We start from the raw sequence: 115,343 nt of genomic DNA, 5'->3' as shown, positions 1-115,343 counted from the left end.
AAGGTCAGCACTTCAAAATGCTGCATCTGTTGCGTCAATGATATTGACAACAGAAGCAGTTGTGGCAGACATACCAGAAAAGAATCCACCAGCTCCAGCAGCAGGGGCAGGCATGGACATGATGTAATGAAAATAACCGGGGATGCCCGGTTATTTTTTTTTGTACTGTTGACATGGACATCTAAATTTGTTATATTGTTTAGTAATTTAATAATAAAATCTTATCCGCATATAATCTGGTGAATAGGCACTGGAGTATCTACAAAGAGCCGTAACTCTTTACTATGGGGAGTTATTGTTGTACTCTTTTTTGCCTGAACGAAATTCTCTGTTCGGGCATTTTTATTATAAACTCAGGCATAATAAATTTTAGAGGAAGGGGATAAAAATGGCTGATAAATTTGTTAAAGAAGGACTGACGTTTGACGATGTTCTGCTTATACCGGCAAAATCTGATGTGCTGCCAAAGGAGGTTGACACTAAAACACGCCTTACAAATAGTATAATGTTAAATATACCATTGATTAGCGCAGGGATGGATACTGTGACAGAATCTTCTCTTGCCATTGCAATAGCAAGAGAAGGAGGGATTGGCATAATACACAAAAATATGCCTATAGAAAGACAGGCTTTAGAGGTAGATAGAGTTAAAAGGTCGGAACACGGTGTTATAACAAATCCTTTTTATTTGTCACCAGAACACAAGATACAAGATGCTGTAGAGCTTATGGAAAGATATAGGATATCTGGAGTGCCTATAACGGTTGATAACAAACTTGTGGGGATAATCACCAATAGAGACATAAGATTTGAAAGCAATTTAGACAGGCCGATTAAAGAAGTCATGACAAAAGAGAATTTAGTCACTGCACCTGTTGGGACTACTATAGATGAGGCTCGGGAAATACTTAAAAAGCATAAGATAGAGAAGTTGCCTCTTGTGGATGATGACAACAATTTAAAAGGATTGATTACTATTAAGGATATTGAAAAGGCTGTAGAATATCCTAATTCTGCAAAAGATTCGAGAGGAAGATTGCTTGTTGGTGCTGCTGTAGGTGTTTCTGCGGATGTCATGGAAAGAGTTCAAGCTCTGGTAGATGCCAATGTAGATGTTGTGGTGGTTGACACGGCTCATGGACATTCTGTCGGTGTCTTAAATACGGTGGAAAAGATAAAGAATAGATTTCCTGATCTTCAGATCATTGCTGGAAATGTGGCGACTGCAGAGGCTACAAGAGATCTGATAGAAAGAGGTGCTGATTGCGTTAAAGTAGGCATCGGACCTGGTTCAATTTGCACAACGAGAGTGGTAGCAGGAATCGGAGTTCCTCAGATTACAGCAATTTATGATTGTGCGGAGGAAGCCGATAAATATGGTATACCTGTAATCGCAGATGGTGGCATAAAGTACAGTGGAGACATCGTCAAAGCGATTGCTGCTGGCGCATCTACAGTGATGATTGGAAGTCTTTTTGCAGGGACCGAGGAAAGCCCTGGTGAAGTAGAAATATACCAAGGAAGAAGCTATAAAGTATACAGAGGAATGGGCTCAATATCAGCAATGAAGAGCGGAAGCTCTGATCGATATTTCCAGGAAGGCATGAAAAAACTTGTTCCTGAAGGTGTAGAAGGTAGAGTGCCTTACAAGGGACCTTTGAAGGATACTGTTTACCAGATGATTGGAGGCTTAAGGGCTGGAATGGGCTACTGCGGTGTCCACAATATTGAGGAGCTCAGGACGAAGACAAAATTTATAAAAATAACGAATGCGGGATTAACTGAAAGCCATCCACATGATATAATTATTACGAAGGAAGCTCCAAATTATAGTATTAAATAAAGGAGGATTTTGATGGGGATTAATAGAGAAGTCATATTGATACTTGATTTTGGCGGCCAATATACGCAGCTTATTGCAAGGAGAATAAGGGAAGCAAACGTGTTTTGCGAAATTGTTCCGTACAATATAAAGCCAGAAGAAATTGATAAAAGACAGCCTAAGGGTTTGGTACTGTCAGGGGGACCTGCCAGCGTCTACACAGAAAATGCGCCAATGTGCGATGAAGGTATATTTAAGCTAAAATATCCTATACTCGGCATTTGTTACGGTGCACAGCTTATGACGATGATACAAGGCGGAAAGGTTGCGGAAGCACCTGTAAGAGAGTATGGGAAAACTGATGTTGTGATAAACAACAACATTCCTTTGTTTAAAGGGATTGAAAAAGAGACAAGTTGTTGGATGAGCCACACGGATCAAATAGAATTACCTCCTAAAAATTTTAAAGTCGTTGCATCGACAGCAAATTGCCCTATTGCAGCAATCGCCAACGTTGAAGGAAAGCAGTACGCCGTACAATTCCATCCAGAAGTAGTACATACTCCAAGAGGTACTGAGATAATCAGGAATTTCTTGTTTGAAGTATGTGATTGCTCTGCAGATTGGACAATGGATTCACTTATAGAGCAGACTGTAAAAGAGATAAGACAAAAAGTCGGAAATGACAAGGTTGTCTGTGCGCTAAGCGGTGGTGTTGATTCATCTGTTGCCGCAGTTTTGGTAAATAGAGCAATACACGACCAGCTAATATGTATTTTTGTAGATAACGGTCTTCTCAGGAAAAACGAAGCTGAAAAGGTAGTCGACACTTTTAAAAACAATTTTGATATGGAGATAATAAAAGTAGATGCAAAGGACAGATTTTTAGAGAAGCTAAAGGGAGTCAAAGATCCTGAAGAAAAGAGAAAGATAATAGGGAACGAGTTTATAGAGGTATTCAAAGAAGAAGCAAAAAAAATCGGCGATGTGAAATATTTAGTGCAAGGCACCCTTTATCCAGATGTCATTGAAAGCGGAAGCCCTGTCGCTTCAACGATAAAAAGCCATCACAATGTAGGCGGATTGCCTGAAGATGTAGGATTTGAGCTTATTGAACCATTGAGAATGCTTTTTAAAGATGAGGTGAGACAGGTTGGAAGAGAACTGGGTATGCCTGATGAGATTTTGAATAGGCAGCCTTTCCCTGGACCGGGACTGGCAGTCAGGATACTCGGGGAAGTGACAGAAGAAAAATTAAACATATTGAGAGAAGCCGACAGCATCGTGTTAAGAGAGATGAAAAAATACGGCTGGTACAACAATGTATGGCAGTCTTTTGCTGTATTGCCAGATATAAGAAGCGTCGGTATCATGGGTGATGACAGAACGTATGCATACCCGATAATCTTAAGGATTGTAGAAAGCAACGATGGAATGACGGCAGACTGGGTGAAGATGCCATACGACATTCTCGAAGACATATCTACAAGCATTGTAAATGAAGTGTACGGTGTAAACAGAGTCTTGTATGACATCACATCGAAACCACCAGCTACAATCGAGTGGGAATAAAAGCAAGCAAGGCAGGCAATAGCAAAGCTGCTAAAGATGAGTATGTAACCGCAGGAACTAAAGCAGGAATGGTCGGAATTGGTGCCTTAATTGGTGCCGGAATAGGCGGCGCAGCGGCTTTCTTCACAGAAACTATACCGGAGAAATAGGGTGAGCTCTGGAATAGCGTCGGCGATTTCTTCACCGAGACCGTACCGTATGCGGTAGGATATGCCGTAGGAAAAGCGGAGGTCTTTTTCACAGAGGATGTGCCGAGGTTCTTTTCAGATTTATGGAATGGGATTTCAACATTCTTTACTTCAACATTACCAACCTGGGCCTCTAATGTATGGAATGGCCACATAGTACCATTTTTCACAGAAGACATTCCAAACTTCTTCGGAGGGATATGGAGCAGCATATCGACATTCTTCACTTCTACCCTTCCGACATGGGCGACAGATACCTGGAATAACAACATCGTGCCATTCTTTACACAGGATATCCCGAATTTCTTCGGAGGATTGTGGACCGGTATAACAACATTCTTCACTTCAACGCTACCATCCTGGGCGACCAGCGTATGGGAAAACAATATAGTCCCATTCTTTACGCAGACAATCCCTGGCTTTTTCAGAAACTTGTGGAGCTCGATAAGCGGATTTTTCACGCAGACTTTGCCAACACTGGCAATGAACGTATGGGTAAGCATTAAGAGCTTCTTTACCGACACAATCCCGAGCTTTTTCGGTGGCCTTTGGGATAAGGTAAAAAGCTCCTTCGGTGCGGGATACAAAGCCGGAAAAGGCAGCTCTATACAAGAACATGCATGGGGCGGTATAATGACAAAACCGCATATGGGCATCGTGGCCGAGGACGGAGCTGAAAGCCTTATTCCATTAAGCCCAAGCAAGAGACAAAGAGGCCTTGACTTATGGCAGCGGACCGGTGAACTCCTCGGAGTTAGGGCCTATGAAGACGGCGGAATAGTAGGCGAGGAACCGGATGAAATCCCGGTAGCTTCTGCAACCGGAAAAGCCAGTCAAAACATAACCATCAAAGTGGGAGTCAAGGCAGAGCCTAAATTCACGATCGAAGGCAGCGGAGATAACACTGACGAAAACAAAGTGGTGGCCATATTGAAAGCCTATATCCGTGAAATGACCGACGACATAAGCCCTTTCCCAAGTGGATAAGGAGCTGAATGATCTGGCAGTTAAGACAGGCGAACGAATACTGGCAGCATATGAGACCAGCAAGGGGAAGATCTGGATTATTACCGAATGGGACAGATCTGCGACGACAATCCTCTTTCCAAATGAATATTAACGGCCATAGCCCTTCCATGTCATACAATAAAACTACACCAGGAACACAAAGAGAGCCTCCAGGACTTTATCACGGTATAGGCTCTCTTTTTTATATAAAAGCGGAATGGCTTAAATATTACCACTGGGTATATTTTGAGCGGAATCTTAAGGATTAGATGCCGCTCTTATTTTATTTTATGACTGATTAGGAAAAGGAATATGCAGTAATCTCATAATCTCCTTTTCAGACTCCAAAACGCGTTCGGCAATAAAGTCCATAAAAGGTTGATCATCTTCATGAGCCTGCTCCAGTAAGCTAATATACTCATGACGTAAGACCGGTGGAATTATGGCCAACATATAACCATCTTGAATAAGCGCTGTATTCATAAGCAACCGAGCTACTCTCCCGTTTCCATCTATGAAAGGGTGAATAAATACAAACCGTTTATGCAGCTGGGCGGCAAATTGAACCGGATGGTATTTATTACGTTCGGAGCATGCCCATTGGAACAGTTTTTTCATTTCCCCTTCTATCCGTTCTACTGGGCATACTTCATATTTTGAGCCGGTTATAAAGACCGGGCGATCGCGGTATTTTCCTGCTTCCTCGGCATCAATACCTGTATAGAACATTCGGTGCATTGTAAGGGCGTCTTCTTCGGTTATTTGATAACTATTAAGCAATGTAAACATGAAATCATAAGCCTTTGCGTGTCCCAGGGCTTCGAATGTATCTCGAAGAGGCTTTCCTCCGACAGTCAATCCATCTTCCAGGAGGATCTTTGTTTCACTTAAAGTGAGAGTATTTCCTTCAAGAGCATTACTGGACCATGTAAGGCCTATGCGATAGTAGTTTTTAATTTCATGAAGCAAATGGCCTTCAAAGGGACGCTTTTCATCAATGGCCAGCTTGTAGCGGTCGATTTTTTCATATATAGTCATTGATTAACACCACCCTCCGTAACTACTTTTTGCGTGGTAATAATTCCGCTTGTTACTTCGCTGCCATTTTCAGCACCACACCACGGACAATTTATGCTTTCTCGTTCTTTCCCACCGGGATATCCTGCGTTTGATATGGTTACAGTGAAGCGTTTACCACAGGCTATGCACTTGTATATGCCATTATTGAGCAATTTAATACCTCCCTTTTTTAGTATGTGACTTTCTCGCCAGATGGCAGTATAAAAGAACTCTCGTATTTACATCCAGCAGCTTCGGCTATTTTTTTTAACTCATCGACAGTGAAAGTTTCTCGCTTCATCTTTTGATTAAAGGCCTGTGGACTTTTCCCAGACATCCTTCCAAGTTCGGAGACACTTATTCCAAGCTTTACGCATAGAATTTTCAGCTGTTCAGATACTGACATATAACCACTCCTTTCCCTCTCCTTTCGATATTCTCATTATAAACGAATATATTTAATAAATCAACGATAATATTTCTATTTTATTGAGAATCGTTAAATTGGTCATTGGCACATAAACAATATCGTTTATATTATAAACAGAAATAATTAAAGGGAGTGATTACATGAGTACAAATGAATTACTAAGCAAAGTTAGAGAACTTAAAGAGCTTCAGACAATGGAGGAATAAGTTAAGGGAGACGACATTCAAAGCATATTTAGAGAACACATTCGACAAATGACAGATGTTGAAATTATTCAGAGACTTGAGACATGCTGGGATAGGACTGAAGAAGCGCTTTTGTTAGATGAAATTAAGAACAGAAAACCAAATATTTTTTCAAAATACTACAACACAATAACCTGGCAAACAAATGTAGCCAGTTTAATTGTAGAATTAAAAAGGGAGGTTACGAAATGACAAAGCAGGAGTTTAAGCGTCTTTCAAAGCGAGATTTCACGGATGCAGAATATGAAGCAATCGAAACCGTTTATACATTCCATCCAGCCATAAGCGAGACGGAAGGCAAGCAGCAGATCGCTTATGAATAATAGAAATAACAGAAAACAATAGGAATAACGACGAATAAAACTTTAACAATAGAGTGGGAATAAGATTTAAGCTCTGTTGATAGTTTAGCATAATTATGATAAAATTATGCTAAACTAATAAAGGGGTGATGATTGTATGCCATATATTAGACCAGTATCAGATTTGAGAAATAATTTTGCAGATATATCAAGAGTCGTCCATGAAACTGGGGAGCCAGTCTTTTTAACCAAGAATGGTTATGGAGATATGGTTGTAATGAGCATGGAAGCTTATGAACGAAAACTGTTTGAAAGTGAAATTTACTTTAAGCTGAAGGAAGCGGAACTGGAAGCCCAAACAACTGATAAGAGATATTCCCATAAAGAAATTTTTGATGAATTAAGAGCGAAAATTTCTGATAGAATGGAATCTGACAATGCATGATATTAGATACCTGCCTTTGGCAAGTAGAGATTTATCAAATATTGTATCTTATGTTGCAGATGAATTAAAGGAACTAAATGCAGCAATGGATCTAATTAATGAATTGGATACATCTATATCAAGGCTTGCACAGTTTCCGTATTCATGCAGGGTGTATCAACCTGAAAAATCTCTTAAAAATGAATATAGAATATTACCTGTAAAAAACTATTTGGTATTTTATGTAGTTAAAGAAGATGTTGTTGAGATTCACAGGGTTATATATGCTAAAATGAATTTAACAAAGATCATAAAGTAATATGATTGACACTGCGGAATAGATGAGCTTTATGAAAAAGATCTAAACACAGGGCGAGAGCAACACGAACATTTTTTAAAAATATCAAAAAAATATTCGTAAAATTATTGACTTGAATTGAAAAACTTGATATTATAATTGTATCAGGACAAGTAAATAATAGCTCATATAATTCTGAGAATACGGCTCAGAAGTCTCTACCAGACAACCGTAAATTGTCTGACTATGAGTGAAAGTGTACCTGAGGGTTCCAGCCTTATTGTCAATGTGTAGAAAACAGTAAAGGCGTTCGGACCGAGCGGTACAGGCATTGTATTGCCACACCTGTGGGATAAAAGCCCGGGAGGATAGGTTTCACTCTATGTGTTGGAATCTATCCTTTCGGGCTTATTTATTTTTAAAATTCGTTTTTATTTCAATCATAAGGAGGATTATAATGGTAAAAAACAACGAAAAGAGAGGCTTTCTTGACAATTTCTTTAAGCTTAAAGAAAATGGCACGTCGGTAAAGACAGAGGTCATCGCTGGTATTACGACTTTCATCACGATGGCTTACATCATCTTTGTAAATCCGTCAATACTTATGCAGGCTGGCATGAATGCGAAAGGTCTTTTAGGCACTCAAGCAGTAAAAGCAGGTTTGTCTATAGCAAATGACCCTGTAATAGGCGCTGTTTTTGTCGCTACTATATTATCGTCTGTAGCTGCTACTTTAGTCATGGGGTTGTTTGCAAATGTTCCATTTGCTCTATCAGCGGGAATGGGCATGAACGCATTTTTTACGTTTTATGTTGTATTGACATTGCACTATTCTTGGCAAGCTGCACTATCACTTGCACTTATAAGCGGTATAATAAACATCGTTATTACTGCTACTAAATTAAGGATACTTATAATAAAGGCGATACCGCAGTCATTGAGAAGCGCTATTGGTGCAGGAATCGGGCTTTTCATTGCAATCATAGGTATGGAAAATGGCGGTATTGTAACGAAAAGCAGTGATACTCTTATAACTTTAGGAAATTTCAAGGATCCTGGCGTAATACTTACTGTAATCGGAATTGCAATAATTGCCATACTTATGAGCAGAGGCGTTAAAGGCGCTATACTGATAGGCATAATTGCAACGACGATTATAGGTATACCGATGGGAATAACGAACATTTCTAATCTTAAGACGATTGTGCAGATGCCTCCAAGCTTGGCACCAACATTTATGAAGTTGGATTTTGCTGGATTATTAAAGCCTGGCACTGATGGAAATATCATTTCGATACTTACAGGTCTTATAACTGTAATACTGGCGTTTAGCTTGGCTGATATGTTTGACGCAATAGGAACATTGATTGGCACAGGTACAAAGACAGGGATTTTTAAAGAAGATGATTTTGAAAAATCAAATGGCGGTTTCAAGACGAAATTTGAAAGAGCTTTATTTGCAGATGCTATAGGCACAACGTTAGGTTCTTTTTTGGGTACAAGCACTATAACTACTTATGTTGAAAGTGCGTCAGGCATAAGTGAGGGTGGCAAGACTGGTTTGACATCTACTGTAGTTGCAATTCTTTTCTTGGTGTCATTGTTCTTTGCGCCAATAATAGGAATAGTGCCATCTCAAGCCACAGCTCCTGCTCTCATTATCGTTGGGGCATTGATGATAGGCTCTGTGACGAAGGTTAATTTTGAAGATTTTAGTGAAGCATTTCCTGCTTTTATGACAATTGCTTTTATGCCATTTACTTACAGCATATCAAACGGCATAGCTGCAGGATTTATCTTCTATCCAATCACGAAGATAGTTGTTGGTAAAGCTAAAGAAGTTCATCCATTAATGTATATAATTGGACTTTTGTTCTTGTTAAGATTTGCATTCTTTATGGGGTAAAGCAGCTAAAATGCAGAAAGGAAGAATTTCCTTTCTGCATTTTGCAAATAAAACAAATATAGAGGAGGAGTCTAACGTTATGGCGAAAGTTGCAGTTGTCATGGGAAGTGATTCAGACTTTCCATTGATGAAAAAAGCATTAGATGTCTTTAAGCAGTTTGGAATTGACTACGACGTAAGGGTCATTTCGGCCCATAGGACACCAGATGTGGCGCACGATTTTGCAAAAAATGCGGCTTATAAAGGATACGAAGTCATAATAGCTGCAGCAGGAAAAGCAGCTCATTTAGCTGGTGTCATGGCATCTATGACGCCGCTTCCTGTCATTGGAGTTCCTGTAAAATCATCTACATTAGATGGTTTGGATTCGCTTTTGTCTACTGTTCAAATGCCTCAGGGGATACCAGTTGCCACTGTTGCCATAGACGGAGCGTACAATGCGGCATTGTTGGCAGTAGAGATACTTGGAGTAAAGTATCCTGAGATCATGGAAAAAATCGTTGAGTACAAAAAGAATTTGGCAGAGGAAGTTATTGAAAAAGATAAAAAATTACAGGGGGAGATTTTATAATGGAAAAGTTAAACATGTTGTACGAAGGTAAAGCAAAAAAGGTCTATAAGACTACAGATGAAGATTATTACATTATTGAGTACAAAGATGATGCTACAGCATTTAACGGTATAAAAAAAGGTACTATTCAAAATAAAGGTGTGTTAAACAATGAAATATCTGCGATTTTGTTTGAGCTACTTGAAAAAGAAGGCATTCCAACACATTTTGTAAAAAAACTTAGTGACAGAGAAATGCTTGTTAAAAGCGTAGAAATCTATCCTATTGAAGTTTTAATAAGAAATTATGCAGCAGGAAGCATATCAAAGAGATTGGGGATAGAAGAAGGAACAAAACTTAAAAGGACGGTTTTAGAATTCTGCTACAAGAACGATGAACTTGGAGATCCTTTCATAAATGAGTACCACATAGAAGCGATGGAATTAGCCACAAAGGAAGAAGTGGAGACTATAAAAGAATATTCTTTTAAGATCAATGATATACTTTCAAAATTTTTCACATCAAAAAACATCATTTTAGTAGACTTTAAATTGGAATTTGGCAAATCTAAAGATGGTATAGTTTTGGCTGATGAGATTTCACCGGATACGTGCAGATTTTGGGACAGCGTAACGAAGGAAAAACTGGACAAAGACAGGTTTAGAAGAGATCTCGGGAATGTAGAAGGAGCTTATGTGGAAGTATTGAATCGACTTGAAAAACAGTGAGGTAAAATTATGATTGAAACTGTAAAGTTAAAAGAAGAATGTGGAGTATTTGGAGCATTTAGCTTAAATAGCCCAATACATCACCATATATACTATGGACTTCAAGCACTGCAACATCGCGGTCAGGAAAGCGCAGGAATTGCTGTGCTAAAAGGTTCATATGTAAACTGCATAAAAGGCATGGGGCTTTTATTAGAAGTGTTTTCTAAGGAAAACATAGATGACCTTGAAGGAAATGTGGGGATAGGTCATGTAAGATATTCGACTACTGGAAACAGCGATGCCTGCAATGCACAGCCATTTGTTGCGAATTTTAGCAGTGGATATATGGCTTTGGCGCATAACGGCAATTTGATAAACGCATTAGAGCTTAGAAAAGAGCTGGAAGATGAAGGCAGGATTCTTCAGACAACATCTGACAGTGAGATCATACTTCACCTGATAGCTAAGTATTATCGCAACGGACTGGTGGAATCTCTCGTAAAGACGATAGAAAAGATTAAAGGCTCGTACGCATTGGTCGTATTGATGGAAGACAAGCTAATTGGAATAAGAGATAAAAATGGCATCAGACCACTTTGCATAGGCGTGAAGGATGGAAATTACTATCTATCATCTGAATCATGTGCACTGGATGTGATTGGAGCAGAGCTTATTAGAGATGTAGAGCCTGGAGAGATAGTTATAATAGATAAAAATGGTTTAAACTCTGTGAAAGTTGATACTTTTGAAAAAAAGATGCCATGTGTTTTTGAGTATATATACTTTTCAAGGCCTGACAGCGTCTTAGAAGGAGTTAGTGTCTATAAGGCAAGGTACGAAATGGGAAAGAGATTAGCCATGGAAAGCAGTGTAGATGCCGATTTGGTGGTACCTGTTCCTGATTCTGGAGTGCCGGCTTCACGAGGGTACTCTTTTCAATCAGGTATTCCAATAGGAGAGGGTCTTATCAAAAATAAGTATATAGGGCGAACTTTTATCTGTCCAAAGCAGAAAGACAGAGAAATCGGTGTACGAGTCAAATTAAATGTCTTAAAAGAGCTGGTGAGGGATAAAAGAATCGTATTGATTGACGATTCTATTGTACGAGGCACTACTATGAAAAGGCTTGTTTCGCTTTTGAAAAAAGGCGGTGCAAAAGAAGTACATGTAAGGATAAGTTCTCCACCTGTCAAGTATTCATGCTATTTTGGAATAGATACTCCTACTAAGAAGGAACTGGTAGGTTCATACATGGAAGTGAAAGATATCAGGGATTACATTGGAGCAGACAGCTTAAGTTTTTTAAGCTTAGAAGGCTTAAGAGAAAGTGTGGGCTTAGAAAGCATCTGTGCAGCATGTTTTGATGGAAAGTATCCTATGGAAGTCCCAAAAGAAGGCAGCAAATACCTTTTTGAAAAAAAGTAAATTTAAGGAGGATGCCATGGACTACAAAGATGCTGGTGTAAACATAGATGAGGGAAATAGATTTGTAGAAATGATAAAGCCTATTGCTAAAGCCACTATAAAAGGCGGTGTTTTAAATGGAATAGGCGGTTTTGGAGCTCTTTACCAACTGACAGATTATAAAAATCCTGTTTTGGTTTCAGGCACAGATGGGGTTGGGACAAAGCTAAAGATTGCTTTTATGATGAAAAAGTACGATACTATAGGTGTAGACTTAGTTGCCATGTGTGTTAATGATATAATCGTCAGTGGTGCAAAACCTTTATTTTTCCTTGACTACTTTGCTACTGGGAAGCTGCAAAGCGATGTAGGCATTGAAGTTATAAAAGGCATTGCAGCAGGATGCAGTGAGGCGGAGTGTACATTGATAGGAGGAGAGACAGCAGAGCTTCCAGGCATGTACAATGAAGGCGAATTTGACCTTGCTGGTTTTGCAGTAGGCGCTGTTGAAAAAGACGAGATAATCGACGGCAGAAATATTGAAGTCGGTGATGCAATAATAGGACTTGCATCATCAGGGATACACTCCAATGGATATTCATTGGTGAGAAAAGTCTTGTTTGATGTAGGCAAAATGAGCACTGATGATTATATAGAGGAATACGGACTGTCGTTAGGGGAAGTCATCTTAAAACCTACCAGAATATATGTGAAAGCTTTTAAATCCTTAAAAGGCATAGACATTAAAGGGATGGCCCACATAACAGGCGGAGGATTTGTAGACAATATACCGAGGACGTTAAAAGACGGCGTATCTGCCAGAATAGACAAAAAATCGTGGGATGTTCCGCACATATTTAGCCTAATAAAAGACACTGGAAACATTGACGACATGGAAATGTACAGGACGTTTAACATGGGAATCGGGATGATCATTATTGTTCCAAATCATCAATGTGACGATGCAGTAAGCCGGTTAAAAGCTGCAGGTGAGAAACCATTTATAATAGGAGAAATTGTAAATGGTGAAAAAGAGGTATTGCTATGAGATTATTGGTTATGGCGTCAGGAAATGGCACTGACTTTCAGTCTATCATAGATGGCATTAAAAGCGGATATATCAACGCTGAAATTGTGGCTCTTATTAGCGATAAAGAAGGAGCGTACGCTTTAAAAAGGGCTGAAATGAACAATATACCTGCTTATTGTATCCCTAAAAAGAAGTTAAAAGACAAGTTTTATGAAGAACTTGCCAATGTTGTCAATGAGATAAATCCAGATGGAATAATTTTGGCAGGTTTTATAACGATATTGAATGAGGAAATCGTAAATAAATATCACAATAGGATAATAAACATACATCCATCTTTAATACCATCGTTTTGCGGCAAAGGGTACTATGGCATAAATGTCCACAAAGCTGTCGTTGATTACGGTGTGAAATACACTGGCTGCACAGTTCATTTTGTTGATTCAGGCGCAGATACGGGTCCTATCATAATGCAAGATGTGGTAAAAGTTGAAGATGATGATACACCTGAGACAGTAGCATCTAAAGTTTTAAAGCTGGAGCACAGATTGCTGCCTTATGCTGTAAAGCTGTTTACTGAGGGAAGGCTTAAAGTTGAAGGAAGAAAGGTTTATATAAAATAGGAGGTATGATGATGTCAAAGAGAGCATTGATAAGTGTATCTAAAAAAGATGGAATCGCGGACTTTGCAAAAAAGTTAGATGAGATGGGCTATGAGATATTATCGACTGGCGGCACTTACAAGCTGTTAAAGGATATGGGCATAAACGCTTTAAAGGTCTCGGATGTCACAGGGTTTCCTGAGATCTTAGACGGCAGAGTGAAGACATTGCATCCTAAGATACACGGCGGACTTTTAGCCATAAGAGACGATGAAAACCATAGAAGGCAGTTGGAGGAAAATGGTATAAAGCCTATCGACATAGTAGCAGTAAATTTGTATCCTTTTAAGGAGACGATACTGAAAGATGATGTTACGCTGGAAGATGCAATAGAGAATATAGACATCGGTGGACCGTCCATGATTAGAGCTGCAGCGAAAAACTACAAATACGTGACAGTCTTAGTTGACCCTGATGACTACGACAAAGTCGTTGAAGAAATAAAAGAATACGGAAATACGAAGGAAGAAACAAGATTCTATCTCGCTATGAAAGCATTTGGACATACTGCCTCATACGATTCACTTATATACAATTATCTTTTAGATAAAAATGGTGTAGAGTTTCCTGATACAATAACTTTTTCCTTTGAGAAATCGCAGGACATGAGATATGGCGAGAATCCGCATCAAAAAGCTGCATTTTACAAAAACTCATTGAAACCTTTTGGAATATCTGAATGCGTAAAGCTGCACGGAAAAGAGCTTTCTTTCAACAATATAAACGACGCAAATGCTGCGATTGAACTGTTAAAAGAATTTGATGAACCTGCTGCAGTGGCAGTAAAGCATACAAATCCATGTGGCGTTGCAGTTGCAGACAATATATACGATGCGTTTAAAAAAGCTTACGAATGCGATCCTGTTTCAATATTTGGCGGAATTGTGGCATTTAACCGCACTTTAGATGCAAATACGGCCTTAGAGCTTTCTAAAATATTTTTAGAGATAATAATAGCTCCTGATTTTGAGGAAGAAGCGTTGGAGATTCTCGAGAAAAAGAAAAACGTCAGGATTCTCAAGCTTTTAGATGGATACGTAAAAGAGTATGATTTAAAGAAGGTAGAAGGTGGAATATTAGTTCAGGAAAAAGATGAAGTCGATTTGTACGACGATAAACTGACTGTCGTCACAAAAAATGCCCCCAGTGAAAGTGAGCTTAAGGATTTAAGGTTTGCTTGGAAAGTCGTGAAGCATGTGAAATCAAATGCCATCGTTTTGGCTAAAGACGGAATGACAGTTGGAATTGGAGCTGGACAGGTGAACCGAATTTGGCCGACAGAGCAGTCCATAAGACAAGCAGGTGAAAAGGCAAAGGGAAGTGTGCTGGCTTCAGATGCGTTTTTCCCATTCCCTGATGTTGTAGAAGAAGCATCAAAAGCTGGTATTACATCTATTATCCAGCCTGGCGGATCTATAAATGACAATGCATCCATCGATGCGGCAGATAAAGCCGGGATTTCAATGATATTTACAGGTATAAGGCACTTTAAGCATTAAATAGAATCCCCGATTGTTTGGAGGAGAGAATATGAATGTTCTTGTTATAGGCGGCGGTGGCAGAGAGCATGCCATAGTTAAAAAAATCAAGGAAAGTAAAAAGGTAGATAAGATTTATTGTGCTCCAGGTAATGGTGGTATTGCTGACGCAGCGGAATGTATCGATATAAATGTATCTGATGTAGAGAAGCTTAAGAAATTCGCTATTGACAGTAGCGTGGACTTGACGATTGTTGGTCCTGAAGTTCCACTTATGAAAGGCATAGTGGATGAATTTGAAGATAGCGGACTTAGAATTTTCGGACCGAAAAGGGACGCTGCTGCTATAGAAGGCAGCAAATACTTTACAAAACTACTGCTTCATAAGTACAACATTCCTACTGCCAGATTTAAGGCTTTTGATAGATACGATGCAGCATTAAACTTTTTGAAGGATGTATGGTATCCTGTGGTCATAAAGGCAGATGGATTAGCACAAGGCAAAGGTGTGTTTTTAGTATACAGCTATAAAGGTGCAAAAGAGGCTCTGGACATACTTATGAAGGAAAAACGGTTTGGAACATCTGGCGACACAGTGATAATAGAAGAGATGCTTTTCGGCAGAGAAGTCTCTGTGTTGGCATTTACTGACGGTAAGACGATAGTCCCGATGGTATCTGCTATGGATTACAAGAGAATTTACGATGGGGATAAAGGGCCAAACACAGGAGGCATGGGCAACATAGCTCCAAATCCTTACTTTGATGATAAACTGCTTAGCATTGTGGTGGATACAATATTAAAACCAGTCATAACTTCGCTGAAAAAAGAAGGGATAGTCTACAAAGGAGTCCTTTACGCTGGGTTGATACTCACAGAAGATGGACCAAAAGTCTTAGAATTCAATGCAAGATTTGGAGATCCTGAGACACAGGTTGTCCTTCCGCTTTTGAAAACAGATCTTATTGACATAGTAGAGGCTATAATCGATGAAAAGCTTAGTGATGTAAAAATAGAATGGGAAGATAAAAAAGCTGTTTGCGTAGTAGCAGCGTCAGAAGGTTATCCTGGTGAGTTTGATACAGGATATGATATAACAGGTGTTGAAAATACAGATGGTGTTTTTGTCTACCATGCAGGAACTACAAAAAAAGACGGTAAGTACAAAACATCTGGTGGGAGAGTCTTGGAAGTCACAGCACTGGGAAACACTTACGAAGAAGCCAGAAAAAAGGCCTATGATGAGCTTAAGAAGATACACTTTGAAGGAATGTATTTTAGAAGCGATATAGGCATCGTTTGAAAGTAAACCCGTATGGTTTTGCCATGCGGGTTTTTGCATCATTGTTATCATTCCGCACTTTTTGTGATATTATATAATAGAATATCAACAAAATAGGATGTGGTGAAATGGATATAAGACCGATAGGAGTGTTTGACTCAGGTGTAGGCGGACTTACAGTGTTGAAGAAGTTGAAGGAACTATTGCCAAATGAGGATTACATATATTTTGGTGATACAAAAAGAGTGCCGTACGGCGATAAGCCTAAGGATGAAATAGAAATGTACGCAAAGCAGATAATCAATTTTATGAATGAGAAGAATACGAAGATAATAGTGATTGCTTGCAATACTACGTGTGCCTCAATTGATAAAGATGAATTTAAGGAGAATCTTTTTAGTGTGTTGGAGGCTGGTGCTGAAAGCGCTGCAGACCTTACAAAAGATAATAAAGTTGGTGTCATCGCCACGACGAGGACAGTAGAAAGCGGCAGTTATGAAAGAAGTATAAAGCTTAAAAATGGCAATATAGATGTTTTTCAAAAAGCTTGTCCGGGATTTGTTCCATTGGTAGAAAAAGGGCTATCGGAAAGTGACGAATCATTTAAATTGGCAAAAGAGTATTTAAAAGCTTTAAACGATGAAGGAATCGACACACTTGTCTTAGGGTGTACTCATTATCCGATACTTTTAAATGCCATCAAAAATGCCGTAAGAGAAGATGTGCTGATAATTGATCCGGCTGTTAGATTGTCGCATGATGTGATGAATTATTTAAAAGAAAATGATATGCTTAATTTAACTGGTGGTAAAACTCATTACTTTGTAAGCGGCGATGCGAAAAAATTTGCAGATGTTGCTAAACTAATACTAAATGAAGACATTGAGAACATAAGCTACGTTGACATAGAGAAATATTAAAAATGATAAAGAGGGGAGAAACATGAATGAGATTTTAAAAGAAGCCATAAAGATTCAAGAGGAAATCGTAGATATAAGGAGGAAAATACACAGAGAGCCAGAGCTGGGTTTTGAAGAGACAAAGACGTCTGAGCTTGTAAAAAAGTATCTTGGCAGTTTGGGAATTGAAACAAGGACAATTGCAAAGACCGGCATTGTAGGGACGATTTATGGCAATGGGCAGAAGACCATAGCTATTAGAGCTGATATGGATGCACTTCCGATACAGGAAGAAAATGACTTGCCTTATGCTTCGGCTGTACCTGGCAAAATGCACGCCTGTGGACACGATGTGCATACGGCAATTGCTCTTGGAGCAGCGAAGCTTATATCTAATATGAAAGATAAGCTTGACGGCAATGTGAAATTTATCTTTCAACCTGCTGAGGAGACGACAGGAGGAGCTAAGCCTATGCTTGATGCAGGTGCTTTTGATAACCCAAAAGTAGATGCTATAATAGGCTTACATGTGGATCCAGATCTCAATGTTGGACAAATTGGCTACACATTCGGAAAAGCTTACGCGTCATCGGATATGTTTGACATAAATGTAATAGGCAAAAGCAGCCATGGAGCGGAGCCACACAAATCTGTAGATCCTATAGCAATATCTGCAAATATAATCAACATGATTCAAACAGTGGTAAGCAGAGAATCAAACCCATTGGAGCCTCTTGTCATAACTATCGGCAGTATTGAAGGCGGCTATGCCAGAAATGTCATTGCCAGCAAAGTGCGCATGTCTGGCATAATAAGGATGTTAAATGAGGAAAATCGAGATAAGATAACAAAAAGGGTTGAAGACATAGCTAAAAATACTGCAGAAGCGATGGGAGGCAAAGCCGAATTTAATCGTGTTGAAGGATACCCGTGCCTCATAAACGATAGCATTATGATAGACATAATGAAAAGAAGTGCTGCATCAATCGTAGGTGACAGCAATGTGATAAGTGTACTGCCGACGCTTGGTGTCGAAGACTTTGCATACTACTTGAAGAAAGTTCCTGGCTGCTTTTATAAATTAGGGTGTGGAAACAAGGAGAAGGGAATAGATAAGCCTATTCACAACAACATGTTTGATGTTGATGAAAACTGCATTCCTTATGGTATAGCTATCCATGTATTGACTGCCATAAATTATTTAAAAAATGATTCAAAAGATGCAGTTAAGCAAAAGAGGATGCTTAAAAATATGCTTAATTACAGTGATTCTCTATAAAATTAGCATTTTATTAAAATTTTTTTGTAATATATAAAAATAAATTGGAAATCAGAAATGCCCTTGATACATATTTATGCATGATTTTTTGCCATATATAGCCATACTGATGTATAATCTTGAGAATAGGTTTATATATTTGCAAAAATACAGGAAATCTTGCAAAAATAATTTATGTGAAGCAAATCTTGACAAAATTAGATTATTGATGCATAATATGTATTGAAGGGTGGGTGATGAAAATGTTATTTATAATAACATTGATGGCGTTTATAATGATATTTGTACCCGCAGCGATAGAGAAAGATAACACTGAGTACGAAGAATTTTTAAGAAGTGAGTTTGGCTACAAAGATACGGTTGATAGAGTGATTAGGAATGAAGATTTCAGTGAATTAGCTTATAGTTACAAGTTAAGATAGATAAAAGATTCCTCCCATTTAAACATGACCTCCGGCTATGCCGGATATTTTTATTTTCTGCCTTAAATCCATCGGCTTAATGTTGGTAAATGTAAAGAAAAATGATAAAATATAATGTATCAATAATTGATGAGGTGATGTTATGGAGATAAAAGTTGAAAGCTTTAAATTAGATCATAGAACGGTAAAAGCACCGTACGTGAGAAAATCAGGTACTCTGGTTGGACCTAACGGTGATGTCGTAACAAAGTACGATATAAGGTTGACACAGCCCAATGTTGATTCAATACCTACAGGTGGGATTCACACGTTAGAGCATTTATTTGCTACTTACTTTAGAGATTATTTCGATGACATAATAGATATTTCTCCTATGGGGTGCAGGACTGGATTTTACCTTACAAAGTTTGGAGACACATCAATTGATGAAATAAAAGATGCATTGAGAAAAGTCTTAGAAAGAGTTTTAACGACAAAAGAAGAAGATGTACCTGCTACAAATGAGATTCAGTGCGGTAACTATAGAGATCATTCTCTTTTTACGGCGAAGGAGTACGCAAAGGCTGTTTTGGAAAAACTTTAGAAGGTAATATATATTATGTGCCGCGAATAAACTATTGTGAGGTGTCGTGTATGCGCAATAGATCTTTTGTTCGCGGTGCTTTTATTTTGACTATAGCAAATGTTGTAGACAGGGCTATTGGCTTTGTCTTCAGAATCATCCTTTCTAATCTGCTGGGTTCTGAGGGAACTGGGATATATCAAATAGCGCTGCCAATCTACTTTGTATCAATAACATTTATAACATCAGGAATTACGGCTGTTACTTCTCGGTTTGTGTCTGAGGAAAGAGCCAAAAATAACAAAAGAAATATTTTCAGCATAATGGAAGTTTCATTTTTTATCGTAATTATAATGGGCATAGCAATTTCATCTATAATATTCTTTAATGCCAAGTACATATCAAACAACTTGCTTCATGAGCCACGAGCGTATCTATCAATATTGATTTTTTCACCTGTACTGATTGTAGTTTCATCGTCTTCTATATTCAAAGGATTTTTTCAAGGATTAATTAACATGGTTCCTGCATCGGTGTCTGAGATTGTTGAGCAGATAGTGAGAGTTTTTTTGACGTTGTATCTATTCAGCGTATTTACAGGAATGAAGCTGGAGTATGCTGCAGCAATAGCCGTATTTGGAATAGCCATAGGAGAAGTAACAAGTTTTATCATGTACATATTTTACTACAGGCGCGAATTAAAATACATAAATGAGGAAATGCCAAATGAAGGTACTATATGGAGTAAGGCAGATATTGCAAAGACAATAGTAAAGACGTCTTTTCCTATTACTATTTCAAGGATGATTGTAAACATCTTGGACTTGTTTGAATCTCTCATCATACCTTCAAAGCTTGTCAAATCAGGACTTTCACACAAAGAAGCTATATCTGAGTTTGGAAAGCTGTCTGGAATGGCTTATCCACTTGCATATATGCCTGCAGTTATAACAATGAGCTTGTCAGTTACAGTGCTTCCTGCAGTATCAGAAGCGGCATCTTTAAAAAGATGGGATGCAGTAAGGCAGAGGATAAATCAAGCCATAGGATATACTACTATGATAGGCATACCAGCAGCCGTATTGTTTTTGATGTTGCCTGATGAAATAGCTTCATTGCTTTACCCTAAAAGTCCAGGAGTAGGTTTGTTAGTTAAGGTAATAGCTGCAGGAAGCATTTTTGCATACCTGGAGTCTATAGTCACAAGCATATTGAATGGGCTTGGGATGCAAAACTTGGTTTTGAGAAATTCTGTCATCTGGACTACAATTTCTGTAATTGCCATGTATCTATTAGTGCCTATACCAAGTTTAAGGCTTTTCGGGTATATTTACGGCTTCATATTCGCTGATGCTTTTGTCTTCCTCTTAAATTTTAAAGCATTAGTTAAGATTACTAACTTAGATATTGATTTTAACAATTGGTTCTTAAAACCGCTTATAGCTGCACTTATAATGGGGATTTACGACACGATCATTTATTTTAATCTGGCTGCGGTAGTCGCAAACGAATGGATCACAATGTCTATTACAGTATTATCAGGATTTTTAGTATACATTGCATCATGTCAACTTGTAAAGCTTCCATATTTAGAAGATTTGAATAGATTGATATTTTCCAGGAATAAATAATAAAAACCCGCTTTAAACGGGTTTTTTCTCATGTTAAAAAGCTGGAACTATAGCGCCTTTGTACTTGTCTTCGATAAATTTCTTGACTTCATCAGAATTTAAGGCTTTTGCCAACTTTTGTATCGCTGGGTCATTTTGATTGTCTTCCCTTACGACTAACACATTAGCATAAGGAGAATTTTTGTCTTCCATAAAAATTGCATCCTTTAAAGGGTTTAAGTTTGCCTCTAATGCAAAATTAGTGTTTATAATGGCCAAATCCACATCTTGAAGCGTCCTTGGAAGCTGAGGTGCTTCAAGCTCTACAATCTTTAAATGCTTTGGATTATCCACGATGTCTCTCGGGGTTTGTGTAAGGCCATTTGGGTCTTTTAACTTAATTAACCCTTCTTTTTGCAGTAGAAGCAGCGCTCTTCCTTCATTTGTAGCATCGTTTGGAACAGCCACTGTTGCACCGTCTTTTAATTCATCTTTTGACTTGATCTTTTTTGAATATGCCCCCATCGGTTCTACATGCACTTTGACTAATGGCACCAATTTTACATTGTTTTTCTTTTCGAAGTCCTCAAGGTATGGAACGTGTTGGAAGAAATTTGCGTCGATTTGCTTGTCGACAAGTGCAGTATTTGGCGTCACATAGTCGGTAAATTCTTTTATTTCAAGATCTACGCCTTCTTTTGCAAGAATAGGCTTTACTACATTAAGTATTTCTGCATGGGGGTTTGGCGTTGCACCAACGACTATCTTCGTCATTTTAGTAGAGGTATCTGTGTTTGAATTTGCGTTGGATGTAGCGGCTGTGTTGTTGGATTTTGTGCATCCTGATAAGATAAATGCAAATGTCAATATGAGAGTGAGAAATAAAAATGATTTTTTCATTACATACCATCCTTTCATCTTTTATCAACTTTTTTTGCAAGATAGTTTCCTATTCTTTGCACGATTTCTACAAAGATTATTAAGACTATGATTGTGGCAATAAGCACATCTGTCTGAAACCTTTGGTAGCCATATCTTATAGCCAGATCTCCAAGACCACCTCCTCCAATAGCACCTGCCATAGCAGAATACCCTAAAATATTTATCACTGTAAGAGTTATTCCCAATATAAGTGATGGCAATGATTCTGGAATCATGACTTTGAATATTATCTGTGGTATTGAAGCGCCAACAGATATAGATGCTTCAATGACGCCCCAGTCTACTTCTTTAAGAGATGATTCTACAACTCTTGCTACAAATGGGGCTGCAGCAATGGACAGTGGTACAATAGCAGCGGTAGGTCCTATAGTTGTGCCAACAATAAGCCTTGCCAATGGGAAGATTGCGATTATGAGGATTATGAACGGCACTGACCTCATGACATTGATCACAGTACCTAATACCTGATTTAACTTTAGATTTTCCTTTATATGACCTTTGTCGGTTATGACAAGTATTATGCCTAGAGGCAGTCCTATTATTACTGAGAAAAGTGTTGAGAAAAACACCATGTACAAAGATTCCCAAAGAGGTTCTTCCATAAGCTGCCACAAGTTTAATAAATACTGGAATATGTTAGACGATACCATTTTTAAGCACCTCTATTCTAAGACCATTGTTTTCTAAAAATTTTATAGCATTTTTTATGGAATTCTGTTCACCGCTTATTTTTATTAAGAGATTTCCTATCTGTGAGTTTTGCACTCTTTCGATATTTCCGGAAATGATATTCACTTCAACATCGAAATTCTTTATCATATGGGATATGACAGGCTGGTTGCTGCTGCTACCAAAAAACGATAATCTCAAGATTTCCTCATTTGGATTTTCGTCATCAAGCAATATGTCTGGCGGAAGTTCAGCTATCATATCTTTTAAAAATCTCTTAGATGTTTCTGTTGAAGGATTTGAAAAGATGTCTATTACATTTCCTTCCTCGATAATCATTCCGTCTTCCAAAACTGCCACTTTGTCGCACAGATTTCTTATTACAGACATTTCGTGCGTTATTACCACGATTGTAATTCCGTATTGTTTGTTTATGTCCTTTAAAAGATTTAAGATGGATTCTGTCGTGGTAGGATCTAAAGCGGATGTGGCTTCATCAGATAGAATTATGTCTGGATTGTTTGCTAAAGCTCTTGCAATGCCTACCCTCTGTTTTTGTCCCCCAGATAGCTGCGAAGGGTATGCGTACTTTTTGTCTTTTAAATCTACCACATCCAGTAATTCATCAACGCGTTTTTTTATGACAGAATCGCTGACTTTCGAGATCTTAAGAGGAAATGCTATGTTCTCATACACTGTAGAGTTCATCAAAAGATTGAAATGCTGAAATATCATGCCAATCTTTTTTCTCATATTTCTCAGTTCTTTTGAATTTAACTTTGTCATTTCTACGCCGTTTATCAGTATGCTGCCAGATGTAGGTTTTTCCAACATGTTTATGCACCTTATCAATGATGATTTCCCGGCACCGCTTAGACCCATTATGCCGTAAATTTCACCATCACGTATAGTTAAGTTGATGTCTTTTAAAGCTATTACCTCTTTTCCGTTTGTGTTGTAAACTTTGCTTAAGTTTTTTATTTCGATCAAATCATTTCACCTTCTTTTCACAAATGTAGTTTAAAAAAGCAATAAAAAAAACCTCCAATGAAAGAGGTTTCGTCCTCTCTCATCTCTCAGCAATCGCTGCAGGAATTGGCACCATTGCACATACGTGCCGGTTGCCGGGTTTCATCGGGCCAGTCCCTCCACCTCTCTAGATAAGAGAATAATTTCGTTTTTAGTTGTTAAAATGATTATATAGGATGGATGTTGAAAAGTCAAGCAAAATTTTCATGCGACAATATTAAATTTTTGTCATAATAAATCTGACAGTGTATTCACAAGTTTGTGTTGATTTAATCAATAAATTGATTATAATTAAGATGAAAGATAAGTTAACTTATTAATAATTTGTCATAGACGAAAGGACAAATATCTATGAAAGAGTTAAGTAGGCGCCAATTAGAAATCTTCAAAAAGGTTATTTCAAAAGAAGTTTCCAGTTTGGACGATATCGTCGTTTTGTACAAGTTAAGCAAAAGGACTGTTTACAGAGAAATAAATGCAATAAATGAATATATAAAAGAATACAATTTGAAGCTTAAAAATGACGATGGAGTACTAGTCTTAGAAGGAACTGATAATGATATCGAAAAATTCAAATTCGATGTAATAGGTTATAGGCCAAGCATTGACGCTGATAAAAGGCGAAAGTTGATACTATCTGAGCTTTTGCAGATGAAAGAACCTGTAAAACTTGAGTACTTCGCTAAAGAATACAATGTGACTACGGCAACAATAAGCTATGACATTAAAGAGATCGATAAATGGCTAAACAAGCAAAATGTTACAATTGTAACTAAGCCTGGCGTTGGCATATACGTAAAAGGCGATGAAAGCAATATAAGAAGGGCCATAATAAATTTTCTGTATGACAATGTGGAGACAAAAGACCTAATTGAGTTTTTAAATAAAGGGTACAATAATATAAACAAGCTTAGTGAAGACATAAATGATAGATTACTCAGGCTTATAGACTACGATACGGTTTTAAAGATAGAGAAGGCTATACAAAAATTGGAGAAATCCCTTGATTACGAATTAGCAGAAAGCTCCTACATGGGGCTTACGGTGCATCTGGCATTGGCGCTAAAAAGAATAAAAGAAGGCGAAAAGATAAAAATAGGTAATGAAAGCCTCTATGAGCTTAGGAAGTCAGATGAGTATAAGTTTGCAGAAATGCTTGCCAGGTTTCTGGAGGAAGAATTTGATATATCTATTCCAGAAGATGAAATCGGATATATAACGATTCATCTACAAGGAGCAAGGTACAGGGCAAATACCGAAGACGTAAATGACGAGCTGTTAAATGAAATACTGCATGAGATGGTCAGCGTTGCAGAAGATGAATTTGGCACTGATCTTAAAGGCGATACGATGCTTTTAAGCGGTTTAAAGACGCACTTAAGGCCTACTATCTTTAGACTTCGCATGGGTCTTGCGATTAGAAATCCGCTTATAAATGACATAAAAGAACGGTACAGCGGTTTATTTGAAAAATGTATATCTATTGCAAATGTGATTAAAGACAAGCTTAATGTTGATGTGCCTGATGATGAAATCGGATATATTGCGATGCATTTTGGCGCATCCATAGCAAGAAAAAGCGATATGATGAAAAGGCACAATATTTTAGTCGTGTGTGCCAGCGGCATAGGGACATCGAGGATGCTTTTATCTAAGCTTCAGATGTTTCCACAATTGAATATTGTAGATACGGTTTCCAGCTTGAGAGTTAAAGACTTTAAAGATAGAGATGATATTGACTTGATAGTGTCTACAATTCCGCTGGACATAAAGGACAAAGAGACAATAATAGTCAATCCGCTGCTTTTAGATGAAGACGTAAAAAAACTGAAAGACGCTTTAAACACAGATTTTATAATGGACTTCTCGGAGAAAAAAGTCATAGGCGACAGGTACAAAGAATTGGAACACATTGCGTGGTATGGCAAAAGGATAATTGAGCTATGCGATTCCCTTAAACTTAAAGATGTCTATGGCAAAAACTCGAAAGACATCATAGATTCTCTATTAGAAGATTTTGCTGGTAATGATGGAATTAATAATGAGAAAATAAAGCAGATAGAGGATAAGCTTTTGGGAAGAGAAAGCCTTGGGAAGATAATACTTCCAGGGAAAGGGTTTGTAATCTACCACTGTACAGCATCTGATTTGGTGGAGCCAATCCTCGTCTTTGGAAAAGTGAAAAGCCATGTCAAGATGAAAAATTTGATTAACGAGTATGAAATCATAAAGACAGCTTTTCTAATGGTTGCACCGGATGACGACAAGATGTGGATAGAGATACTTGGCGATTTAAGTGTTTCATTTATTGAAAGCAAAGACTTGGTAAAAAATCTCAATGAGATTAACAAAATTGATGAGGCGAAGGAATTTGTGAAGAAGGCCTTGATGGATAAGTATTACGATGAAATAAAGAGAAATCTTGTAGGTGATTAAAATGTTTAGTATTTCGGTAAAGCAACGAAAAATTTTCTATACGATGCTGTCCTTGGTGTGGATTGCAACTGCTGTGTATTCTATGATAAATGATACATTTGCACATGGCTTAGAGATTCTTTTGTTTGGTGCATTTTTCATTGCGGGAATTGCCCTTATACAAGCGTACATGATAAGGATGCTTAAATTGTATGACAAAAATTTAAAAAATGAAATAAAAAAGAAAAACAAAAAAAGGAGGTAATTTACTATGGCAATACATGGTGTTATATTGTGCAGTTGGGGTGCTACATCAAGTGCATTGGCAAAAAAAGTGACTGATGAAGCAAAAAAGCAAGGTTTAGATGTTACAGTAGATGCAGGAGGCACAGGTGAATTCAAGAAAAAAGCTGAAGAATACGATATTGCTCTTTTAGAGCCGCAGGTAAGGCATTTAAAGAAGGAAGTTGAGACGATAGCTGAAAAGTTTGGCATTCCTGTTGACATCGTTGATATGCAGGCTTTTGCACTTATGGATGCAAAAAAGATATTGAATCAGATCATCGAGCTTGCTAAGAAAAATGGGAAAGATGCATAGGAGGTAATAAGATGAACGAAAGACTTACTAACAATTGGTTTATGAAATGGATGGAGTCATCTTTGATGCCTGTACTGGCAAGGATTGCTCAAAATGTCATACTTCAATCTATAAGAGATGCTTTTTCAAGTTTCGCATTGCCAGTTATATTGACAGGTTCATTGTTTTTGATAATAGCCAATCCACCACTTGCAGAAGGCGCAAATTGGGGTCCTATTGTGGCGTGGGCAAATGCTATTAAGCCTATTGCTGGCCAGTTGATGATTCCTTTTAACTTATCGTTTGGCATTATGGCTTTGATGGTTGCATTTGGTACAGCATATAGTTTGGCTACTCGCTGGGATCTTGATGAAGCAATGACAGGTATTATTTCCATGTTAGCATTTTTAGTAACAACATTCCCAGCATCAGACGTTACAAAGGTAAGCTTCGGTGATGTTTTAAATTACCTTGGTGGACAAGGTTTGTTTGTAGCTATAATAATAGGCGTGTTGACAGCAGTTGTGGTTAGATTCTTCAATAAGCAAGGCCTTGTAATAAGGATGCCTGAAGCCGTGCCACCTTATGTTGTAAGAAGCTTTATGGCACTTGTACCGATGTTTGTCATGGTAGTATCGGCTTGGATAGTAGAGTGGATCGTATGGGCTAACTTCAAAGTCACATTGCCACAGTTAGTAATAGAGCTATTTAAGCCGCTTGTTGCAGCATCAAATAGCTACTGGGCAGCTTTAGCTGAGATAATCCTTATGATGCTTTTGTGGTCACTTGGAATCCACGGCATGAATGTCGTATCATCTATAGCATATCCTTTCTGGATGAGTCAGCTTGCTGCAAATGTAAAAGCATTAAATGCACATCAACCTATGACAGGTATTGTCACAGAACCATTCTTCCATATGTTCACACACCTTGGTGGTTCAGGTACAACATGGCCTCTTGTCATAATGTTCTTGTTCTCAGCATCAAAACAGCTTAAGACGATAGGTACAGCAGAGCTTATCCCTGCTATATTCAATATAAATGAACCGCTTATTTTCGGTGCTCCAATAGTTTTAAATCCTATATTGATGATACCATTTATAATTGCACCTGCAGCGGTTGTTACGATAAACTACATCGCATTCCATTTCCACTTAGTAACAGGACCATTGTACCAGCTTCCATTTACAGTTCCTGTATTTATAGGTGGTTTCATATCAAGTGGTCTTGACTGGAGAGGACCAATTCTACAACTTGTGAACCTGATTGTAGCAGGTATCATATACTATCCATTCTTCAAAATGTATGAAGCACAGCTTTTGAAGAATGAAAGAGAGCTTGAGGAAAAATAATTAAAATATATTAAGGAGGAACCCTTTGATGGAATTAGAGCAAATTATATACAATTTAGTCTTGCACGGTGGAAACGCCAGAGGCGAGGCTTATGAAGCATTAGATGCAGCAGAAAAAGGGGATTTTGAATCTGCCGAGAAGCATCTAGAAAAGGCTGATGAGGAATTTTACGCAGGCCATGATTATCAAAACGCATTGGTGCAAGGTGAACAAAGCGAAACACCTAATTTCCTTGTTATACACGCTCAAGACCAGCTTATGACGGCTCTTGCAGAAAAGAACCTCATAAGAAGACTTGTGGATCTTTACAAGAGGTTAGATGCTCTTGAAAAGAAGGTAAAATAAATATTGAATTAAAAGGTGAGTCAATCCTCACCTTTTAATTTTGTCTTTTTAGATTGCTTTTTATCTTTTTTGCTTTAAAGTATTGAATAATTTGTGCAAATTTTGTACAATGGAGATGGACATTTTATAAAAAATTTTAAGAGAGAGGGATTGTCGATGTACGATTCTAAAATAAAGGACGAGAACGTGGACAAGCTTTTTGAAGCGATTTTAATGCTTAAAGACATGGAAGAATGTTATCGTTTTTTTGAAGATATAGCTACCATAAACGAGGTTAAATCGCTGGCTCAAAGACTTCAAGTGGCTAAAATGTTAAGAGATAGGAAGACGTATATTGAAATAGCCGAAAAGACAGGAGCCAGCACCGCTACAATAAGCAGAGTCAACAGGGCGCTTAATTATGGAGCGAATGGATACAATTTGATTTTAGATAGATTAAAGGAAAAATCTCGGTAGATCCGAGATTTTATTTGATTATAGACGTGACGATAAAGTGGTTGATTAATTGAAAAGTTACATATACAATATAATCGTAAGTTTAGGTGCAAATATTTTATTTGGAGTGAATTAGATGAATATTCTTGAAGGATTAAATGACAGACAGAAGGAGGCAGTTGTCACTACAGAAGGACCTGTTTTGATTTTGGCTGGTGCAGGCAGCGGCAAGACGAGAGTTTTGACACATAGAATTGCATACCTTGTAAGGGAGAAAAATGTGTCACCAGCTAACATCATCGCCATTACCTTTACAAACAAAGCAGCAGAAGAAATGAAGGACAGAGTTGAGTCGCTTTTAGGATATGTAGGAGATATATGGGTTTCTACATTCCATTCAGCATGTGTCCGCATATTGAGAAGGGATATTGAAAAGATAGGGTACGATAGAAATTTTGTAATATACGATACGCAAGATCAAAAAACGCTGATTTCTGACTGTATAAAAGAGTTGAATTTAAATGACAAGCAGTACACAATAAAAGGAATGTTAGCTGCCATATCAAAGGCAAAAGACAAGATGATATCGCCAGACGACTATTTGCTGGAATTTGGCAATGACTACAGAAATAAAAAAATTGCTGATGTTTATAAGCTGTACCAAAAGAAGCTTAAAAAGGACAATGCACTGGATTTCGATGATATAATAATAAAGACCATAGAACTTTTTCAAAAAAACGAGGACATATTGAGGTATTATCAAGACAAATTCAGGTATATAATGATAGATGAGTATCAAGATACAAATAGGCCACAGTATGAATTTGTAAATCTATTGGCTCAAAAGTACAGAAACCTTTGTGTCGTAGGTGATGATGATCAAAGCATATATGGATGGAGAGGGGCCGACATAAAGAATATTTTAGACTTTGAGAAAGATTATCCAGAGGCTAAGGTTATAAAGCTTGAACAAAATTACCGCTCAACGCAGGTTATACTTGATGCGGCCAACAGCGTCATTGACAATAATGTTAAAAGAAAAAGAAAAAGACTGTGGACAGATAATAAAAACGGTGAAAAGATTGTCGTATGGGAAGCACAAAATGAGAGGGATGAGGCTAATTTCATCATAGAGACGATAAAAAACTTGGTTTCTGAGGGGAGAAAATATTCGGATTTTGCTGTCTTATACAGGACAAATGCCCAGTCCCGTATATTTGAAGAAGCTTGTATGGCGAATGACGTACCGTATAAATTAGTTGGAGCATTGAGGTTTTACGATCGAAAAGAGATAAAAGACATTATTGCGTATTTAAGGATTCTTATAAATCCATACGATGATGTATCATTAAAAAGGATAATAAATGTGCCTAAAAGAGGCATTGGTGAGTCAACTGTAGCTTCTTTAGAAAAATACGCTTTGGAACATGATACAAGCATGTACTTTGCGATTCCTCATGTTGAAGTCAGCGGAAGAACGAGAAAGGCGCTTGACGGCTTTAAAGAGTTTATTGACGATCTGATAAGCCAGCTTGACTTTATGACTGTCACTGAAGTTATCGATTATGTACTGGATAAAACTGGATATATAGAGGAGCTTAAGGCCGACGGCACTGAAGAATCTGAAGGAAGAATAGAAAATATAAATGAGTTTATCGGTGCAGCACGTGAATTTATGGAAAGCTCCCAGGACAAGTCTTTAGAAGCTTTTTTGTCAAGCATAACATTGGTATCTGATATTGATACGGCAGGTGAAATAGGAGAAAGCCTAGTTTTAATGACGCTACACTCAGCTAAAGGGCTTGAATTTCCCGTCGTATTTATAGCAGGTATGGAAGAAGGGATATTTCCTAATTCTATGTCATTTGTGGACGAGCATGAACTGGAGGAAGAAAGAAGGCTGTGTTATGTAGGCATAACTCGGGCAAAAGAAAGGCTTTTTATGACTTATGCGAGAAATAGAAATCTGTACGGCAAGCCACAGTACAATACGGCTTCAAGGTTTATCAATGAAATTCCTCGAGATTTGGTCATCGAATACGACAAAGGCACTGTTAAAAGAAATGATTATGTTTCAGTTTCATCGTATATAAATACTTTTGCCAGGAAGGCGAATAATAAAGAAAACTACAACCCAGGAGATAAGGTTGAGCACAAATTATGGGGCATTGGAACTGTAGTGAGCGTGGATGGAAGCGGCGATGACAAGGAATTGACTGTTGCATTTCCTAATGTTGGCATAAAGAGGTTGTCTTTGAAGTACGCTCCAATCAGGGCTATATCGTAAGGTGGTGTATTTATGACGATAGAAGACAGGATAAATGAATTGAGAGATAAGCTTAATCATCACAGCTACATGTACTATGTACTGGACAAGCCAGAGATATCCGACTACGAATACGACATGATGATGAGAGAGCTCATTGAGTTAGAAGAAAAGTACCCTCAATTTAAGACACCTGATTCACCCACTCAAAGGGTTGGCGGCGAACCTTTGAAAGAGTTTGAACCATTTACACATGTAGTGCCGATGCAAAGTTTGGCAAATGCCTTTTCTGAAGGCGAGCTTAGAGATTTTGACAGGAGAGTAAGAGCATCTGTCGGTGATGTAGAATACGTAGTAGAGTTTAAAATTGACGGTTTATCTGTGGAGCTTATATATGAAAATGGCTTTTTTACTGTCGGCTCCACGAGAGGTGATGGAATTATAGGTGAAAATGTGACAAACAATCTAAAAACCATTAAATCAATTCCTTTAAGACTTAAAGATGATTTAAACCTCATCGTAAGAGGTGAGGTTTTTATGCCTAAGGCTTCATTTGAAAAGTTAAACGAAGAAAGAGAATTAAACGGAGAAAGCCTTTTTGCAAATCCGAGAAATGCTGCTGCTGGATCACTTAGGCAATTAAATCCTAAAATCACGGCTAAAAGAGATCTGGACATTTTCGTATTTAATTTACAGAGAATAGATGGAATAGAATTAAAAACGCATGCCGAAGCATTAGAATTTTTGAAATATCAAGGATTTAAAGTAAGCCCCCATATTAAAGTATGTAGAAATATAGACGAAGTCATTGCTGACATAAATTACATAAGGGACATAAGGGATGGTTTGCCTTATGAAACAGATGGCGCTGTTGTCAAGGTAAATGATTTGGAGAAAAGGGATATTTTAGGTTCTACTGCAAAGGATCCTCGTTGGGCAATCGCATTTAAGTATCCAGCAGAAAGACAAAAGACGAAAGTCAAAGACATAGTAGTTCAGGTTGGAAGGACCGGTGCATTGACGCCAACTGCCATATTAGAGCCTGTGAAAATCGCAGGTTCTATTGTATCAAGAGCGACGCTTCACAATGAAGATTACATAAGAGAAAAGGACATAAGAATCGGTGATACGGTGATAATCCAAAAAGCAGGCGAAATCATACCTGAAGTTGTAAGTGTTGTAGCAGAAGAAAGAGATGGCAGCGAGAAGTTTTTTATCATGCCAGAAGTGTGTCCCGAATGCGGTGCTGCAACGGTGAGGCTTCCCGGTGAATCTGTGACTAAGTGCACAGGTCTAAATTGTCCTGCTAAGTTAAAAAGAGGCATAATACACTTTGCATCTAAAGATGCCATGGACATAGATGGATTAGGACCAGCGGTAATAGGACAGCTTCTTGACAACAATCTTATACACAACATATCAGATCTGTATTATTTGAAGTACGATGATTTGATAAAACTTGATAGGATGGGAGATAAATCAGCAAAGAATCTCATCAATGCTATAGAAGAAAGCAAAGGCAGAGATTTAGACAGATTGATTTTTGGGCTTGGCATTGATCTCATTGGAAGCAAAGCTGCCGGCATTTTAGCCAGTCATTTCAAGACGATGGAATCTCTTGAGAAAGCTACTTTTGAGGAGCTTACTGAAATAGAGGAAATTGGCCCTAAGATGGCAGACAGTGTAGTAGCCTTTTTCAAGGAAAAGCAAAATCTCAATATAATAGACAGATTGAAAGCTGCTGGTGTAAATATGCGCAAGAAGGATGCAATAAATGTTAATGACAATTTTAAAGGACTTACTTTTGTCTTAACTGGAACACTTGAAAAGTACACAAGAGATGAGGCTAAAAAGCTTATAGAAGAAAGAGGGGGAAAAGTGACAGGTTCTGTCAGCAAAAAGACAGATTATGTCGTTGTAGGTGCAGATCCAGGTTCAAAGCTTTCAAAAGCACAAGAGCTTGGAGTAAAGATTTTAAATGAAGAACAGTTTGAAAACATGCTGAAACAATGATAAAATTAACTAAATGATGCTTTTTATTAGTATTTAAGAGTTGAAAGGGTGTGTATGCATGTCAATTACAAAAGACCAAGTTATCCACGTATCAAAATTGGCAAGGCTTAAATTTTCTGATGACGAGTTAGAGAAATTTTCTCATCAGCTTGATAGCATTATAAAATATGTGGACAAGTTAAATGAGCTAAATACAGATGGCGTAGAGCCTACAGCGCATATTGTCCCAATAAGCAATGTTTTCCGCGAAGATGAAGTTGTGCCATCAATGGATAGAGAAAAAATCCTTATGAATGCTAAAGAAAAAGAAGATGGATGCTTTAAAGTACCAAAGATAATCGAGTGAGGTGGTATTGATGGAATTGCATGAATTAACAATACATGAGCTTAATGAACTTTTAAGGAAAAAAGAAGTAAGCGCTGTAGATGTGACTAAGGCGTATTTAAAAAGAATAAATGAAATTGAACCAAAAGTAGACGCGTTGATATGCGAAACAGAGGATTTTGCGCTTAAAAGAGCCGAAGAAGCTGACAAAATGATTAAAGATGGAAACATAAATGACTTGACAGGTATACCTGTTGTCATAAAGGACAATATGTGTACAGAGAACATAAGAACTACGTGTGCATCGAAAATGCTTGAAGATTTCATTCCTCCTTATAATGCAACAGTGGTGGAGAACCTTAACAATCTTGGTGCTGTGATGGTTGGAAAGGCAAATTTGGATGAATTTGCGATGGGCTCATCTACCGAAAATTCAGCTTTCAAGACGACTAAAAACCCATGGGACTTGGAAAGAGTGCCTGGAGGTTCATCTGGAGGTTCTGCTGCATCAGTTGCTGCTGATGAGTGTGCATTTTCACTTGGATCTGATACAGGTGGTTCTATAAGGCAGCCTGCGTCATTATGCGGTGTCGTTGGCATGAAACCTACATATGGCCTTGTTTCCAGATATGGACTTGTCGCTTTTGCGTCATCTTTAGATCAAATAGGCCCTATCACAAAAGACGTGACAGACTGTGCTATTGTGCTAAATGCCATTGCGGGTCATGATCCAAAAGATTCTACTTCTGTAGACAACGTAAGAAAAAGTGATTATAAGGAATTCCTGAAAGACGATATAAAGGGAATGAAGATAGGATTTGCAAAAGAATTCTTTAGAGAAGGGCTTGATGAAGGAGTAAAGAAATCCATTGAAGACGCGTTAAAGACATTTGAGGAGTTAGGAGCCGAAATAAGGGAAATAAGCCTTAAATACATGGATTATGCGCTGGCGGCGTATTACATAGTAGCATCTGCAGAGGCAAGTTCAAATTTGGCCAGATATGATGGCATACGGTATGGCCACGCAGCAGAAAAATACGAAGACCTTATCGATATGTACATGGTATCCAGAAGCGAAGGCTTTGGAAAAGAAGTAAAGAGAAGGATAATGTTAGGCACATACGCATTAAGTTCGGGGTATTATGATGCGTACTACAACAAAGCGCTGAAAGTAAGGACACTTATTAAACAGGATTATGAGAAGGCTTTTCAAGATGTGGATGTGATAGTTGGCCCAACGTCGCCTACGACGGCTTTTAAAATCGGTGAAAGAGTTGAAGATCCATTGGCAATGTACTTGGCTGATGTATATACGGTTCCAGTTAATATAGCGGGACTTCCGGGATTGTCGCTGCCTTGTGGACTTTCAGATGGACTTCCTGTAGGCCTTCAGATCGTCGGTAAGCATTTTGATGAAGGAACGATATTAAATGCAGCATATGCTTTTGAAAAAGCTTTAAGCTTTAATGCAAAACCAAGTTTTAAAGGTGGTGCTAAATGATGAATTACGAAGCAGTCATAGGACTTGAAGTACATGCAGAGCTTCTTACGAAGACGAAGATATTTTGCAACTGTACTACTGAATTTGGCGGTGAACCAAATACACATGTTTGTCCAGTGTGTTTGGGATTACCAGGAACATTGCCTGTTTTGAACAAGAAAGTTGTAGAGTATGCTGTGAAGGCTGGACTTGCGCTAAATTGCGAAATATCTAAATTTAGCAAAATGGATAGAAAAAATTATTTTTACCCAGACTTGCCTAAAGCATACCAGATATCTCAGTACGACCTACCGCTTTGCAAAAATGGATACGTAGAAATTGAAACATCTGATGGGGTAAAAAAGAAAATAGGGCTTACCAGGATACACATAGAAGAAGATGCTGGCAAGTTAATGCATGAGAACGTAGATGGATCATTAGTAGATTACAATAGGACAGGTGTGCCGCTTATTGAGATAGTATCTGAACCAGATATGAGGACTCCTGAGGAAGCTTACCTGTACTTAACAAAACTGAAAAGCGTCCTTGAATACTCTGAAGTATCTGACTGCAAAATGCAGGAGGGATCTTTGAGGGTTGATACAAACGTATCAGTAAGACCTGTTGGCAGCAAAGAGTTTGGGACAAAGATCGAGCTTAAAAACTTAAATTCATTTAAAGCAGTTCAGAAGGCATTGGAATACGAAATAAAAAGGCAGATAAAACTCATAGAGGGCGGAGAAACAATAGTGCAGGAGACTCGCCGTTGGAACGAGCAAAAAGGCATTACAGAGTCAATGCGCTCCAAAGAGGAAGCCCACGATTACAGGTATTTTCCAGATCCAGACCTTGTGCCAATAATAGTCTCTGATGAATGGAAAGAGGAAATAAGAAAATCACTTCCTGAAATGCCTGAGCATAAGAAGGAAAGATTTGTCACACAATATGGCATTCCAGAATACGATGCATCTGTAATTACTTCATCAAAACCATTGGCAGACTTTTTTGAGAAGTGCGTTTTAGAGTACTCATCAGCTAAAACAGTAAGCAATTGGATAATGGGTGAAATGATGAGGCTTTTAAAGGAGACGGGAAAAGAAGTTGAAGAAATTTTGATTAAGCCACATCAGATGGCTTCGCTTTTAAACTTGATAGACAATGGTACTATTACAGGTTCTATCGCTAAAACAGTTTTTGAGGAAATGTTTGCAACAGGTAAAAATCCCGAAGAAATCGTAGAGGAGAAAGGCCTAAAGCAGCTTAGCAATGAAGATGAACTTAGAGAGATTGCATTAAAAGTCATTGAGGATAATCCAAAATCTGTTGAAGATTATAAAAATGGCAAAGACAAGGCAATAGGCTTCTTGGTTGGACAAATAATGAAAGCAACAAAGGGGAAAGCAAATCCACAATTGGCAAATAAAATTTTATTAGAAGAGCTCTCAAAATAAATATTATTATTTTTTAAATTTAAGCATACACTATTAGAAACGGTGTATGCTTTTTAAATTTAATATTATTTCAGAATATACTAAAAAATACAAGATAGTAGTATTACATAAACAATTTTCACTGAATTTTTAATATATACTTGTATAGCAAAACATCTAATGATATAATAAATAAAAATCCTCGTAAATTGTTTTAAAATTGTGAACAGTAAATTTATCTCAATATCGCATGCATAGTATATTATGAGTAAAATGTTCTTAAACATGCAGTAGATTTTGATTTTCGGTTGTACTTTAAATTAAAATTTTGTGTTGCCAAAGAAGTTCTTCAAATAAATCATACATAGCTGGGGGTGAGAGATGAGGACTTATTTTTGGGGGGAGTAAAATCAAAAATATTATATTTTGATGGGAGGAAATTTTTGATGAAGAGAAAAAATTGGTTAGCTTTATTGTTGACATTGGTATTAGCACTTTCTGCGCTATTGGCAGGGTGTTCAGCAAATAATAACAGCAGCTCTCAAAGCAAAAACAATAGCAGTTCAGGTACTCAAACTGCAAAGACAGATGAGCAAGTTCTGACATTAAATTTAGCAGCAGATCCGCCAAACTTAAACCCATTTACTTCAACAGATGTTGCATCATTTGATGTATTGAATGATGTTCTTGAAGGATTGACAAGGTATGACAAAGATGGACAGCTTAAGCCAGGTTCTGGCCTCGCAAAAAGCTGGGATATATCAAGTGATGGTCTAACTTATACTTTCCACTTAAAAGATGGGATAAAGTGGAGCGATGGAAATCCAATAACAGCTTATGACTTTGAGTACTCTTGGAAGAAAGTATTAGATCCTAAGACAGCATCACAGTATGCATATCAATTTTATTACATCCAAGGCGCTGAGGAGTACAACTCTGGCAAAGGCAGTGCTGACCAAGTAGGAATAAAGGCCCTTGACGATAAGACGTTACAAGTCAAGTTAAAAGCTCCTGCGCCACAATTCTTAGGTCTTACTGCATTTGGAACATATTTGCCACAAGAGAAGTCTTTTGTAGAAAAAGTAGGAGTCGATAAATTAGGTTCAAGTCCAGATACATTAGTTTATAGTGGTCCATTCGTATTAAAGCAGTGGAATCACGATCAAAATCTCGTTTTAGAGAAAAATCCTGATTACTGGGACAAAGACAGTGTTAAGCTACAGAAGGTTAATCTTTTGATAATAAAAGACGCAAATACACAAGCTCAAAATTATGACAATGGTACGCTTGATCAGATGAGGGTTCCAAGCGATCTGATGGATAAGTACAAGAATACAAAAGAATTTTCAATAAAGCCTGTTGCTACCAACTGGTATATACAATTCAATGACAAGAAAGGCATATTTAAAAACGTAAATATCAGAAAAGCATTTACATTGGCTATAGACAGAAAAGCATTTACAGAGCAGGTTTTGAAGAATGGCTCTATACCGGCAGAGTCGATAGTGCCGCCAGGTGTACCTGGATATAACGGGGAGGATTTTTCAAAGCAAGACGGTTCACCATTCTTTAAAGACAATGATGTGCAGGCTGCAAAAGATTATCTGAAGAAAGGGCTTGAAGAATTAGGCTTAAAAGAATTGCCTACAATCACATTTACAGCAGATGATACAAGTGCAGCTAAAAAGAATGCCGAAGCGTTGCAGCAAATGTGGAATCAAAATCTTGGCGTAAATGTGCAGATAAAGAATGAGGCATTTAAGATAAGATTAGACGATATGAATAAAGGAAATTTTGACATGGTATTGGCTGGATGGGGCGCAGACTACAATGACCCAATGACATTCCTTGACATGTGGGAGACAAACAACGGTAATAACACTGCTTTCTACAGCAATCCAGAATACGACAAGTTGATTGATGATGCAAAGTCGACGCCAGACTTGAAGAAGAGAAACGATGACATGATACAGGCGGAGAAGATTGCCATGAATGATATGGCTATAGGTCCACTTTACTTCCAAGCTTATGCAATTGTCACAAAGAGTTATGTTAAAGATCTAATTGTGCCGAATTTTGGTACTGATTGGGAACTTAAGTGGGCATATATAGAAGGTAAGAACCAATAAGAATTCATCAATGAGGATGAACCGGGGTCAATTCCCCGGTTTTTGCATGTTTGCAAATTTTCGTGCAATTCAACAAAGATTTTAACCAACTCTAAAAAATTGCCGAAATGCTTTAAAATATTGAGATTGATTGCCAATGGTGCTATACTTAAAAAGTATTTAGTTTACAAATAACAATATTTTTGTGAAATTTTTGTGGCAGAATTTTTCATAGTTTAAAATAAGTAAATTATATCGGTTTCTTTGTAAATGTAACGGGTAAAAATTTGTTATTGATTAATAAATCTAAATGTAATAAAATTTATGTATATAAAAAATTCAATTATCATATAAATCAAAAAATACAAATAGCGGGGGGTGTTTTTAGGTATAGCTGGGGGTAAGTACTATTTATTTTCACTTTTATTTACTATAGGAGGAAAATTGATAAAGTGACATAAGAATATATTCACAATCAGTGAGCGCGATTGTTACAGTCCGCGGGGGGATTACTGCAAACAGTATGTAAAATATCAACAATGATAAACAGGTATTGAATCTAAATTTAGTTAACATATATATGGTAAACGAATATTTATAGGAGGTGTTTTGGTTGCTAAATTATTCAATTAAAAGATTTGTATACATGCTGATTACAATATGGGTAATCATAACATTGACATTTTTCTTGATGCACATGATACCAGGTGATCCTTTTACGAGTGAAAAAAAGGTTCCACCGCAAATAAGACAAAATATGTTGGCAAAATATCATCTCGATAAACCTCTCATTGTACAATATGGGTATTATTTGGATAATTTAATGCATGGTGATTTAGGAATCTCCCTCAAATATTTAAATAGAACAGTAGACGATATAATTAAGCAATCTGCTCCAGCTTCATTCCAGCTTGGAGTGCAATCAATTTTCCTTGGTGTTGTCTTCGGATTATTTTTTGGAATTGTTGCAGCATTGAAGCGTGGAGGTGGATGGGATTATTTTTCGATGTTTTTAGCGATAATTGGAATTTCCGTTCCAAACTTCATAATAGCTACGCTTTTGCAGCTTCTTTTGGCATCTAAGCTAAAGTTGCTTCCTGTGTCGGGATGGGGTTCATTTAAATACACCATATTGCCATCCATCGCTTTGTCATTCGCTACACTATCTATAATTTCTCGTATGATGAGAACAAGTATGTTAGACGTCATTGGGCAGGATTATATAAAGACGGCAAAAGCGAAAGGACTTTCACAGTTGCAGATAATATGGAAGCACATGGTTAGAAATGCCATTATGCCTGTTGTGACAGTATTAGGTCCATTATTTGCTGGAATAGTGACAGGAACGTTTGTCATTGAACAGATTTTCAGCATACCAGGTCTTGGAAAGTTCTTTGTGCAAAGCATATACGATGAAGATTATTCCATGATATTAGGTACGACCATATTTTATAGCATCATATTGGTAGTCATGATGTTCATAGTGGATATTGCCTATGGACTTATAGATCCAAGAGTAAGACTGGCAAAGGGAGGAAAGTAGAATGGTGGACATAAGCAAGGATAAATTTGAAATAGTAGGAGCAAATGCTTCTGAAAGCCAGTCGATTGTAAGACCAAGCATTAGTTACTGGCAAGATGCATGGAGAAGGCTTAGAAAGAACAAGGTTGCTATGGGATCTTTGATTTTCTTGATACTTCTCGTTATAATGTCGATAATAGGTCCACATTTGAGGCCTTTTGACTACGCTCATCAGGATCTGTTCAATACAAATAAGCCATTTTCTAAAGTTCATTGGTTCGGGACAGACTACCTTGGAAGGGATCTTTTTGTAAGAGTTTGGATGGGTGCAAGGGTATCTTTATTTATCGGTGTCACGATTGCCTTACTTGATGCGGTAATTGGTGTTACGTATGGTGGTATAGCCGGTTATTTTGGTGGGCAAGTTGACAATATCATGATGCGTATTGTCGATATACTTTATGGCATACCTTACTTAATACTCGTAATTCTTTTGATGGTTGTGATGGGTCAAGGTTTATGGACTATCATTACTGCAATGGTTATGACGGGATGGGTAGGTATGGCCAGAATAGTTAGAGGTCAAGTGCTGCAGCTTAAGGAGCAGGAGTTTGTGTTGGCTGCTAAGACACTTGGAGCTAGCCCAGGCAGGATAATATTGAGGCATTTGATACCGAATGCACTGGGTCCAATAATAGTGTCAATGACGTTTGATGTTCCTAATGCAATATTTGCAGAAGCATTTTTAAGTTACATCGGTCTTGGCATAAGGCCGCCTCTGGCAAGCTGGGGTACGCTTGCGAATGATGCTACACAAGTTTTGCTAATGTATCCAATGCAGCTTTTCATACCGGGCTTCTTCATAAGCATAACGATGCTGGCATTTAACATGCTTGGTGATGGCTTGAGAGATGCATTAGATCCAAGGCTTCGCCGTTAAAGGAGGTAAGTATTTTGGGAGATAGAGAAGTATTGTTGGATGTACAAAATTTGGAATATTCATTTGACACGTATGCAGGCGAAGTAAAGGCAGTAAGAGATGTCAGCTTTCAAGTTATGAAAGGTGAATCGTTAGCCATAGTCGGAGAATCAGGATGTGGAAAATCAGTCACGATGCAGGCTGTCATGAGGTTAAACCCTGAGCCTCCAGGTAGATTTAAAGGTGGAAGAATCATATTCGACGGGAAAGAGATATCAAAGTTTAGTGAAAGGCAAATGCAAGCAATAAGAGGATCAGAAATAGGCATGATATTCCAAGATCCTATGACATCTTTAAACCCGACAATGACAATTGGAAAACAAATTGCCGAAGTGATTTTGAAGCATCAGAAGGTTACACGAGCTGAAGCGATGAAAAAAGCTAAGGAAATGTTGGACGTAGTAGGTATACCAAATGCTGAAAGGCGTATAAATCAGTATCCACATGAATTTTCGGGTGGCATGAGGCAGAGGGCCATGATTGCTATTGCATTGGCATGCAGGCCGAAACTTCTCATTGCTGATGAACCTACTACTGCGCTTGATGTTACGATACAAGCGCAAATTCTCGATTTGATGAAAGATCTGCAAAGAGAATTCAATACGTCTATAATAATGATTACGCACGATTTGGGTGTTGTTGCAGATATAGCAGAGAGAATCATAGTCATGTATGCAGGTAAAGTTATAGAGACAGGCACATCTGATGAGATATTTAAGCATCCACAGCATCCTTATACATGGGGACTTTTAAAATCTGTTCCAAGACTTGATGCTCAGAATAAAGAGAAGCTTGTGCCGATTGTCGGAACGCCTCCAGATTTGTTTGCGCCTCCTGTAGGATGTCCATTTGCTGCAAGGTGCAACTATGCTATGAAAATTTGCTATGAGGCTCAACCAGAGTATACCAATGAAACTGATACGCATAAGGTTGCCTGCTGGTTGAAGCATCCATACGCGCCGAAGGTTGAAAATCCTTTTGAAAAGGAGGCGTACGCAGGTGAAAGATAATGTAATACTGGAAGTTAAGAATTTGAAAAAATACTTTCACGTCAGCGGCGGTGTGTTAAAAGCTGTTGACGATGTAAGTTTTAGCATAAAAAAAGGTGAGACATTGGGGCTTGTTGGTGAGTCGGGATGTGGAAAGTCTACTACAGGTAGAACTATAATTGGTCTTTATGAGGCTACAGGTGGTTCGGTGATATTTGACGATATACCTGTTCATAAAATGAACAATGAAATAAGAAAGAAATTTGCAAGAAAAGCTCAGATGATTTTTCAGGATCCTTACGCATCGCTGAATCCTCGCATGACTGTTGGCGATATCATAGGAGAGGGGATAGACATTCATGGTTTGTACACTGGAAAAGAGAGGAGAGAAAGGATATACAGCCTTCTTGAGATGGTAGGCTTAAATAAAGAACATGCCAATAGGTTTCCTCATGAATTTTCTGGTGGACAAAGGCAGAGGATAGGCATAGCAAGGGCGATGGCAATTGAGCCAGAGTTTATAGTCTGCGATGAGCCTATATCAGCATTAGATGTGTCCATACAAGCCCAGATTGTAAACTTGCTTATGAATTTACAAGAAGAAAAGGGATTGACGTATCTCTTTATTGCTCATGATTTAAGCATGGTAAGGCATATAAGCGATAGAGTTGCAGTTATGTATTTAGGATCGATTGCGGAACTTACACAAAGCGGTGAACTGTATACAAATCCATTGCATCCATACACACAAGCGCTTCTTTCTGCTGTTCCAATACCTGATCCGGAAGTGGAGAGAAAGAGGGAGAGAATCATACTTGAAGGAGATGTGCCAAGCCCAATTAATCCTCCTTCAGGATGTAAATTTAGAACAAGGTGTAAATATGCCATGGACATATGTAGCCAAGTTACGCCACAATTGAAAGAGGTTGGAAGTGGACACTTTGTTGCATGTCATCTTTTTGATAAATAAGGCACTCGTTTGAGTGCTTTATTTTTTTGCATTGTAGTTTTAATTTCAAAGTAATAACGTTTAACATCTTAATAAAATCTTAATATGTTTGTAACTTGTCTGTAATATATGTATAATAATATATAAATATGATGAAAAAAATGCCGATTTTATATGCAAAGGGGGGAAAATGTTGAAAAAGGTCATCGCTTTTTTTGCGCTTTTACTGCTTTTGTCTACGTTTTACATAACTGCCTATGCATATAAAGCTACGATTGTACTTGATAACAAACCTATAAGCTACAATGTGCCTGACGTGTCGATTACCGTCGATGGAGGAAAATTTGACACTGGCAATAATCCGCCGCTTATCATTGACAATAGCACAATAGTGCCGCTTAGAGCAATTAGCGAAGGATTAGGTCAAAAAGTCGACTGGGATGGTAAGACTCAGACAGTTACTGTGACTTCAAAGGACAAAGTAATTAAATTGGTTATAGGTAAAAATTACGCTACAGTAAACGGCAATAATGTATCGTTGGATGTTCCAGCAAGGCTTATAAACAACAATACGACGTATGTGCCTATGAGGTTTTTGTTTGAAAACTTAGGTTATGATGTGAAATGGGTCGCAGACAAATACCTAATTCAAGCTACTAAGAAAGTAGATCCTCCCTCTGCAAACAATGTCAATATTGTGAGTTTTACATCAAATTACACAAATGGTATGTATACCATAACTGTTAAAGGTGATGGACCTCTAACGTATACGCGTGGTTCTGTAAATGATGACAGCAGCATAAGAATTTACTTTGACTTCAACAATGCGATAAATACTGTTGCTAATAAGCAGATAAAGATAGACAAAAATGGCTTAAATCAGGCCTACATAGGGCAGAACAAGTTACAACCAGCAGTAACAAGACTTGTTGTGAATATGGACTATTCAATGCCATATACTATAACACAGTCACAAGATAAAAAAGAATTTGACATATCGTTTAAAATAGGGCAAAATAAGGTGACGAACATTTTAGCTGCTAAGGTCAACAATGGCGATCAGATAACGATAAATACAGATGCCGACCACTTTAGCCCATCCAGATATGGTGATAACAAGATCATTATAGATGTGACAGGTGCAAGTCTGACAATGTCTGATGGTAAACTGGCAGGTAGCATATCGTATACCGGAAACGTAGTTACAGGGATTAGGTATTCTCAGCTTGATGCCAATACAGTAAGGATTGTTGCGGAGACAAGCCTTAAAGCAGATTTTAGTGTTCAACCAACTCCTCAGGGCGTATTGCTTACAATAACAAAACCAGACCCTAACAAAAAGCAGTTAGTATACATAGACCCAGGGCATGGAGGTTCTGATCCAGGTGCTATAGGTGTCGGAGGGATACACGAAGCAGATATTAATCTTGCCATTGGATTAAAATTGAAGACGCTGTTGGACAATGGAGGATACAGGACTATGATATCCAGAACAACAGACACTGATGTGGGTCTTTATGACAGGCCTTCACAAGCGAATAATGCAGGAGCAGATGTCTTTGTAAGCATTCATTCTGATTCTTTTGAATCGCCATCAGCAAACGGCACAACAGTTTTGTATTACCCAAACGGTTACAATGGCGATACAAGAGATGAAAAGACATTTGCACAGATAATTCATGATGATCTGATGAAACAGATAAATACCACTGACAGAGGGCTTTCAGAAAGGCCTAATTTAGTCGTTCTCAATCAGACGAAGATGCCTGCTGTTTTGGTGGAGACTGGATTCGTCACAAGTCCTACAGATGCTCAGCTTCTGACTGATGAAAATTTTCAGTGGAAAGTTGCACAAGGAATATACAATGGGATTGTCGATTATTTTGACAAATTATCTAATGGCAGCATAAGCATGACTGTTTCAAACTCCGTATATGGCGGCAATTAAAACAGGCAACAAATCGCCTGTTTTTTTTATATGCTTTCTTGTAAATTGATTTAAAAGGTTTTAAAATAATATTATGGTTTGCGCTCTGGATAATGAAAATTAAATAAGGCTAAAATTATAATATAAAATATAAAGGAGCTGAAGAAATGAAAAGAGTAGATGGAAGGGATTCCAGATCATTAAGACCTATAAAGATAACGAGAAATTTCAACAGATACGCAGAAGGATCTGTTTTGATAGAAGTCGGCAATACAAAGGTCATTTGCACAGCATCAATTGAAGATAAAGTACCGCCATTTCAAAAAGGGACTGGCAAAGGATGGATTACAAGTGAGTATTCAATGATTCCGAGAGCTACTGAAACCAGAACACAGAGGGAGTCAACAAAAGGCAAACAATCAGGACGCACCATGGAAATCCAAAGGCTCATTGGAAGAGCATTGAGAGCTGTTGTCGATCTAGATGCGTTAGGTGAGAAGACGATATGGATTGACTGCGATGTAATACAGGCTGATGGTGGAACAAGGACAGCTTCCATCACAGGTTCGTTTGTGGCACTTGTAGATGCCATGAATAAACTTAAGGAAAAGGGCGCTATAAGTAAACTCCCTATAAAAAGTTTTGTCGCTGCTGTAAGCGTAGGAATTGTAGGCAATGAGAAGCTTTTAGATCTTTGTTACTTAGAAGATAGCAATGCACACGTTGATATGAACATTGTCATGACGGATAAAGGCGAATTCATCGAGATACAAGGAACTGGTGAAGGTGGGCCTTTTAGCAAAAGTGATTTTTCAGAGCTTTTAGAATTAGCGGAGGAAGGCTTGAATAAAATCATACAGGTTCAAAAAGAATCATTGGGAGATATATCATTAGAAATTGGAGTTGAAAGCGATGAAAATAGTTGTAGCGAGCCACAACAAGCATAAAGTGGATGAGATAAGGGAATTTTTTAAAGAAGATTATGAAGTATTGTCGGCAGACGACATTGGATCATATGATGAAGTAGAAGAAACAGGGAAGACGATTGAAGAAAATGCTCTTTTAAAGGCCAGGGCTATAGCAGATTTAACCGATGAACTGGTAATTGCAGATGATACAGGTTTGTTTGTGGACTATTTAGATGGTGAACCAGGAGTTTATACTGCAAGATTTGCCGGTGTAAATGCCACATACGAAGACAACAACAACAAGCTTTTAAACTTATTAAAAGGTGTTCCGATGGAAAAGAGGAAAGCTACTTTTAAAACCGTAATAGCATTGATTTACAAAGGAAGAGAAGCTATAATAGAAGGAAAAGTGGATGGTAGGATAATTGATGCTCCAAGAGGACAATATGGCTTTGGGTATGATCCTATATTTTATGTTGATGAAATAGGAAAGACATTAGCAGAGCTTAGCTTAGAAGAAAAAAATAAAGTAAGTCATAGGGCAAATGCTTTGAAAAAATTAAAAGAATATATAAAAAATAATTTGGAGGACCGCAAATGAGACTATTTGTTACAAGTGATACTCACGGAATGTTGCAATCAGTCAGGAATATTTTAAAAAATATTAAAAATATTGATTACATTATACACTTAGGTGACTATTACAAAGATGCAGAAGCGCTGGATAAAGAGTTTGGAATACCAACTGTATATGTATATGGTAATTGCGATTTTGGCGACAAAGAGAAGTACGAAAAGATTATTGAAGTAGCTGGTAAAAAAATATTATTAACACATGGACATAAGTACTATGTCAAATTTGAAAAAAGCATCATAATAGAAAAAGCCCGGGAATACGGGGTTGATGCTGTGTTTTATGGCCATACCCATGTGCCGCTAATATATAGGGATGGTGATATGCTTGTATTGAACCCTGGAAGCCCTTCAATGCCGCGTGAAGGGTCATCACGGACAGTATCCATAGTAAATATAGAAGATGGCATCATTGTGCCGCAACTAATAAATATAGATGATATGGAGGAATACATTGGAAATAAAAAAAGTGGAACAAAATTTGAATTTTAGGTGTTGACAAAGATAAATATTCCTGATATAATTTAAAACTGTCAGAGCGATGAGGCAGAAACAAGCGATGACAACTGTATATGCGGGTGTAGCTCAATGGTAGAGTTCTAGCCTTCCAAGCTAGCTACGTGGGTTCGATTCCCATCACCCGCTCCAATATGCGCCTGTAGCTCAGTTGGATAGAGCAACGGACTTCTAATCCGTGTGTCGGGAGTTCGAATCTCTTCAGGCGCACCATTTTTTGAAGAATGCGATTTGTGTTTATAATATGGTGGGTATAGTTCAGTTGGCTAGAGCGCCAGATTGTGGCTCTGGAGGTCGTGGGTTCGAGCCCCACTACCCACCCCATTGATGGGATGTAGCCAAGTGGTAAGGCACCAGACTTTGACTCTGGCAGTTCGTAGGTTCGAATCCTGCCATCCCAGCCAGCATGACCCATTAGCTCAGTCGGCAGAGCACCTGCCTTTTAAGCAGGGTGTCCCGCGTTCGAATCGCGGATGGGTCACTTAAAAAGATATTGAAAGAGGAACAATCTGGCGTTAATGCGGGAGTGGCGGAATTGGCAGACGCGCTAGATTCAGGTTCTAGTGCCAGTCATGGCATATGGGTTCAAGTCCCTTCTCCCGCACCATATATCATGCGGACATAGCTCAGTTGGTAGAGCATCACCTTGCCAAGGTGAGGGTCGCGAGTTCGAGTCTCGTTGTCCGCTCCATACATCATGCGCCATTAGCTCAGTTGGTAGAGCAGCTGACTCTTAATCAGCGGGTCTGGGGTTCGAGTCCCTAATGGCGCACTAGTATTTAAGCCAATTAAAAGGTATCGAGATTTTATCGATACCTTTTTTGTATGCGAAATGTATGCGAAATTAAAACAACATTTTTTCAAGCTTATCTGTTGCTTGTTTTTGCATATCTGGTAGTACATGAGAATAAGTGTCAAGCGTTAATGTAATGCTAGCATGTCCTAATCTTTCACTAACTACTTTTGGATTTTCACCTGCTGCTAATAATAGGGTAGCACATGTATGCCTTAAGTCGTATAATCTTATATCAGGCAAATTTTCTTTTTTGAGAATATCTTTAAAATATCGTGATACATTTCTTTCTTCTAGTGGACTACCATTCTGCGTGGCAAATACAAATTCGTAATCTACATATATTTTTGGATCATTTAATTTTTCTTTCAATTCTTCTACTTTAAATTTTTCATTGTCTTTATCGTAATTTAAAGTTTCTTTTGCTTTAAGTTTTTCTTCAGCCTGATTTCTCTTATGTTCTTTGAGGTTTTTCATTACTTCTTTTGGGAGAGGTATGGTTCTTCTACTTTTTGATGTTTTTGGTTCTTCAAGATTCCATCCTTCTTTTGTCCTTGTTAAGACTCTTTTGATGTGGATACGATTATTTTTGAAATCTACATCTTCCCATTTAAGGCCAAGTGCTTCTTCTGGTCTCATTCCTGATGTTAAAAGTAGTTCAAACAATACACCAAATCTATTATAAGCACAAGCTTCTAAAAACTTTTTGGCTTGCTCTGGTGTTAATACTTTCATTTCTTTCCGTGCTTGTTTTGGTAGATCAACATTGTCACAAGGATTAGTTTTTATTATCTGCCATTTAATATCCTGATTTAATGCATTTTTTAAAACTGTATGTGTATATCTGACAGTTCTTGGCGAAAGACCTTTGGTTATCATAGCTGCGTACATATTTTGTATTAGTAAAGGGTTTATATCTTTAATTTTAAAATTTCCTAAATGAGGTTTAATATAGAGTTCTATAAGTTGTTTATAGCTTTTGTATGTTTTGGGTCTTACACGTGATTTTAAAGTGTTTTCTTCCCATTCGTCAAGGTATTCTCTTAATGTCATATTTGCAGGTTTGATGAAAGTACCATTGTCAATTTCGTTCAATTTTTGTGTCAAATATTTTTGCGCTTCCTTTTTGTTGCTGCAATGTATTGTTTCATAATAGTATTTGCGTTTTCCATTGGCATCAACACCTAGATATATTGCTATACGAAATCTTCCTTCGCCCATTTCTCTAACACTTCCGCGCTGCCTCATATACAAAACCTCCTTAAAAAATTCTTTTTTAATATCATATAATACATTATATATAACTTAATTACAATATATATCATTTTATTTCAGTTGTCAAATATTAGTTTGAAATGTAATATAATCTATGCTAATATGGTGATAGGTGGTGATTTGATGGATAATTACTATACACCGCAGCAAGTTGCGGAGAAATTACAGATAAATATAAGAACTGTTTATAAATGGATACGTGAAGGAAAATTAAAGGCTATTAAAATAGGCGATTTATGGCGCATATCAGAAACAGAATTAAAAAGATTTGTTGAAGATGAAAGCTAGTGTTTATATATCATTAATTAAAGATTGAAACATAATTTATTTAACAAGAGTAATGATTTTAAATCAGCAAAAAAATTATTCAGGTATAAAGCATGAATTCAGAATTAAATTTAGTAATTTTTCAAGAGAATTAGTGTCTTGATGGGAAAATTATTTACATTTGGGGGATAAATATGATTACGGAATATCATGCAAAATATTATGCCAATGAACTTATCAGAAGAGCCGCCCCTGGAGATATAGATAAAATATCTTCAGCTTTATTTGATGCCGCTGTTGATATAAATCCCCATCAAATTGAGGCAGCCTTATTTGCTTTTAAGTCTCCTTTATCAAAAGGAGTAATTCTTGCCGATGAAGTTGGACTTGGCAAAACAATTGAAGCTGGGCTTGTTTTATGTCAGTATTGGGCGGAAAGAAAAAGACGGCTTCTTGTTATATGTCCTGCTTCCTTACGCAAGCAGTGGAGCTTAGAGCTTAGAGAAAAATTCAATTTACCAAATATGATTTTAGAGACCAAAAATTATAATCAAGAAAAGAAAATGGGTAAGGACATGCCTTTTGAGCAGGACAGTATTGTAATAACATCTTTTAACTTTGCAAGCAGCAAAAAAACCGATTTAAAATCGGTTCAGTGGAATTTGGTGGTTATAGATGAAGCTCATAAATTACGCAATGTTTACAGAACAAGCAATCGTATTGGTCAAAATCTGAAATGGGCACTTGAAGACAGAAAGAAACTGCTTCTTACTGCTACACCATTACAAAACTCACTATTAGAGCTATATGGATTATCTACATTGATTAGTGACCACATTTTTGGTGATATCAAAGCGTTTAGAGAGAATTATGTTAATGAAGGAAATCTTCAAGAACTTAAAGAAAGACTTAATGCTTTTTGCAAAAGGACATTAAGAAGCCATGTGCTTGAATACATAAGATATACAGAACGGCATCCGTTCACGCAAAAATTCAGGACAACAGATGAAGAACAGGAACTGTATGAGGCAATTTCCGCTTTCCTGCAAAGAGAGGATACATATTCTATCCCCAAGAGCCAGCGAAATCTTATTACACTTATCCTGCGTAAACTTCTTGCCTCATCTTCCCGAGCTATAGAACAAACCCTTGCAACCATCAGAGGCAGACTTTTAGATATAAAAAAAGGGATTATAAGAAACCTTAATTTAGAGGATTTGTTGGATGAAGATCAAGCGATTGTTGCGGAAGAAGATAAAGATGAATTGGAAATGAATGAAGAAATTACGGAGAAAACGGAAAATTGCAATGAAAATATAGACTTAAAAAAGATAGATGCAGAAATCGCAGAAATAGAAAAATTTATTTCTATGGCAAGAAAAATTCGTGTTGATACTAAATCTAAGGCTCTTTTAAAAGCATTGGAAGTGGGTTTCCGTAAAATGGAGGAGCTTGGAGCAAGGAGAAAAGCTTTGATTTTTACAGAATCCCGCAGGACACAGGACTATCTCAAACAGTTCCTTGAAGCAAACGGTTATAAAGGGAAAATTGTTCTTTTCAACGGCTCCAATTCAGATAAAGAATCGATGGAAATTTATAGAGAATGGTGCAAGAAAAATGAAGGGACAGGAAGGATAAGCGGTTCTTCCGTGGCTGATAAGCGGGTGGCTTTGGTGGAATATTTCCGTGATCATGCCGAGATAATGCTTGCAACTGAATCGGCTGCAGAAGGCGTGAACCTGCAGTTTTGTTCGCTGGTAGTAAATTACGATCTTCCATGGAATCCACAGAGGATAGAACAGCGTATAGGACGATGCCATCGTTACGGACAACAGTATGATGTGGTAGTTATTAACTTTCTAAATGAGCGTAACGAGGCAGATTGCAGAGTATACCAGTTGTTGGAGGAAAAATTTAACCTGTTTAACGGTGTGTTTGGTGCTTCAGACGCTGTATTGGGTTCTATAGAATCAGGGGTAGATTTTGAAAGAAAAATTCTTAAAATCTACCAACAGTGCCGTACTCCAAAAGAAATTGACGAAGCGTTTAAGGTCCTCCAGGCAGAAATGGAGGAAAAAATAAAATCAAAAATGGACAAAGCGAGAACATTACTTCTTGAAAACTTTGATGAAGATGTTCATCAAAAGCTTAAGTTTGGATTTGAAACAACATCCAGCCGACTGGACAGGTTCGAAAAAATGTTTTGGCAGTTAACCAAGTTTATTTTAAAAGATTTAGCCGTTTTTAATGATAATGTCTTGAGCTTTTATCTAAAAAAGCCTTATGAGAATCTTGGGGAAGCGGGAATGTATTACCTTATATCAAAAAAACGCAAAGATGTGGAAGGACGAAATGTTTACCGTATATCTCATCCATTGGGCGAGCATGTAATAGAAACGGGATTAAAGCTTTCTACTTCACAGGCGAAGGTAAGATTTGACATAACTAATCATCCTGTAAAAATAACTGTTGTTGAACAGCTTAAGGGGCAAATGGGATACATGATTCTTACCAAACTTACCATTCAGTCTTTCGATAAGGAAGAATACCTGTTATTCAGCGGTTTTGCATCGTCTGGCAAAATGCTTGATCAGGAAATCTGCGAAAAAATTATGATGTGTCAGGGGCAGGTGGCAGAAATAAAAGACTTGCCCGATGTGATTGTCAAGAGATTGCAGCAGGAATCCGAAAGATTTTGTGAGGCGACAGTTAGCCGAGTAATGGAAGCCAACAACAAATTTTTCACGGAAGAGCAGGAAAGACTGCAAAAATGGGCAGACGACCTTATCCAGTCTTCTGAAAAAGAACTGGAGGATATTAAGGTTCGGCTGCGGGAACTCAGCCGTCAAGCAAGACTTGCTACTACAACGGAAGAGCAGTACAAAATGCAGCTTCAGATTGCCGAATTGGAGAAACGAAAGCAGGCAAAGCGTCGCAGGATTTTTGAAGTAGAAGATGAAATTCTTGAAAAAAGAGATGCACTGATTAAGGAACTTGAAATGAAAATGATGCAGAAGGTAGAAAAAGAAACTATTTTTATGATAGAATGGGAAATTGTTTAAGGAGAGGTGAAGAGCATGAATAAAAGCTATGAAAAACTTGTAACGCTTTTAAAACAAATGTTTCAAATGGATCAAGCCGATTTAGATTTCGGTATCTATAGAATTATGAATTACAAGCGGAAGGAAATTGAAAAATTTCTCAATGAAGACCTCTTACCTCAGGTGCGTGAACAGCTGGAGAAATATATTTCGGTAAGACAAAAGAACCTTAAAAAAGAATTGGAAGATCTAAAGAAGATACTAGATGAAACAGGCGTGCCTTATGAAAACAGTGCGAAGTATGTGGCAATTAAAAACGAACTTGAATCTGGCATGGATATTGGAAAAATTGAAGATGAAGTGTATTCACACCTAACGGATTTCTTTAGCCGTTACTACAATAACGGAGATTTTATCTCCCAGCGACGCTATAAAGAAGGAGTATATGCCATACCATACGAAGGAGAAGAAGTAAAACTATACTGGGCTAATGCTGACCAGTATTATATAAAAACAACTGAATATTTCAGGGATTACACTTTTACTCTTCCTGACGGGAAAAGAGTACATTTTAAGCTGGTGGAGGCATCTACTGATAAGGACAACAACAAGCCGCCTGAAAACAAAGAGCGCAGGTTTGTCCTTTACGAAGATGAACCAGTAAAAGTGGAAAACGGCGAACTTATTATCCAGTTTGAGTATAAAGTGCATGAAAGTAAACAAAAGGATTTAAACGATAAAACAATCAAAAAAATTACCGATATTTTTGCTACTGGTAAAGGCATATATACGCCATTTTTTACTATCTTAACGCCAAGCCCGACTGAGGCAAATCCCAGAAGAACACTTTTGGAAAAGCACTTAAATGACTATACTGCCCGCAACACTTTTGATTATTTTATCCATAAAGATTTGGGTGGTTTTTTACGCAGGGAACTGGATTTCTATCTTAAAAACGAGGTTATGTTCTTGGATGACCTTGATACCGAACATGAAATAAGAGTTGAGCAGTATATTACAAAAATCAAAGTAATCAAAAACATAGGGTATAAAATTATAGCTTTTCTCGAACAGATAGAAAACTTTCAGAAAAAGCTGTGGCTGAAAAAGAAATTTGTGGTTGAAACCAATTACTGTATTACACTTGATAGGATAAATGAAAAATTTTATCCCGAGATTGCAGCAAACAAAGCACAGGTTGAAGAGTGGAAAAAGCTTTTTGCCATAGATGAACTTGAAGGCTACAGCGAACCTTTAACGGTGGAATTTTTGAAGGCAAATCCGTACCTTGTACTGGATACTGCCTTTTTTGGGGAGGAGTTTAAGGAAAGATTAATACAGAATATTGACAATATAGATGAAAAAACTGATGGGTTATTAATAAAAAGCGAGAATTTCCAAGCATTGAATTTATTGCTGGAAAGGTATAAGGAGCAGGTAAAGTGTGTTTATATTGATCCGCCATATAATACATCTGAAGAAACTTTTATATATAAAAATTCTTACAAACATTCATCTTGGATTGCAATGTTAAATGATAGAATTGCACTTTGTAAAAAATACTTTGATATTTCAGGAGCGCTTTTAGTAACAATTGATGATGAGGAATTATATAATCTTAAAAAGTTATTAGATGATGTTTTTAGTATAGATAAATACATAGGAACAATTGTAATTCAGAGTAATCCAAGAGGAAGAGGAATAAATAGTCATTTTGCAACAAGCCACGAATATTGTTTATGTTATTCTATCTCTCCAGATGATCTAATTATCATAGATCAACCATTGACCGAAGAACAAGAGAATGAATATAGAAATGAAGATGAGATTTCACAGTACAGAATTTTACCTTTTAGGCGTAGTGGAGGATTATCTTCGCCTGATGAAAGGCCAAATTCGGAATTCTCCATTTATTACGATGTAACTAAACAAAAGATAGTAGGAGTTGGAGGACCAAGAATACGAAATTATCCATCTGAATATGAACCAGAGTATGTCTTGACTTTAGAGGATAATGGCTCAATTGTTCAGTTAAGTTATGAAGAATTTATGGACAAAAATGATTCAATTATCATTTCAATAATGCCTATTGATACTGATGGAAGAAGAAGAGTATGGAGATGGTCTGACAGACAAAAAGTTTTAGAAGCAGCTAAGCGTGGTGATTTTATTGTACAGAAAATTGGGGATTCTTATAATGTTTATCTTAAAGATAGGATAAAAGAGGGTAGAAAACCTAAAACAGTATGGGTTGATTCTAAATATGATTCATCCTCACATGGGACAAATTTATTGCAAGATATTTTTGGAGGAAGGAAAATATTTGGTTATCCCAAATCTGTATATTCAACTCTTGATTCTTTGCACAGTATAATTGGAGAGGACTATAATGCTATCATCATAGACTTTTTCGCAGGCTCTGGCACTACTGGCCATGCCGTAATAAACCTCAACCGAGAGGACGGGGGCAATCGCAAGTATATCCTTGTGGAAATGGGTGAATACTTTGATACTGTTTTGAAGCCGAGGATACAGAAGGTCATATATTCCAAAGACTGGAAAGATGGCAAGCCAGTGTCTCGTGAAGGGATCAGCCATATGTTCAAATATTTGAAGCTGGAGTCTTATGAAGATGCATTGAATAACCTGGAAATCAGAAGAAGCGAAGAACAGCAGATGGTAATGGATTTAAACAAAGATTTAAGAGAGCAGTATATGCTTTCCTACATGCTTGACAAGGAAACTGAGGGCAGCATGTCACTTTTAAACATCGATCAGTTTGTCAACCCTTTTGGTTATAAAATGAAGATTGCCAATGGCTTGGAAACTAAAGAGACCGCGATTGATTTGGTAGAAACCTTTAACTACCTGTTGGGACTGGTTGTTACCAGAATTGAGGCTAAGGAAAGTTTCAATACTGAACCTGATAAAACAAGCGATATGCCAGGAGCAGTAAGGCTTGTCCCTGCCAAAGATGGTAAAGGGGAATATACTTTTAAAGAAATTGAAGGGCATACCCTGTCGGGAGATAAAGTGCTTATCATCTGGCGAACTCTCACTGGGGAGATTGCAAAGGACAATGCTGCCATGGACGCATATTTCAGAAAGAAAAAATACAGCACGCAAGACTTTGAATACGACCGTATATATGTAAACGGCGACAACAATTTGCAAAACATGAAACAGGAAGGCGAACAATGGAAAGTCTTGCTTATAGAAGAGGAATTTAAACGTCTTATGCTTGAAGTACCAGAATTTTAGGAGGCGGAAAAATGACAAGAAGAAGAGAAACTTCTTCATTGAAGTTTTATAAAAAACTTGTATTAAACCAATATATGCTGAGACTTTTTGGAGTAGAGTCATTAGAAGATATTACTAAATATTTAAAAGAAGTAGAAAACGAAGGATATGATGAGAACAATAACACATATTACTGCCGAGAACTTTTGGATAATTTTGCGGGGAAATGTGCTGTCCCACAAGATAAATTGCTCTCATATGATGAAAATATTGTACGTCATACAATGCGTATATCCCAAAAAAGATCGCATCCGATAAGGTGGAAATATTTTCAATACTTATCTTTGCTCTTTACAGAAATATACCTTGATAGGTTTTTTACAGACAGTGAAAAATTAATGGAGGAATTAAACGAATATGTAAGGAGTTTTAACAGCGATAAAGGGTCCGCTGATAGAATTGAGGAATACCAGCCTTCAGACCTTAACAAAATTGCATTCTGGAATGCTACAGGGTCAGGCAAGACCCTGATTATGCACATAAATACTCTTCAATATTTGCATTATTTAATGGTACACAATAGAGAAAAAGAGATAAACAGAATAATCCTTCTTACTCCCAATGAAGGTTTATCAAAACAGCATCTGAAAGAACTTGAACTATCAGGATTGCCTGCAGAGCTTTTTGATAAAAACGCAGGAGGATTGTGGGCAAGTAGTGACAGAAAAATAGAAATCATTGATATACATAAATTAAAAGATGAAGCCAAAGAAAAAACTGTGGCCGTCGAGTCTTTTGAACACAATAATCTTGTTCTTGTGGACGAAGGACACAGAGGGAGCAGCGGTAAAGACTGGAAGCAAAAAAGGGATACATTGTGCGAGAAAGGTTTTTCTTTTGAGTATTCCGCAACATTCGGGCAGGCTGTCAAAAATGACTCAAAGCTTACTCAGGAATATGCGAAATGTATTATTTTCGACTATTCATACCGATATTTTCACGGTGATGGTTACGGCAAGGATTATCATATCCTTAACCTTGCTGATGACAGCAACGAAGATAAGCGTAACCTTTACCTTACAGCATGTTTAATGGTGTTTTACCAACAGCTAAAAATCTACGAAGAAAACAGAAAGGCACTTGCACCATTACTGATAGAAAAACCGCTTTTAGTCTTTGTAGGAGGTACCGTCAATGCAGTTAGGTCTGAAAACAGAAGGAATGTATCTGATGTAGTGGATGTACTGATCTTCTTTTCTAACTTTATTAAAAACGAAAGGAATAAAACCGTAGACAATATTGGAAGACTTCTTAGTGGCAATCCAGGTCTTTTGGACAATAAAAACAGGGAGATTTTCAGGGACAGTTTCTTCTATATAAAAGGTAAGGGTATGTCTCCAGATATGGTATATATGGACATGCTCAAACTGATTTTTAACGAAGCGATACCGGGTGCCGAGCTACATATAGAAAGTCTAAAGGGAACAGATGGTGAAATAGGGCTTAAGGCTGGGGATACGGATGAATATTTCGGGTGCATAAATGTTGGCGATGACAGTAAACTTTTAAAATTTTGTGATGAAATAGGACTTTCCACTGAAAAATGCGATTTTTCCGAGTCTTTATTTCAGCAAATAAATGAAGAACATTCATCCATAAATGTATTGATAGGCTCCAAAAAATTTACTGAGGGCTGGAGCAGTTGGCGAGTTAGCACTATGGGTTTGATGAACATGGGGAAAAATGAGGGGTCCGAGGTTATTCAGCTTTTCGGGCGGGGCGTAAGGCTCAAAGGTTATGAATACTGTCTGAAACGAAGCAACATGGTGGAAAACATTCCAGAAACTCTTTTGCCACGAAAGTTTAAAAAGGTTGTTGCGGCTGTTGAAACACTCAACATCTTTGGTGTAAGGGCAGACTACATGCAGCAGTTTAAAGAATACCTTGAAGAAGAAGGTGTGCCAGACCCTGAGAACAAAGTTCCTTATGTTCTGCCTGCAGTTTTAAATATAAAAACGGAGAAATTTAATAATTTAAAAACCCTGAAACTAAAAGAAGGATTGGACTTTAAACGAAAAGGTCCACGGCCTGTGCTTGATCTTCCACATACCTGTCCAGGTTTGCGTAAAATTACTCTTGACTGCTACCCGAAGCTGCAAGTGATTACCAGTGATGAAAAATCTGGAGCACCTGACTCAGCACTTATTTATAAAGGCACCTTGGAACCTAAACACCTTGCATTTGTTGATTTTGACAAAGTGTATTTTGAATTGGAAAGATTCAAGAATGAAAAATCTTGGTATAATTTGAGCATTCCTAAGCATGTTCTGAAAAAATTAATGCTCAGCCGCCACCCCTGGTATGAACTTTTGATACCAGAAGAGGATCTTGAGATAAAGGACTATAAGAGTTATTTCCGTTTCCAGGAAATTACTACTGTATTGCTGAAAAAGTATTGTGAAGCATTTTATTACTATAAAAAACAGGAATATGAACTGCCGAATCTGGAATATCAGATACTAACAGAAGATGACAGAAATATTGTCAAGGAATACAATGTTACTGTATATGATGACGGGCATCAAGAAACAATCAAAGCAAGATTAGAGGATTTGATAATAAATTTAAATGAAGCAAAAGAAGAAGGGGTTTTAAAGGAATTAGATTTTGCAAGCTTTGCTCATGGAACTTTTGAACCATTTAACTTTGAAAGGCATTTGTATGCGCCGTTGATTTATATATCAAGTGGAGAAACACAAATAGTAGTAAGTCCTGTTCAACTTAACGAGGGAGAACGGCAATTTATAAAGGACTTAAAAACCTATTATGAGAGAAATAAAGCATTTTTTGCCGATAAAGAGCTTTATCTATTGCGGAATAAGTCGAAAGCTGGAATTGGTTTTTTTGAAGCAGGTAATTTTTATCCCGACTTTATCATGTGGATAATCAAAAATAATAAGCAGTATATTACATTTATAGATCCTAAAGGCATAAGAAATATTGATGGGGGAGAAGAAAATCCCAAGATACAGTTTTACAAGAAAATTAAGGACATAGAACTCCGGATGGCTAATTCCGATGCTGTGTTAAATTCCTTTATTGTGACACCAACACGCTTTTCAGAGATTCAGAAAAGCTGGAGAGGGAATGTAACAAAAGAACAGTTAGAAGGATGTAATGTACTGTTTCAAAATGATGATACAAAATATATTGAAAAATTAATAAATAGAATCATTGATGAAACAACAATAAATTAAATATTGTCATCAAATATCACTAATATTTGTTGCATTTAATATTGTAATTTGTACTTTTAAATTGTAATTAAAATATTAAAGAGGTGTATTTTTATGGGTTGGAGGTACAGAAGAAGTATTAGCTTAGGCAAAGGGATCAGAATTAATTTCAGTAGAAAGGGAGTTGGCTTTAGTGTAGGCAGAAAAGGAGCAAGAATAGGAATCGGACCAAATGGCATGTATACTTCTTTTGGAATACCTGGTACAGGTCTATATTCGATTAACTACCTGAATAAAAATAAAGGACGTAAAAGTTCATCAAAGGCTGTAAAAACAACAATTAATACTGTTAAAGCAAATACTATTTCTTATCCACCAGAGCTATTGAAACAGGCACCACAGAAAAAATACTTGCATTTATTGTTTGGCTTATCGTTTTTGTTTATGTTTATATTTTGGCCTGTTGCTATTATAGGATTTATAATTTCTGGAATTTTGTATTATAAGGCAGCAAAAACACCTATATCAAAAGCACTTTCTTATTTTAAGCTTGGCAGCAAAGCTTTAAAGAAAGGTGATTATCAAAAAGCGTTAAATAATTTTTTGAAAGTTATCGAAATACAGCCTGATACTTATTCTCTTTATAAAGAAATTGGATTTTTATCTGAGAAGTTAGAAAAAGATAATGAAGCAGTAGAATATTTTAAAAAGTATCTTATACAACATCCAGATGACATTCAAATAAAAGAACAATATGCTAATCTGCTTATTAAGACAGAACAATATCAAGATGCATTAAATGTAATAGAAGAATTGCCAAGTGAATACAAGAGCAACCTATCGGTTATCAACGCAATGTCTTATTGTTATTTAAAACTTGATAAACCTGATATGGCATTGGTAGCATTAGAAAATGGACCTATCCGTAAGAGAAAAACTGACAGCGAATTGATGAAGATGTATAGGTATTTGTTAGGACTTACGTATATGCAATTAAACCAAAATGAAAAAGCGTTAAAACAATTTGAGAAAGTCTATGTAGAAGATCACAATTATTATGATGTATCAAGTATGATCCAAAAACTTAAAGCTGATAAATAAAACAAATGGTAAGTAAAAATCATTTTTTGAAGGGTTTTTTGGATTTATGTAGAATAATTTATGTAGAATATGAGATTAAAAAGTGAATAAATTCCAAGTTGATAAACTGAAAGCAAAAAGAGTAATATTATGTTAATTATTACTAAGTTTTATATATGAGGGAATTTCATAATTAACTTTTTTATAAAAATATATAACTATATTGTAGTTTATTTATAGTTACAATACTATATATTGGCCATTTACTTTTGATTTTTGAATTATGTAATTTTCTCATATAAATATATTTATATTTAAGTATATTTTAAAATAATTAATGCAATAGCTAAAAATAAAAATTTTTTAATAATAATCTATAATGTTATTTGAATGCTCTTATTTTTTATAATAAATATTGTACGGAGGGAAAAGAATGATTAATAAACCGTTAATCAATTTATTTAATGAACAATTAAAAAATGAAATAAGAGAAATGATTGATAATTATGATTGTGAAAATGAAGGCCAAGGTTTCATTTGGTGGTATTTTACGAAAATTCTTTCTTTAGAAGATGATGAAATTGAAAATGCTATATGTGACGGTAGTGGAGATTTGGGCATTGATGCAATTATCAAGGATGATAAAGATGTCGTACATTTTTATCAGTTTAAAGCATTAACAAATTACGAAAAGGGTTATCCATCAGGTGATGTTGATAAAACAATTTCTGGATTGGAAATAATTATTAGAAAAGAATATAGTAGAATAGCAAATAAAAAATTAAAAGAAATACTTAATGATGTTCTTGAAACAATACCTACTGGTTATCATATGCATTTTGTTTCAAATAGTAAAGGGCTTGAAGATGAGGCGAAAACAAAATTTCAAGCTTTTATTTTGAGTATAAAACCACCATCTAAGGATGTTTTTAAATTTACTGATGAAAATATTGAATATCTACAAGATGTTTTTTATACAAAAACTTTGCCAACATTAAATGAAAATATTATTGTTTCTCTAGAAAATGTTCCATATATGATTCGAGCTGCTAATCATGATTGTTATACTTTTCATCTTAATGGTGGATTTCTTGCAGATCTCTATGATAAATATGGAGAGAGTCTATTACAACAAAATATTAGAATGTATGAAGGTGAAAATCCAACAAATGAGGCAATTTATAGGACTTGCACAACTGAAGATTCTGAAAACTTTTATCATTATAATAATGGAATAAGTATTCTTTGTGATACTGCAACATGGGATGCTTTTACAAAAAGAATAAATATAAATAAACCTCAAATTGTAAATGGTGGTCAAACTATTAGAATACTTCACAAAGCGAAAAAAGATAATTGTTTAAAAGAAAATGTTATTGTTCCTGTTAGGGTTATTACATCTCAAGGAGATAAGGAATTTGCAGGGAATGTTGCTGTCAATCTTAATAATCAAACTAAACTAGACGGTAGTTTTTTAAAGTCCAATAATCCAAAAGTTATGCAGTTAGCTGCGTCTCTTAGAACAATAGGTTGGTATCTTGAAAGAAGAGAAGGAGAAATCAAAGAACTATCAGAAGATGATGTTAAAAAGATAGAAATAAGTATAAATGGTAATCTTTCAGAAAGAACAATTAAACTAAAAGAAGGTATACAAGCGTATGTAGCGACATTTCTTGAGAATCCGGGTTTGGCAAGACGAAATCCTGCATATATGTTTCTAGATGCTTCAGAAAACGGTTATTTTAATAAAATTTTTGATGATAGACTAACAGCAGAAAATTTCGCAAAATCATTTAAATTATATAAAACAATCGAAAAAAAGGTAGAAGAATTTAAGTCAATAAAACGAAAAAAAAGCAGATTAAATAATTGGAAGGAAAGATATAAAGATATTTTTGGAGGTTCCTTTGTTGAGCAAAATTATCTTGTATTAGAACAAATTGTACCGCAAAGCGTAATTTTTGCTACAGCAATTTGTTACCAATGGTATATTTTAAAAAGAAGATATGAATTTGAAAAATTATTTGAAGAAATTAATGCGAACAAAGATGTTTTAGATTTCATTTATCAACAAATAATTAAAACACATGATTCTGATCAAGAAAAATGGAATAAAACTTGGCAAACATTACTTAAAAGCCAGGAATTCTTTATAGCAATAAAACAAAGATTAGAGGAAATAGAAAGATAATTTTTTATTACTTTAATACTAGGTCCATAATTTGTAATTAAAATTTAGTTTATAACAATAATTGTGAATACTACATGCGAATGACATGACAACTGATTCACGGAATTCATAGACGAAACTCTTCTGCTATACGGAATTAATGCCTATGAAATATAGTTTGAGATGGTGTGCGTGTTAATACCCCTGCAGGTAATAATGTTTGAAGCCAGGTGAAGATGTACATGAAATGCTAAACCAATTGGCATGGCTTGCATATATGCTAAAAGGTATGTTCGAAGCTACGTAAATCTCTCTAACAGGAATGTAGAATTAATGAAAATCAAACATAATAGTTGGTAGTTATCATGCCTGCATAAGCCCGAAATGAATTGTGATATCCGGTGTACAACTCTAATTCAAACATCGGTATAAATATAGTACCTTTCTAAAAGTCGATTGAAGATGTGTAGATTGAAACGCTGGAGAACTTGCATGTAAAATATTGTGACATAATGGAATATGCGGGAAGCCGGAGGTGTATAGCAGCAAAGATTAAAGATTAGAAGATAAATGATAAACTATAGCATAAATAAGATTGAACGAAGGACACCAGACGGTTAGTTCTTGTAGTAATTTGCAATCGCAATTTTGAAAGTCCTTGAAATAATATATTAATTAACCATAGGAGTTGTATCCTTATGATAAAATTAAGGTTGTAAATTTAAATATTATACAGTTAGATGTCACTATGTAGTCCATGAAAACAAAATTTCTAATGACTATACAGATAGGTAGAAAAATAAAGTCAACAAATTAAGAATTATTACAAATAGGCGATAACGATGATGTTAAAGCCTGGCTCTGTAAAGACAACTAATCATTGGAAAACCGTATGAAGTGAAAGTTTCACGTACAGCTTGGGCTGGGGATAAGGCAAAGATAACATTTAAAGCCTCACATATCATTTACAGATTAATCATCATAAATACTACGATTTTGGTGAAACGTGATTAGCAGTCTTTGAATATATCAGATTTTGTTACAACCGAAAAAGGATTCATAGTGCTATTAATTGCAAGATACTACGACGTGGTTTATGAAATTGCTCTTCTAATGGTATAAAAAATTAAACTTTTCATGTCTACTCTATTGATACAAGCCCATGGTTTATCATTTGCATTGACATTTATAACAGTTAAAAAGGAGATGTAATTCTATGGTTATAGATAGCATTAAATTGAAAGAAAATTTAAAAAGTGACTACAGGAGAACTTTATTTAACCAAAGAAAGTGGGAGGGCTTAAAGCAAAGTCTAAAACCTGATTATAAAGAAATAAACGACATGGATACATTAAACGAGAACACAATTGATATGTTTGTTGATTTTTTAGATAAACATAACTTGCATTTTTCTCGCAATGTTGGTGGACGAGGGACAGGCAATGAATCAACAATGGATCCTGAGTATAATGTCTTTTCAGATGAAGAGTTTATAAAAACATATGGGGCTAATAAAAGACATTGGTGGGGTTAATTTTTGATTTTATACTAATGTGAACAATGTTATAAATGTCAATGCAATTTTTAAAGTTAATATTTATTTCGATGTAAAAATATTAAAATTGTAGAAACAATAATATAACATTGCTATTTAAAAATAGAGAAGCCAAATAAATAACATTTAGTAGATTATAATTTTAAGAAATATGTAGATTACTGTGGGGAAAAAATGGATTATTAAAGCACCTGATTTACATAAGTATTATATGATGAGGTGTGATAAAATGGATATAACTTCGACAAATTTTTATACGAGAAGAGATGAAATTTTAAAACTTTTAAAAGAAAATATTTCAAATGGGAAAGTAATCGTTGGAGTAGCAGTAGGTTCTGGGGCAGCAGCAAAATATGCAGAAGAAGGCGGAGCGGATTTTATTTTAATTTTAAATGCTGGAATATTTCGAAGTGCAGGCGTACCATCAATTGCTTCGTATATGCCTTTTAAATCTTCGAATGAAATGGTTATGTCTATCGGTGAAACTGAGATTATACCTAGAATAAAAAAAATTCCTGTTATATTTGGAGTATGTGCTACTGATCCATTATTGAATTATGACTATTTTTTTAATAGAATTAAAAAAATCGGTTTTACAGGTGTCATTAATTATCCAACAGCATGTCTTATAGATGGACAATATCGACAATATTTGGAAGAAACAGGATTAGGATTTGAAAATGAAGTAAAGTTTATGAAAATGGCTAATAAAGCTGGATTGGTTACTATAGCATATGTTCATGATACAAGAGATGCTGAAGCTATGGCTAAAGCCAATGTTGATGTTTTATGTATAAATTTCGGCTTTACTTTAGGGGGTAAGAATGGAATTAAAGGCGGGTTTACGTTGGAACAAGCAGCTGAAAAGGCTCAACAAATTTTTTTAGCTGCAAGTCGAATAAAACCTGATATTATTAAATTAGTATATGGAGGACCAATTACATATCCTAATGATTTCCAATATATAGTAGAGACTACAGAGGCACAAGGATATATTGGAGGCTCTGCAATAGAAAGAATTCCTGTAGAAAGCAGCATATCAGAAACTACTTCTAAATTCAAGAGTATTTATATGCTTCAGAAAGAAAATATTTATTTGAAACAAGAGTTGGCAAAAAAACAAGGATTTGATAAAATAATTGGCAATTCTAAAGCTATGCAGGAAGTTTATGATCTCATAATGAAAGTAGCAGAAACAGATGTTAATATATTAATCACTGGTGAAACTGGTACAGGGAAAGAACTTGTGGCAAGAGCAATTCATTTACACAGTAGCAGAAGAAATGGACCGTTTATTACAGTTAATTGTGCTGCTTTGCCGCTGACACTTTTAGAAAGTGAGCTATTTGGATATGAAAAAGGAGCATTTACTGGAGCAGCACAAAGAAAATTAGGTCGTTTTGAGCTTGCACAGAATGGGACACTCTTTTTAGATGAAATTGGAGAAATGGAGTTAGCCATACAAGCCAAATTATTGAGAGCTATTCAAGAAAAAGAGTTCGAAAGGGTTGGAGGTGTTAAAACTATTCATTCAGATGTAAGAATTATCTCTGCTACCAATAGAGATTTGCAAAAAGCTATAGAAGAAAAAAACTTTAGAGAAGATTTATATTATAGGCTTAATGTAGTAGAAATTCGTGTTCCTCCTTTAAGAGAAAGAAAAGAAGATATTCCAGCTTTAGTTAGTTATTTTGTTAAAAGTATAAGTGACAAATTTAAATTTAATATTGAACGAATATCACCAGATGCTTTGCAGGTTTTATTGGAATATAATTGGCCGGGTAATGTTAGAGAACTGAAAAATGTATTAGAACATGCAGCTGTATTAAGTAATAAAAAAATTATCGAATTTGAAGATTTACCGTCGTATTTACAAAAGTATTCCAACACTAAAATTCACAACATAATTGAAATCGTTGAACAAAAAAACGACAAGAGTAAAACACAGGATACTAAAAATAAAGAGTTTTACAGAGAACTTTTAGAAAAAAATCACTGGAATATAACAAAAGCTGCAAAAGAGTTAAATATAAGTCGAAAAACGCTCTATAAAAAACTAAAACAATTTGGTTTTAAATAATAAAGTGTGTATCCAAAATATTCTAATAGGTAACACTTTGTTTCTTATGGTGATAAAGTGTTACCTATTATTTCATAAATAATTTTTATAGCGAGCCTTATAAATGAAGAAAAAATGAAATAAAAACATTGGCATTGATTTTGCATAATATTTAAAGTGAGTAACAAACAAAAGTGAAAGGAGGTGTGATTAATGGCAAAAACAATTGCATTATTAGGAACGCTTGATACAAAAGGACGCGAATTTGATTACATCAAACAAATTATTGAAAAACGTGGACACAAAACTATAGTGATTGATGCTGGAATTATGGGCTCACCAGTGATACATCCAGATATACCTCGGGAAGAAGTGGCTCTGAAAGGTGGTTCTACAATTGAGGAATTAATTTCTAAAAAAGATAGAGGCTTTGCTATATCATTAATGTCTAAAGGCGCTTCTACAATTGTACAACAACTTTATAAAGAAGGAAAAATAGACGGGATTATTAGTTTAGGTGGTTCTGGAGGTACTGCATTAGCAACAGCGGCCATGAGAATGCTTCCTGTAGGTGTTCCTAAGGTAATGGTATCAACAATGGCATCTGGTGATACAAGACCATATGTAGGTGTCAAGGATATTACAATGATGTATTCGGTGGTAGATATTTCTGGGTTAAACAGATTATCATCTCATATCTTAGCAAATGCTGCAGGTGCTATTTGTGGAATGGTAGAATCTAAAGTATCTGAAGCTGATGAAGCTAGTAATGATAAAGAAAAGCCGCTTATTGGAGCTACAATGTTTGGTGTGACAACACCCTGTGTAGAGAAAGTACGCTCTATTTTAGAAGAAAATGGATGTGAAGTATTAGTTTTTCATGCGACAGGTACCGGTGGAATGGCAATGGAAAGTTTAATTGAAAGTGGTTTTATTAATGCTGTAGCTGATATTACAACAACAGAATGGTGCGATGAACTTGTTGGAGGAGTACTTTCTGCTGGTCCTACTAGATTAGATGCTGCAGGGAAAATAGGTATTCCACAGGTAGTCTCTGTAGGGGCATTAGACATGGTTAATTTTGGACCAATGGATACAGTACCAGAACAATTTAAAGCAAGGAAGTTATATAAACATAATCCAACTGTAACATTAATGCGAACGACTGTAGAAGAAAATCGAAAATTAGGAGAAATTATAGCAGAAAAATTGAATAAAGCTAAAGGACCAGTAGTATTATTTATACCTCTAAAAGGAGTTTCTGCTATAGACAAAGAAGGTATGCCTTTTTATGATCCAGAGGCAGATGCTGTGTTGTTTGAAACTCTTAAAAAACATTTGAAACCAAGTATTGAGGTTAGAGAATTAAATTGCAACATTAACGATACGGAATTTGCTGAAGCAATAGCAAATACACTGCTTCAGTTAATTAAAAAATAAATTAAAATGGAGGGAATCAAAATGGCTATTGATAGGAAGACTGCTTTAAAAAGATTGAAAGCTGGAATTAAAGAAGGGAAGCCAATAATTGGTGCAGGAGCAGGTACTGGCATTTCGGCTAAATTTTCAGTTCAAGGTGGTGTTGACCTTATAATTATTTACAATTCAGGGCGTTATAGAATGGCAGGGAGGGGGTCTCTTGCTGGTTTAATGCCGTATGGTGATGCGAATCAAATTGTGGTAGAAATGGCAAATGAAGTTTTACCATTAGTAAGAGATACTGCTGTTCTTGCTGGTGTTTGTGGCACAGATCCATTTAGGGTAATGTCAAACTTTTTGAAACAATTAAAAGAAATAGGATTTACAGGAGTTCAGAATTTCCCAACTGTTGGATTGATAGATGGACAGTTCCGTCAGAACTTAGAAGAAACAGATATGGGGTATTATAAGGAAGTGGAAATGATAGCTCTTGCTCATGAATTAGATATGCTTACATGCCCATACGTATTTAATGAAAACGATGCAGTGGAAATGGCCAAAGCAGGAGCAGATATTCTAGTAGCTCATATGGGACTAACTACAAAAGGATCTATAGGTGCTAAAACGGCTCTTACTTTAGAAGAATCTGCAAAACGAATACAAGCTATCCATGATGCAGCAAAGAATGTAAATCCAGACATTCTTGTTATATGTCATGGCGGCCCTATTGCTGAACCAGAAGATGCACAATTTATTTTTGAACATACGAAAGATATTGTAGGCTTCTTTGGAGCATCTAGTATGGAACGTCTACCGACTGAAAAAGCTATAAAAGCTCAAGCTGAAAAATTTAAGAGCTTAAAAATAAAGTAATAAAGTTTATATCCGGATATTCCAGGGGTATCTAGATAGAATATCCGGATATAGTTCTTATTTGAGCTATGATGTTGTTAACTAGCTAAATGAAAGGAGATAATTAAGGAGGTGAGAAAATGGGTGAAGAAAAAATTATACAAAGAGTTCCTTTGTGGTTGGCTGTGGCAATTACAGTATTGGTATCACTACCTTTTGGATTGTTTTTAGGTAAATATAATATAGCATTATGGGCTTCATTCGTTGTATGGGCAGAATACTTTGCATTGGGTGGAAAAGTAGAAGGATTTAAATATATTTTGGTATCATATCCAATCGGAGCACTCTCTATGGCAATTTTTGCAGTTATTAATAATTATTTTACTATTAAATTGAAGTGGAATCCTAATATTTCTGTAGCAGTATGGATATTTATATGGGTGGCGATTGCAGTATATATTATGAACTTCAATAAGATTTTTGAAAAAGGAAGTTTGCCATACTTTAATGGACTTTCAATGTACTTAGCATTTTATTTTTCAGGTCTTAAATCAGGCTTTGGTGCAGGGCCTTTAACTGGGAATCCTTTTATTGATCCGTGGATATTATGGGTATGGGTTGTATTAGCAGCTATATTGGGTAGTATATTAGGTTGGTTTAACATATTAATTACTTTTCCTAAAAAAATTACGTAAGGTTTTTAAAATTGTTTTTACAACATTAAAGAGTAAGAATTAAGGTGTAAAAAATGTATGTTGAAACATATGAAACATATAGTATAGTACCAGAAGAAAAGTTAGAAAATAAAGTAGTTGTTGTTATTGATACATTAAGAATGAGCAGTGTTATTACTACAGCACTTGCTAATGGAGCAAAAGAAGTAATTCCAGTTGCAGAAATAGAAGATGCCGTTAGATTGGCAAAATATTTGGGGCGTAATAACATTTTGCTGGGTGGAGAAAGAAATGGTGCTAAAATTGAAGGTTTTGATTTAGCAAATTCTCCTTTTGAATACAAGGTGGACATTGTAAAAAACAAAACTATTATTATTACAACTACAAATGGAACTAAAGCTCTTAAAAAAGCTTCAATATCAGATGATGTAATTATAGGATGTCTTTTAAATGTATCTGCAGTTGCTGATTATTTATCTAATAAAAATAAAGATGTAGTAATAATTTGTGCTGGTACTAAAGAAAAATTTTCTATAGATGATATTATAACTGCTGGCGCAATATACGATAAATTAAAAAATAAAATTTCCTTTGATAGTGATGATTTATCAAAGGCTAGTTATTTTCTTTATCAAATGTTTCAAAATGATATTCCTTCTATTTTAAAAGAGAGTATTCCATTTAGTATAATGAAAAGGCTTGGTTATGAAGAGGATTTGCCTTACTGTTCATCTGTAGATATGTTTTATATATTGCCTAAATATAGTAACGATAGAGGTAGTATAATACGATGATAATTGTAATGGTACGGATTTTTCATTTTCGCTTTGCTCAAATCAAAAATCCGAAATTATAACGCACCTCTGCTCATTCTTCGCAGACGTGCTATTCTTTTATAAGCTTGAAGTAAAGAAAAATATATTTAATAAAATAGTCAAAATATTTTCAAAATTCTATTGACATTTTACTTTTTATATGACATAATATAATTGAAGGTAGAAATCAAAAAAATAAAAAGAGGATTAGTTTTTAAAGCTAAAAGGTGAGAATTTAATTTGTATCGAAAAGGAAAAAGAGAATAAATTCTACCTAAAATAAAGGTGGCGTGATCAACCACCTTTATTTCTTTTATGACAAATAATGCGATACTGTTACATTTTCACGGTTATGACCTAAATTTCTGCTTACTTCTCTTACAGCTTCTCTATCTCTTTTATCTCTTGTATGCTTTTTGTATTTTCTTCCTCTGATTTCTATAAATCTCTCTTGAGCGTATTCACGGCGCATACTGTGTATATCAAGATGCTCTGGAATTCTTGTAAAAAGCCTTTCATTTCCTCTATCTTTAGCTTTTTCTAATATGCTTTCAATTTTAGACTGATAATTTTTGAGTACAGGAACTTCTCTTGTTTTACCGCCTTTACCGTTTTTGACATTGACATACAGCCTATCATCTTTTTTATAGATATCATTTGCAGTGATAGCTGATACTTCACGCCTTCTTAAGCCAGATGATTTACAGAAATCTATTAAATCCTTATAGTTATCCAAATTAATTTTTTTGTCATCAGGTCTTTCAAGTCTAGATCTTGTTATATCTTTTAGTCTTCTTTCGGGTATTTTAATATCATCAGCAAGGCTATTATCTTTGTACGCTTTTCTAAGAGCTGCTCTTGCAACCTTTATAGACCATGCTGATTGACCCAGTGAGATTTTTTCGCTTAAATAATCCGATACCATATCCTTTGTTTTGTCAAAGTCTTTATTTTTTACACCTTTAGATTTGCACCAATCAGCAAATCTTTTAACTTCATTACGATAAGTTGCATAAGTCTGTACAGAGAAGATACCTGCATTAAAAACTGCATCATTCATAGCATTAAATACATCTTGGCCATGAAGTCCATTCTTTATCGCTTCTTCTCTAGCCTTCTTTTTAACAGCGTATTTACTTTTTCCAAATGACTGCTGTTCTTTTAAATTGTTAAGCAATCTATAAAAAATGCTTCCTTGTCTGCCCATTAAAATCACTCCTATGACTTAAATTTGGACAATTCATTTTAATTATTATTGTTATTGTCTGTTTTAAATGGAGCGGACATGGTGTCTGTTCTAGTTCATAAATAATTGTCCAGATTCTAGACAATTATCTTCCATTATCTGTATTTTTCAAGTGCTTAAATTGAGCACTTGAAATTTCCAAAAATTTTCTAGTTTTTACTTCGTTATTTATTTTTTCAGCTATTTGAACTTCCTATTTTGGACAGTTCTTGGAGATACATTTAATTTATTAGCTGTATCTTTTATGAATGTTGGCGTCATAATGTCGTTAACGTTATTGCCTAATATAAGCATGTTTGACGTCTGCTTTTGCCTCTGGATATTTTGCTTCATATAATTCCTTTCTTCTTTTTAAGATATTCAGCACATTTCTTTATTGCTAATATTTTCAGCAAATTTTGAAGAAATAATTTTTGCAGCATTGTATCCAAAACATACATATCCATTTTAAATTCAGAAAACATTTGTATTAATAACAGTGATGAAAGCCTATATAACACGCTTAAATTGAATTCTAAATTAAAAATGTTAACAAGTTTTACTCATATTAGGGTTATGTTATCATTTTAAAAAATTGTCATTGCTTAGATAGCACAATATCAATGAAATCTAATGTTATCAAGAAAATATTTCAATAAACATAATTGATAAAGCTATTTCAAATGTTTTCTACAAAATTACTATAGTTTTTTTATTGTTTCTCATATGTATCTTACAGTATTATGTATTTTTCTTAGGCCTTTTGTTTTTCCATTATCTGTATTTGAAAAGGTGTCACTTTGATATCTTTCCATTTCCGAATTTTTTCCAGCATATTGATTCATTCTATAATCTTGTTGTAAAAGTGGACTTAGTGGACTTACTGGACTTAAATGCTTGAAAGTGTTGATTTTTAGCCTGTTTTTTAAGTCCATTTTTGCCTTAATGTGGTCATGTAACTGGTCTTATAAGTCCAGTTATATGACCGGTTTATATAATTTCTGGACTTGATAGAAACCGCTTTTTAATTGGATCTAGATCACTAAGTCCAGTAAGTCCAGATATGGAAATATAATTCTAGATAAAAAATTTTCACATTTCCATTATTTGTATTTGGCAAGTGGTCAAATTGACCACTTGCCATTTCTAAAACTTTTCCAGTATACCGGTTATCTTTGTAGCTGGTAAAGATAACAGCTGCAGTGGTTTTTGGATCTTTTTGTGTTTTAAGTAGACAGCTCATGGTGAGCGATCTACCTTCCCTAAATATTGGTTATTGCTGGAAGCTTTTAGATAATGAAAGTGCGATTATTGCACTTTGACCTCCTAAATTTTATAAACCTCCTCTATATCTACCTTAATGACGAAAGACGAAATAATTTCGCTTTTCACTAAAGGTATGCCTAACAGAGGAAGTGCGCCGGGCGCATATCCACTTTTTGTTTTAAAATGAAGGATGCCAGCGGCGTTCCTAAATTTTGATTATTTTATTACATTTCGATTACCAAATTATTCATATCTATCGGATATCATGTCAGTTTGGTATGAAGGATTTACCAATTTATTTTTTCTGTCTCCGCCTCAATGACGAAATAATTTCGCTACCGGTATATAGTTTTAATTTTTTTAATCCTATTTTTTGTTTTTCCATTATCTGTATTTGGAAAAGTGCAAAAGTTGCACTTTTCCACCTCTGAATTTTTTCCAGCATACTGATTGCATTTTGATTAAAAAGCATGTCTCAACTGAGGAATATAACCAGCTTCGCCGTTTATATTCTCCTATTGTCGCTGCGTGAGTGAATTTTATATCCGTAAAGTAAGTTTAGTCTTTGTTAAAACATCATTACCAGTTGTGATTATGTCGTAGATAAAGCCGGTAAGCCGCTTTATCTTCTCTAATGCATTATCCGCATAGCATGATAGAGATTACTTCTGCAGTGATTTTTGCGATATAACTGTTGGTATTGCTGTGGTGTATTTTATCATGCCGATAACTGATGCTTTAAAATTTCGTCTGCTCTTATCCAAGCCCGTGAGCCATATGGCTTTGCCGCTGCAGTAAATACATGATGTCATTTATGCTTATATAAGCAGCTTCAAGAAAATCAAGCAACCTTCCATTGCCATTCTCTTTTATGAAATATTCGGATTGATGCAAAGGAATTAACTTTAGCGGCAGAAAGCTAATCCTTTGATACTTGCAAAATGCTTTCTGAAGGCCCGGATATTTCAACCGCAGAGGAAAGAGAATGATGTATAGCGCATTTTATTTTTATGCTTGTTTTCTTTTTAATTCGATATTATTATATAACAAATATTCAGAAAATTCAATATAAATATTTAAATACCCTATGCGGTTTAAAGCATAGGGTATCATTATAGTAACTAAAGGTTTTATTTATCGTCATTTTGCATCATTTCGTCTTCTTTTTGAACTTTTACAAGTAACTCAAGAATTGCATCTGCTAATTTATTTATATTTTCTTCTTCAATGCCAATTATATCGTATATACAAGAGTCGATTATGTCGATGATTTTTTTATAATATTTGGCATCTTGATTATTATCAATAATTTTCATTAAAGCACGATTTTTTTGTATTAAAAGTCCGGCTAAAGAATCAAAATCATCACGAGTCATTTCTTTGTTGTGGTAATTCATAATATTTTTTCACCTCCTTTTAGTGATGTGATTTACCATATTTGGTTATTGTTTGGCGAATAGAGAATGATAATATTTTTTAGTTTTTATAAAAATATATCTGCGAAATTAGCGAAAAAAGCGAAATAATAGATATATAGCGATTTTCAGTTCTGTTTTATATTGCGAATTAAGTGCGAAAAAAGATTAAAAGATGAAAAGCTATTTATTGGTAAAATCTAAAAACTTTTTTCGCATATATTGCGCGGTTCTTTCACTGCCTCAAATCCGCTTGTAAACTTCTTTTTCGCTTAATTCGCTTTTTTCGCAACTATACTCCATATTTTTTTTGTTCTACCTTTGGTAATTTGTTTATTACAAATTACCTTATGTTCTTTTGATAATTCCCCTAACGCTTTTGAAATTAAATCTGAATTTACATGCCTTTGAAATATTTCACTATTTATTTCTGCCTGTGACATTGGTCTTTTTTTAAGACCTTCCAATATCTTTATCTTAATTGGATCTTCTTCTTCATCGTCACCAAAGAAGTATTCTACCGATTGTTTGCATCTTTCCCATATAGCCAACGCCGATATAATGTGCACTGGTTGTATCTCTTTTGATTTATCTAATACTGCATACAGCATTGATAGCCTTAAGGTTTGGGCTTCTGCACGTCCTAAAACTTTTCCGATTATTCCTTTTTTGGCATGCCTTAAATCTTTATATGCTTCTGCCCATATAGCTTCAGCTTCATTATTGCGTTTCAATTTCTGCTCTTCTGGCTTTAAGAGCCTTACCCATTCTAAAACATCATTTACTTTTAAAACTAAATTATTATATATTGAATCTGGTATTTCAGGACCTTCTGGTAAAAGCTTGTTGCTTTGGATACAAACAAATAAAAACCTGTTTGCAAAACCGTTGAATAAATCCACATCTGCAAGGTATCTATCTAATTCTTCAGGCGTTATATGACCAATAATGCTAATATGTGGTTCTGTGGCTTTTATGGCATTGTTTTTTTGAAGTCCTTGAAGGCTTTTTCCATCCCATGCTTGCCTTATAGCTGGTGATAATGTATTGCCTTCTCTTTGCATTACACGCAAAACACTTGCAAATTCACCTTCAACTACCATTAGCCTTTTATCTTCTACTCCTTCATCTACTAATACCGTTTCTATCTCATGTGTTTTTTTATTTGTTTCTTTTTTGTATATTGGATCTCTGACGTGGTATGCTAAACCTTCACCGCTTACCAGTCCGCTTTTATTGCAATTTTTAGCCCATTGAGGATCAACTCGATTAAATAGCTCAAATATGGGATCCCATGATGTGCCTTTACGACCTGTAGAGGTATCCCCGATTAGCAGTGCATTAAAGTTTAAACAATGTTTCGTTTTATTTACGACAGTGTAAACTTGACGTCCTACTACATTTCCAAACGCTACTAAAAAATTTATCAGTAATGCGTTTTTGTCTGCTTCTGTATATGGTTCTATGGCTCTTACAACTTCACCTGCTAATCCTCTAAAGGCTTCTTCTTTAAAATCGTCAGGCCATGGCACTGCTTCATTTTGTAATTCTTCTTGTGTCTCATTTTCTTCTTGTTTGTCTTTTTTTGGATCGTCTGATAATATGCCATCTTTTTCAGCTTCTTCTAATAATGCCATCATCTCATTTTCTTTTTCTTCTCTTGTCGCCATTTTTTAACCTCCTTGATAACGTCAAGCTGTTCATTTAATGAACCATTCCTTAATGTGTCAATCCAATATTCAATCAGGTCTTGATATTTGCAGGCTTCAACGAATGCTTCCAAATCCATATCGTCAGGTTCTTCAACTAATGATTTTATCTTCGTATACGCTTGAAATAGCTTGCAAAGATAATCATACGTTTCATCATATTTGCTCTTGAAATTCTTAAGTAGCCTATTAAATTTTTGCCTTTTAATAGCTTTTCTTTGGATTTCCTTATTAGGCTCAATTCCCGATAAAGGTATGCCAAAATCATAAGATAACTTTTTAACTGCTTCTAATGGTGTTAAATTAAAATATCTTGCTGTGAAGTCTATAACGTCGCCATGGGCTTGGCATCCATAACAATGATAGACATCTTTATAGATTGCTAAGGAAGGGTTCTTATCTGCATGAAATGGACAAAGAATGAAATAATGAGTGCCTTTTTTTACAGGATTAAAACCGTAAAGTTCTATAGCCTGTAATAGGGAAATATTAGATTTGACATATTCAAAATTATTGCTTATATTATAGCTGATGTTCAATTTATTTTTTTTATTTGCCATAGATTTTTCTATGGTATTTTTGTTCATTGCAGATCCCTTCCTTAATTAAGATAAAGGCTGTTTTAACTGGATTTTTTCCAGCCGCCGTCAAAAGCTTTTCCGCCATTGTCAATCCATTCTAACAGTTTATCGGGATCAACTCTTAATTGTCTTCCTACATGAACCACAGGCAAAATGCCTTCTCTGGCTAAAGCATATACTCTGTCTTCTTTTAAATCTAATATTTCTGCCACTTCAGGAAGCCTTAATAATTTTTTATTCATTTTACATTACCTCCTTGACTTTTTTTTAATTTCAATTTATTATAAGTACAAGTAAATTAAAATGTCAAGTATTTTTAATGTAAACTTGCGTAAACAATATTGATTAGGAAAGGGTGTAAATTTAATGGATGAAATTAGAAGATCAAAAAATACTGATATTTTAGATATGGCTAAAACCACATACATAAGAAGATTTGAAAAATACTATATAAAAGAGGAGGATAGTTTTTCTCTTAAACTACCGTTTATTGAAGGTGAATTAATGCCTTTAAAATTTGATTTATTAACATATGATTATAATACAGATGAAAACAAATTAGTATTTCCTAAAGGTCGATATGTAGTGCCAATAGAAGGAAGTAAAAATATAGAGTATAGACCGTTAATTGATTTTCCGGATTTGTTTTTTGCTTTTTCTAATTTAGGGAGAAACAGTGAAGTAAACGAAGAAGAGATTATTAAATTTATTGAAACATATGGCGGCAATTTTGTAGAATCAATTAAATTGCAATATTTAAAAAGAGTATCAGATAAGATTGCAAGTATAGATTTGGATATACCTATCAGCAAATATAACATAGAAGATATATACAAGTATGCACGTGAAGCATTTTTTGCATTTCAATTATATGATCAATTGAAGAGCAAAAACATAAAAAAATTGCGAAATACATTGATAGATTTTTATGAATTTGTAGATAAAATTATACATACAAATTCTGAGCTCAGTAGTATACCGCATGCTACAACGTTTAGAAATGGTTTTGTAAAATATATTCAGGAAATAGTTGATAGATGGATTGAGATTATGAAAGAATTCGACATTGACAAATCTATATTTATTGAAAGTGTAAAGATTGGAAATAAAGAAATGATAAATTTTATGTTGACCGAATTAATGACAGACTATATGGTCATTGAATTAGCAACAAATTTGATTAACGTGGTTATAGCTTTTAGAACTGCAAATATAAATATCAGAATAGATTTTGAGGGTGTAATGATGGAATCAGAATCTAAAATAGATTTTATACCAAGTTGGGGATATACTGATCTTATTCAGGCAATATGGTTACATTTTTGGTTAATTGTTACTAAACAGATTAAGATCCGCTATACATATTGTGAATTTTGCGGACTGCCAATCTTAAATCCACGCAAAAATCAGAGATTTCATCCTGGGTGTAGGCAAGCTTGGTTTAACCAACAAAAGAGAAATGCTATTAAATTTTATAAGGATGGCCTAAGTGTAGAAGAAATAGCTATTAAACTTGACAGAGATGTTGAACAAATAAAGGAGTGGATTAAAAAAGAAACTTAAATAGCTTACTAGCAAGGAATAAATTATTATTTTTATTTTGGCTTTTGTGTTATCAAGAAATATTTTTGACATTTTGAACAAAATTTTAATGTTAAAATTTTGCCGTTAATCATTTTCAAAATGGTAAATTTTATTTTTTCCAAGCGATAATAGTATAATAATATTTCGTGGAACAAAGTTTTTGAATGATTTTTAATTAAAAATTGCAAATGCTTTTTTAAAACATTCAACATAGTTAAATTTGCGGGAATCTTTCGTTGGGGGTATTGGCTGATGAATACTAAGGAAGTCCTAATAGTAGAGGACAGCAAACTTAATGCACAAATAACTGCAGATATATTAAATAAACACGGATATAAGACAGAAATAATATTATCAGGGGAAAAGGCTATTGAAAAAGCAATACATAGTGGTAAAAGTCCAGATTTAATTCTTATGGACATAGAACTTAGCGGAACAATTGATGGCATAGACGCAGCAAAAATAATTGGACAACATAAAGACATCCCAATTTTATTTTTAACTGCAAACGCCAGTAAAGAGATAACAGAAAAAATAAAATCAGTCTCGGCATATGGTTATATTCTAAAAGGTGTAGATGAATATGTACTCATTTCTCAAATAGAAATGGCTTTTAATCTGTATGAAGCCAAAATGCAGATTAAAAATAGAGAAGAATTATTTCATAGTATGTTTGAAAATCATGATGTGGCAATGATGCTTATTGAGCCAGAATCAGGACGTATTATTGATGCTAATAAAGCCGCTTGTGAATTTTACGGATATCCTAGAAACACCATTAAAAATATAGAGTTTAAAGAAGTTGCAGGTTTTTATAGCATAGGTGAATATAATAGTTGTTGGGAAATCTTTAAAAAAGGTTGTAATCCATGTATATGCATAAAAAACGTGATTAACGGAAAAGAAAAGTTGGTAAATGTGTATTCAACACTTATAGACTATCAAGGGAAAAAATTAGTCCATTTAATTATATTTGATATTACTGAAGAATGGGAAATAAAAAGAAAGGTTGAATTCTACAAAAAGCTTTTTGAAGAATCGTTAAATGAAATTTATATATTCCATTCAGATACATATAAAATAATAGATGTGAATAAAGGTGCAATAAAAAATTTAGGTTATAGCAAAGAAGAATTTATGAAGCTGACTCCTATTGATTTAAGTCCAGAATTTACATTACAAACTTTTAAAGAATTTTTAGAACCACTTTCAAATGGAGAACGGAAATTAATCGTCTTTGACACAATGAGTCGTAGAAAAGATGGTTCATTATATCCAGTAGAAGTTCACTTGGAGCTTATTGAATTTGGTTCAGAAAAAGTGTATGTAGCATTGGCAATAGATTTGACAGAACGAAGAAAGATAGAAAATGTTCTAAAAGAAAAGAATGAAGTTTTAAATACTATAACATTTTATGCCGGAGATGCAATCATAATGATTGATGATAATGGCAAGGTAACTTTTTGGAATCCTGCAGCAGAAAAAATACTTGGCTATTCAAGAGATGAGATAATAGGAAAGGAACTACATGCATTTTTAGTTCAAGACAAACAACTATATAAAGAATATAAAAAAGCTTTTAAAAGATTTCGATTAAGTGGCAGTGGAAGTATAGTAGGAAAAACAGTTGAAATGAAAACAAGACATAAAGCTGGTTATGAAATTAATGTAGAAGTTTCACTTTCTGTTGTTAAAGTTAATGATTCATGGCATGCTATAGGAATAATTCGTGATATAAGTGAGCGCAAAAAATTTGAAGAATTGCTTTACCGTCAATCTGTTACTGATCCTCTTACAAATATCTATAACAGGCGCTTTTTCATGGAGATATTGGAACAGGAAGCAGAGAGGACAAAAAGAAATAAAAAGCCATTTTCACTTATTATGTTTGACTTAGACCATTTTAAGAATGTTAATGACCAATTTGGACATACAGCAGGTGATAAAGTACTTAAAAAAGTTGCTGATACGGTAAAAGGGAGAATACGAAAGACAGATTATTTTGCTCGATGGGGAGGGGAAGAATTTATAATTCTTCTGCCTGAAACTTCCTTGAGCAATGCAGCTAATCTGGCTGAAGAACTTAGAAGACAAATTAGTATAATGGAATTAGAAGATATAGGGTGTGTAACAGCAAGTTTTGGAGTTACTGAATATAGGCATACTGATACAATTGATATAGTCCTTTTAAGAGTAGATAATATGCTTTATGAAGCAAAAAATAATGGGAGAAATTGCGTAAAAAGTGAATGAAAGAATGCTGAGATACTTGTCATAAAAGACGGATAGAAAATTAGACTTTTAAATAGCAGACATAATAAAATAAAAAGTTATTCGAATAATTGAGAAGAAGAGAAAAAATTATGAAGAGGAATTACTTTGCAAACAAGACGAAGATCAAATTTGGTATATTTCTGAAATTCTTAAAAAAAATAGGGTTATTAGCTTTTACTTTAAGTGCCTGGTCATGGATCATAGGAGCTTTTATCTGGACGTTGGGTACATTTGGCTGGTTTTTACTTGTTTATATTTGGAGAAAAAATCTTATTGTTCCACAGGCGGTTTATTCAACTGCTTTCACAATTATTGTATCGATAGGATGGGCTGCTGTTATTTGGATATTTATGTTTACGTGGGCGAAATATCATTATTACAAGTACTATAGAAATAATAGAAGAAAACTAAAACCACCTCTTTTAAAAGCGCCAATGCTTGAATGGCAGGAACTTACTCTAAAAATTTCGGATATAAGAAAAATTATAGAAAATAATCAGATATTACAGGGGTCTAATAAAACTATTTTTGAATGTTATGATTATACAAATGGAAAATATGATTTAATTTCTTTTAATCCAATAATAATGAAAAGGGATTTTTACAGCTTAAAAGGGGAACTTTTGGTTTCTCAAGGTGAGCAAGTTACACTTGAAGTTATAAAAAAAATAGCAAATAAAGGTATGTACTTAGAGTTTCTTTATGAAATTTCTGAATATATACCACAAAAGGAGAAAAGCAAATGACAATATGGAAAGTTATAGGATGGTATGTATTTGCTTACCCTCTTGCAATGAGCATAATATGGATATCTGCAGGGATATATTTCGGGTTAAGGAGAGAAAAAAAGCGTTCAGAAAAAGATTTTCAGTTGTCGGCAGAAGATTGGCCATCAGTTACTATTCTTGTGCCTTGTCATAATGAAGAAGTAAATATTGCAGCGACAAGTGCGGCTTTACAATTTTTAGATTATCCAGATTATAGAGTGATATTTATAGATGATGCATCTACAGATGGTACGGCGAATGTTATTAGAAGATTTGTGGAGCAGAATTCAAATTTCCATCTTTTAAAACTTCTTGAAAACCAAGGAAAAGCAAATGCATTAAATATTGCAGTATCTATTGCAGTAGCAACATCCATTACGGTAGTAATAGATGCAGATACTATTCTTTTACCCGATGCCTTAAAATATCTGGTTTATCCATATCTAAAACAGCCAAGGTTAGGTGCCGTTACAGGAAATCCTATATCAATTAACAGGAAAAATATTATTGAAAAGCTTCAAGCTGCTGAATTTTCTTCAATTATTGGACTTATAAAAAGGTCTCAAAGAGTACTTGGAAGGGTTTTAACCGTAACAGGAGCTATAACTGCATATCGAACAGAAATTTTGAAAGAAATTGGAGGATTTTCACCTTATACTGCTACTGAAGATATTGATATAACCTGGAGGATTCAGAAAAATTTCTATGAAGTTTGGTTTGTTCCCCAGGCAGTAGGATTAATACAATCTCCAGCAACATTAAAAGAATATTGGAAACAACGCAAACGATGGGCTCTTGGGGGTTGGCATTTATTGCGAACGCATAAAGATATTTTTAAAAGCTGGCAATGGCGCTATCTCTATCCCATATATATTGACTTTGTCCTTGGGTATATGTGGGCATTTTGTTTTGTATTTAGTACATTTCTATGGATTGCGAGTTATTTGTTTTTTCCTTACTCCTTTGGACTTAGTCCAATTCCAGCTTGGTATGGAGCAATTCTTTCTTTTGTAGGTGTAATACAGATGACAGTTGCTGTTTTTTTAAACTATAGCTATGATAAGAATTTATGGAAAGAACTGTTTTGGGTGCCGTGGTATTTTATATTTTTCTTTGCTTTTGGTTCGCTGACTGTGGTTTGGACGGCTCCCAAAGGCCTTTTTGGAAGTTTAGTTGGAACTGGCAAATGGAAGAGTCCAAAAAGATTTAAGAAGCAAAAAGTATAAATAATATAGAATAAGATTAAAAGTAATGTTAATGTAAATAGATATTTGTAGATGTCTCTTTTTTAGAATCTTTCATAGCTTTCTTTTTCTTTTATAATGCATACATGAAATTAGAAAGAATTGAAAAAGTATTGCTTCCAAAAAATGCATGGTTCAGGTTAATAAAAATAATTAGAATGGCTGTGAACAAAAACTGAAAAAACTATCAGAATTAATGAAAACTGTATGTGACTATATGAAAACTTTAAAGTTCTATATACAATGAAAAAGTATTTGCAATGCTTGCTGCAAAATTTGTTAGACAGGTTATAGCTTTTAATATTGTATACATTGCAGAAGCTGTGGTAAAATATGAATATCATTTTTTAGATGGATTTGGTAAAATAATAAAAATGATTGTTGCTTAAAGGGTATGTGATACGTTGCTATAAAAGTGATTTTTAAAGTTTATGGGGGGATTAAATGAGAGACTTAACTTATAATCTAATGAAAGGTATTGTAAGGTTCTTTATAAAAAGGCCAGAAATATATTGCGATGAAAATTTAAATAATATTTACTCTTCGATATTTGTATCTAATCATGTTGGATTTTTTGCACCATTTATAATTAATCTTTATGTTGATATGAAATTTATTCCATGGGTCATTCATGACATAACGGACAAAAAACTCTGTAGAAAGTATATAAACTCCGATTTTACTGAGCCACAATTAAAATTAAAGCCTCCATTAAGTTACATTGTATCTTCAATTATAGATCCTATTTGTATTTCCATTATGGATTATTTAAATGCAATACCTGTTTATAAAGGAAGCCAAAAAATATCTGAGACAATACTATTGACTTTGGATAGATTAAAAGAAGGACATAACATACTTATTTTTCCTGAAGATAGGAATAAAAAGTATAATGATGTTATAGATAAATTTAATACAGGTTTTATAAATGTTGCAAAAATGTATTATAAAGAATATGGTGGACTTATAAGTTTTTATCCGGTTTGTGTAAATAAAAGTCAGAATAGAATATTCATAGGCAAAAAGATAGTATATGATCCTAATATATCATATAAAAGTGAGAAAGAAAGAATTGCAAATTATCTTATGGAGAGTATTTCTAAAATGTATTACTGTTCTGGATTTTAGAGAACGCAAGATTGATAGTAGAATAGATTGATGACTTAGATAATTCCCTTCTTCTATTAATGGACTAAAATAGAAAGAAAGAAGAAGGAGAAAAATATCTGAAAAGATGTGTTGAGGCTATAAAGGGTATTCCATTAAATATAAACAAAAAGAAAGACATAGCGTTTAAGGCAGAGATATTGTCGGGTATAGATTTTAAAAAAGAAGTTATTGAGAAAGTTTTTTTGGAGGTGGTAAAAATGTTTAGAATTGAAGAATCTGAGACGTATAAAATGATAATAAAAAGGGCGAAAAAGAAGAAAAAATTGCAATTGCTAAAAAGTTGTTAAAAGAAGGCATGGATATTGACAGAATAGCAGAAATTACAGAGTTGTCAAAAGAGGAGATAAAAAAATTGATGAATTAGAATAAATTGATTTTTGAAATAAATACATTTTTATGTATGCGAAATGTACGCGAACTAAAAAAATCTTAAGTTATTTTAAGCAATTTCAATTTTTTAACAAAGCACTTAAAAGTCTTATATATCAAGCCTCAGCGAAACTTTTGCTATTTAAAAAAATATAGGATAAAGTACTATTGGAGGGACTCTTAATCAGCGGGTCTGGGGTTCGAGTCCCTAATGGCGCACTAGTATTTAAGGATTTTAAAATAAAAAAAGTGCTTGAGAAGTGCTTAAAAATTAAAAGTGTAAAAAGTGCTAATGTGAAAATGAAGGGGTATCCGTTAAAAGGCGGATATCTTTTTTTATTTCCGCTTTAATAATTATGCAAATGATGGTTAACTGTAAAAGCTATGTGTACAAAAATCTACAGAGTATATTGAAGTTAGTATAAGCTACTAAAAAAGTTTATACTCCCTTTTTTGACAGTTGAAGAAAAGAAAAAGCTTAAGAAGCATTGAAAATATTACATTTTGCAACTTATTGATGCTTATAAAAAGTGAGTAATGTTTTTGAAAGTCCTCAAGAATACTGCAATTAACGCTATTTTAAATATCGGAAATTTCAATCAGAAAGTTAAGATATTTTTTTTAAAAAATTATTCATATTACTCATTTTTAAATAAATGAAATTTGACACAAAAATGGGCTAATTGTAAGGCTTTAGGAACTATTTGAAATGCTGTAACTGTCAAAAACCTGGGAAATTATTAATTGAATTCCTTATTGAATAGTGCAATAAAAATAAAAAAATATATTGCATTTGAATTTCGATATGATATAATAAAGTAAATAATATGAAAAATTTGGTTTAAGGAGGAAACTAAGATGAATAAAAAAAGCTTTAACTTTGAATAGTTCAAGTGTTTATAATATTGTTTAATATGATAATGGTTTAATAATTTGGCAATACTATTAAAATCGTGCAATTAAATCCAATAAAAGGTGGAAAAATGTGAGTAGAAATATTTTTCTTTTCATATCATCACAGGTAATTTCTGATATAGGGGATTGGATAGATAGAATTGCTGTTTTAACATTAGTATACAACATTAATAACTCATCTATAGATATGTCGTTTTTGTCTATTATGATGCTATTGCCCTCATTAATCTTTGGAGTATTTGCTGGGAAAATAGTTGATATTTATAATAAGAAGAAAATTCTAATTTTAGGAGATTTTTTTAGAGCTATCTTAGTTTTTTTAATACCTTTTTTTAAAGAATATGTTTTTATTATAATTTTTATTGTATCTAGTATTTCTATATTCTATGATACAGCTAAAAGTAGTATATTGCCGGAAATAGTTAAAAAAGACAGATTAAGACAAGTCAATAGTTTAAGCAGTTCATATAGTTCATTAATGATGGTATTAGGGCCTTCAATTAGTGGTTTTATTATTTCAAAATTTGATATTAAATATTGCTTTTATATTGATTCTTTGACTTTTCTATTATCTATGGTAATGATTTTCTTGATAGAATTATATAAAGATGAGTCCCCAAATGATGTAGAATTGGATCGAACAGAAAAGATTTCATTTATCGAAGGATTAAAGTATATAAAAGATAATTGTATAATTTTCAATACATTATCAATAAATATGATGGTTGGATTAGCCGCTGGCATGTTAAATGGATTACTAATCATGTATGTTTATAAATTTTTAAAAACAGATTCGCAGGGATATGGTGCAATTCTTACTTTTAAAGGGTTAGCAATGATACTGACTTCACTTGTTTTATATAAATATCTAAAAAATGTATCAGTTGATGTTATTTTTAAGTTAGGATTGATAGGGTTAGGAATTTCTACTACTGTATTTCCATTAAATACATTCTTTGTTTTAGCAATTTTGATACAATTTTTTAATGGAATATTCAATGCATTATATTCCATTTCAAGGACTACAATTATACAGGAAAATTGTGATAATCAATACCTTGGGAGGACATTTAGCATGAATACAATGTTAATAAATATAACATCGATTATTTCATTAGCATTTGGGGGTATTGCAGCAAAATTTTTGGGCGTAAGGGCAGTACTGTTAATAGGTGGTTTTATAGTATTAATTAGCGGATTTGTAGCACGAAATAAAATACATTTAGAGATAACATCTTGAAAAGGCAAAAGACTATCTATATATTCTAATGAAATAAAAAACGTAAATTCATTAAATGTTTTATCTTTTATACCAATAGTCTTTAGAAATCATTTATTGTATAATAGATATTAATTTAAGACTTAAGACAGTATATAAAAAAGAAAGTGGGAAATTTATATGGAATTTTCAACTCAAGGTGAAAGGCTAAAGAAAATTAGGAAAATGCTTAAGATGAAACAGAGAGAACTACAGGATAAAAACATTACCAGAGGCTTTATAAGCATGATTGAAAGCGGTAGAAGCACTATGAGCAAAGAAACAGCTTCTGTCATAGCAGAGAAATTTAATAAAAGAGCCAAAGAGATTGGCATAAATCTAAACATAGATGGTGAATACCTTTTAATGACGCCTGCTGAAGAAGCCGAATATTATTGTGTCCAAAAATTAAAAGAGATTAACAATGAAGATGATTTAAGCAAAATAAATGAATTGCTTGAAATTGCAGAAAAATACGGAAGAAAGCGAGTAAACGCACTGATAAGCATTAAAATTGGCGACATAATGTATAATGCAAATAAATATATAGATGCAATATTGAACTACAACAAAGCCCTTGAACTATTGATGATGTATGGATTCAAGGAACAGATACCATACGTTTATAATATGTTAGGCGTTTGCAAGATGAATATAACTGATTATGCAGAAGCAATATTTTACTTTGATAAAGCCATGAGTTTTGCTGATGAAATAAACGATAAAAGCATAAGAAATAAAGCGATTTATAACATTTCATTATGTTATAAACACATTGGCAAATATGATGATGCAATAGAATATGCTGAGAAATTTCTTAAAGATTGTAACAAATCAGATGAACTTATTAACTATATTTATGCAAGTTCTATAAAAGCCAATTGCTTTAGAACGATGGGCTTTCTTGAAAAATCTTTAGACGTATATAAAAATTTACTAAACGGTGTTAATGATGAAGATTCAATAGCAGGATTTATTTACAGCAATATTGGCGAAATTTACGCAGATCTAAATGATTATGAAAAGTCTTTAGAGTATCTTGATAAAGCAGAGAAGATAAGGCGCAGCAAAGATGAAAAATCATTGTCCCATACACTTATTGAAAAAGCCAACGTGTTATTTAAAATAGGGGACACCAAAGAATCTATAAGTCTCATGGAAGAAGGCATTTCGATAGCTAATAAAAACAATGACATAGAATACATCATAATGGGAAATTACAGATTGGCTGATATTTATAAGCAATTAAACGATAGAGAAAAAGAAATAAACACATACAACAAAATATTGGAAGTTGTCAAAAATATAAACAGCGTAAAAGAATTGTTAAAAGTTCACATAAAGCTATCAAAATTGTATTTAGAAGATGATAATGTAGACAAGTGTAGAAATCATTTGAGTGAGGCTGATAAAATTGCAGGATCAATGAGACTGTATTCGAATATTTTTATAAAGCCTCGTTGACTTTATGGTATTATAAGAAAAGAGGTAATATCATTGTTAAATTCAAAGATAAAAATAAATAAGCAATTTGTCTTCGTTTGGTTTGCTGAATTAATATCTATTCTCGGAAGTGGCTTAACAGACTTTGGACTAAGTGTATGGATATATGAGAAAACAGGCAAAGCTACGCCATTGGCTATTTCTATACTTTTTTCAGTATTGCCTGCAATATTTCTTTCGCAGATTGCAGGTTTTGTTGCTGATAAGTTTAATACAAAAAAAGTAGTTATATTCTTTAATACAGGAGCTGCTATTGTGTCTTTCGCTTTTATTTTCCTTTTAAGAAATAACTATTTTAACTTATTTATTACTTACATCATTATTTTGTTGATTGCAGCATTTAATCTGTTTGAGAGTGCTGCTGTCCAATCATCAATTGTGTACATTGTAGACAAAGAAAATCTGAAAACAGCAAAATGGCATGAATCAAGTAAGTGATTCATTAAATAACTTATTGACACCTGTAATTGCAGGCATTCTATATACATTTATAGGATTACAAGGAATCATTATAATTGATCTGGTGACATACGTCATCTCCATGGCTATCTGGATGTTCTTCCCTGCAAGAATATTTAATAAGGAATTTGAAAATGAAAAAGTGAGAGAAAACAGATGGAGCTGGAATCAATTTATTAATAATTTGAATGATGGTTTTAAGTTTATTTTTGCAAGAAAGGGGCTTACATTATTGGTATTTCTCTTTGCAATTGCTAATTTTCTGGATAATCTTGCTGTTGTACTCATTACTCCTTTAATGCTTTCAATTGGAAACAGCACTCAGTTAGGTATTGTTCAGACATTTGGCGGAATTGGCATGTTTATTGGTAGTTTCATTGCTACATTACATAAAAGCGATGCTTCCTACACAAAAACGATAAAGAGTTGTATTCTTAGTGCGTCAGTTTTCTTACTTTTAATAGGAATTAGGGCATCGTTTATTACCGTATCGCTTTGCAGAATGCTATTTTTGCTATTTATTCCGATTTCAAATGTGGCTGCTGGGACACTTTGGCAGTTAAAAACGCCTAAGGAACTGCAAGGACGTGTTTATACAGCAAGATCCATGATTATTCGTTGCATTATGCCTGTGGCATATCTTATTGTAGGTCCTATTACAGATGTTGGATTCAAAAACATTCTTACTGTAGACAATAGATTCATTGATTTTATTAAGAATCTATTAGGTGTAAGTGTGCTGAATTATCGATTGGTATTTATTCTATCCGGAATCACATTGTTTATTGTTATATACTCATTTTTTAAAAATAAATCTCTATCGGATATAGACAAATTGCCAGATTATGCAAAATAAACATTATGCTTTGACAGCATCACGATAGACAGTAATAATCGTGGTATAATTAGAGTGTACAGCACAGAGAGTGGGGACTATTTGAGATTCAAATTCGTAAAATAAACTGATGGGGCTTTCTTTTTGTATAACCACCTTTCCATAACAAAATGTTCAAAAGGACGTATAGTAAAATAAGGGAATATAAAGGAACCGCGCCGTAAAATCTTCATTTATGAGGTGAAAAGTGATGGATAGATTATACGAGAGTTGTTGGGGGATTGATGTACACACCAAAAAATGATTGCTTTAAATGTGGCAATGATGAGGAAATCCGTGAGTACGGAACAACAACAGCAGAATTAAGAGAACTCACTGCATGGCTACTTAATGAAAGGTGTGAAATGATAGCCATGGACAGCACTGCTTCTTATTGGAAACCATTATACAATATATTCGAGCTTTTCGGATTAGGTGCTATAGTAATAAATGCAAGAGACATGAAGGCTGTTCCTAGACGGAAGACAGATGTAAAAGACGCAGAATGGATTGCAGATCTTTTTCAGCATGGTTCTCAAGTATAGCTATGTTCATGATAGGGAACAAAGAAAATGCGCGACAACTCGCTATGGAGGTTTTAAAGTTGTACAAATACTTATTAATTTTTATCGGCACAATGATAATAATTTTTGTCGCAGATTTTATTTTTAGATTAATTTTTCATAAAGATATTCGAGATATAAGCAAAAGCTGGAAATATATTTTGTATTATTCTTTAATTTTATGTATTTTGTTTTTTATGGCTTATTGGATGTTTCCTAATGTGTTTTCTTAAAATGAGTATAATGCCTGCTTCAAATCAGAAATATGCTAACGAAACATGCTAACATTTTGCTAACGCAATAAATAAAACTACTTAAAAAATAAAATGTTCAATCTTAATCAGCGGGTCTGGGGTTCGAGTCCCTAATGGCGCACTAATATTTAAGTCAATCAAAGGGTATCGAGATTTTATCGATACCCTTTTTGTATGCGAAATCACTTTTTAAATAAAAACACACTAAAAAACAAAAAAGTTTTTGAAAGATATTAATGGCGCAGAGTTTAAAATCAAAGCGTCATTCTTTCATTCTAAACTGGGTGTTATACAAATCTTTGTAGACGCCTCCTTTTTTTAAAAGTTCTTCATGGCTTCCTTTTTCAACTATTTCACCATTTACTACAACAAATATTATGTCTGCAGCAATTATTGTGGATAGACGATGGGCAATTACTAAGCTGGTTCTGGACTTTAAAAGAGGTTCTAATGCTTTTTGTATATAAAACTCAGAATTGGAGTCGAGTGCTGATGTAGCTTCATCAAATATTATAATCTTGGGATTTTTTAGTAATGTCCTTGCAATGGATATGCGTTGTTTTTCACCGCCAGACAATTTTATACCTCTATCGCCTACAATTGTATCGTATCCGTTAGGAAGAGATTCGATAAAATCGTGAATATATGCTGCTTTACACGCATTTATTATTTCCTCATCTGTGGCATCTTGGCGTGCAAAAAGTAGATTTTCTTTTATAGTTGTATTAAAAAGGTACGTATCTTGTGTAACCATTCCTATATGGTTTCTTAGAGAAGTAAGTGAGACATCTCTTATATCTACTCCATCTAAAAAAATTTTTCCCATTTTCACATCATAAAGTCTGGGAAGAAGATAAGTAATGGTAGTTTTCCCAGCTCCGCTTGGTCCAACTAAAGCTGCCATTTGACCAGGCTTTATTTCAAAGTTGATATCTTTAAGAGTATCGTGCAGACCATCATAAGAAAAATAAACATGATCGAATTTGATATCACCTTTTACGTTATTAACAACGATGGAATTTTCCTTTTCATAAATCTCGCTTTTTAAATCTAAATATTGAAAAATTCGTTCAAACAATGCCAATGATCTAATAATATCCACGTGTATATTTGAAAATGTGTTTACTGGGCCATATAGCCTTGATATCAGTGATACAAACATGACTATTCCGCCTATTGTAATACTGTTATACTTTATGAGTATTATCCCTCCAACCAAATATATAAGCATCGGCCCTATTGCGATAAAAGTTTGTATTGTCATAAAAAACCATCTGCCAATGATCGTTTCCCTTATTTGAAGTTGTGTCACTTCATTATTTACTTTTTCAAATTCTTTATATTTTTCTTTTTCTTTTGTAAAGAGCTTAATAAGGAACATACCGCTTATATTTAGAGTTTCAGTTATTATGTTTGTCAATTCAGCAAGTTTTGATTGGGTTTTAAGTGCTATTTCCCAGCGTCTTTTGCCAACCTTTCTTGTAGGTATTACAAACAAAGGCAATGTCAGAAGGCTGACGATGGCAAGCATCCAATTTGTGTAGAACAAAGTTGCTGCAGTTGTTAGAAATACAAATATACCAGACAAAAGCTGAATAAACGTATTTGAAAATACACTTTCTATTCCACCAATGTCGTTATTGATTCTGGAAGTTATTTCACCTGTTTTTGCATTAGAAAAAAAGCTTATAGACATGTGCTCTAAATGATTGTACATGATGGATCTTAGGTCTCTGATTATGCTTTTTGAGACAATGCTGTTTAAATATGATTGTCCAACAGCAATAATATTAAGCAATAATGTCGTTGCAAACGACAAAAGAATATATACAACCAAAAGCGTCAAGTTTTTCTTTGGCAGTGCAATATCTATTATGTTTTTAGTTAGTATAGATGGAATTACGCCTAATATGGAAGTAAAAATAACAGTCATAAACAATACTATCATTAGCTTCCAATATGGCAAAAAATACTTTAGTATGCGTAAAATAAGTGATTTCGTGATATGAGGCTTTTCATCAGTCTCTCTGTAAAATCTCTTGCCACGATATCCCATTGATTGCATTTGAATCATTCTTTCGTTAAAAGAAATTACGAATAAATTATATCAAAACTATAGTCAATGTGTCAAAAATGTTTTTTTATTAGGGCAGTCATAAAACACGTCAATATTCTATGGCAAGAGGTACTTATTGTATGCAAGCATAAAGAAGATGAACTCACTTATTCTGTTCATTGTGATATAATAATGGATGGGATTTGAAAAATAGAGAGAAACCACTATTCTAAGCATTTTAGGTGATGAAGGGATATGGTTCGCAGTCTATTAAGTATAGATTGGGATTATTTTATTCCTTTAAAAAAAGAGTGGTTGAATTCTTACACTGAGACACAAAGAAATATAGAGTGGATATGGTATAAAAGGCATTTAGAAAGCTATTTGAGAGGTATTGACATAGAAAAATCAGTGTCCATATCTTATAGATTGGATGATTTTTGGGATAAGATAAGGGAACATTTTATCTTTGCAAAAGACATTGAAGTGTACGTGTCTGAGTCTCACATGTTGTCATATCATATAGCTATAAATAATAAATGTGAAGAAGTGTACTCTTTAGATACGCATGCTGATTTAGGATATGGAGGAATTAGTTCGGTAAACTTTAAGTTGAATTGTGCTAATTGGATGGGTAAACTGTTAAGTGAAGGTCGGATAAAAAAGGCTCATATAGTGTACAGCCATCATACGACTGAAAAGCCAGAAGACTTTAAAGATTTTAATAAACTTTTTCCGGTCAGGTATTACAATGATATTGATGAATTGCCTAAGGGTATATATACAGCAGCTATACATATATGCAGATCGGGTGCATGGACACCACCTTGGCTTGACGATGAGTTTTTTAAGCTTGTAAATAACCTAAACCTGCCATATAAAGTGGTTAAACTTTATAAAAGGAAATGGGACATTGAAAAAACGCAACTTTCAGACCTACTTTATTATCTCAACTTTTCATAAAAGATCCGTGGATAGTATGTATTGATATTCTTAAAAGTAAAAGGCGTTAACCTAAAAGTAGGTCAGCGCCTTTTTTTCTATGTAAATTTCTATTACAGCCTATATGTTTTTGGTGCGGATGAAGGGATTTGAACCCCCACGTCAAAGACACTAGATCCTAAGTCTAGCGCGTCTGCCAATTCCGCCACATCCGCACATAAATCTTTAAGTCAAAAACCTTAACAATGGTATTATAATTAATATTCATTAAAATGTCAATAGCAGATAAGGCTTAGAAAGTACAATTCTATATACAAGTTTTTCTATACATATTATAATATATATTTTTTGTAACAAAAGAGCTATATCTCCATAATATATAAAAAGAGGGGGGATATAGATGCCTAACAATATAGTTTTTAATCCAGTGGCGGAACAACTAAAAACTTTGGTTCATGGAATGCAAGGCACCACACCAACGCCTCTATTGTTAGATTCGACGACAGGAAAGCTTTTGTCAACTGTTGATGGCTCTGTGACTGTAGCAGGTACAGTAACGGCACAAGGAACTTTAACGGTTACTGCATCAAATCTTGATATAAGACCGCTAAGTGGTGCAACTGATTCTGTGACTATTAGCAGTGGTACGGTCACAGTTGCTGGAACAGTGACTGTAACTGCGTCATCATTAGATATAAGACCTCTTACTGCTTCAACTGATTCATTTACACTTGGAAGCAGGACATTCTTAGAAGACTCCACAAGCATTGCAGGTGTAACTGGAACAGGTGTTGTTCTAATGGAGAATACAGGCAACAAATCCATGTACTCTTATTATATAACGAATACAGGCACTAATACCATTTCCATTAAACTCCAGATAAGTCCTACTACTACTGACACCTATTTTGTTGACGACATCAATAGTATTAGTCTGGCAGGCGGATCTATTACAGTCTTGACTGCTGTAAAATTTATGCAGTATACAAGATTGTATTACGACACGGGCGGTGCCGCAGCTACTGCAGAATTTTATTACAACGCTCAGGTTTAACGATGGGGCTTTATGCCCCATATATTTTCGAAAGGAGGATTCAAATGTTAAGCCTGTGCATGATCGTAAAAAATGAAGAGGACAATCTTGAAAGATGCCTTAAAAGCGTTTACGACGTAGTCGATGAAATTATAATCGTGGATACTGGCAGTACTGATAAAACTGTTGACATAGCGAAAAAATTCGGTGCAACAGTATTTTACTATAAATGGAATAATGACTTTAGTGCAGCCAGAAATTTTTCATTAGATAAGGCAAAAGGCGATTGGATTTTGCTGATGGATGCTGACGACGAGCTTGATGAAGCTGGTAAAAAAATGATAAAGGCGCTTTTGAAAGACGATAAAATTGATGCATATTTGTTTGAAACCATAAGCTATGTAGGAGATGAAGAAGGATCAGATGCTCTTTCCAACTTAAATGTAAGGATCATTAAGAATAAAGCTGAGTACAGATTTATTGGGTCCATTCATGAACAGATATTGATTTCAATATTAAATCATGGTGGAAATGTAGCAGAAGTTCCGATAAAAGTTTATCACTACGGCTATTTGCACAAAAATATCAAAGAAAAAGATAAAAGAAACAGGAACATGTCTATACTGAAAAAAGAGCTAAAAAGAGATCCAGACAATCCCTTTCACAATTTCAATATTGGAGCGGAGTACATGGCGTTGGGCGATTATGAACGCGCGTATAATTACTTTAAGAAGTCTTTTGATTTTTCAAAAAACATTAAAACTGGCTATACGACAAAACTGATTATCAGGATGATCATTTGTTTAAATCAATTAAATAGGCTTGACGAAGCATTTAGTTTATGCAATGAGTCTATTGAAAAATATCCGAATGTAACTGATGTGGTGTTCTTAAAAGGCATGTTATACCATAGGATTGGTTATCACCAAGAAGCCATAAATTGTTTTAGAAGATGTATAGATATGGGTGAACCGCCGCTTATCGATAGATTTATAACAGGCGTAGGCGGATTTAAAGCTTACCTTGCCATGGGTGAAGTTTTTATGGATGCAAAAAATTTTGACGATGCTATTGAATGTTTTTTAAATTCATTTAGACTTAATCCAACTAATAAAGCAATACTGTATAAATTATCATACGCTTATTTCAGCAGATACGATGAGAAGACTGCGATAGAGAAGATTGTTTCGCATTTTGATTTGTCACCTGAAGCGTATACGATTATAAGCGATATATTTTTTTTAAATGGCAAGTATCATGAATCGCTAAAATTTATAGACATGGCACTAAATTCACTGAAGAATAATATAACGTATTATGTAAAGGGAAGAACATTGATGTATCTACACAGATATGGTGAAGCTGCAGAATGTTTTGAAATGGTGGATGGCGGTGAATACACCATTGATAGTTATATTAATAATATTATTTGCCGCTTGTTGATTGGAAAAAGCATTAAGAATCAAATGTTGTTGTTAAAAAAACGTTTTATAGAGGCTTATAAAGTATTTTTCAAATTTGACCTATTGCTTAAAAAAGATGTGATATTGCCAATAGGCGTCGAAGACACTGGCACATATACAAATGTTATTTTTATTGTACTCGACAAACTGTTTGAGATTCAGGAATTTGACTTATTTGAAAAATCTTTAAATATGCTTAATATGGTAAATGAGAAAGATGTTTTGTTGAGATTAGGAAAACTTTATTATCGGCATGGAGCGTACAAACTTGCTGAAGAAGAATTGGCACGTTCTATGAAGCTATTTGATATAATCGATGAAGAAGGTATGATTATATTAAGCAGTTTGTGTGGGCAAAAGGAAGATAAAATTAGTTGATTGTTTTGATTTTGTTTGTAGGGGTGATGAAATGCCTTCTATAATTATACAGCCATCCACAAAAGATACGTCATTAGAATCGGGTTACCCCAACAGCAATAGAGGAAGTGATCCTACACTTTGGATCGGTAGGTATTACATTGGTTTTTCTGGGAAATCGGTGTACAGAGCTCTTATACAGTTTGATTTAGGCATGGTGCCACAAGGTTCTATCGTGGTTGAAGCTATTTTAAAGCTTTATTTCAATTATGCAACAAATCCATCAATTCCTGCATATATTACACCGTTTTTAATTGTGGATGAATGGGATGAAAATACAGCAACATGGAATAATGGGCCGAATATTGATGAAACAGTATTTGGCTCTACCAAGGCTGTGACTAAAGAGGGCTGGTATGGATTTAATATAACGAATATAGTTAATGGATGGATAAGTGGCATCTACAAAAACAACGGGATAATGCTTAAAACTCCAGAGGCGCAAAACTTTGAAACGAAAAGTTTTTATTCTAAAGATGAATCAATAAACATATCTTTAAGACCAATGTTACAACTGACTTATATAGGAGGATACCCATTTACGCTAAACGAAAGAAGATTTGTGAAGGCGAAGTTTACTTACACGGCATATGATGATGAAAATTTTACAGATGTAAATGATTGCTCATCATATGACAAATATACGTACTTCGTGTATAATACAAGTGAAAATCCAGTTATAGTAAAACTCCTCATAAGTCCTGGTGACGATTTATGGATAGAGGATGGCAATGAAATAATTTTAGATGCAGGCAAAACAGTTGCATTGGTACCTTATTTATTTTCTCAATATTCAAGGTTATCATATAAAAACAAAGATGCAGGAAAAGGAGCAAACATTACCGTGTGGTTTGAGGCACAAGTTTAAAAAATTGCAGCACAAATTAAAAAAATGCATTATAATATTAATAGTATAATATCGAATGAAGAGGGATAGTTTTAAATGAATAAGACAAAGGAAAAGATATTTAATGCAGCCATAGATATAATTTCTCAGAAAGGTTTCTATAAGGCTACAATGGATGAAATTGCAGATAAAGCAGGGGTGGCCAAAGGAACCCTCTATTATCACTTTAATAGCAAAGATGATATATTGATATTCTTAATAGATGAAGGATTGTCGCTTTTAAAGAATCAAATACTGGAGAAAATAAGCCACATGAAAAATTCTGTAGAAAAACTAAGGGAGATAATTGTGGTTCAGTCGAATTTTTTATTTAAGTACAAAGATTTTGTCCTTATATTGCTAAGTCAATTGTGGGGAAAAGAAGATATTCAAAATAGCTTTAGAGAAAAAATATACGATTATTTAAAGATTATTGAGGACATCATTGATGAAGGAATTGAAGAAAAGCTAATAGAAAGATGTGATAAAAAACTGCTATCTTCTGCTTTTTTTGGCATGATAAGCTCTCTTATTATCTTTCAATTTAGAAATAATGATGTTATAGACCCGGAACATATAGCAGATAGTGTTATTGAATATACATTTAATGGAATCCATTATAGAGATTAATCTTTATAATGGTTTTTTTATTGACTTTTAAGATCAAAGATACTATAATAAGTTAGAACTGACCGGTCAGTATAAAAAATATTGGAGGTGTATTTATGACAGGTGTGATTTTTAATGAGCTTAAAAGATTGGCCCAAAACAGATTTATTAGATTAGCAGTAATAGTGATTATTTTTATGCCACTATTGTACAGCTTTCTTTATTTGTATGCATTTTGGGATCCATATGGCAAGTTAGACAAACTTCCAGTTGCAGTTGTGAATCAGGATAAAAGTGTGCTATACGATGGAAAATATAAAAGTTTTGGGGATGACATTGTAAAGGAATTAAAAAGCAATCATGATTTCAAATGGAATTTTGTAAGCTACGATGATGGTTTAGATGGTTTAAAAGGCAATAAATATTATTTTATGATAGTGATACCAAAGGACTTTTCCAAAAATATTTTAAGTGTCAATGGCAATGCCGTAGAAAAAGCTCATATTCAGTATATAACAAATGACAAAAAGAATTTTTTGGCGACACAGCTTGGAAATAAAGCCATAGAAAATTTGACGCAAAAAATATCTGATACGATAAGGAAAAGCTATATAGATACTGTTTTTTTAAATGTTGAAGACATTGGAAATGGTTTAAAACAAGCTTCTTTAGCGGAAAAACAATTATCAGATGGTGCAAAAATGCTAAATGATGGCGTTTCAAAATTGAATGATGGCATTAACAAAGCTTTGGCTGGAACAAATCAATTTAAAGATGGGTTGTATAATTTAAGCATTGGGGCAAATAACGCATATTATGGCGCGTCAAATTTAGCAAATGGCGCTCAGATTTTATCTCAGAAATTAGATGAAGTAGATAAAAACAGCAATTTGATTTTAAATGGAATGAATAATCTAAAGAGTGGTTTAAATGGAGTGAGTCAAGGTCTTAATGCAATAAGCAACAGCATAAACCAATTGAAAAGCGGCTCGACCGCTGTAACAAATGGTTACGATCAAATTGGTCAGAGTCTATCGTCATTTTTAACAGAATTTGATTCGGTAAGCAATGGATTGAACAGTATTCAGACAAATTTGGACAGCGCCGTTGCTGCATTAAACAATTATGTTGATAAACACCCCGAGGCCATGTCAGATTCGGATTTTAAGGCGGCGATTACCGTTGTGTCAGAATCAAATTCAGGATTAAAACAAATAATCAATGGACTTGAAACTAACAAGGCCAAGATGGATGCATTGAACGATTCTCTTAAAAAATTAGACAGCGCTACTAATAATTTAACAATTGGATATGACAAATTGAATGATGGAGTATCACAATTGCAAACAGTAGTAACACAAATTATAAATGGTGAAAATAATTTAAGCAATGGCATTTCTCAGTATGCAAATGGAATATCGTTGTTAAATCAAAAGATGAGCGACATTACATCCGGGCTTTTAAAACTTAATGATGGACTTAATGCATTAAAACAAGGTGCTTCTAGTTTATACAATGGCTCTAAAGACTTAAATAGCGGGTTGGTGACGGTATCTAATGGCAGCAAGCAGATACAAGAGAACATGGAGAAACTATACAAAAATCAAGATCTTCTTTATAAAAAACTTAGTGATGCATCTGATAAAATAGAAGTGATGAGTACAACTGATGAGAAAAAGAGCATGATAAATGAACCTATTATTCTTGATACTAAGAGATTAAATCCAGTAGCGAATTATGGCATTGGGTTTACACCGTATTTCATACCTTTATCACTTTGGGTTGGCGCATTGATTTTATTCTTTATAATTGATATTTACGATAAAAACGGCTATAAAGATATTAGCAACGCTTCAATTGTCGTAGGTAAACTGCTAAGCTTAAGCATTTTAGGAATTTTTCAATCGATAGTTTCTGGTTTTGTATTGATAGAAGCACTTAAATTGCCTGTGAACAATTTGCTATACTATTACGTTATAAATGCTGTAATGTCTGTGGTTTTTGTGTTTATTATCGGATTTTTTGTAATGCTTCTTGGCATGGCAGGAAAATTCTTCGCCGTTGTTCTTTTGATGCTGCAGTTGACATCATCTGGTGGCGTATTTCCTATGGAATTAGAACCGAAATTCTTCAATATTCTAAATCCATTTTTCCCAATGACATATGGTACTCAAGCATTGAGAGAAGCTATTTCAGGTTCTAATATTGGGCTAATTATTCACGACTTGCTTATCTTAGCATGTTTTGGTATTTTATTTATGCTTTTGTCAATTTTGCTGTCGGGAAAAGTAGGAGATAAGAATAAAATTGATGAAAAGTTAAATGCTGCAAATTAAATTCACATAAGATTCACATAAATATTTAATAATTTTGAAACTGCCAATGATAGACAAACCTACGATTCAGTATATAGTTGAAGAAGCCGTAAACTCAGGCATAGAGGATATACTCATAATAACACGAAGAAACAAAAGAGCGATAGAGGACCACTTCGACAGATCGATAGAATTGGAATTGGAGATAGAGGTATAAACAAAAAAATCTTGTGTAAATCTTATAGAGGTGTTAAAATAAATAAGTAATTGAATAAGACAGTTCGAAACCATCCTGTCTATAAACAAAACTACGGGCATTGCAAATCAAAAGTTTGCATATATGAGCACAGGTGGACTGTGCTTTTTTTCATTATGTTTATGGAAGGATGTGATAACTGGAAATTTTAGGAGGTATAGCATGAACGGAGGATTTTTAAAAAAGAAGTACAGCCTTACTCAAAAATTGACTATCTCTGGATTGGTAATGGCATTGTACCTTGTTGTAATGTACTTTACACAAAATTTCGCTTTTGGCCAGTACCAAATAAGAATAGCAACATCGATTTATGCCTTGGCTGCTATTTTCCCATTTTTGGTATTGCCAATGGGATTAAGCAATATGCTTAGTAATATTTTAATGGGAGGCTTAGGGCTTCCTGATATGATTGGAGGCTTCTTTGTAGGCATATTGACGTCGTATGCAGTTTACCTTATTAGAAAGTATCGTCTAAATGATTGGTTTATCTCAATTCCTATAATATTATTTCCAGGCCTTATAGTGCCAATTTGGCTTTCTGTTTTGCTTAAAATACCGTATCACATATTGGCCATAAGCGTTACAGTAGGTCAGATTATACCTGGAATTGTAGGTGTACTGTTAGTCAAACAGTTGAAAAACAAATTATGATGGAGTGTGAGTATCATGCCAAGAGATGAGAAAGAGCTTAATGGATTATCTCAATTAGGGAATAAAGAGACTAAATACATTTTCGATTACGATCCATCTTTGCTTGAAACATTCCCTAATAAACATCAAGAGAATGACTATTTTGTAAAGTTCAATTGTCCTGAATTCACAAGCCTTTGTCCTAAGACTGGACAGCCTGACTTTGCAACAATATACATTTCATATGTTCCAGACAAGCTGATGGTTGAAAGTAAATCATTAAAGCTTTATCTTTTTAGCTTTAGAAATCACGGGGATTTTCATGAAGACTGTGTAAATATAATCATGAAGGATTTAATAAAACTGTTGGATCCAAAATACATCGAAGTTTGGGGCAAGTTTACTCCAAGAGGTGGAATATCTATAGATCCTTACTGCAACTATGGAAGGCCTGGTACGAAGTGGGAAGATGTGGCACAAAAAAGGCTTTTTTACCATGATATGTACCCTGAAAAAGTAGATAACAGGTGATTTTGTGATATAATATAAATATCAATTGACGTTAAAGGAGATGCAATACATGAAAATAGGGGTAATAAGCGATACACACGGCGATTATACATCGTGGGAAAAAGCTATTAGCTATCTTCACGATGCTGATTTGATATTGCATGCGGGTGATGTTTTGTATCATGGCCCTAGAAATGACATTCCATCTGGATACAATCCTAAGAAACTTATTGCTGCCATAAATGATTGCAAAATACCTATTTTGATATCGAAAGGAAACTGTGATGCATCTGTAGATCAAATGGTATTGAACATCCCTATTCAATCGCCTTACGTCTTTGCAGTGATTGAGAACAAAAGGTTTTTAGTACAGCACGGCGACAATATAAGCCAAGACGAAATACATGATTTGATTTTCAGGTACAAACTTGATTATTTTGTTACTGGACATACCCATGTTCCAGTGTTAAAGAAACATGACAACTGCATAATTGTAAATCCAGGTTCTACATCTTTAAGCAAAAGAGATGATGGAATAAATACTATAAGCATAATTGATGACGATGGCATATATATTTTAGACATAGAGACAGGTAATAAGATACTTGAAATAAAAAATTAAAACCACCTAAATGGGTGGTTTTAATCATATCTATAGGACTTTTACTATCTTTTCATATCCATTTCTCTTTAACCTTGGATAAAGCGTTTTGCTTTCATCGAAGTACCCGAGAGATATAAGCATTACTACAACCTTGTCATCAGGTATACCAAATGCTTCTTTTAACTTATCTTCTTCAAAGCCGATCATTGCATGTGAGTCAACGCCATAATATTTTGCGGCGTACATTATGGACATGCTTAAAAGAGATGTATTTCTGACGGCAAAATTGTTCGCCTTTAAGTCTGTATTGTAAAGCATATTTTTAGCAAAATCGATACTGCCTTGTATCTTGTCATCAGGAATTCCCACATCTCTCATGTACCACCATGCAGGATTATCTTCCTTATATGCGTTTTTATCGCCTATCATGATTAAAGTAACCGGCGCATCAAGAATCTTTGGCTGTTTCAACGCCACATCGTAAAGTTTTTCCTTTGCTTCCTTTGACTTTACAGCGATTATTTCCCAAGGTTGCAAGTTAAATGCTGAAGGTGTTAATGCAGCTAAATCGATTATCTTTTTTAATGTCTCTTCATCAAGTTCTTTATTTTTATCAAAGAAATTGACAGAACGCCTTTCTTCGAACACTTCTTTTAAATCTTTCATAATATTTCCTCCTAATTTTGAAATTACACCTAAATTATACCACATATTTTTTAAAAAACAAAGAAATCGGATAGACATACTATGAAATATGATTAGATCGAAAAAAGTTGTATAATATATGTGGACAAAATTTTGCATTGGAGGTCTTTTTATGGATTGGAATGAGATAAGGGAAAAAGCAAGGGAAAACATGAAAGGCTATTGCAGAGGATGCAAAAGATGTGACGGCATTGCATGTGCTGGTGAAGTCCCTGGTATGGGCGGTACAGGCACGGGAAATGGATTTATCGAAAACATAAAGGCATTAGACAGATGGAAAGTCAAGTTGAAGACGCTTCACGATGTCCTAAAGCCCGACATAAACACATCTTTTCTTGGCTTTGAAGTCAAGATGCCTGTTTTTGCTGCTCCAATGACAGGACTTAAGGGAAATGCAGGTGGATATTTGTCTGAGCGTGATTACGATATTATGGTTGCAGAGGCGTGCAAAAATGTAGGAACGATATTTATGTCAGGCGATGCAAATGATAAGGACATGTATCCTGCAGGCATCGATGCTATAAAATCAACAGGTGTTTTAGGCATACCATTTTCTAAACCTCGGACAGTAGATGAGATAATAGAGAAGGCGAAAATTGCTAAAGAAGCAGGAGCTATAGCATTTGGCGTCGATGTGGATGGAGCTGGGCTTATTATGATGGTAAGAAGCGGCCAGTTTGTAGGGCCAAAATCGAAAAAAGAGATCGAGACGATAGCTGAAAATATTGAGCTTCCTTTAATATTAAAGGGCATCATGACGGCAGAAGAGGCGGCGATTGCAGCAGAAGCAGGTGCAAAGGCAATTGTCGTTTCAAATCACGGAGGAAGAGTATTAGATCACACGATGGGAACTGCTGATGTTCTACCGGACATCGCAAAGGCTGTTGGAAACAAAATCGATGTATTGGTGGACGGGGGCGTAAGAACAGGGATAGACGTCTTAAAGATGTTGTCATTGGGAGCAAAAGCCGTCTTGATAGGGAGACCTATAATGATTGCTGCACATGGAGGAGGAAGAGAAGCCATAGAGTTTTATCTCAACAAGGTTTCTGACGAGTTGTATCAGGCCATGATCCTCACTGGATGCAAGGACTTAAAGAACGTGCCAGAAGTGTATAAAGCAAGCTGATATTAAAAGATAGAAATGAGGCGATTTTATGACAAACCATAAAGTTGATGAGTATTTAGAAAAAGTTTTAAACTGGAAAGATGAGTTAGAAAAGTTAAGAGAAATAATGTTGGAGTTTCAATTAGAGGAAGATTTAAAATGGGGTAAGCCATGTTACTCATACAATAAAAGCAATATAGCCATACTGATAGGATTTAAGGAATACTGTGCGATTTCATTCTTCAAGGGCTCTTTGCTAAATGATGAAAAAGGAATCTTAATTAAACCTGGCGAAAATTCTCAGGCATCTCGACAGATTAGGTTTAAAAGCATTGAAGAAATTGCTGAAAAAGAAGATGTTTTAAAGGAATACATCACTAAGGCGATTGAAATTGAAAAGCTGGGAATGAAAGTAGATTTTAAAAAGAACGATGAGACTAAAATACCTTATGAATTTCAGATTAAATTAGACGAAGATCCTATTTTAAAATCAGCTTTTTTTGGATTGACCCCTGGACGACAGAGGGCATACATTATTTATTTTTCTCAACCGAAGCAATCTAAGACGAGAGAGGCAAGAGTCGAAAAATATATAGGGAAAATTTTAAGCGGGAAGGGATTAAATGACTAAACGGCGGGTGTTTCCGCCTATTTTTTATTTTTACAAAACATTGCAAAGACTATTGACATTTATGTATTATAGTGTTATATAATTATATAACAGTATAAAACTTAAGGAGGTTGTTTTATGAGAAATAATTTGATTGAAGCAATTGTCTTCCTTTTATCGATTATCGTGATTCTTGTTGGATTTGCAGTTGTCATTTCTAAAAAGACGTTTAATACGCAATTGCTTAAGAGATTTAATGAAAGCAGAATGGTGAGGCTGATCTTTTCATTGGCATGTATATTTTTAGCTTGGATTATGCCATGGTTTTCTGTTAAGATGTTGATGGCTATCGGGGCTTTTGGATTTTTAATAAGCATCTTTCCGATTAAAAGGAATGCTTCAAGTATATCAATAGGGATTGCGGTTACACTTTTTGTACTTGTTGCATTATGGCTTGTAGGACTATACTCTTATCAAGGTGTTGGAAGTATTTCAAATAGCGTATTGCGGATAACAAACAGTTTTCCAATAGACGTTAAGAGCACAGCGGATAATAGCCCTCGCATTGATGGAAGCGAAAGAATAATGCCTGATAAGAAAATATCATTAAAGGATGCAAAGAATGTCAATATAGCAGTAAAAGGTGGAATAGAAATAGAGTTTACAAACAGTGACACTATTTACATTCCATCTGAATTGAACGTGGAAAGCGATAATGGAAATTTGACAGTTTTTGAAAAAACTCCAAAGCAAGATGTTACTTATGTGATCGAATTGGGAACTAATCCAAATGAGGCTGTAGATATAAGATCCGCAGGCATTGAGATCACTGGAAGCGGTAATTTCAATAATTTCAGCTTAAATTCTGCAGGTTCTTCAATAAATGGTAATATATCTTCTAATAATGATGTGTATTTGAGTTGTGCTGGACTTAAAGTGAGTGGAAATTTAAAGGGAAAAGTTTTGAACATTAATAGTTCTGGCACAACTTTGAATGGGGAATTAGATTTTAACAAAATAATTGTTAATTCAACAGGTTTAGCTATAAATGAGATGTCAAAATTTAGCGAGCTAAATATTAATGCTACTGGACTTTACGGCAGAATCGATATTTTAAACAGCAGCAATGAAAGAGGAGATCTTAGTGTGAGTTCAACAGGCGGAACATTAACTGTAGTAAATAAGAACAAAGCACCCGTAGACATCAATACTTCTGGTTTTATAAAAATAACTAAAGAGTGATTGCAAAATGTTGAGAAAAGTAGATAAACACAGTGGAGTTCCTGCCTATCTGCAAATAGTAAATATGATAAAATCAGAAATTTTGCTTGGGAATCTTCAAAAAGGATCGCAGCTATCTTCAATACGTGAATTGCAACAAATTTTTGATGTGAATATAAATACTGTATTAAAAGCATTGGAAAAGTTAAAATCAGAAGGTTATATTGAAGCGGAACAGGGTGTAGGATACTTTGTTAAAAAGGATTTTGATGTGGATAAAAAGATTATAGAAATAATAAAAACATGTGTAACTAAGTTAAAAGACAATAGTATAGATTATTATACAGCTATATTGATATTTGAGGAGGTCTGGAAAAATGAGCGATTATAAGACTGGTTTTTCATTAGAGCTTAAAAAGATGGACGTGTATCTTGAAAAAGAATTAACGGAAAAGACAGGTAGAATTGCGATTTTGATGTTGATTCTTTTATTGCCAAATTTTTTTGTTAAGGAATTTGCAATACTGTTTTTATCATCATCGTTGCTGATACATGATATACGGCATCAAAATGTTGAAATTCTATATTCTCTGCCTTTTTCCAAAAAAGAATTGTTTAGTTTCAACTTGATTTTTTTATGCCTTGCCGTTTTTATTACTTCCGCTTTTGGAGAAATTTTTATAGACAATACGATTGTTGAAAAATTAGAATTTATTTTAAGAAGTTTGATTTTAATATTTTCAATATTTGGCATTCAGGTGATACTCTCTGAATTCAATATTGATGCAGTAGTCTTTAGCTTTATTGCAGTGATTTTTGATGCAATTTTAGGCAATTTTGGGACACCCGACATAAATAGTTCTAATTTTAACCCTTACAGTTTGATAAGTTTTACAAAGCAGGGGAATTTGGTCATGTCACTTGTGTTTTCAATATTGATTTGTTTTATTAGCTATTTAGTATACACACGAAAGGACGGTGAAAATCCTCATGAAGGCTTTGGAAGTAATAAACTTAAGCAAACAGATTGATGGCAAACAAATTATATCAGACGTAAGCTTTTCTGTGCCAGAGGGAGAAATAATTGCACTTGTTGGGCCTAATGGTGCAGGGAAAACCACCACATTAAAATGTATAATGGGCATTATAGGAAAAGATGCAGGTGAAATATTCATTTTTGGGCAGCCTTTTAGTACAAAACTTAAGACGGATATGGCGTTTGTTTCAGAAAACAGAAAAGTTTTTGCTAATTTAAGTTTAGGAGATTATCGAAAGATATATGAGACGCTTTATCCAAATTGGGATGACAACTTTTTTAAAAGTCTCGTATCTCGATATGGATTTAATCTAAAACAAGAGATGCAAAAATTTTCAGAAGGGCAGAAGACGCTTCTATTGTCGATTTTAGCTTTTTCTACAAATGCAAAACTCATTATTCTCGATGAGCCGACTCAGCATCTTGATCCAGCAGTAAGATTTGAGCTTATAGAAATGATAAAAGAATATGTCAATGACAAAAAAGGAACTGTATTGCTTTCTTCTCATGAGATATACGAGTTAGAGGAGTATGCCACAAGCTTTGCTATCATAAAAAACGGGAGAATAATTTACACCGATTCAATAGATGAAGCGAAACAAAAGCATAGGATACTAAGTGCAAACAAAATTGCAAAGGACATGAAAGTGATAGCTGTAATCAATGACGAGGTTTTGGTTAAGACAGATGAAGATGTGGGCGATTATCCTCGTTTAAATCAAATTATTGTTGGCTATTTAAAAAGTACAGATGAAATTTTTCAAACAAGTTATTCACTTTGATGGTTTGATTTGATAAAATATCTTTATATATAGATATAGTTGAATATGTTCAAAGGGGGACATTGAAGTGAAAAACATTGTCATTTATGATTCTACATTGAGAGACGGAGCTCAATCACAGGGAATTTCTTTTACAGTATCAGACAAAATAAAGATTGTTGAGCTTCTAGACGATTTTGGCGTAGATTACATTGAAGCTGGAAATCCCGGTTCTAATCCCAAAGACATGGAGTTTTTCGATATTATAAAAAGAAAAAGTTTGAAAAATTCCAAGTTGATAGCATTTGGCAGCACAAGGCGGGCAAACACGTCGGTGGAGAAAGATGCTAATGTCAGTTCGCTTCTATTGGCGGAGACAGAATATGTGGCAGTATTTGGGAAGTCATGGGACTTCCACGTTAGTGAGATATTGCGAACGACTTTAGATGAAAATCTCAATATGATATATGATACGATAAATTACCTGAAAAAGCAGGGCAAAAAAGTGGTATTTGATGCAGAACATTTTTATGATGGCTTTATGGAGAATCCTGATTACGCATTGAAAACAATTCAGGTGGCGTATGATGCAGGAGCAGACAGCATTTGCCTTTGCGATACAAAAGGTGGCATGTTTCCTACAGAGATATACGACATAACCAAAAAGGTTGTAGATAAATTTGATTGTGAGATAGGCATACACGCTCACAATGACAATGGTATGGCTGTTGCCAATTCTATAATGGCTGTAGAGGCAGGTGCAGTACAAGTCCAAGGAACGATAAACGGATATGGTGAAAGATGTGGAAACGCAAATCTGTGCACGATTTTGCCAAACTTGCAGTTTAAAAAAGGAATAAAATGCGTTGAAGACGACAAGATGAGAGAGCTTACGGTACTTTCAAGAAGAGTAAGTGAAATAGCCAACGCGGCACCAGATGAAAGAGCACCGTATGTAGGGAGAAACGCGTTTGCCCATAAGGCAGGTATGCATTCAGATGCTGTTTGCAAAAACACAAGGTCGTATGAAATCATCGATCCAGAGCTTGTCGGCAACGAAAGAGTGCTTTTATTATCAGAGGTAGCTGGCAGAAGCGCTTTAATAGGTATAGTAAATGAAGTAGACCCAACCATAGACCGCGACTCTGATAAGACGAAAGAAATATTAGATAGACTAAAAGAAATGGAATCTAAGGGATATAAGTACGAAGGTGCTGAAGGTTCGTTAAAGCTTTTGATATTGAAGACTCTGGGGCTGTATAAACCTTCATTTAGGCTTATAGAATTTAAAGTAATAGTCAATGAACCATCTGTTGACGATGTAAATTCGTCTGCCCTCATAAAGATAGAAGTAGACGGGCAAGAAGAAATAACCGCTGCAGAAGGCGATGGACCTGTAAACGCACTTGATAAGGCAGTCAGAAAGGCTTTAGAGAGGTTTTACCCGGAAGTCAAGGAGATGAAACTTACAGACTACAAAGTAAGAGTGTTAGATTCTAATTCTGCTACAGCAGCGAAAGTAAGGGTAATAATAGAATCGTCTGATGGAAACGAAGTTTGGAGCACCATTGGTGTGTCGACAGATATAATAGATGCCAGTTGGATAGCGCTTGTAGACTCAATAGAGTATAAGCTTAATAAAAAATGATGAAAAGAGACTGCTGCACAAATGACTGAATAGTTCACAGTGCATCAGTCTTTTTTAATACGCAGTTTTACCTTGAGACGCCTTAGCATATGTAATAAAATAAATATGTGATTTGTTTTTGTGGGAGCTGATAAATTGAAGGAGATATTTTTTGGGCCTTTTTGCAACAATATTAGAGATATGCTTATTGAAAAGTCGATGGAAACTATAAGAAATGGGAAAAAGGTTTTATACATATTGCCTTCCCGTGAGGCTATGTTTGATGTAAGAGATAAGTTTATCAGATTAAATGGCGGCATCGTAGATGCGGATATATTTGTGTTTGAAGATATGGCGATGCTTTTGTGCAACGATTTTATAAAAAATCACACAGTAATATCGACTTATGAGATGAAAGAAATCTTGAGAAGCATTTTGCGAAAGTCTTACTACAATGGCTACTATCGAAATGTAAAAGATAAGGCAGGATTCTTAGAATCTGTCTTAAGCTTTATAAAGACAGCAAAGAGAAACATGATAGATCCTAATGATATCAAAAAAATCGCCAATGTTTTAGAAAGAAATGTGTTAAGAGAAAAGTTGAATAATTTAGCGGAAATTTACATTAATTATGAGGATTACAAGAATAAAAATGGATTGATTGATGTAGATGACATTTCAGTTAACGCCATACAATATGTCAATATTTCAAATTATTTTAGTAAGATAGGAATTGTCATTGTAGACGGCTTTATAAATTTAGACGGTGTAAATATGCAATTATTGAGGAAGATGGCTTTAAATAGCGATTATGATATTTACGTGAATATTCCATTTAAAAATGAGTACAATGAAATCTTTATAAAAAACGGCATCGTGAAAGACTTATTGGAGATTGGATTTAGGCTAAATGAAATGATGGAAGAAAGTATAGATGGCAGCAATGCAGAGAAAGTTTCTAAATATTTGTATTCAGGGAAAGAGATTATTAAAAGCATAGACGGCACTCTTATGATCCTGAATAGTCCTTCCATAGAACATGAAGTAAGAGAAGCTGCAAGGATAATAAAGAAGAAGATAGTATTTGAAAAAGTAAAACCTGAAAATATTGCTGTGTTTGTAAGGAATATCGATGACTACAGAGAAAACATAATTGACATTTTTGACGAGATGGGCATTCCTTTAAGGTTTAATGATGGCAAGAAATTAATATCAATGATGATTTCAGGTGATATTTACAGTTTGATCACATATAAGATAAATCATGATTTTAAAAGCTTTGACAGCATAATGAAATCAAAGTATCTGATGCCTAATGAAATAATTGATGTATACAATAAAGCATCAAAGCTGATAGATGTATCTCATAGCAATTATGAAGAAGAAATTTTATCTGCATTGAACGATGGGGAGTTTGAAAAATTAAAAAAATACATTTATATGCTTGTAGATTTCAAGGAAAAGCAGTATAAAGATATAAGTGAATTTTTGGAAAGTATTTTAAATATCATTGAGATGCTTAAAATCGATTCAAACATTATGTCGTTGTACGAATCAGGCATTATAGACGGAAGGAATTTTGTATACAGTTTGAAAGCATTAGAAGCGATGAAACAAATTTTAAAAAATGTTGTGGAACTAAAAAAGCGGTATGGAGGAACTTCTTCTGATGACATTGAGGCTATTCAAGAGGACTTATTAGACATGATGGCAAACTGCGATATAATGATCAAAAATCTTGACATTGAAGGTGTGAAAGTGGTAAATCCGGATTTGGCAAGAGGACAGAGATACAATACAGTGTTTATCCTTGGTGCAAATGAGGGGGATTTTCCAAGTACATCTTCTATCAATCCGATTTTTGATTCACAAGATGAAGCTTATTTGAAAAATAGCCATCTTTATGTATTTAGCCGAAACTTCGAAATAGAAAGGGAGAAAATAAGGTTTAATTCTTGCATAGCTTCTTCTTTAGGTGATGTTTATATATCTTACAGAACGACAGATGAAGAAGGCAATAAAATGATTAAATCACCATTTGTATATGAAGTTGAAAGTCTTTTTGATGAAATATCATTGGGAAAAGTAGTTGCTCCTATTGTTTACATGAAAGACAGATTTGCTTATGAAGTTAGCAATTTATCCAGCGAAGATGAAATAATGTATTTTTTGGCAAATTCGAAATGCGATGATGTTGACTTGAACATTTTGTCATATAGGACAAATCTTGCAAAAACGTACCAAGATATTAGTTATTTATCATCATTAGAGAGAAAAAGAGTGACATGCAATGAGATGAATGAATACACAGGCAAAATACGCAAAGAAGAAAATTTAAAGATACTTGATGGGGTTCACTTAAGCGCATCAAGTTTAAACAGTTATGTTGCTTGTCCTTTTAGGTTTTTTGTTGAGACGCTTTTGGACATCAAAGTTTCAGATGAGTCAATTGAATTCAAGAAAAACATGGGCTCTACATACCATGAGATTTTGATGAAATACTACAGCGAAAATAAGGATCTTTACGATGTAAATGAAGAAAAACTTAAAGATGTGATTGATAAAACTTGTGAGAAATTAGATGGCATTAAGAATGATATTATACTTGAGAAGTTTAAAAAAGAGATGTATGACACTTTATTTAAGCTTATAGCAGATGATATATCAAATAGGCTTAATTATTATAGGAAGACTGGCGCTGAGCTTATTCCATCAATGTTTGAAAAGAAATTTGAGATAGACAGTCATTACGGTGGTTACAGTTTCTACGGCAAGATAGATAGAATCGATTTAGAGCGAAGCATAGATGGCAATTTGACGGGGAAATACCTTATATACGATTATAAGTTAGGGGCAGTAGGAGGGCTGAGGCAGTGCATAGATGGTTTGGATTTTCAATTGCCTACGTATTACATGGCTGCAGAAGAAATTCTAATAAATGAGCTTGGCATAAAAAATCCATCCTGTTTAGGATTGTTGTACTACAGCGTAGAAAATGTCAAAAGAAATGGGATTATGCTTGATGAATACAAGAAATACATTTTTAAAGGGAATGCAGGTCCTAAAGATGTATTAAGCGAAAGTAGCTTTGATGTAATAATGGATTGGATCGAAAAAAAGGGAATTGAAAATGTAGGCAGAATGATGACAGGTTCTTTTAATCTGCCTGAAGGATGCCTATACGATGATTCTAATATTAGATGTCCTTATGCATCAATATGCAGGTATGATAAACGTGAAAGCAAAAGAGGTGAAAATGGTGCGTAGCGTGTTGATTGAAGAAGATCTAAGCCAAGAGCAATTAAAAGCTCTTGATATAAGTAAAAATGTAGTACTAAGGGCTGGCGCAGGTTCTGGCAAGACGAGGGTATTGACTAAAAGGTACATAAAGCTTTTAAGTGATGTGGCTGGTATCAAGATTGACGATATTGTCGCAATAACATTTACTCGAAAAGCTGCTGCTGAAATGAAAGAAAGGATAAGAAAAGAGATAGAATTGCTGTGTAAATTAGATAAGGACAGCAAAAAGTGGACTGTATTTAGAGATTCACTGATATTTGCCAACATCGATACAATTCACGGTTTTTGCGAGAAAATGATAAGAGATAATTTTGCTGAAGCCTCAGTCGATCCTAAGTTTTCTATTATGGATGAAGGGGAGGTTAGCACAGCAGTTAAAAAGATAGCAGGAATTGCGATTGATGAAGTGATAAACGATAAAAACAACAAATATATGTTAGAGACTGCATTAAAGAAATATCCTTCAAAGATATTTACGGGAAAAATGTTTCAATCTGAGGTAATAAGCTTATATTTCCGCATGAAAGAAGCCGGACTATCAGTTGAAGACATAAAATTATCTTTCGACAGCGACGAATCAACAAAAGCCATGGAAAATTTGGCGCTTATAATCTTAGAGAAAATAGAGGAAAATTATAAGGCATTCAAATCAAGCAAGAATTTGCTTGACTTTAACGACTTAGAGATGATTGCTTTAAGACTTCTTTCTAACGATATCATAAGAAATGATTATTTTGAAAGATACAGATACATTCTCGTAGATGAATTTCAAGACACCAATCACCTTCAAAAAGAGATTATTTTAAAGCTTACTGAGAAAGATGGAAAGATTCCAAATGGCAAATTGTTTATTGTAGGAGATATAAAACAGTCAATATACGGTTTTAGAGGGACGGATTTTAGGATATTTGATGAGTTTTGCAGAAAAATAGAAGTAGATGGAAAAGTGCTTAATCTAAGCAATTGCTACAGAAGCACAAAAAACATCATATCAACAGTCAATGGTGTCTTTAAAAATTTGATTGATCCATACGAAGAATTGAAGTATCAAAGCTTTGCCGACGAAGGCCCTAAAGTAGAACTCATTACTTACAAAAAAGATGATATAGTTAATGAAAAGAATGAAAGATATAAAAAGATAAAACAACTTTTGAAAGACGATGACAATAAAGAAAAGCTTAATGAGTTGCTGATGGAAGACGGAGCTTTGGTTAATTCAAGAAAGGATTTTCAGGGCAAGATTATAGCAGGTAGGATTTTAAAGCTTGTAGGCGAAGGATTTGAATATAAGGATATTGCCGTACTTTTAAGAAGCAGGTCAAGTCTTAAAAGCATTGAAGGCGCACTTGCGGATTGCGGCATACCGTATTGCATCATAGGTGGGATTGGATTTTGGGATAAGAGGGAGATAATTGACATCATTTCGGTTTACAAATTGGCTTTTGACACATCGGATGAAATTGCGCTTCTTACAGCTTTAAGATCGCCTATTTTTGGATTTAGCGATGATGATTTATTTGCTTTCATGAATATGTACAATGGCGAATCCGCAGATGATTTATTTGAAACATTAAAAAGATTTTCTTCAATGTTTGGTGACGATAAATGGGTCATAAAAAGAGCCTGCAACATTTTGGATAAGATTTCGAAAATGAATGGTATATACAGTCCGTATGAGATATTTAAGATGATTTTAAAAATCACAGAGTATAAAAAACTTTTGATTTCTTTGCCAAATGGATATCAAAAATTCAGAAATGTGGAGAAATTGGAGAGTATAATCAAAAGCTTTGAAGAAAAAGGCATACTCGATCCTAAAGATCTGATTGAGTATTTAGATGCTTTGAAAGAGTCATCAGGGCTTGATTCTGAAGCTTTTTTGGATACTGAAGAAAGCAATGCCGTTAAGATTATGACTATTCATTCATCAAAAGGCCTGGAGTTTGATGCTGTAATAATACCTGACATGGATAAAGCTACTGATGGCATATCGGTGAGGAAGGCTCCTTTATTTGTGTTAGACGAAGAAGGCTATATTTTTGGCATAGGTGTCAACGATGATGGAGATTTGGATAAATCGGCAAACAGCTTATATAAAGAGGAATATGACAAGTATCTTGAAAAGGAAAATATGGAAAGCAGGAGGCTTTTTTATGTAGCTTCTACAAGGGCAAAGAAGTTTTTAGCGTTTATAGGGCAAATGAAAGACAATATAGATGACATTGATGAAGACAGCAAACTAAACTCATTTATGAAACAGTTGCTGTTTGCTATTAAAGATGGTTGTTCTAACATAGACTACATTGATGGCAGTTGTTTACAATCATATGCAGAAAACAAGCCTGATTATACAAAAGAATTGGATAAAAATGTAAATAAAATGAAATTATTTGGTGAATTGATAGACAAAATACCTCTTAACGTTAAAGGCAACGTTTCTGTAACTGCATATATTGATTATCTGACGTGTCCTGTGCTTTACTATTATAAATGTATTGCGTCGCTTGATGATGGATATGTGGAATCAGATGAAAACAGCGATGATATTTACTCAGAAAATGATGGAAAAATAAGTGCTTTAGAGAGAGGGACGTTTATTCATAAGATACTTGAAACTTTAGATGATGATGACTATATTGATGTAAGTAGTGTAAATGATGAAAGCATCAAAAGGTATATTGACAATTACTACATGCTGAAAGATGAACATAGAAAGAAGATAAATGGCAGACTACTAAAAAGATTAAAGGAGTATAAATTTAGGGTGCCCATAAACGACAACATAAATTTAAACGGAGTAATCGACAGAATCGACATATACGAAAATGATGGAAATATTGAAGCGTACATTTTTGACTATAAGACAAATAAAATAGATAGCGATGATGATTTGGAGAAAATGGCAAGACATTATACACCACAGATTCATCTTTATTCGTATGTTTTACGGCGCTTAAAAACAATCAGTGGTTTTTCACCAATTTTGAAAGGTGCTTTTTTGTACTTTTTAGATGTAGGCAAGTACGTTGAAGTTGACATTTCTGATCTTTATGTCATGGAGACATTAGGGAAAATCTGTGAAGTTGTGCCGTTCTTATTAGGTGCTAAAGGGATTGAAGAATATGTCAAGCGAAAAAGTGAATATTGCAGTATGTGTTTATACAACAAAATTTGCAAATAGTATTGGATTTTCGTCTGTAATATGTAATAATATGGTTAAGTATTATTTAATGGGGGGTGGGCACATGACAGACCCAAGGTTAAAAAGGCTTGCAAATCTGTTGGTGAATTACTCTACAAAAGTCAAAAGAGGAGATTTTGTATTGGTTCAAGCAGGTGATATCGCTATACCGTGGATAAGCGAAGTAGTTAGGGAGGCAGTTAAGGCAGGGGCTCATGTTGAGACATTGGTTGACATTCCTGATGTATCAGAGATTATTTTAAAAAATGCCACAGATGAACAGCTTCTCATGGAAAAGTACATACAAAGGATAGCTCTTGAAAAAGCAGATGTATGGCTTACTGCTTGGGCTAACAAAAACACAAAAGCAAATTCAAATGTAGATCCATTAAAGCTGCAGCTAGCAGCCAAAGGTGCATCGTCATGGAGAAAGGTTTACTCAGAAAGGATGGGCAATGGTTCTTTAAGGTGGTGTGGAACACAGTATCCCACTCAGGCAGATGCTCAGGAAGCTGAAATGAGCCTAAGTGAATACGAGGACTTTGTCTATGGCGCAGGTTTATTAGACAGCGATGACCCTATATCATTGTGGCAAAAGATACGCATGGAGCAAGATATATGGGTTGATTATCTGAATAAAAAGTCAGAACTGCACATAGTATCAGATGGGACTGACATATACGTCAATACATCAGGCAGGAAGTGGATAAACTGCAGTGGCACAGAGAACTTTCCTGATGGAGAGATTTTTACATCACCTGTGGAAAATAAAATAAATGGACACATCACGTTTAGCTTCCCAGGAATATACATGGGTAAAAGCATAGAAGGTATATACCTGGAAGTGGAGAATGGACTTGTCGTAAAAGCCACGGCAGAAAAAGGCGAAGATTTATTGCACGCTTTGATGGACACAGATGACGGTGCTAAGCGTTTTGGAGAAGTAGCCATAGGCACCAATTACGGCATACAAAAATTTACGAGAAATATGCTTTTTGATGAAAAAATAGGAGGCACGGTACATATGGCATTGGGTGATTCCATGCCTGAAGCGGGTGGTAAAAATCGTTCTGCCATTCATTGGGATATGCTTTGTGACATGAGGCAAGGCGGAGAAATATATGCAGACGGTGAACTTTTCTATAAAGATGGCCATTTTATTAAAAGTGTTTTGTAAGCTGAAAAAAGGCGTTGGCATGTAGCCACGCCTTTTTA

Annotated in this window: 99 protein-coding genes, 9 tRNA genes, 3 pseudogenes and 3 riboswitches (1 of these 114 cut by a window edge); of the genes and pseudogenes, 94 read left to right on the top strand and 17 right to left on the bottom strand. The window is 34.9% G+C overall.

Translation table 11 applies throughout. From position 1 onward, the window contains the following. The 5 genes from groL to JJQ93_RS07320 form a co-directional block, all read left to right on the top strand. Nucleotides 1-127, top strand: partial view of a chaperonin GroEL gene (gene groL / locus JJQ93_RS07340; RefSeq protein WP_014759415.1) — the end only. Its footprint begins 1,499 nt before the window's first position; 127 of the gene's 1,626 nt are visible here — the last part of the coding sequence; its start codon lies off the left edge, out of view; the stop codon is at nt 125-127. Between the two features lie 80 nt (nt 128-207). Further along, a riboswitch (purine riboswitch) is annotated at nt 208-305 on the top strand. Nucleotides 306-388: 83 nt separating this feature from the next. Further along, complete coding sequence (gene guaB, locus JJQ93_RS07335; RefSeq protein WP_014759414.1) at nt 389-1,843, top strand: IMP dehydrogenase; 1,455 nt, start codon at nt 389-391, stop codon at nt 1,841-1,843. A 12-nt stretch (nt 1,844-1,855) separates the two neighbouring features. Next, the gene (gene guaA / locus JJQ93_RS07330) at nt 1,856-3,394 is read left to right on the top strand and encodes a glutamine-hydrolyzing GMP synthase (protein ID WP_274893273.1); all 1,539 of its coding nucleotides are present in this window, start codon (nt 1,856-1,858) and stop codon (nt 3,392-3,394) included. Beyond that, complete coding sequence (locus JJQ93_RS07325) at nt 3,385-3,543, top strand: hypothetical protein (RefSeq protein ID WP_274893272.1); 159 nt, start codon at nt 3,385-3,387, stop codon at nt 3,541-3,543. The genes guaA and JJQ93_RS07325 overlap by 10 nt, the downstream gene beginning before the upstream one ends. A gap of 99 nt (nt 3,544-3,642) precedes the next feature. Further along, the gene (locus JJQ93_RS07320; RefSeq protein WP_274893269.1) at nt 3,643-4,569 is read left to right on the top strand and encodes a phage tail protein; all 927 of its coding nucleotides are present in this window, start codon (nt 3,643-3,645) and stop codon (nt 4,567-4,569) included. A 309-nt stretch (nt 4,570-4,878) separates the two neighbouring features. Here the strand turns inward: JJQ93_RS07320 and JJQ93_RS07315 are convergent, their stop codons facing one another. The 3 genes from JJQ93_RS07315 to JJQ93_RS07305 are packed head-to-tail and all read right to left on the bottom strand — an operon-like array spanning nt 4,879 to nt 6,055. Then, nucleotides 4,879-5,628 (bottom strand): Fic family protein, encoded by a 750-nt coding sequence (locus JJQ93_RS07315; protein ID WP_045413273.1) that lies wholly within the window; start codon nt 5,626-5,628, stop codon nt 4,879-4,881. Next, nucleotides 5,625-5,822 (bottom strand): FmdB family zinc ribbon protein, encoded by a 198-nt coding sequence (locus tag JJQ93_RS07310; RefSeq protein ID WP_085111638.1) that lies wholly within the window; start codon nt 5,820-5,822, stop codon nt 5,625-5,627. The genes JJQ93_RS07315 and JJQ93_RS07310 overlap by 4 nt, the downstream gene beginning before the upstream one ends. 17 nt (nt 5,823-5,839) lie before the next feature. Next, on the bottom strand, nt 5,840-6,055 hold the full coding sequence (locus JJQ93_RS07305; protein WP_045414007.1) for a helix-turn-helix domain-containing protein: 216 nt from the start codon (nt 6,053-6,055) through the stop codon (nt 5,840-5,842). Between the two features lie 278 nt (nt 6,056-6,333). On the opposite strand from JJQ93_RS07305, the gene JJQ93_RS07300 reads away from it, so the two are divergent. The 17 genes from JJQ93_RS07300 to spoVB all read left to right on the top strand — a co-directional run bounded on the left by JJQ93_RS07300 (nt 6,334) and on the right by spoVB (nt 21,163). Continuing rightward, the gene (locus tag JJQ93_RS07300) at nt 6,334-6,516 is read left to right on the top strand and encodes a hypothetical protein (protein WP_045412996.1); all 183 of its coding nucleotides are present in this window, start codon (nt 6,334-6,336) and stop codon (nt 6,514-6,516) included. Beyond that, a complete protein-coding gene (locus JJQ93_RS07295; RefSeq protein WP_269318783.1) occupies nt 6,513-6,647 on the top strand; it encodes a hypothetical protein in 135 nt (44 codons plus the stop codon). Before JJQ93_RS07300 ends, JJQ93_RS07295 begins: the two co-directional genes overlap by 4 nt. A gap of 136 nt (nt 6,648-6,783) precedes the next feature. Beyond that, nucleotides 6,784-7,071: a type II toxin-antitoxin system Phd/YefM family antitoxin gene (locus JJQ93_RS07290; protein ID WP_274893268.1), complete on the top strand. Its 288-nt coding sequence runs from the start codon at nt 6,784-6,786 to the stop codon at nt 7,069-7,071. Then, a complete protein-coding gene (locus tag JJQ93_RS07285; protein ID WP_274893267.1) occupies nt 7,064-7,369 on the top strand; it encodes a type II toxin-antitoxin system RelE/ParE family toxin in 306 nt (101 codons plus the stop codon). Before JJQ93_RS07290 ends, JJQ93_RS07285 begins: the two co-directional genes overlap by 8 nt. 144 nt (nt 7,370-7,513) lie before the next feature. Next, nucleotides 7,514-7,615, top strand: a riboswitch (purine riboswitch). Between the two features lie 190 nt (nt 7,616-7,805). Further along, a complete protein-coding gene (locus JJQ93_RS07280; RefSeq protein ID WP_045413002.1) occupies nt 7,806-9,254 on the top strand; it encodes an NCS2 family permease in 1,449 nt (482 codons plus the stop codon). Between the two features lie 79 nt (nt 9,255-9,333). After that, entirely contained in the window at nt 9,334-9,825 is a 492-nt protein-coding gene (gene purE / locus JJQ93_RS07275; RefSeq protein ID WP_274893266.1) for a 5-(carboxyamino)imidazole ribonucleotide mutase, read from the top strand. Then, the gene (gene purC, locus JJQ93_RS07270; RefSeq protein WP_274893265.1) at nt 9,825-10,532 is read left to right on the top strand and encodes a phosphoribosylaminoimidazolesuccinocarboxamide synthase; all 708 of its coding nucleotides are present in this window, start codon (nt 9,825-9,827) and stop codon (nt 10,530-10,532) included. Before purE ends, purC begins: the two co-directional genes overlap by 1 nt. Nucleotides 10,533-10,541: 9 nt before the next feature. Further along, on the top strand, nt 10,542-11,939 hold the full coding sequence (gene purF, locus JJQ93_RS07265; RefSeq protein ID WP_274893264.1) for an amidophosphoribosyltransferase: 1,398 nt from the start codon (nt 10,542-10,544) through the stop codon (nt 11,937-11,939). A 16-nt stretch (nt 11,940-11,955) separates the two neighbouring features. Then, nucleotides 11,956-12,966 (top strand): phosphoribosylformylglycinamidine cyclo-ligase, encoded by a 1,011-nt coding sequence (gene purM, locus JJQ93_RS07260; protein ID WP_274893263.1) that lies wholly within the window; start codon nt 11,956-11,958, stop codon nt 12,964-12,966. Next, nucleotides 12,963-13,571 carry a phosphoribosylglycinamide formyltransferase gene (gene purN / locus JJQ93_RS07255; RefSeq protein WP_274893262.1) on the top strand — a complete coding sequence of 203 codons (609 nt, stop codon included), beginning with the start codon at nt 12,963-12,965 and terminating at the stop codon, nt 13,569-13,571. The genes purM and purN overlap by 4 nt, the downstream gene beginning before the upstream one ends. Before the next feature lie 11 nt (nt 13,572-13,582). Continuing rightward, nucleotides 13,583-15,109, top strand: a complete 1,527-nt coding sequence (purH, locus tag JJQ93_RS07250) for a bifunctional phosphoribosylaminoimidazolecarboxamide formyltransferase/IMP cyclohydrolase (RefSeq protein ID WP_085111632.1) — start codon at nt 13,583-13,585, stop codon at nt 15,107-15,109. 31 nt (nt 15,110-15,140) lie between these two features. After that, nucleotides 15,141-16,391: a phosphoribosylamine--glycine ligase gene (gene purD, locus JJQ93_RS07245; RefSeq protein ID WP_274893261.1), complete on the top strand. Its 1,251-nt coding sequence runs from the start codon at nt 15,141-15,143 to the stop codon at nt 16,389-16,391. Nucleotides 16,392-16,498: 107 nt separating this feature from the next. After that, nucleotides 16,499-17,290 carry a glutamate racemase gene (gene murI / locus JJQ93_RS07240; protein ID WP_274893259.1) on the top strand — a complete coding sequence of 264 codons (792 nt, stop codon included), beginning with the start codon at nt 16,499-16,501 and terminating at the stop codon, nt 17,288-17,290. A gap of 22 nt (nt 17,291-17,312) precedes the next feature. After that, the gene (locus JJQ93_RS07235) at nt 17,313-18,548 is read left to right on the top strand and encodes a M20 metallopeptidase family protein (RefSeq protein ID WP_274893258.1); all 1,236 of its coding nucleotides are present in this window, start codon (nt 17,313-17,315) and stop codon (nt 18,546-18,548) included. Between the two features lie 236 nt (nt 18,549-18,784). Beyond that, a complete protein-coding gene (locus tag JJQ93_RS07230; RefSeq protein WP_274893257.1) occupies nt 18,785-18,970 on the top strand; it encodes a hypothetical protein in 186 nt (61 codons plus the stop codon). Nucleotides 18,971-19,112: 142 nt separating this feature from the next. Then, the gene (locus tag JJQ93_RS07225) at nt 19,113-19,553 is read left to right on the top strand and encodes an S-ribosylhomocysteine lyase (RefSeq protein WP_085111627.1); all 441 of its coding nucleotides are present in this window, start codon (nt 19,113-19,115) and stop codon (nt 19,551-19,553) included. Between the two features lie 50 nt (nt 19,554-19,603). Continuing rightward, complete coding sequence (gene spoVB, locus JJQ93_RS07220; protein WP_274893256.1) at nt 19,604-21,163, top strand: stage V sporulation protein B; 1,560 nt, start codon at nt 19,604-19,606, stop codon at nt 21,161-21,163. 33 nt (nt 21,164-21,196) lie between these two features. On the opposite strand, the gene JJQ93_RS07215 is transcribed toward spoVB, so the two are convergent. Genes JJQ93_RS07215 through JJQ93_RS07205 form a run of 3 tightly spaced genes read right to left on the bottom strand, consistent with a single transcriptional unit; the run spans nt 21,197 to nt 23,743 of the window. Next, nucleotides 21,197-22,042, bottom strand: coding sequence for a MetQ/NlpA family ABC transporter substrate-binding protein (locus JJQ93_RS07215; protein WP_085111625.1), 846 nt, complete (start codon nt 22,040-22,042; stop codon nt 21,197-21,199). Between the two features lie 14 nt (nt 22,043-22,056). Then, complete coding sequence (locus JJQ93_RS07210; RefSeq protein WP_274893255.1) at nt 22,057-22,734, bottom strand: methionine ABC transporter permease; 678 nt, start codon at nt 22,732-22,734, stop codon at nt 22,057-22,059. Further along, the gene (locus tag JJQ93_RS07205; protein ID WP_274893254.1) at nt 22,721-23,743 is read right to left on the bottom strand and encodes a methionine ABC transporter ATP-binding protein; all 1,023 of its coding nucleotides are present in this window, start codon (nt 23,741-23,743) and stop codon (nt 22,721-22,723) included. The genes JJQ93_RS07210 and JJQ93_RS07205 overlap by 14 nt, the downstream gene beginning before the upstream one ends. 76 nt (nt 23,744-23,819) lie before the next feature. After that, nucleotides 23,820-23,920, bottom strand: a riboswitch (SAM riboswitch). A gap of 213 nt (nt 23,921-24,133) precedes the next feature. Between JJQ93_RS07205 and JJQ93_RS07200 the strand changes: the two genes are divergently transcribed. The 28 genes from JJQ93_RS07200 to JJQ93_RS07065 all read left to right on the top strand — a co-directional run bounded on the left by JJQ93_RS07200 (nt 24,134) and on the right by JJQ93_RS07065 (nt 47,724). Then, entirely contained in the window at nt 24,134-26,218 is a 2,085-nt protein-coding gene (locus JJQ93_RS07200; RefSeq protein ID WP_274893253.1) for a BglG family transcription antiterminator, read from the top strand. 1 nt (nt 26,219) lies between these two features. Continuing rightward, nucleotides 26,220-26,462, top strand: coding sequence for a hypothetical protein (locus JJQ93_RS07195; protein WP_045413035.1), 243 nt, complete (start codon nt 26,220-26,222; stop codon nt 26,460-26,462). A 6-nt stretch (nt 26,463-26,468) separates the two neighbouring features. Continuing rightward, entirely contained in the window at nt 26,469-26,795 is a 327-nt protein-coding gene (locus tag JJQ93_RS07190; protein ID WP_274893252.1) for a PTS sugar transporter subunit IIB, read from the top strand. Nucleotides 26,796-26,806: 11 nt separating this feature from the next. Next, nucleotides 26,807-28,126, top strand: coding sequence for a PTS sugar transporter subunit IIC (locus JJQ93_RS07185; RefSeq protein ID WP_045413038.1), 1,320 nt, complete (start codon nt 26,807-26,809; stop codon nt 28,124-28,126). A 28-nt stretch (nt 28,127-28,154) separates the two neighbouring features. Then, nucleotides 28,155-28,472 (top strand): PTS sugar transporter subunit IIA, encoded by a 318-nt coding sequence (locus JJQ93_RS07180; RefSeq protein WP_045413042.1) that lies wholly within the window; start codon nt 28,155-28,157, stop codon nt 28,470-28,472. A gap of 156 nt (nt 28,473-28,628) precedes the next feature. Further along, nucleotides 28,629-28,928 (top strand): YerC/YecD family TrpR-related protein, encoded by a 300-nt coding sequence (locus JJQ93_RS07175; protein WP_013787524.1) that lies wholly within the window; start codon nt 28,629-28,631, stop codon nt 28,926-28,928. Nucleotides 28,929-29,043: 115 nt separating this feature from the next. Continuing rightward, nucleotides 29,044-31,194: a DNA helicase PcrA gene (pcrA, locus tag JJQ93_RS07170; RefSeq protein WP_274893251.1), complete on the top strand. Its 2,151-nt coding sequence runs from the start codon at nt 29,044-29,046 to the stop codon at nt 31,192-31,194. Nucleotides 31,195-31,206: 12 nt separating this feature from the next. After that, a complete protein-coding gene (ligA, locus tag JJQ93_RS07165; protein ID WP_274893250.1) occupies nt 31,207-33,186 on the top strand; it encodes an NAD-dependent DNA ligase LigA in 1,980 nt (659 codons plus the stop codon). A gap of 58 nt (nt 33,187-33,244) precedes the next feature. Next, nucleotides 33,245-33,532 (top strand): Asp-tRNA(Asn)/Glu-tRNA(Gln) amidotransferase subunit GatC, encoded by a 288-nt coding sequence (gene gatC / locus JJQ93_RS07160; protein ID WP_013787527.1) that lies wholly within the window; start codon nt 33,245-33,247, stop codon nt 33,530-33,532. A 10-nt stretch (nt 33,533-33,542) separates the two neighbouring features. Further along, nucleotides 33,543-35,012: an Asp-tRNA(Asn)/Glu-tRNA(Gln) amidotransferase subunit GatA gene (gene gatA / locus JJQ93_RS07155; protein WP_274893249.1), complete on the top strand. Its 1,470-nt coding sequence runs from the start codon at nt 33,543-33,545 to the stop codon at nt 35,010-35,012. After that, nucleotides 35,012-36,442, top strand: coding sequence for an Asp-tRNA(Asn)/Glu-tRNA(Gln) amidotransferase subunit GatB (gatB, locus tag JJQ93_RS07150; protein ID WP_274894076.1), 1,431 nt, complete (start codon nt 35,012-35,014; stop codon nt 36,440-36,442). Before gatA ends, gatB begins: the two co-directional genes overlap by 1 nt. Nucleotides 36,443-36,867: 425 nt before the next feature. Continuing rightward, nucleotides 36,868-38,550, top strand: a complete 1,683-nt coding sequence (locus JJQ93_RS07145; RefSeq protein ID WP_274893248.1) for a peptide ABC transporter substrate-binding protein — start codon at nt 36,868-36,870, stop codon at nt 38,548-38,550. Between the two features lie 592 nt (nt 38,551-39,142). Then, a complete protein-coding gene (locus JJQ93_RS07140) occupies nt 39,143-40,072 on the top strand; it encodes an ABC transporter permease (protein ID WP_013787532.1) in 930 nt (309 codons plus the stop codon). A gap of 1 nt (nt 40,073) precedes the next feature. Continuing rightward, entirely contained in the window at nt 40,074-40,991 is a 918-nt protein-coding gene (locus JJQ93_RS07135; protein ID WP_085111618.1) for an ABC transporter permease, read from the top strand. 14 nt (nt 40,992-41,005) lie between these two features. Continuing rightward, nucleotides 41,006-42,040 (top strand): ABC transporter ATP-binding protein, encoded by a 1,035-nt coding sequence (locus JJQ93_RS07130; RefSeq protein ID WP_085111617.1) that lies wholly within the window; start codon nt 41,006-41,008, stop codon nt 42,038-42,040. Further along, complete coding sequence (locus JJQ93_RS07125; RefSeq protein ID WP_085111616.1) at nt 42,030-42,989, top strand: ABC transporter ATP-binding protein; 960 nt, start codon at nt 42,030-42,032, stop codon at nt 42,987-42,989. Before JJQ93_RS07130 ends, JJQ93_RS07125 begins: the two co-directional genes overlap by 11 nt. Before the next feature lie 172 nt (nt 42,990-43,161). Beyond that, nucleotides 43,162-44,916 carry an N-acetylmuramoyl-L-alanine amidase gene (locus tag JJQ93_RS07120; protein WP_274893246.1) on the top strand — a complete coding sequence of 585 codons (1,755 nt, stop codon included), beginning with the start codon at nt 43,162-43,164 and terminating at the stop codon, nt 44,914-44,916. Between the two features lie 146 nt (nt 44,917-45,062). After that, a complete protein-coding gene (gene rph, locus JJQ93_RS07115) occupies nt 45,063-45,842 on the top strand; it encodes a ribonuclease PH (protein ID WP_013787537.1) in 780 nt (259 codons plus the stop codon). Continuing rightward, nucleotides 45,808-46,404 (top strand): XTP/dITP diphosphatase, encoded by a 597-nt coding sequence (locus tag JJQ93_RS07110; protein ID WP_085111614.1) that lies wholly within the window; start codon nt 45,808-45,810, stop codon nt 46,402-46,404. The genes rph and JJQ93_RS07110 overlap by 35 nt, the downstream gene beginning before the upstream one ends. Beyond that, complete coding sequence (locus JJQ93_RS07105) at nt 46,401-46,928, top strand: metallophosphoesterase (protein WP_274893245.1); 528 nt, start codon at nt 46,401-46,403, stop codon at nt 46,926-46,928. The genes JJQ93_RS07110 and JJQ93_RS07105 overlap by 4 nt, the downstream gene beginning before the upstream one ends. A gap of 82 nt (nt 46,929-47,010) precedes the next feature. Next, a tRNA-Gly gene (locus tag JJQ93_RS07100) sits at nt 47,011-47,084 on the top strand. A gap of 4 nt (nt 47,085-47,088) precedes the next feature. Beyond that, a tRNA-Arg gene (locus JJQ93_RS07095) sits at nt 47,089-47,165 on the top strand. 34 nt (nt 47,166-47,199) lie between these two features. Continuing rightward, a tRNA-His gene (locus JJQ93_RS07090) sits at nt 47,200-47,276 on the top strand. A 4-nt stretch (nt 47,277-47,280) separates the two neighbouring features. Next, nucleotides 47,281-47,356: transfer RNA gene (locus tag JJQ93_RS07085), tRNA-Gln, on the top strand. Between the two features lie 4 nt (nt 47,357-47,360). Further along, nucleotides 47,361-47,433, top strand: a tRNA-Lys gene (locus JJQ93_RS07080). 39 nt (nt 47,434-47,472) lie between these two features. After that, a tRNA-Leu gene (locus JJQ93_RS07075) sits at nt 47,473-47,559 on the top strand. 8 nt (nt 47,560-47,567) lie between these two features. Next, nucleotides 47,568-47,643, top strand: a tRNA-Gly gene (locus JJQ93_RS07070). Nucleotides 47,644-47,651: 8 nt separating this feature from the next. Further along, nucleotides 47,652-47,724: transfer RNA gene (locus JJQ93_RS07065), tRNA-Lys, on the top strand. A 72-nt stretch (nt 47,725-47,796) separates the two neighbouring features. Here JJQ93_RS07065 and JJQ93_RS07060 read toward each other — a convergent pair. Next, nucleotides 47,797-48,993, bottom strand: a complete 1,197-nt coding sequence (locus JJQ93_RS07060) for a site-specific integrase (protein ID WP_274893244.1) — start codon at nt 48,991-48,993, stop codon at nt 47,797-47,799. A gap of 150 nt (nt 48,994-49,143) precedes the next feature. Between JJQ93_RS07060 and JJQ93_RS07055 the strand changes: the two genes are divergently transcribed. The 12 genes from JJQ93_RS07055 to JJQ93_RS07000 all read left to right on the top strand — a co-directional run bounded on the left by JJQ93_RS07055 (nt 49,144) and on the right by JJQ93_RS07000 (nt 69,407). Further along, entirely contained in the window at nt 49,144-49,308 is a 165-nt protein-coding gene (locus tag JJQ93_RS07055; RefSeq protein WP_274893242.1) for a helix-turn-helix domain-containing protein, read from the top strand. Nucleotides 49,309-49,481: 173 nt separating this feature from the next. Then, nucleotides 49,482-52,349 (top strand): SNF2-related protein, encoded by a 2,868-nt coding sequence (locus JJQ93_RS07050; protein WP_274893241.1) that lies wholly within the window; start codon nt 49,482-49,484, stop codon nt 52,347-52,349. Nucleotides 52,350-52,364: 15 nt separating this feature from the next. Further along, complete coding sequence (locus JJQ93_RS07045) at nt 52,365-55,589, top strand: site-specific DNA-methyltransferase (protein WP_274893240.1); 3,225 nt, start codon at nt 52,365-52,367, stop codon at nt 55,587-55,589. 11 nt (nt 55,590-55,600) lie between these two features. After that, on the top strand, nt 55,601-58,825 hold the full coding sequence (locus tag JJQ93_RS07040) for a DEAD/DEAH box helicase family protein (protein WP_274893239.1): 3,225 nt from the start codon (nt 55,601-55,603) through the stop codon (nt 58,823-58,825). Nucleotides 58,826-58,918: 93 nt separating this feature from the next. Further along, the gene (locus JJQ93_RS07035) at nt 58,919-59,905 is read left to right on the top strand and encodes a DUF4236 domain-containing protein (protein ID WP_274893237.1); all 987 of its coding nucleotides are present in this window, start codon (nt 58,919-58,921) and stop codon (nt 59,903-59,905) included. Nucleotides 59,906-60,317: 412 nt separating this feature from the next. Continuing rightward, nucleotides 60,318-62,075: an AIPR family protein gene (locus JJQ93_RS07030; protein WP_274893236.1), complete on the top strand. Its 1,758-nt coding sequence runs from the start codon at nt 60,318-60,320 to the stop codon at nt 62,073-62,075. 1,195 nt (nt 62,076-63,270) lie between these two features. Further along, nucleotides 63,271-63,588 (top strand): hypothetical protein, encoded by a 318-nt coding sequence (locus tag JJQ93_RS07025; protein WP_274893235.1) that lies wholly within the window; start codon nt 63,271-63,273, stop codon nt 63,586-63,588. 250 nt (nt 63,589-63,838) lie between these two features. Beyond that, on the top strand, nt 63,839-65,689 hold the full coding sequence (locus JJQ93_RS07020) for a phosphoenolpyruvate hydrolase family protein (RefSeq protein WP_274893234.1): 1,851 nt from the start codon (nt 63,839-63,841) through the stop codon (nt 65,687-65,689). Nucleotides 65,690-65,881: 192 nt separating this feature from the next. Beyond that, nucleotides 65,882-67,108, top strand: coding sequence for a Tm-1-like ATP-binding domain-containing protein (locus JJQ93_RS07015; RefSeq protein WP_274893233.1), 1,227 nt, complete (start codon nt 65,882-65,884; stop codon nt 67,106-67,108). A gap of 21 nt (nt 67,109-67,129) precedes the next feature. Beyond that, nucleotides 67,130-67,960, top strand: a complete 831-nt coding sequence (locus JJQ93_RS07010; protein ID WP_274893232.1) for a phosphoenolpyruvate hydrolase family protein — start codon at nt 67,130-67,132, stop codon at nt 67,958-67,960. A 119-nt stretch (nt 67,961-68,079) separates the two neighbouring features. Next, nucleotides 68,080-68,634, top strand: a complete 555-nt coding sequence (locus JJQ93_RS07005) for a DUF1097 domain-containing protein (RefSeq protein ID WP_274893231.1) — start codon at nt 68,080-68,082, stop codon at nt 68,632-68,634. 53 nt (nt 68,635-68,687) lie between these two features. Beyond that, the gene (locus JJQ93_RS07000; protein ID WP_274893229.1) at nt 68,688-69,407 is read left to right on the top strand and encodes a 2-phosphosulfolactate phosphatase family protein; all 720 of its coding nucleotides are present in this window, start codon (nt 68,688-68,690) and stop codon (nt 69,405-69,407) included. Between the two features lie 334 nt (nt 69,408-69,741). Here the strand turns inward: JJQ93_RS07000 and JJQ93_RS06995 are convergent, their stop codons facing one another. The 7 genes from JJQ93_RS06995 to JJQ93_RS06965 form a co-directional block, all read right to left on the bottom strand. After that, complete coding sequence (locus JJQ93_RS06995; protein ID WP_274893226.1) at nt 69,742-70,635, bottom strand: tyrosine-type recombinase/integrase; 894 nt, start codon at nt 70,633-70,635, stop codon at nt 69,742-69,744. Nucleotides 70,636-70,854: 219 nt separating this feature from the next. Further along, on the bottom strand, nt 70,855-71,007 hold the full coding sequence (locus JJQ93_RS06990) for a hypothetical protein (protein ID WP_274893225.1): 153 nt from the start codon (nt 71,005-71,007) through the stop codon (nt 70,855-70,857). 1,207 nt (nt 71,008-72,214) lie between these two features. Next, nucleotides 72,215-72,364, bottom strand: a complete 150-nt coding sequence (locus JJQ93_RS06985) for a hypothetical protein (protein WP_274893224.1) — start codon at nt 72,362-72,364, stop codon at nt 72,215-72,217. 685 nt (nt 72,365-73,049) lie between these two features. Beyond that, nucleotides 73,050-73,316 carry a hypothetical protein gene (locus JJQ93_RS06980; protein ID WP_274893223.1) on the bottom strand — a complete coding sequence of 89 codons (267 nt, stop codon included), beginning with the start codon at nt 73,314-73,316 and terminating at the stop codon, nt 73,050-73,052. A 290-nt stretch (nt 73,317-73,606) separates the two neighbouring features. After that, nucleotides 73,607-75,004 (bottom strand): DUF3987 domain-containing protein, encoded by a 1,398-nt coding sequence (locus JJQ93_RS06975; RefSeq protein WP_274893222.1) that lies wholly within the window; start codon nt 75,002-75,004, stop codon nt 73,607-73,609. Further along, nucleotides 74,971-75,630 carry a CHC2 zinc finger domain-containing protein gene (locus tag JJQ93_RS06970; RefSeq protein ID WP_274893221.1) on the bottom strand — a complete coding sequence of 220 codons (660 nt, stop codon included), beginning with the start codon at nt 75,628-75,630 and terminating at the stop codon, nt 74,971-74,973. The genes JJQ93_RS06975 and JJQ93_RS06970 overlap by 34 nt, the downstream gene beginning before the upstream one ends. Before the next feature lie 35 nt (nt 75,631-75,665). After that, nucleotides 75,666-75,866 (bottom strand): helix-turn-helix domain-containing protein, encoded by a 201-nt coding sequence (locus JJQ93_RS06965; RefSeq protein ID WP_274893220.1) that lies wholly within the window; start codon nt 75,864-75,866, stop codon nt 75,666-75,668. Nucleotides 75,867-75,990: 124 nt separating this feature from the next. Here JJQ93_RS06965 and JJQ93_RS06960 point away from each other — a divergent pair, with 124 nt between their 5' ends. The 12 genes and pseudogenes from JJQ93_RS06960 to JJQ93_RS06905 all read left to right on the top strand — a co-directional run. Next, nucleotides 75,991-77,187 carry a helix-turn-helix domain-containing protein gene (locus tag JJQ93_RS06960; RefSeq protein ID WP_274893219.1) on the top strand — a complete coding sequence of 399 codons (1,197 nt, stop codon included), beginning with the start codon at nt 75,991-75,993 and terminating at the stop codon, nt 77,185-77,187. Between the two features lie 273 nt (nt 77,188-77,460). Further along, entirely contained in the window at nt 77,461-79,461 is a 2,001-nt protein-coding gene (locus JJQ93_RS06955; protein WP_274893217.1) for a GGDEF domain-containing response regulator, read from the top strand. A 242-nt stretch (nt 79,462-79,703) separates the two neighbouring features. Then, the gene (locus JJQ93_RS06950; RefSeq protein ID WP_274893216.1) at nt 79,704-80,228 is read left to right on the top strand and encodes a hypothetical protein; all 525 of its coding nucleotides are present in this window, start codon (nt 79,704-79,706) and stop codon (nt 80,226-80,228) included. Continuing rightward, nucleotides 80,225-81,475 carry a glycosyltransferase gene (locus JJQ93_RS06945; RefSeq protein WP_274893215.1) on the top strand — a complete coding sequence of 417 codons (1,251 nt, stop codon included), beginning with the start codon at nt 80,225-80,227 and terminating at the stop codon, nt 81,473-81,475. Before JJQ93_RS06950 ends, JJQ93_RS06945 begins: the two co-directional genes overlap by 4 nt. Before the next feature lie 278 nt (nt 81,476-81,753). Further along, entirely contained in the window at nt 81,754-81,882 is a 129-nt protein-coding gene (locus JJQ93_RS06940) for a hypothetical protein (protein WP_274893214.1), read from the top strand. Nucleotides 81,883-81,961: 79 nt separating this feature from the next. Beyond that, nucleotides 81,962-82,621, top strand: coding sequence for a lysophospholipid acyltransferase family protein (locus tag JJQ93_RS06935; protein ID WP_274893213.1), 660 nt, complete (start codon nt 81,962-81,964; stop codon nt 82,619-82,621). 44 nt (nt 82,622-82,665) lie between these two features. Beyond that, nucleotides 82,666-83,027: pseudogene (locus JJQ93_RS06930) on the top strand (Rpn/YhgA-type helix-turn-helix domain-containing protein); the annotation flags it as partial. A gap of 990 nt (nt 83,028-84,017) precedes the next feature. Next, a complete protein-coding gene (locus tag JJQ93_RS06925) occupies nt 84,018-85,187 on the top strand; it encodes an MFS transporter (RefSeq protein WP_274893212.1) in 1,170 nt (389 codons plus the stop codon). 159 nt (nt 85,188-85,346) lie between these two features. Beyond that, nucleotides 85,347-86,669 carry a helix-turn-helix domain-containing protein gene (locus JJQ93_RS06920; protein WP_274893211.1) on the top strand — a complete coding sequence of 441 codons (1,323 nt, stop codon included), beginning with the start codon at nt 85,347-85,349 and terminating at the stop codon, nt 86,667-86,669. Nucleotides 86,670-86,702: 33 nt separating this feature from the next. After that, nucleotides 86,703-87,146 (top strand): MFS transporter, encoded by a 444-nt coding sequence (locus tag JJQ93_RS06915; protein ID WP_274893210.1) that lies wholly within the window; start codon nt 86,703-86,705, stop codon nt 87,144-87,146. Continuing rightward, the gene (locus tag JJQ93_RS06910; protein WP_274893209.1) at nt 87,130-88,023 is read left to right on the top strand and encodes an MFS transporter; all 894 of its coding nucleotides are present in this window, start codon (nt 87,130-87,132) and stop codon (nt 88,021-88,023) included. Before JJQ93_RS06915 ends, JJQ93_RS06910 begins: the two co-directional genes overlap by 17 nt. A gap of 229 nt (nt 88,024-88,252) precedes the next feature. Then, nucleotides 88,253-88,614 (top strand): annotated as a pseudogene (locus JJQ93_RS06905) (IS110 family transposase); the annotation flags it as partial. Between the two features lie 506 nt (nt 88,615-89,120). On the opposite strand, the gene JJQ93_RS06900 reads toward JJQ93_RS06905, so the two are convergent. Continuing rightward, a complete protein-coding gene (locus JJQ93_RS06900; protein ID WP_274893207.1) occupies nt 89,121-90,932 on the bottom strand; it encodes an ABC transporter ATP-binding protein in 1,812 nt (603 codons plus the stop codon). A gap of 237 nt (nt 90,933-91,169) precedes the next feature. Here JJQ93_RS06900 and JJQ93_RS06895 point away from each other — a divergent pair, with 237 nt between their 5' ends. After that, a complete protein-coding gene (locus tag JJQ93_RS06895; RefSeq protein WP_274893206.1) occupies nt 91,170-91,877 on the top strand; it encodes an arginase in 708 nt (235 codons plus the stop codon). A gap of 110 nt (nt 91,878-91,987) precedes the next feature. Here the strand turns inward: JJQ93_RS06895 and JJQ93_RS06890 are convergent. Beyond that, a tRNA-Leu gene (locus tag JJQ93_RS06890) sits at nt 91,988-92,071 on the bottom strand. Nucleotides 92,072-92,256: 185 nt separating this feature from the next. On the opposite strand from JJQ93_RS06890, the gene JJQ93_RS06885 reads away from it, so the two are divergent. The 9 genes and pseudogenes from JJQ93_RS06885 (at nt 92,257) to yfcE (ending at nt 100,597) form a co-directional block, all read left to right on the top strand. Beyond that, on the top strand, nt 92,257-92,910 hold the full coding sequence (locus JJQ93_RS06885) for a DUF6385 domain-containing protein (RefSeq protein WP_274893205.1): 654 nt from the start codon (nt 92,257-92,259) through the stop codon (nt 92,908-92,910). Nucleotides 92,911-92,954: 44 nt separating this feature from the next. Next, entirely contained in the window at nt 92,955-94,730 is a 1,776-nt protein-coding gene (locus tag JJQ93_RS06880; RefSeq protein WP_274893204.1) for a TPR domain-containing glycosyltransferase, read from the top strand. Between the two features lie 31 nt (nt 94,731-94,761). Beyond that, the gene (locus JJQ93_RS06875; RefSeq protein ID WP_085111851.1) at nt 94,762-95,637 is read left to right on the top strand and encodes a DNRLRE domain-containing protein; all 876 of its coding nucleotides are present in this window, start codon (nt 94,762-94,764) and stop codon (nt 95,635-95,637) included. A gap of 75 nt (nt 95,638-95,712) precedes the next feature. Next, the gene (locus JJQ93_RS06870) at nt 95,713-96,285 is read left to right on the top strand and encodes a TetR/AcrR family transcriptional regulator (RefSeq protein ID WP_085111605.1); all 573 of its coding nucleotides are present in this window, start codon (nt 95,713-95,715) and stop codon (nt 96,283-96,285) included. A gap of 95 nt (nt 96,286-96,380) precedes the next feature. Next, nucleotides 96,381-98,600: a YhgE/Pip family protein gene (locus JJQ93_RS06865; protein WP_274893203.1), complete on the top strand. Its 2,220-nt coding sequence runs from the start codon at nt 96,381-96,383 to the stop codon at nt 98,598-98,600. 40 nt (nt 98,601-98,640) lie between these two features. Continuing rightward, nucleotides 98,641-98,790, top strand: a pseudogene (locus JJQ93_RS06860) (sugar phosphate nucleotidyltransferase); the annotation flags it as partial. A gap of 207 nt (nt 98,791-98,997) precedes the next feature. Further along, the gene (locus JJQ93_RS06855) at nt 98,998-99,486 is read left to right on the top strand and encodes a QueT transporter family protein (RefSeq protein ID WP_274893202.1); all 489 of its coding nucleotides are present in this window, start codon (nt 98,998-99,000) and stop codon (nt 99,484-99,486) included. 15 nt (nt 99,487-99,501) lie between these two features. After that, nucleotides 99,502-99,996, top strand: a complete 495-nt coding sequence (gene queF, locus JJQ93_RS06850) for a preQ(1) synthase (protein WP_013787561.1) — start codon at nt 99,502-99,504, stop codon at nt 99,994-99,996. Between the two features lie 49 nt (nt 99,997-100,045). Next, a complete protein-coding gene (yfcE, locus tag JJQ93_RS06845; protein WP_274893201.1) occupies nt 100,046-100,597 on the top strand; it encodes a phosphodiesterase in 552 nt (183 codons plus the stop codon). Between the two features lie 30 nt (nt 100,598-100,627). On the opposite strand, the gene JJQ93_RS06840 is transcribed toward yfcE, so the two are convergent. Next, nucleotides 100,628-101,245, bottom strand: a complete 618-nt coding sequence (locus tag JJQ93_RS06840; RefSeq protein WP_085111600.1) for a nitroreductase family protein — start codon at nt 101,243-101,245, stop codon at nt 100,628-100,630. A gap of 151 nt (nt 101,246-101,396) precedes the next feature. On the opposite strand from JJQ93_RS06840, the gene JJQ93_RS06835 reads away from it, so the two are divergent. From JJQ93_RS06835 to JJQ93_RS06790, 10 genes are all read left to right on the top strand, one after another. Next, a complete protein-coding gene (locus JJQ93_RS06835; protein ID WP_274893200.1) occupies nt 101,397-102,413 on the top strand; it encodes an alpha-hydroxy-acid oxidizing protein in 1,017 nt (338 codons plus the stop codon). Between the two features lie 28 nt (nt 102,414-102,441). Then, entirely contained in the window at nt 102,442-103,023 is a 582-nt protein-coding gene (locus JJQ93_RS06830; RefSeq protein ID WP_274893199.1) for a YdeI/OmpD-associated family protein, read from the top strand. Nucleotides 103,024-103,140: 117 nt separating this feature from the next. Continuing rightward, nucleotides 103,141-104,244 carry a hypothetical protein gene (locus JJQ93_RS06825; protein ID WP_274893198.1) on the top strand — a complete coding sequence of 368 codons (1,104 nt, stop codon included), beginning with the start codon at nt 103,141-103,143 and terminating at the stop codon, nt 104,242-104,244. 7 nt (nt 104,245-104,251) lie between these two features. Beyond that, a complete protein-coding gene (locus JJQ93_RS06820; protein ID WP_085111596.1) occupies nt 104,252-104,614 on the top strand; it encodes a GntR family transcriptional regulator in 363 nt (120 codons plus the stop codon). Then, a complete protein-coding gene (locus JJQ93_RS06815) occupies nt 104,601-105,254 on the top strand; it encodes a hypothetical protein (RefSeq protein ID WP_274893197.1) in 654 nt (217 codons plus the stop codon). The genes JJQ93_RS06820 and JJQ93_RS06815 overlap by 14 nt, the downstream gene beginning before the upstream one ends. After that, nucleotides 105,214-106,041 (top strand): ABC transporter ATP-binding protein, encoded by an 828-nt coding sequence (locus tag JJQ93_RS06810; RefSeq protein ID WP_274893196.1) that lies wholly within the window; start codon nt 105,214-105,216, stop codon nt 106,039-106,041. Before JJQ93_RS06815 ends, JJQ93_RS06810 begins: the two co-directional genes overlap by 41 nt. Nucleotides 106,042-106,108: 67 nt before the next feature. After that, nucleotides 106,109-107,668 (top strand): citramalate synthase, encoded by a 1,560-nt coding sequence (cimA, locus tag JJQ93_RS06805; protein WP_274893195.1) that lies wholly within the window; start codon nt 106,109-106,111, stop codon nt 107,666-107,668. Between the two features lie 120 nt (nt 107,669-107,788). After that, complete coding sequence (locus tag JJQ93_RS06800) at nt 107,789-110,914, top strand: PD-(D/E)XK nuclease family protein (protein WP_274893194.1); 3,126 nt, start codon at nt 107,789-107,791, stop codon at nt 110,912-110,914. Next, a complete protein-coding gene (locus JJQ93_RS06795; RefSeq protein WP_274893193.1) occupies nt 110,832-114,128 on the top strand; it encodes a UvrD-helicase domain-containing protein in 3,297 nt (1,098 codons plus the stop codon). The genes JJQ93_RS06800 and JJQ93_RS06795 overlap by 83 nt, the downstream gene beginning before the upstream one ends. 64 nt (nt 114,129-114,192) lie before the next feature. Further along, a complete protein-coding gene (locus tag JJQ93_RS06790; protein ID WP_274893192.1) occupies nt 114,193-115,305 on the top strand; it encodes an aminopeptidase in 1,113 nt (370 codons plus the stop codon). The last annotated feature ends 38 nt before the right edge of the window (nt 115,306-115,343 follow it).

The sequence above is a fragment of the Thermoanaerobacterium sp. R66 genome (genome assembly GCF_028895185.1).
Taxonomy (GTDB): Bacteria; Bacillota; Thermoanaerobacteria; order Thermoanaerobacterales; family Thermoanaerobacteraceae; genus Thermoanaerobacterium.
The sequence above is the reverse complement of the archived record's forward strand: the minus strand, read 5'-3'. Positions and strand labels throughout refer to the sequence as shown.

What these genes read in the sequence shown, in the direction of transcription:
- JJQ93_RS06815 (WP_274893197.1), top strand. Translation starts at nt 104,601, where the DNA reads ATGAGCGATTATAAGACTGGTTTTTCATTAGAGCTTAAAAAGATGGAC.
- JJQ93_RS06790 (WP_274893192.1), top strand. Translation starts at nt 114,193, where the DNA reads ATGACAGACCCAAGGTTAAAAAGGCTTGCAAATCTGTTGGTGAATTAC.
- JJQ93_RS07305 (WP_045414007.1), bottom strand. Translation starts at nt 6,055, where the DNA reads ATGTCAGTATCTGAACAGCTGAAAATTCTATGCGTAAAGCTTGGAATA.
- queF (WP_013787561.1), top strand. Translation starts at nt 99,502, where the DNA reads ATGCCAAGAGATGAGAAAGAGCTTAATGGATTATCTCAATTAGGGAAT.
- JJQ93_RS07025 (WP_274893235.1), top strand. Translation starts at nt 63,271, where the DNA reads ATGGTTATAGATAGCATTAAATTGAAAGAAAATTTAAAAAGTGACTAC.
- purE (WP_274893266.1), top strand. Translation starts at nt 9,334, where the DNA reads ATGGCGAAAGTTGCAGTTGTCATGGGAAGTGATTCAGACTTTCCATTG.
- JJQ93_RS07045 (WP_274893240.1), top strand. Translation starts at nt 52,365, where the DNA reads ATGAATAAAAGCTATGAAAAACTTGTAACGCTTTTAAAACAAATGTTT.
- JJQ93_RS07225 (WP_085111627.1), top strand. Translation starts at nt 19,113, where the DNA reads ATGGAGATAAAAGTTGAAAGCTTTAAATTAGATCATAGAACGGTAAAA.
- JJQ93_RS06990 (WP_274893225.1), bottom strand. Translation starts at nt 71,007, where the DNA reads ATGAAGCAAAATATCCAGAGGCAAAAGCAGACGTCAAACATGCTTATA.
- guaB (WP_014759414.1), top strand. Translation starts at nt 389, where the DNA reads ATGGCTGATAAATTTGTTAAAGAAGGACTGACGTTTGACGATGTTCTG.
- JJQ93_RS06955 (WP_274893217.1), top strand. Translation starts at nt 77,461, where the DNA reads ATGAATACTAAGGAAGTCCTAATAGTAGAGGACAGCAAACTTAATGCA.
- purF (WP_274893264.1), top strand. Translation starts at nt 10,542, where the DNA reads ATGATTGAAACTGTAAAGTTAAAAGAAGAATGTGGAGTATTTGGAGCA.
- JJQ93_RS06840 (WP_085111600.1), bottom strand. Translation starts at nt 101,245, where the DNA reads ATGAAAGATTTAAAAGAAGTGTTCGAAGAAAGGCGTTCTGTCAATTTC.
- spoVB (WP_274893256.1), top strand. Translation starts at nt 19,604, where the DNA reads ATGCGCAATAGATCTTTTGTTCGCGGTGCTTTTATTTTGACTATAGCA.
- JJQ93_RS07190 (WP_274893252.1), top strand. Translation starts at nt 26,469, where the DNA reads ATGGCAATACATGGTGTTATATTGTGCAGTTGGGGTGCTACATCAAGT.
- JJQ93_RS07235 (WP_274893258.1), top strand. Translation starts at nt 17,313, where the DNA reads ATGAATGAGATTTTAAAAGAAGCCATAAAGATTCAAGAGGAAATCGTA.
- JJQ93_RS06985 (WP_274893224.1), bottom strand. Translation starts at nt 72,364, where the DNA reads ATGCTGGAAAAAATTCAGAGGTGGAAAAGTGCAACTTTTGCACTTTTC.
- JJQ93_RS06940 (WP_274893214.1), top strand. Translation starts at nt 81,754, where the DNA reads ATGCTTGCTGCAAAATTTGTTAGACAGGTTATAGCTTTTAATATTGTA.
- JJQ93_RS07050 (WP_274893241.1), top strand. Translation starts at nt 49,482, where the DNA reads ATGATTACGGAATATCATGCAAAATATTATGCCAATGAACTTATCAGA.
- JJQ93_RS06830 (WP_274893199.1), top strand. Translation starts at nt 102,442, where the DNA reads ATGACAAACCATAAAGTTGATGAGTATTTAGAAAAAGTTTTAAACTGG.
- JJQ93_RS07030 (WP_274893236.1), top strand. Translation starts at nt 60,318, where the DNA reads ATGATTAATAAACCGTTAATCAATTTATTTAATGAACAATTAAAAAAT.
- JJQ93_RS06945 (WP_274893215.1), top strand. Translation starts at nt 80,225, where the DNA reads ATGACAATATGGAAAGTTATAGGATGGTATGTATTTGCTTACCCTCTT.
- yfcE (WP_274893201.1), top strand. Translation starts at nt 100,046, where the DNA reads ATGAAAATAGGGGTAATAAGCGATACACACGGCGATTATACATCGTGG.
- JJQ93_RS07175 (WP_013787524.1), top strand. Translation starts at nt 28,629, where the DNA reads ATGTACGATTCTAAAATAAAGGACGAGAACGTGGACAAGCTTTTTGAA.
- JJQ93_RS07300 (WP_045412996.1), top strand. Translation starts at nt 6,334, where the DNA reads ATGACAGATGTTGAAATTATTCAGAGACTTGAGACATGCTGGGATAGG.
- JJQ93_RS07195 (WP_045413035.1), top strand. Translation starts at nt 26,220, where the DNA reads ATGTTTAGTATTTCGGTAAAGCAACGAAAAATTTTCTATACGATGCTG.
- JJQ93_RS07000 (WP_274893229.1), top strand. Translation starts at nt 68,688, where the DNA reads ATGTATGTTGAAACATATGAAACATATAGTATAGTACCAGAAGAAAAG.
- JJQ93_RS07290 (WP_274893268.1), top strand. Translation starts at nt 6,784, where the DNA reads ATGCCATATATTAGACCAGTATCAGATTTGAGAAATAATTTTGCAGAT.
- JJQ93_RS07180 (WP_045413042.1), top strand. Translation starts at nt 28,155, where the DNA reads ATGGAATTAGAGCAAATTATATACAATTTAGTCTTGCACGGTGGAAAC.
- JJQ93_RS07185 (WP_045413038.1), top strand. Translation starts at nt 26,807, where the DNA reads ATGAACGAAAGACTTACTAACAATTGGTTTATGAAATGGATGGAGTCA.
- JJQ93_RS07010 (WP_274893232.1), top strand. Translation starts at nt 67,130, where the DNA reads ATGGCTATTGATAGGAAGACTGCTTTAAAAAGATTGAAAGCTGGAATT.
- JJQ93_RS06910 (WP_274893209.1), top strand. Translation starts at nt 87,130, where the DNA reads ATGAATCAAGTAAGTGATTCATTAAATAACTTATTGACACCTGTAATT.
- JJQ93_RS06825 (WP_274893198.1), top strand. Translation starts at nt 103,141, where the DNA reads ATGAGAAATAATTTGATTGAAGCAATTGTCTTCCTTTTATCGATTATC.
- JJQ93_RS07055 (WP_274893242.1), top strand. Translation starts at nt 49,144, where the DNA reads ATGGATAATTACTATACACCGCAGCAAGTTGCGGAGAAATTACAGATA.
- JJQ93_RS07020 (WP_274893234.1), top strand. Translation starts at nt 63,839, where the DNA reads ATGGATATAACTTCGACAAATTTTTATACGAGAAGAGATGAAATTTTA.
- JJQ93_RS07215 (WP_085111625.1), bottom strand. Translation starts at nt 22,042, where the DNA reads ATGAAAAAATCATTTTTATTTCTCACTCTCATATTGACATTTGCATTT.
- JJQ93_RS06895 (WP_274893206.1), top strand. Translation starts at nt 91,170, where the DNA reads ATGGTTCGCAGTCTATTAAGTATAGATTGGGATTATTTTATTCCTTTA.
- JJQ93_RS06960 (WP_274893219.1), top strand. Translation starts at nt 75,991, where the DNA reads ATGGATGAAATTAGAAGATCAAAAAATACTGATATTTTAGATATGGCT.
- gatB (WP_274894076.1), top strand. Translation starts at nt 35,012, where the DNA reads ATGAATTACGAAGCAGTCATAGGACTTGAAGTACATGCAGAGCTTCTT.
- JJQ93_RS07315 (WP_045413273.1), bottom strand. Translation starts at nt 5,628, where the DNA reads ATGACTATATATGAAAAAATCGACCGCTACAAGCTGGCCATTGATGAA.
- JJQ93_RS06970 (WP_274893221.1), bottom strand. Translation starts at nt 75,630, where the DNA reads ATGAACAAAAATACCATAGAAAAATCTATGGCAAATAAAAAAAATAAA.
- JJQ93_RS07295 (WP_269318783.1), top strand. Translation starts at nt 6,513, where the DNA reads ATGACAAAGCAGGAGTTTAAGCGTCTTTCAAAGCGAGATTTCACGGAT.
- JJQ93_RS06835 (WP_274893200.1), top strand. Translation starts at nt 101,397, where the DNA reads ATGGATTGGAATGAGATAAGGGAAAAAGCAAGGGAAAACATGAAAGGC.
- guaA (WP_274893273.1), top strand. Translation starts at nt 1,856, where the DNA reads ATGGGGATTAATAGAGAAGTCATATTGATACTTGATTTTGGCGGCCAA.
- JJQ93_RS07060 (WP_274893244.1), bottom strand. Translation starts at nt 48,993, where the DNA reads ATGAGGCAGCGCGGAAGTGTTAGAGAAATGGGCGAAGGAAGATTTCGT.
- JJQ93_RS07280 (WP_045413002.1), top strand. Translation starts at nt 7,806, where the DNA reads ATGGTAAAAAACAACGAAAAGAGAGGCTTTCTTGACAATTTCTTTAAG.
- JJQ93_RS06980 (WP_274893223.1), bottom strand. Translation starts at nt 73,316, where the DNA reads ATGAATTACCACAACAAAGAAATGACTCGTGATGATTTTGATTCTTTA.
- gatC (WP_013787527.1), top strand. Translation starts at nt 33,245, where the DNA reads ATGTCAATTACAAAAGACCAAGTTATCCACGTATCAAAATTGGCAAGG.
- JJQ93_RS07230 (WP_274893257.1), top strand. Translation starts at nt 18,785, where the DNA reads ATGAAAATGTTATTTATAATAACATTGATGGCGTTTATAATGATATTT.
- purC (WP_274893265.1), top strand. Translation starts at nt 9,825, where the DNA reads ATGGAAAAGTTAAACATGTTGTACGAAGGTAAAGCAAAAAAGGTCTAT.
- JJQ93_RS06880 (WP_274893204.1), top strand. Translation starts at nt 92,955, where the DNA reads ATGTTAAGCCTGTGCATGATCGTAAAAAATGAAGAGGACAATCTTGAA.
- JJQ93_RS07285 (WP_274893267.1), top strand. Translation starts at nt 7,064, where the DNA reads ATGCATGATATTAGATACCTGCCTTTGGCAAGTAGAGATTTATCAAAT.
- JJQ93_RS07105 (WP_274893245.1), top strand. Translation starts at nt 46,401, where the DNA reads ATGAGACTATTTGTTACAAGTGATACTCACGGAATGTTGCAATCAGTC.
- JJQ93_RS06875 (WP_085111851.1), top strand. Translation starts at nt 94,762, where the DNA reads ATGCCTTCTATAATTATACAGCCATCCACAAAAGATACGTCATTAGAA.
- JJQ93_RS06965 (WP_274893220.1), bottom strand. Translation starts at nt 75,866, where the DNA reads ATGAATAAAAAATTATTAAGGCTTCCTGAAGTGGCAGAAATATTAGAT.
- JJQ93_RS06935 (WP_274893213.1), top strand. Translation starts at nt 81,962, where the DNA reads ATGAAAGGTATTGTAAGGTTCTTTATAAAAAGGCCAGAAATATATTGC.
- murI (WP_274893259.1), top strand. Translation starts at nt 16,499, where the DNA reads ATGGATATAAGACCGATAGGAGTGTTTGACTCAGGTGTAGGCGGACTT.
- JJQ93_RS06855 (WP_274893202.1), top strand. Translation starts at nt 98,998, where the DNA reads ATGAACGGAGGATTTTTAAAAAAGAAGTACAGCCTTACTCAAAAATTG.
- purM (WP_274893263.1), top strand. Translation starts at nt 11,956, where the DNA reads ATGGACTACAAAGATGCTGGTGTAAACATAGATGAGGGAAATAGATTT.
- JJQ93_RS07210 (WP_274893255.1), bottom strand. Translation starts at nt 22,734, where the DNA reads ATGGTATCGTCTAACATATTCCAGTATTTATTAAACTTGTGGCAGCTT.
- JJQ93_RS07200 (WP_274893253.1), top strand. Translation starts at nt 24,134, where the DNA reads ATGAAAGAGTTAAGTAGGCGCCAATTAGAAATCTTCAAAAAGGTTATT.
- gatA (WP_274893249.1), top strand. Translation starts at nt 33,543, where the DNA reads ATGGAATTGCATGAATTAACAATACATGAGCTTAATGAACTTTTAAGG.
- JJQ93_RS07035 (WP_274893237.1), top strand. Translation starts at nt 58,919, where the DNA reads ATGGGTTGGAGGTACAGAAGAAGTATTAGCTTAGGCAAAGGGATCAGA.
- purN (WP_274893262.1), top strand. Translation starts at nt 12,963, where the DNA reads ATGAGATTATTGGTTATGGCGTCAGGAAATGGCACTGACTTTCAGTCT.
- JJQ93_RS06995 (WP_274893226.1), bottom strand. Translation starts at nt 70,635, where the DNA reads ATGGGCAGACAAGGAAGCATTTTTTATAGATTGCTTAACAATTTAAAA.
- JJQ93_RS07145 (WP_274893248.1), top strand. Translation starts at nt 36,868, where the DNA reads ATGAAGAGAAAAAATTGGTTAGCTTTATTGTTGACATTGGTATTAGCA.
- JJQ93_RS07110 (WP_085111614.1), top strand. Translation starts at nt 45,808, where the DNA reads ATGAAAATAGTTGTAGCGAGCCACAACAAGCATAAAGTGGATGAGATA.
- pcrA (WP_274893251.1), top strand. Translation starts at nt 29,044, where the DNA reads ATGAATATTCTTGAAGGATTAAATGACAGACAGAAGGAGGCAGTTGTC.
- purD (WP_274893261.1), top strand. Translation starts at nt 15,141, where the DNA reads ATGAATGTTCTTGTTATAGGCGGCGGTGGCAGAGAGCATGCCATAGTT.
- JJQ93_RS06870 (WP_085111605.1), top strand. Translation starts at nt 95,713, where the DNA reads ATGAATAAGACAAAGGAAAAGATATTTAATGCAGCCATAGATATAATT.
- JJQ93_RS06865 (WP_274893203.1), top strand. Translation starts at nt 96,381, where the DNA reads ATGACAGGTGTGATTTTTAATGAGCTTAAAAGATTGGCCCAAAACAGA.
- JJQ93_RS06810 (WP_274893196.1), top strand. Translation starts at nt 105,214, where the DNA reads ATGAAGGCTTTGGAAGTAATAAACTTAAGCAAACAGATTGATGGCAAA.
- JJQ93_RS06975 (WP_274893222.1), bottom strand. Translation starts at nt 75,004, where the DNA reads ATGGCGACAAGAGAAGAAAAAGAAAATGAGATGATGGCATTATTAGAA.
- JJQ93_RS07135 (WP_085111618.1), top strand. Translation starts at nt 40,074, where the DNA reads ATGGTGGACATAAGCAAGGATAAATTTGAAATAGTAGGAGCAAATGCT.
- JJQ93_RS06795 (WP_274893193.1), top strand. Translation starts at nt 110,832, where the DNA reads ATGATTCTAATATTAGATGTCCTTATGCATCAATATGCAGGTATGATA.
- JJQ93_RS07040 (WP_274893239.1), top strand. Translation starts at nt 55,601, where the DNA reads ATGACAAGAAGAAGAGAAACTTCTTCATTGAAGTTTTATAAAAAACTT.
- JJQ93_RS06920 (WP_274893211.1), top strand. Translation starts at nt 85,347, where the DNA reads ATGGAATTTTCAACTCAAGGTGAAAGGCTAAAGAAAATTAGGAAAATG.
- JJQ93_RS06885 (WP_274893205.1), top strand. Translation starts at nt 92,257, where the DNA reads ATGCCTAACAATATAGTTTTTAATCCAGTGGCGGAACAACTAAAAACT.
- rph (WP_013787537.1), top strand. Translation starts at nt 45,063, where the DNA reads ATGAAAAGAGTAGATGGAAGGGATTCCAGATCATTAAGACCTATAAAG.
- JJQ93_RS07015 (WP_274893233.1), top strand. Translation starts at nt 65,882, where the DNA reads ATGGCAAAAACAATTGCATTATTAGGAACGCTTGATACAAAAGGACGC.
- purH (WP_085111632.1), top strand. Translation starts at nt 13,583, where the DNA reads ATGTCAAAGAGAGCATTGATAAGTGTATCTAAAAAAGATGGAATCGCG.
- JJQ93_RS06820 (WP_085111596.1), top strand. Translation starts at nt 104,252, where the DNA reads ATGTTGAGAAAAGTAGATAAACACAGTGGAGTTCCTGCCTATCTGCAA.
- JJQ93_RS07005 (WP_274893231.1), top strand. Translation starts at nt 68,080, where the DNA reads ATGGGTGAAGAAAAAATTATACAAAGAGTTCCTTTGTGGTTGGCTGTG.
- ligA (WP_274893250.1), top strand. Translation starts at nt 31,207, where the DNA reads ATGACGATAGAAGACAGGATAAATGAATTGAGAGATAAGCTTAATCAT.
- JJQ93_RS06900 (WP_274893207.1), bottom strand. Translation starts at nt 90,932, where the DNA reads ATGATTCAAATGCAATCAATGGGATATCGTGGCAAGAGATTTTACAGA.